Raw genomic sequence first — 115,343 nt, 5'->3', positions numbered from 1 at the left:
CGAGTTGCAGGCGAGCGTGTGGGCCGACCTGACCCGCCTCGCCGACGCCGGAGTGCCCCGGCCCGACCTGCTCGTGGTGACCGGCGACCTCACCGAGTCGGGCAGCATCCGCGAGTGCGAGCAGGCCCTGGCGTTCCTCACCGGGCTGCGCGTGCTGCTCGGGCTCGAACCCGGGCGGCTGGCCGTCGTCCCCGGGCCGCGCGACGTCACGAAGGCGGCCTGCCGGGCCTACTTCGCCACCTGCGAGGCAGACGACGTGCGCCCGCAGCCGCCCTACTGGCCGAAGTGGCGGCACTTCTCCACCCTCTTCGGCGAGCTCTACCAGGGGCTCGACGGCCCCGCCTTCGACAGCGCCCAGCCGTGGACGCTGTTCGAGCTGCCCGAGCTTCGCACGGTCGTCGCCGGGATCAACTCGACCATCGCGATGAGCCACCGCGAGGAGGACGCCCACGGCTTCGTCGGCGAGGCCCAGGCGGCGTGGTTCGCCGAGCGGCTGCGGCCGTACGAGGGATGGCTGCGGATCGGCGTCGTCGCCCATCCGCCGCGCCCCGGCCTGCGTGACGCCGACACCCTGGAGCGCCTGCTGGGATCCCGGCTCGACCTGCTCGTCCACGGGCGGGACGCCCGGCGCGACGGTCCGGCCGAGGCCGGGGAGCTGAACGGCCTGCCGTGCGTGCCGGCGCTCGCTCCGGGACGCCACCAGATCCTCCAGTTCACGCCCGAGGGGCTGCGCCGGTGGACCCGCGACCGGCCGGAGCTGCGCGAGCCGGAGGTCCTGCCCTGCCACTGGCGCGGATGGCGCCCGCAGAACCCTCCGCCGCCGGTCGCGGAACCGCCGGAGGAGGCCCCCGAGGAGCCCGCCGGCCCGGCCGACCTGCTGCTCGACCTCATCGCCGAGGTCTGCGAGACCCGGTTCGAACGCGCCAAGATCAAACGGGTGGCCGGGGACCCGCCGCGCCTGCTCGTCACGCACCCCGAGGACGGCTTCGTCCGGCAGGTCCTCGTCGGCGCGCACGCCGGGGAACCGGGCGAGGAGCACGTCGAGGCGTTCCTCGGGCACGTCCACGCGGCGGGGCTGGAGCACGCGGCCGAGCTGGTCTACCAGGGCCCGCCGCCGCCCCGGGCGTTACGCGACGACGCCCTGCGGCGCGGGCTGCGCCTGCGCAGCTTCACCGAGTTCCAGGGCCTGCTCGACCTGTCGGCGTACGTTGCCGGGCAGACCGCGCGGCTGCGCGGCGACCGCCGCTACCCGCCGGAGCTGTACGTGCCGCAGCGGTTCCGCGAGCTCGACCGCAACGGCGGCGAGGTGCGCGACGACCTCGGCGGCGAGCTGATGCGGCTGCTCGCGGCCGACCACGGGCGGTTCGTGCTCGTGCTCGGCGACTTCGGCCGGGGCAAGACGTTCTCGCTGCGCGAGGTGGCCCGGCGCATCCCCGCCGAGCTGCCGCACCTCATCCCGATCCTGATCGAGCTGCGCGCCCTCGACAAGGCGCACTCGGTCGCCGGGCTGGTCGCGGCGCACCTCGCCAACCACGGCGAGGAGCTGATCGACCTCAAGGCGTTCCACTACATGCTGCGCCAGGGCCGCATCGTGCTGCTGTTCGACGGGTTCGACGAGCTGGTCACCCGGGTGACGTACGAGCGGGCGGCCGACCACCTGGACACCCTGCTGCGCGCGGCGGAGGACAAGGCCAAGATCGTGGTGGCCGGGCGGACCCAGCACTTCAAGTCGCGCAGCCAGGTGATGACCGCGCTCGGCGAGAAGGTCGGCCTGCTGCCCAACCGCCGGGTGCTCGGCATCGAGGAGTTCACCGAGGAGCAGATCCGCGCCTACCTGGTCAACCGATACGGCTCGCGGGAGGCGGCCGACGACCGGATGGCCCTGCTCACCGGCATCGCCGACCTGCTCGGCCTGGCCCACAACCCCCGCATGCTGAGCTTCATCGCCGACCTGCCGGAGGAGCGGCTGCGCGCCGTCGCGCGGGCCGGGGAGGCGATCAGCGCCGCCGGCCTCTACCAGGAGATCCTCGACACCTGGCTGGCCTTCGAGGAGGAGCGGGTCGGAGGCGTGGCCGGGGCCCCCGGCGGGCTCACCCGCGAGGAGCTGTGGCGGGCCACGACCACCCTCGCGCTGCGGCTGTGGGAGACCGGCGAGACCTACCTGCGGCCGGCCGAGCTGGCCGAGGCCGCCGACACGCTCACCGGCCTGGCCGCCGACCCGCAGGTCCCCGCGCCGTACGGATCGGGCGGGGCGGCGGGGGCCGCGCGGCTGACGCCCGAGCAGGCCGTGCACGCGGTCGGAGCCGGCAGCCTGCTCGTCCGCACCGACGAGGGGCTGTTCGGCTTCATCCACGCCTCGGTCGCGGAGTGGCTGGTCGCCCGTCATCTGGCGGAGTCGCTCGGCGGTCCCCCGGGCGGGCCCCCCGGCGGGCCTTCCGCCTGGCTCGGCCTGCGGCCGCTGTCCACGCTGACCGTCGACTTCCTGTGCGACCTCGCCGACGCGTCGCGGCTGCAGGCGTGGGCGGCCAGGACGCTCGCCTCCCCCGCCTCCGGCGACGTCGCCCGGGCCAACGCCATCAAGGTGACGACCCGGCTGCGCACCTCGGCGCGCACCGACCTGCGCGGGGCGCGGCTCAGCGGCGAGGACCTGTCGTACCGCGAACTGCAGGGCGTCGACCTCACCGGCGCCGACCTGACCGACACCCGGCTCGTCGGGGCCGACCTCTCCCACGCCGTGCTGAGGGACGCCCGGCTGGCCGGCGCCCGCCTGGACGAGGCCGTGCTGGTGGGCGCGGACCTGCGCGGCGCGGACCTCACCCGTGCCCGGCTCGCCCGCGCCGACCTGCGGGACGTCGCCGTCGAGGGCAGCCGCTGGGACCGGGCCGCGCTCATCGGCTCCACCGGCGTTCCGTTCGCCGCCCCGGAACTGCGCGGCGCTGCCGTCGCACCCGCCGTGCCGGCCGGGCCCGGCGGCCCCGGACGAGCGGGCGACGCGGTCGGCGCCGAGCCCGCCCCCGCCGTCGTGGGCGTCCCGTACGGCTACCACTTCGAGAGCAGCCGCCTGCCCGAGCCGGTCGCCTACCACCCCGATGGCGGCGTGCTCGCACTCGGCGGGGAGGACGGCGGGGTGCTGGTCTGCGACGCCGTCACCGGGTCGGCGCTGCGCACGCTGCACGGCCACCGCGGCCGCGTCTACAAGGTCGCCTACGGCGAGGCCGGGCTGGTGACCGGCGCCAGCGACGGGACCGTGCGGGTGTGGGACCCCCACACCGGAGCGCCGTCCCACGTCCTGCACGGCCACCCCGAGGGGGTGTGGCCCGTGGTGACCTCCGGCGACCTCATCGCGGCCGGCGGCGCCGACGGGGTCGTGCGGATCTGGGCGTCCGGAGAGCTCGTGCGGGAACTGCCGGGCCACACCGCCCCGATCTACACCGCCGTCTTCCTGCCCGGACTGCTGGTGACCGGCGACCGCGCGGGGGTGATCCGCGTGTGGGACCTCGCCACCGGGCAGGTGCGCCATCATCTGCGCGGCCACAGCGGAGCCGTCTACCGGCTGGTGCTCAGCCCGGACGGCACCCGCCTGGCCGCCGGCGACGGGCAGGGCGTGCTGCGCCTCTGGGACCCCCGCTCCGGCGCCGCGCTGCACGAGCTGACCGGCCACCCCGGGCGGATCTACTCCCTCGCCTTCCACCCGGAGGGCCGGCTGCTCGCCTCCGGCGACACCGAGGGGGCCGTACGGCTGTGGGACCCGGTCACGGGCGAGGCGGCCGGCAGCCTGCCGGGGCACCGCGGCGCGGTCTACCAGGTGCTGTTCGACCCCACCGGGGAACTGCTCGCCACCGGTGACAGCGACGGCGTCGTACGGATCTGGGACCCCGTCACCGCCCAGGCGCGGACCGAGCTGACCGGGCACCGGGGATCGGTGTGGCCGTTCGCCTTCCGCCCGGACGGCCGGCAACTCGCGACCAGCAGCAACGACGGCAGCGCCCGCCTGTGGGACCCGCGCACCGGCCAGTGCGCGCAGACGCTGCGCGGGCACGGCCGCCGCATCACCTCGGTCCGCTTCTCCGCCGACGGCGGCATGCTCGCCGCCTGCGGCAACGACGGTTACGTACGCCTGTGGGACCCGGCGACGGGACGGCGCCTGCGCTCGCTCACCGGGACGGCCGACCGGCTGGTGTCGGCCGTCTTCAACCCGGCCGGCCCGCTGCTGGCGACCGCGAGCAACGACGGCGGGGTCTACCTGTGGAACCCGGCGGCGGGGGTGTACGAGCGCGAGCTCAACGTGGAGACCGACCACGTGTGGGCCGAGGCGTTCAGCCCCGACGGGGAACTGCTGGCCACCGCCAACGACGACGACAGCGTGCGGCTGTGGTACCGCCCCACCGGGCGGCAGGTCGCGAACCTCTCCGGGCACCGGGGACGGGTCAGGTCGATCACCTTCGACCCCGGCGGCCGTTTCGTCGCCACCGGCTGCGACGACCGCAGGGCGCGGCTGTGGGACCTCCGGACGGGCACGTGCACGGCGACGCTGGACGGCCACGGCGACCGGGTCTACGCGGTGGCCTTCTCCCCGTCGGGCGACCTGCTGGTCAGCGCGAGCAACGACGGCACCGCCCGCCTATGGGACGTCGCCTCCGGCGAGTGCGCGCACGTGCTCGACGGCGGCGGCCGGCTGTGGACGGCGGCCTTCAGCCCGTCGGGCGACCTGCTCGCCACGGCCGGCGACGACCTCGCCGTCCACCTGTGGGACCCGTCGACCGGCGCGCGCGTCGGCACGCTCGCCGGCCACGGCCGCCGCGTCTGGTCCGTCGCGTTCCATCCCTCGGGCGACCTGCTCGCCAGCGGCGGGGACGACGGCGTGGTGATCCTGTGGGACGTCCCGGGGCGTAGACGCCGCACGACCCTGCTCGGCCTGCCGGAGGGCTGGGCCGCCTTCTCCCCTGACGGGCTGTACAAGCTGGAGGGCGACGTGACGGGCCAGTTCTGGTTCGTGATCGGCATGTGCCGGTTCGAGCCGGGCGAGCTCGACGAATACCTGGCGGAGGTCCGGCGGCTGGCCCTGGACGAGCCCTTCTGACCCGCCGGGGTTCAGCGCTCGGACGGCTCGGTGCTCGTGATGCTCGTCTCGCGGGCGGTGCGGAGCCCGGAGACGACCATGTGGGCCAGCAGGGCGTAGCTCTCGTCCAGGTCCTCGGCGAGACGGAACGCGCCCTCCGCCTCCAGGACGGCGAACCCGTGCGTCACGGCGCGCAGGCAGCGGACCGCGTGGATCGCCGCCGAGCCCTCCAGGCCGTACGCCCGCAGCGCCGCGAGGAGGACGCCGACGAGCCGCTCCCCCGCCTCGGCCGTCTCCGGGAGCGGCGCCTGGACCAGCACCGAGTAGCGGTGCGGGTGCCGGGCGGCGTACGCTCGCCAGCCGTCCATCAGGGCGCGCAGCGCGTCGTCGCCCGACCGGCCGAGCGCCGCCTCCGCCGCGATCTCGGTCAGCTCCGCCAGCACCCGCCCGGATACCAGGCCACGCAACTCGGCGAGTCCGCGTACGTGCTTGTAGAGCGAGGGGGTGGCGACCCCCGCCCGCCCGGCGACCGCGGACAGGGTGAGCGCGTCCGGGCCCTCCTCGTCCACCAGCCGCAGCGCGAGGGCGACGACGGCGTCCGGGGACAGCGCGGCCCTAGGCACGGGCCCCCTCCTTGAGGAACGCGAGCACGACCAGCGGGCCCTCCCCGGTCACGTCGTACGCGATCTCGCCGTCGCCGATCTTCAGGAACCGTGTCACGCCGCTCTCGGTCACGCCGCCCTCCAGGCTCATTATCATAGCCTCCAGACTAATGCCATTAGCCAGATATGGTCAAGGTCCGACAAGGCGATGGCCTTCGGGGCCAGGCGGACCGCAGGAAAGCCGCGCGGACGCCTTTACGATGTAGATTCGCAGAAAGGCCACATGGCGGGCGATGGACCGCTCATCCGCTCCCCGGCCGGAGCCGCCCGGCTCCGCCGGTCGTCGGCGCCGCTAGAAGGCGCGGGCGGTCAGGTCCTGCCAGACTTTGTCGACCTGGGCGTCCAGTTCGTCCAGCGAACCGCTGTTGCCGATCACGATGTCGGCGATCCTCAGCCGGTCCTCACGGGAGGCCTGGGCCGCGATCCGGGCGCGGGCGTCCGCCTCCGGCATGCCGCGCGACCGCAGCAGCCGCTCCAGCCGCACGTCGTCCGGCGTGTCCACGACGATCACCACGTCGTACAGCGGAGCCAGGTTGTTCTCGGCCAGCAGCGGCACGTCGTAGACGACGACCGCGTCGTCCGGCGCCTCCCGCTGCAGTTGCTCACTGCGCTCGCCCACCTTGGGGTGGACGATTCCGTTGAGGACCCGCAACTTCTCGGTGTCGGCGAACACGATCGAGCCGAGCCGTTCCCGGTCGAGGGTGCCGTCGGGGCGGAGGACTTCCTCGCCGAACGCCGCGACGATCTGCGCGAGCCCGGGGGTGCCGGGCTCCACGACCTCTCTGGCGATCTTGTCGGCGTCGACCACGACGGCGCCGCGCGCGGCCAGCCGGCGCGACACCTCGCTCTTGCCCGAACCTATGCCGCCCGTGAGCCCAACCTTCAGCACGCCCCGCAGCCTATCGGGCGGGCTGGGGCTCCCGCCGCAGGTGGACCAGCATCAGGTGGTCCTGCACCCGCTCCCGCTGGGTCTCCCGATAGCCGAGACGCCGGTAGAGGCGCAGGTTCCCCTCCGACAGATGCCCGGTGAACAGGTCGAACGCCGCCGCCTCGGGCACCGCCTCGTGGATCGCGGCCAGCAGCGCGCTGCCGATCCCCTGCCCCTGCCGGTCGGGCGCGACCACGAGCCGGCCCACCAGGCAGGTCGAGCCGGACAGCCGGCCTCGGACCGCGCCGACCACCCGCCCGCCGTCCGTCGCCTTCAGCACGATCGCCGTCTCGATCACCGTACGCACCTGGTCGAGCGACTCCACGAGCGGCGCGATGAACGGGTCGCCGTAAAGCTGCGCCTCGGTCACGTACGCGGCCCGTTGCAGGGTCAGGATCTCCCCGGCGTCCCCGGGCACGGCCCGCGCGATCTCCACCACGCCGCCAGCCTATCGGCGATCAACCCGGCGCGACCGGCGGGCCGGGTGCGGACAGCGGAAAGGCCCCGCCGAAGCGGGGCCTTTCCTTTGGTGTTCCGATGTCCGTCGGGACCGTGTGTCAGCCCGTCGGGACCGCGCGTCAGCTCTGGCCGCCGGCCAGCTTCTCACGCAGGGCCGCGAGGGCCTCGTCGGAGGCGAGAGCGCCGCCGCCGGTCGAGGAGGACTGCGAGGTGGACTCGCCGCCGCCGCTGTAGGACGACGGAGCGGCCTCGCTGGCCGCCGCCTCCTCCTGACGGGCCTTCTCGATCTGCGAGCGGTGCGCCTCGAAGCGGGCCTGGGCCTCGGCGTACTGCCGCTCCCACTCCTCGCGCTGCTTGTCGAAGCCCTCGAGCCACTCGCCGGTCTCGGCGTCGAAGCCCTCGGGGTAGATGTAGTTGCCCTGGTCGTCGTAGGTCGCCGCCATGCCGTACAGCGTGGGGTCGAACTCGACCTCGGCGCCGACGCCCTCGTTGGCCTGCTTGAGGGACAGCGAGATGCGGCGGCGGTCCAGGTCGATGTCGATGATCTTCACGAAGATCTCGTCGCCGACCTGCACGACCTGCTCCGGGATCTCCACGTGGCGCTCGGCCAGCTCGGAGATGTGGACCAGGCCCTCGATGCCCTCCTCGACCCGGACGAACGCACCGAACGGCACCAGCTTGGTGACCCGGCCGGGCACGACCTGGCCGATCTGGTGCGTGCGGGCGAACTGCTGCCAGGGGTCCTCCTGCGTCGCCTTGAGCGAGAGGGAGACCCGCTCGCGCTCCATGTCGACGTCGAGAACCTCGACGGTGACCTCCTGGCCCACCTCGACGACCTCGGACGGGTGGTCGATGTGCTTCCAGGACAGCTCCGACACGTGCACCAGACCGTCGACGCCGCCGAGGTCGACGAACGCACCGAAGTTGACGATCGAGGACACGACGCCCTTGCGGACCTGGCCCTTCTGGAGGGTGTTGAGGAACGTCTGGCGCACCTCGGACTGGGTCTGCTCAAGCCAGGCGCGGCGCGACAGGACCACGTTGTTGCGGTTCTTGTCGAGCTCTATGATCTTCGCCTCGAGCTCGCGCCCGACGTACGGCTGAAGGTCGCGGACCCGGCGCATCTCCACGAGGGAGGCCGGGAGGAAGCCACGCAGGCCGATGTCGAGGATCAGGCCGCCCTTGACCACCTCGATGACCGTGCCGGTGACGATGCCGTCCTCGTCCTTGATCTTCTCGATCGTGCCCCAGGCGCGCTCGTACTGGGCGCGCTTCTTGGACAGGATGAGGCGGCCTTCCTTGTCCTCCTTCTGGAGGACCAGGGCCTCGACGTGCTCTCCGACCTCGACGACGTCAGCCGGGTCGACGTCGTGCTTGATCGAAAGCTCGCGGGACGGGATGACGCCCTCGGTCTTGTAGCCAATGTCGAGCAAGACCTCGTCTCGATCGACCTTGACGACGGTGCCTTCAACGATGTCGCCGTCGTTGAAGTACTTGATGGTCTCGTCGATCGCGGCGAGGAAGGCCTCCTCGGAACCGATGTCGTTGACCGCTACCTGCGGGGTGCTCGAGGTGGCCTCAGTGCTGCTCGTCATGTGTGGAATTGCTCCGAACCGGACAGATGTCGTTGTGACAGAAGCGCGGCGGGCCTGTTTTCGTTCACCGGGGTGCCGTTTGTTCCTGGTAGCGACCAGATGACCGAGCGCGAGCCCGCTCCGTCCGTGACGCGCGCGAGCCCACAGCGCAGCGATCAGCATATGAGACATGGCGAGCCGGGTCAATCCGAGGCAACCGGACGTTCCCCTAGTACGTGATCACGGACTTGGCACGGTCCGGCGAGAGCGTTGCCCGGAGTTTGCGCGGCACGGACACCCGGTCCGGATCCCCGTCCGAGGTGTAACGCTTTTTTGGGTGTTCGCCGAGCCAGTCCAGCCAGTAGGTCGTGCACCAGCGCCGGCAGTCCCCGCGTTTTCCGTTGGACTGGATCCTCGGGATCGCGTAGCGCGGGAAACTTTTCGCGTAGGGCGAAACCGTGGGCTCCGCTCCGGCCAGGAAGACGGCGTCGAAGTGGTACCGGGTGCCGTCCCACTTCCCGTCGTGCGCCCGGCTCAGCTTCCTCGGGCGGGAGCCGTACGGCAGCGCGAAGGTGGTCGAGGGCGGCGCGCCGATCTTCTTGAGCAGCCGCTCCTCCCGGACGATCTGCTCGCTGACCCGCTTGTTCGACAGCCGGCGGAGATCGGCGTGGGAGTAGGTGTGGTTGGCCACCTCGAAGCCGTGGTCGAGCAGCCACTTCACGGCCTTCTTCTGCTGCTCCCGGTCGCGCAGGCCGAACGGGTCGCGGTTGACCCAGAAGGTCGCCGCGGGCCGGAAGTTCGGATACTTCGCGGCGACCTCGTAGATGATCCCGACGGCCGTGTCGTTCTTCGGCATGCCGTTCCGGTCCACCGCGAAGTGGCTGGGATGGCCGTCGTCGAAGGTCAGGACGACGGGATGGGTCCCAGCGGGGATGTCGATCTTCCTGGCGACCAGTTCGGCCGCGGTGATCGGCACGTAGCCGCTCCTGGCCAGGCGCTCCAGTTCCTTGCGCAGCTGGGCCGGGGTCCGGTCGATCGATGCGACCCGCTTGGGCAGGATGCGGTGATACATGATCACGGGAACCAGCCCCGCCTCGTTCGCCTTGACCTTCTTCGCCGACTCGGCGGTCGCGCGCACGGGTGGCGCGCTGGGCTGCGGCGAGGCCGCGAGCGGCTGTGGCCGGACCTTCGACCGGCCGTCCCCCTGTGACCCGCCTCCCTGCGCCCGGGTCAGCAGCACGAGCGCGACGACACCGACCACGACGATGACGACGGTTGCGACGACGATGGAGGCGACGGTGGTCATCCGGGCAAGGTTGCGCACAGTTATTTGACCTTACTGCCCGCCGTGTCCCTATTCATCTGTGTTGGAATTTTTATGTGGACTGGAGCCTGCGTGCCTGCGGACGGCACGGACACGTCACCTACGCGCCGGACGAGGACGCGCTGCGGGCCCGGCTGCGCACCGAGACGCCGCTCGGCGAGGCGTGGCGCTGCCTGCGCTGCGGCGACTTCACGCTGGGCCCGCCGCGCGGCGCGGGACCGGCCGGGGACGCCCCGGTCGTGCTGCGCGGCCGGGCGCTGCGGGACGCCGCGGTCCTGCGGGCGATCGCCGTCTTCCGCTGGGCCAAGGCGGTGCTCGTGCTGGGCGGCGCGTACGGCGTCTGGCGGTTCCGCGCGCACCACGACGCCGTGCGGCGGGCGTTCGACGAGGACCTCCCGCTGATCGAACCGCTGGCCCACCGGCTCGGGTGGAACCTCGACCAGTCAGGCGTGGTGCACACGCTGCGGACCGTGCTGGCGGCGAGGACGAGCACGCTCGCCTGGATCGTCCTCGCCCTTGCCGCCCTCGCGGCGCTGATGCTCGTCGAGGGCGTGGGCCTGTGGCTGCTGAGGCGCTGGGGCGAGTACTTCTCGGTGATCGTGACCTCGGCGTTCATCCCCGTGGAGATCTACGAGATCACCGAGAAGGTCAGCCCGTTCCGCATCGTGCTCCTGCTGGTCAACATCGCGGCCGTCCTCTACATCGCGCTGAGCAAACGGCTGTTCGGCCTGCGCGGCGGGCGGGCGGCCCACGAGTCGGAACGGCACGAGGCGAGCCTGCTGGAGGTCGAGCAGGCCGGCCTGGCCCTCGCCGGCCGGGGCGACCGCGGCGGGCGGGGTGACCGCGGCGGGCGGGGTGACCGGGGCGACCGCGCCCGTCCCCCCTCCAACCGCCGCTGACAGCGACGCACCGCGCAGACCGCCGCACACACCACGCGCACACTCCGCACATACCGCACCGCCGCGCACACGGCGCCGCACGTAGACCGCGGGCACCACCGGCACACCGCACCCACCACCACGTAGCACCGCGCAGACCGCCGGGCCGCCGCGAGAGGGCCGGCGGAGCCGCGGGGCGGTACGTCAGTGCCCGGCGTCCTCCCAGGTGGCGCCGACGCCGACGCTGACCTCCAGCGGCACGCTCAGGTCGTAGGCCCGGCACATCTGCTGCCGCACGATCTCGGTGAGCTCCTCCAGCTCGCCCGGCGCGACCTCGAACACCAGCTCGTCGTGCACCTGGAGCAGCATGCGGGAGCGCATGCCCTCGATCGCGCGCTGCACGTTCAGCATGGCGACCTTGATGATGTCGGCGGCCGAGCCCTGGATGGGCGCGTTCAGCGCCATCCGCTCGGCCATCTCCCGGCGCTGCCGGTTGTCGCTGGTGAGATCGGGCAGGTAGCGACGGCGGCCGAGGATGGTCCCGGTGTAGCCGTCCTTGCGGGCCTGCGCGACGATCTCGTCCAGGTAGTCGCGGACGCCGCCGAACTCCTCGAAGTACTCCTCCTTGAGCGCCCGCGCCTCCGCCACCGGGATGTTGAGCTGCCCCGAGAGCCCGAAGTCGGACAGCCCGTAGGCGAGGCCGTAGTTCATCGCCTTGATCCGGGCCCGCAGTTCGGCGTCCACCTGCTCCGGCGGCAGGTCGAAGACCCGCGACGCGGTCGCCTTATGGAAGTCGTGCCCGGACTCGAACGCCGCGATCAGCGACTCGTCCCGCGACATGTGAGCCATGATCCGCAACTCGATCTGGCTGTAGTCGGCGGTCAGCAGCGTCTCGTAGCCATCCCCCACCACGAAGCCCTTGCGGATACGGCGGCCCTCGACGGTGCGGATCGGGATGTTCTGCAGGTTCGGCTTCTCGCTCGACAGCCGCCCGGTGGCCGCCACGATCTGGTTGAACGTGGTGTGGATCCGCCCGTCGTCGGAGATCTCCTTGATCAGGCCCTCGACCGTGGTGCGCAGCTTGGTCTGGTCGCGGTGGCGCAGCAGGATCACCGGGAGCTCGTTGTCGGTCTGCTGGGCCAGCCACGCGAGCGCGTCGGCGTCGGTCGTGTAGCCGGTCTTGATCTTCTTCGTCTTCGGCAGGCCGAGCTTGCCGAAAAGGATCTCCTGCAGCTGCTTGGGCGAGCCGAGGTTGAACTGCTCCCCCACGGCCTGGTGGGCGGCCTCGGTCGCCTGCTTGACCGCCGCGCCGAACTCGGCCTCCAGCCCCGCGAAGTACTCCCGGTCGGCGGCGATGCCGGCCCGCTCCATCTCCGCCAGCACACGCACCAGCGGCAGCTCGACGTCGGTCACCAGACGCGTGCCGCCGCGCTTGGACAGGTGGCTCTCCAGCGCGTCGGCGAGATCGCGCACGGCCTGGGCACGCAGGGCCAGATCTCTGGCCACGCCCTCGTCGGCGTCCTCGAACAGCGAGGTCTGCCCGCCCGGGGCCGACTCCGCCCGCAGCTCCCGGTGGAGATAACGCAGCACCAGGTCGTCGAGCGGGAACGACCGCTGCCCCGGCATGGCCAGGTAGGCGGCGAGCGCGGTGTCGCAGGTCAGCCCGCGCAGGTCGTGGCCCTGCGCCCACAGCGCCAGCAGCGCGCCCTTGGCGTCGTGCACGGCCTTCGGCCGGCTCTCGTCCGCCAGCCAGACGCCCAGCGCCGCCTCGTCGTCCTCGGTCAGCCGGGTGGGGTCGAGGTAGGCGGCGCCGCCGGGGCCGGCGATCGCGATGCCGTCGAGCCGCCCGGTGCCGCTGCCGTACGCGGCCTGGAAGGCCAGCCCGGCGCGGTCTTCCGGAAGGGTGGCGAGCCAGGCCGCCACCTCGCCCGGCTCCGGCACCGTGACCTCCAGCTCGAAGCCCTCGCCGGCGGCCTCGGGCTCGGTGGTGCCGAGGGTCTTGAACAGCCGCTCGCGCAGCTCGCCCCGGATCTGCAGCGAGTCGAGGAGCTTGTTGACCTCCTCGCGGTCCCACAGGCCTATGGTCAGCGCGGACACCTCGGCGTCGACCGGGGCGTCGCGCTTCAGCTCGGTCAGCATCCGGTTGTGGATCACTTGGCCGAGGTGCTCGCGGAGCTTGTCACCGGCCTTGCCCTTCACCTCGTCGGCCCGGCGGACCAGCTCGTCGAGCGAGCCGAACTCCGCGATCCACTTGGTGGCGGTCTTCTCCCCCACGCTCGGGATGTTCGGCAGGTTGTCGCTCGGGTCGCCGCGCAGGGCCGCGAAGTCCGGGTACTGCGCGGGGGTCAGGCCGTACTTGTCCATCACGGCCTCAGGGGTGAAGCGGGTCATGTCGCTGATGCCGCGCCGGGTCATCAGCACCGTGACCCTGTCGTTCACGAGCTGGAGCGCGTCGCGGTCGCCGGTGACGACGAGCACGCTCATGTCCTCGGCGGAGGCCCGGGTCGCCAGCGTCGCGATCACGTCGTCCGCCTCGAAGCCCGCCAGCGACAGGCGGGGGATCCGCAGCGCGTCGAGCAGTTCGAAGATGAGCTGCATCTGGCCGCGGAAGTCCTCCGGGGTCTCCGCCCGGTTCGCCTTGTACGCCTCGAACGCCTCGTGCCTGAAGGTGGGCTCGCTGCGGTCGAAGCAGACCGCGAGGTGGCTCGGCTGCTCGTCGCGCAGGATGTTGGCCAGCATCGAGGTGAAGCCGTAGACCGCCTCGGTGTGCTGACCGTCCGTGGTCATGAGATTGGCGTCCTTCAACGCGTAGAACGCGCGATAGGCGAGGGAATGCCCGTCCAGGAGCAGCAGACACGGACGGGTGGGGGTCGCTTCACTCTTCGGCACACCCGCAGCCTAGTCTCCCTCTACGACAGAAAACCCGTGGTCTTCCCACCGGAGGCGTCCCCTTGACCTTGACGAATCCCGGCCAGTTCATGGCGGAGATGAACGCCGCTCCGGGCCTGCACCGGCTCATGGGCATCGAGATCCTCGAGGCGAGCGCGGAGCGGGTGGTCGGCCGCATGCCCGTCGAGGGCAACACCCAGCCGTACGGCCTGCTGCACGGCGGCGCCTCGTGCGTGCTGGCCGAGACGCTCGGCTCGACCGGCGCCGCCCTGCACGCCGGGCCGGGCCGCAGGGTCGTCGGCATCGAGATCAACGCCACCCACCACCGCGCCGCCACGTCCGGGCACGTCACCGCCGTCGCCACCCGGGTGCACGGCGGGCGCACGCTCGCGACGTACGCCATCGAGATCACCGACGGCGAGGGCCGGATGGTCTGCACGTCGCGTCTCACCTGTCTCATCAGGTCTGAATGAGCGGGCCCGCGCGCGCCCCGGGACCTCGGCATGCGGACAAGAGGCGCAACCGACTTTCGGGACGCATCGAGGGCCAAACCGGAACGGTTCGCGACTCTCTTTGCACGCGGGTCGCTCCGGTCGCTAGCGTTGTGGCTCCAGAGCCCGTGGGGAACCGAGTAGACAACGTGCGGAGCCGGGGAAGCTGTGTACGGTCCCAAAGGTCGCCCCACGGGCTCAACGTCTCTCCGCGCCGCCCGTTCTCCAGCACCGTCGCCTCGGATGACTCATGACAGCCCGCTGACCTGCGAAACCTTTTCTCACGTCAGTGACACACCATGGTCACCGATTGGTGACGAGGAGCCCTGAACCGGGCGTCCCAGGCTTATGCTCCGGCCACAACAAGACAGAACCTGTCCGATGTTGCGCGTCCGCAGTTGGGGCACGACCCCGCCACGACTCGAATCAGAGGGAGCACCATTGCGCAGAGCCGTGATCGCGTTCACGGCCTTCATGGGTGGACTCGTCTTTCTGCTCGCCGCCCCCGCGTGGGCGGACGGAGAGGCACTGAAGGGCACACTCCAAAACCAAGGCCAGCCGGTGAACGGCGTGAAGATCAGTGTGGTGGCGGAGGACGGCAAACCCGTCGACGACGCCACCTCGGGTGCCGACGGCAAGTGGGAGGTGCCCGTACCCAAGGCGGGCAAGTACAAGGTCACCCTTGACACGTCCACGCTCCCCGCGGGCGTCGCCCTGAAGTTCAAGGACAGGTCCACGCTCGACGTGCAGGTCTACGAGGGCAGCGTACGGAACGTCCTGTTCGCCCTCGCGCCGGCCGGAGCGAAGGGCGGCGCAGCGCCCGCCGCCGACGACGGGGGGACCTCGTTCTGGGACCGGGTCGCGCAGCTCACCTTCGAGGGCTTCAACCTCGGGCTCATCATCGCCCTCGCCGCGATGGGCCTGTCGCTGGTGTTCGGCACCACCGGCCTCACCAACTTCGCCCACGGCGAGCTGCTCACGTTCGGCGCGATGTGCGCCTACTTCTTCAACGTCGTCGTGGGGGTCCACCTCGTCTGGGCCGCGCTGCTCTCCGTCGTGATCGGCGGGATCTTCGGGTACGGGCAGGACCGGTTCTTCTGGGGACGGCTGCGCAGGAGAGGCAGCAGCCTCGTGGCCATGATGATCATCTCGATCGGCCTGGCCCTGTTCCTGCGGTACGTCTTCCTGTTCTTCTTCGGCGGTGAGGGCGCGCCCTACGCCGACTACAACGCCCAGCCGGGCGTCCAGGTGGGCCCGATCTCCGCCGCGCCGAAGAACTTCGTCGCCATGGGCATCGAGCTGCTCGTGCTCGTGATCGTCGGTGTCGCGCTGCTCAAGACCCGCATCGGCAAGGCCGCCCGCGCGGTCTCCGACAACCCCGCGCTGGCCGCCTCCTCCGGCATCAACGTCGACCAGGTCATCCGGATCATCTGGACCGTCGGCGGGGCGGTCGCGTCACTCGCGGGCGTCATGCTCGGCCTGTCGCAGAACGTCAGCTACCAGATGGGCTTCCAGATCCTGCTGCTCGTCTTCGCGGGTGTCACCCTCGGCGGCCTCGGCACCGCGTTCGGCGCCCTCGTCGGCTCCATCGTCGTCGGCCTGTTCATCCAGCTGTCCACCGTCGTGGTGCCGACCGAGCTGAAGACCGTCGGCGCGCTGCTGGTGCTCATCCTCGTCATGCTCTTCCGGCCACAGGGCATTCTCGGCCGGCGCGAGCGCATCGGCTGATCGGAGACCACACGTGGACTGGAACGCAATCCTCATCACCACGGTCAAGGCCTCGATCGGCCTGGAGACCGTCGTCTACGCGCTCGCCGCGATCGGCGTCAACATCCAGTTCGGCTACGCCGGGCTGCTCAACTTCGGCCAGGCGGCCTTCCTCGGCGTCGCCGCGTACGGCATGGCCGTCACGGTCGCCACCTTCCACCTGCCGTTCTGGCTGGGCATCGCGATCGGCCTGGCCGCCACCATCGTGCTGGCCTTCCTGCTCGGCATCCCCACCCTGCGGCTGCGGGCCGACTACCTCGCGATCGTCACCATCGCGGCGGCCGAGATCGTCCGGCTCGTCTTCAGATCGGTCAAGTTCAGCAGCGTCTTCGGCGGCTCGGACGGCCGGCAGAACTTCTCCGGCGACTTCTTCGCGATGAACCCCTACGCCCCCGGCACGTACGGCATCGGCCCGATCAGCTTCAACGAGCGGGTGACCTGGATCCTGACCGTCGGCTGGGTGCTCATCGCGATCTGCTGCGGGCTGGTCTACCTGCTCATGAAGAGCCCGTGGGGCCGCGTGCTCAAGGCCATCCGCGAGGACGAGGACGCCGTGCGCAGCCTCGGCAAGAACGTCTTCTCCTACAAGATGCAGGCCCTGGTGCTCGGCGGCCTGGTCGGCTGCCTCGGCGGCTTCCTGTTCGCGCTCGGCCAGGCGTCGGTGCAGCCCGACCTGTTCAGCACCGAGTTCACCTTCTACGCGTACACGATCGTGATCCTCGGCGGCGCGGCCCGCGTCTTCAGCCCCGTCGTCGGCGCCGCGATCTTCTGGGTGCTGCTGGTCTTCGTCGGGAACACGCTCAGCGAGGCCGTCTCGGCCGGGCTGCTCCCCTCGCTGTTCACCGTGAACAACATCGGCGCCGTCCGGTTCATGCTGGTCGGCCTCGGCCTGATGCTCCTGCTCATCTTCCGGCCCCAGGGCATCTTCGGCGACAAGAGGGAGATCGCGCTCGATGCACGCTGACAGCACCACGACGAAGAAGGCGGCGGCGCTGGCCGCCTTCGCGGGCCTCGATCGCGAGCCGGGGGTCGCCAAGCCCGACCCCATTCTCGTCGTCGACAACGTCGTACGCCGCTTCGGCGGCCTCACCGCCGTCGACGTCGCCCACCTGGAGATCCAGCGCGGGTCGATCACCGCGCTCATCGGTCCGAACGGCGCCGGCAAGACGACGTTCTTCAACCAGCTCACGGGCTTCGACAGCGCCGACGAGGGGTCGTGGACCTTCAACGGCAGGCAGCTCAAGGGCGTGCCCGCGCACCGGGTGGCCCGCACGGGCATGGTGCGCACGTTCCAGCTCACCAAGGCGCTGTCGAAGCTCACGGTGATGGAGAACATGCGGCTCGGCGCGCAGAACCAGCGCGGGGAGAACTTCTTCCGCGCGCTCGTCCCGGGCAGCTGGCGCCGCCAGGAGGACGAGATCACCGAGCGGGCCGAGGAGCTTCTCGAACGCTTCAAGCTCGACGCCAAGCGCGACGACTTCGCGGGCTCGCTGTCCGGCGGCCAGCGCAAGCTGCTGGAGATGGCCCGGGCGCTGATGGTCGGCCCCGAGCTGGTCATGCTGGACGAGCCCATGGCGGGCGTGAACCCGGCCCTGACCCAGTCGCTCCTCTCGCACGTGAAGGACCTGCGCGAGGAGGGCATGACGGTGCTCTTCGTCGAGCACGACATGGACATGGTCCGCGACATCAGCGACTGGGTCGTGGTGATGGCGCAGGGCGCCGTGATCGCGGAAGGGCCGCCGGACACCATCATGTCCGACCAGCGGGTGGTCGACGCTTACCTGGGCGCCCACCACGACGCGCCGATGTCGGCGGAGGAGTTCGAGGAGCAGCTGCAGGAGGCCGAGGCCGAGCTGGAAGCCGAGATCGAGGAGAAGGCATGAGCGCAGCCGGGCCGGACCGCCCCGTCACGCCGGAGGACACCGTCACGCCGGAGCCCGCGGAGGCGACCACGTCGGCGGCCGCGTCGGCGGCCGCGTCGGCCGCTGAGGGGACGGACGACGCCGGAGGCGTCTCGCGGGCAGCCGTCACCGACCGCTCCGAGCACGTCGCCGGGGCCGAGAGCGCGCTGCTGCGCGCCGACGAGCTGTACGCCGGTTACATCCCCGGCGTCAACATCCTCAACGGCGCCGACCTGTACGTGAAGAAGGGCGAGCTGATCGGCATCATCGGCCCCAACGGCGCCGGGAAGTCGACCCTGCTCAAGACCCTGTTCGGGCTCGTGCCCGTACGCAGCGGCTCGGTCACCCTGGACGGCGAGGACATCACCAACCTCAAGGCGCACGCGCTGGTGTCCCGGGGGGTGGGCTACGTCCCGCAGACGAACAACGTCTTCCCCAGCCTCACCATCGAGGAGAACCTGGAGATGGGCGCCTACCAGGTGCCCGGCAGGTTCAAGGAGCGGTTCGAGTTCGTCTGCGAGATCTTCCCCGCCCTGCGGGAACGCCGCAAGCAGCGCGCGGGCTCGCTGTCCGGCGGCGAGCGGCAGATGGTCGCCATGGGCCGCGCGCTGATGACCGAGCCGTCGGTCCTGCTGCTCGACGAGCCCTCCGCGGGACTGTCGCCCAAGCTGCAGGACCTGGTCTTCATCCAGGCCCAGCAGATCAACAAGGCCGGCGTTACCGTGATCATGGTGGAGCAGAACGCCCGCCGCTGCCTGCAGATCTGCCACCGCGGCTACGTGCTGGACCAGGGCCGCAACGCCTACATGGCCAGCGGCCGCGACCTGATCAACGACCCCAAGGTCATCCAGCTCTACCTGGGCACGCTCGCGCGGGCCTGAGCCCGGCCGCACGACCCCTTCTCAGGACCCCGGCGGGAACCCTCCGCCGGGGTCCTCGTCGTGGAGCTGTGACCGTATCCGCATCCGACCGGCACCCTGCGCGCGCACAATGAGGCGTATGCCGCGAAGCTTCCTCCGGGCGGCGCTGGTCGTCACAACGGTCACCACGCTCGTCGCGAACCTGTCCGCCTGCCGGTCACCGGACCACGGGCCCTCGGCCGCACCCGCCTCGCACCCCGCCCCCGCCTCCGCCTCGCGTCCCGCGACCGCTTCGCCGGACGCCGCGGGAGCCGTGTACGTGACCGGGGCGGAGTCCGGGGACGACCCCTGCGCCCGCGTCGTGTCGGCCGTCGGCTATCTGGGGCTGTCGCTGCTGCCCCCCGGGCAGGAGGAGGCCCAGCACTGGGACGGCGACGTACGCGGCCGTTTCGGTTACCTGCGCGGGACGCTGGCGATGTACGGTCCCCGGCTGCCCGCCCCGGCCGCTCCCGCCGTCAGGGCCGTCGACCGGCTCGCCCGCACCCTCTCCCTCGCCCGTACGGAGGACTCCCGGCGGCCCCGCCTGCTGCGCGAGTACCGCACGGCGTCCGCCGCCGTCCTGGCCGCCTGCGACCGCCCCTGATGTCACCTGCCGGCCCGCGTCACCTGCCGGCGCCCGTGACAGGCGTGACCAGGGAGACGATGTCGTCCATGGCGATCACGAGCACGGCGGCGGCGAGCCCCGCCAGCACCGCGAGGGCGAACCATCCCGTGGGCGCGAAACCGGCGGGCTCCCCCGGCGCGACCGCGAGCGCCGCGGCCGCCAGGAGGAGGTTGCGCACGACGTGCCGTCTCCCGACGACGGCTCCGCTCCTGCCGAAGCAGTGACAGCGGGCCCGCCGCCCGCTCCGCAGCGCGACCACGAGCCCGGCCGTGAGCACGGCCAGCAGCGCCGCCGCCAGGACCAGCCCGTACGGCGCCAGCCACGCACGCGCGAAGGACGCCCCGAGGAGCACGGCCGTGACCCCCTCGGCGAGGACGACGGCCCACGCGACCGGCAGGACGGCGGCGCGCGGCACGACGCGCAGCGCCTCCAGCGACCGCGCGAAGCTCCCCGGGTCCCTGGCCTTCCCTGACGCGGAGACCGTGAAGATCGCGATCAGCAGGACCTGGACGGCGTGCTGGGGGAACGTCATCTCACCGGCCCCCCGAGATCCGCCGCACGACCCGGCCCAGCACCAGGCCGACGGGAACCGGGCCGAGCTGACGGGAGTCCAGGCTGTGGCCGCGGTTGTCGCCCAGCACCACCATGTGACCGGGCGGCACGCGCGGCGAGCCCGTGCCGTCCCCTCCCGCCACCCGCTCTCCCGCCGCGACCTCCTCGGGGACGGGCTCCCCCGCGACCGCGACGACGCGTTTGACCATCCACGCCCGGCCCGGGCGGCCCGTGCTGCCCGCCGCCGCCAGGGGGTTGAAGAACACCACCACGTCGTCCGCCCGCGGGCGCCGGCTCCGGCGTACGAGCAGCCGGTCGCCGTCGCGGTAGGCCGGCTCCATGCTCCGGCCCACCAGGTCGACCACGACGAGACAGCGCCGGACGACGAGCGCGGCCGCCACGGCGACGGCCGCCACGAGCGCCGCCGTCACCACCCGGCGCTCCACCCTGTGCGGGGACCCGGGCAGCGGGTGGCGGACCGGTCTCACGGCCGCGTCCCGCCGGTCACGCGAGCACCGGGTCGGGCGCCCCCGGCAGGTCCGTCGAGACGATCCTGCCGTTCCCGGTCGCGACGAAGGCGGGGGTGCCCTGGACGCGGAACGCCTGCCAGACGGGCTTGCCGAACTCCTCCACGATCACCTCGCCCACGGACTCCAGAGCCGAGAGCATCTCCTGGAAGCGCGGGTCGTCGCGGTCCCCGTCCATCATCACCGCCACGGCGCGCAGATCCGCGTTCTTCGCGTACGCCACGAACTGCGGCAGCCTGGTCCGGCAGGGCTCACATCCGGCCGACAGGAAGGCGACCACCGTCCCCGAGGCCACGTCCCCGTCTCCGATGGTGGCACCGGTCGTCGTCGTCGCCGTGAACGCTCCGATTTCCGTCCCGACCGGCGCCACGACGGACGCGGAGAAGCCGGAATTCATCGTCTGCCGCAACAGGTCCGAATGCTCGCGCAGCCGGCGGATAACGGCCACCGTGAGCAGCAGGTCGATTATCGCGACGGCCCCCACCGCGACCAATCCGGCCACCAGCAACGACATGAGCTCGCTCCCGTAGGTTGAATTCACGTTACAGACACGGAAACGCGGGGGCCGCGCCCGCCTGCAGCGGCAGGCGCAACCCGGCATTTCACAGGCAGTTGGACGACGAGACGCAGGTGCTGAACACCGCGATACAGCCGCCGCTCTGACACTGCCAGCAGTATCGATAGGCCCACCTGTTGTTTCCCTGACAGCCGCAGCCCTGCTCCCAGCACCCGAAGCAGTTGGTGCAGGCCGCGCTCGCCGTCACTCTGGGCACCAGCCTGCCGAGCAGCCGGTCGCCGAGCCGTGCCATCGACTCGAACATTTCCCTCCTTCTCCTGCATTATCCGAACGTGAACTTCTCTCGGATGGTTACACGGCGCAGACAGAAGGGTCAAGGCATTCCGTACGAGCCGGAACGACGGAGAGTCATTCACCGAATACGCCCGGCCATACCGCTCGCACGGGCCGGCTTCCGGAAAAGGCGGCGCATAATACCGGCGGCCCGGGCAAATTCAAGCTCTTGTCAGGCGATTTTCCATGACCGAATCTGTTCGGGTGAAGCGGTCGCAGGAACGTCGCGTGCGGTGGCGCCGTCCCCCGGCCGGGCCGTGGATCGCGCTGACGATGGCGTGGCGGGCCGGAGCCGTCTGGGCCGTGTCGATCGCCGCCGTCACCGCCGTCTCGTCCGGCGTTCCGGTGGCCGTCGCCTGGCTGACCAAACTGGTGCTGGACCGGCTGGCCGGCGGCCCGGGCGCGCTGCCGGACGTGCTGGGCCCCGCGCTGGCGCTGATGGCGCTCGGCCTGGTGGCAGGCGTACAGCCCTCCGTACGGCGGTTCGCCGGGAACGAGCTGGACCGGCGGATCAGCCTGCTGGCGCAGGACCGGCTCTACACGGCCGTGAGCCGGCTGAGCGGGCTCGCCCGGTTCGAGGACCCCGCCTTCATCGACCGGCTCCGGCTGGCCACCCAGGCCGGCGGGTCGACCCCGGGCCAGGTGCTGAACGCCGTGTTCGCCGTCGCCGGCGGCCTGATCACCCTGGCCGGCTTCCTGGTCTCGCTGCTGACGATCAGCCCTCCGATGGCGGTGGTGCTGCTGCTCGGCGCGGTGCCGGTCCTCGGCGCCGAACTCGTGCTGGCCCGCCGCCGGGCCGCCTCCGACTGGCGGCTGGGCCCGGTGGAACGACGCGAGTTCCTCTACGCCACCCTGTTGTCGAGCGCCAACGCGGCCAAGGAGATCCGCCTCTTCGGGCTGGCCGCGTTCCTGCACGACCGCATGCTGCGCGAGCGGTCGGTCGCGGAGCGCGAGCGGCGCGGGCTCGACCGGAGCGAGCTGCGGATCCAGCTCGCTCTCGGCCTGACGGCCGCCCTGGTGGCGGGGGGCGGACTGGTCTGGGCGATCACTCAGGCCGGGCGGGGGGCGCTGTCCGTCGGCGACGTGTCCATGTTCGTGGCGTCCGTCGCGGGCGTGCAGGCGGGCCTGTCCGGCATCATCACCGAGATCGCCGTCGCCGCGCGCCGGTTGCTGCTCTTCCAGCACTACCTGGCGGTGGTGGGCACCGAGCCCGACCTGCGGGGAACCAGGCGTGAGCTCCCCCCGCTCACGGGCGGCATCGAGTTCCGCGACGTGTGGTTCAGGTACGGCCCCGAACATCCGTGGGTCCTGCGCGGGGTCAGCCTGGTGGTGCCGTACGGCCGCGGCGTCGGCCTCGTCGGCGGCAACGGATCGGGCAAGAGCACACTGGTCAAGTTGCTGTGCCGGTTCTACGACCCGGAAAAGGGCGCCGTGCTGTGGGACGGGGTGGACCTGCGGGAGATCGACCCGGCCGTCCTGCGCGCCCGGATCTCCGGCGTCTTCCAGGACTACATGCAGTACGACATGACCGCCGGCGAGAACATCGGGCTCGGCGACCTGGACAGGTTCACCGACCGGGCGGCGGTGCGGGAGGCGGCGCGCAGGGCCGGGGCGGAGGAGTTCGTCGCGGCGCTGCCCCGGGGATACGACACCCTGATCACCCGGGTGTTCTTCGACTCCTCCGACGACGAGGAGGGCGTCTTCCTGTCCGGAGGGCAGGGACAGCGGGTCGCCGTCGCGCGGGCGATGCTGCGCGGCGACCGCGACGTGCTGATCCTCGACGAGCCGAGCTCGGGGCTGGACGCCGAGGCCGAGCACGAACTGCACACCAGGCTGAAGGAGCACCACCGGGGCCGGACGAGCCTGCTCATCTCCCACCGCCTCGGCGCGGTGCGCGACGCCGACGTGCTGGTCGTCCTGGAGAACGGCGTCGTCGCCGAGCAGGGCACGCACGACGAGCTGATGGCCGCGGGCGGCGTCTACGCCCGCATGTTCACGATCCAGGCGTCCGGGTACCGCGAGCCGGACCGGCCGGCGATGACGGAACCCGGTCCGCCCGGATGACGCGCGGGGGCGGGCCGGTCGGACCGGCCCGCCCCCGTCACCGTCGTGCCGCCCGCCTAGCCGGCGATCTTGCCGGTGTTGAAGGCGGTGTTCTTGTTGTTGTTGTCGGCGCCGTACTCGTAGATGCCGATCGTGGCCTCGGCCGGGTCACCGGCGTCGTTGAACTCGATCGGGCCCGACGCGCCGTCGAAGTCGATGTCCTTGCCGGCGGCCAGCAGGTCGGCGCAGGACTTGAAGTCCTTGCACTTCTCGCCGCCGGTGGACACCTCCTTCAGGTGGGCCGCGATGTCCTTGCCGGCGTCGCTCTTGGCGGCGATCGCCGCGAGCGCGGTGAGGATCGTGGCGTCGTACGACTCGGGGCCGTAGTTGAAGTCCTTCAGGCTCGGGTCGACCGACTTCAGCTTGTCCTTGAAGTCGTCGGAGACCTGGGCGCCCGGCTGGGTGCCCTTCGCGCCGTCGAGCGTGCCCTTGGGGAACCCGTCCTTGCCGGTGCCGTAGTTGTGCAGGTTGCCGTCGACGAAGTAGTACTTCACCTTCTTGGCGGTCAGGCCCTGCTTGACCAGCTCGGGGACGATCTTCTTGGTCTCGTCGAACCCGATCAGCGCGACGGCCTTGGGGTTCTTCTCCTTGATCTTGGCGACGTCGGCCGAGTAGTCGGCCGCCTTCGGGTCGTAGATGACCTTCTCCACGACCTCGCCGCCGCCGCCCTCGACCGCCTTCTGCACGTTGTCGGCCAGGCCCGTGCCGTACGCGTCCTGGAGGGCGAGGATGCCCACCGTGTCGTTGCCGTCGGCGAGGATCAGGTCGCCGAGCACCCGGCCCTGCAGCACGTCCGGCGGCGCGGTGCGGAAGTACAGGCCCTTGTCGTCGTACGTGGTGAACTGGTCGGAGGTGTTCGCCGGCGAGATCTGCACGACCCCCGCACCAGTGATCTTGTCGATGACCGACAGCGACACCGAGGACGACGCGGCGCCCACGACCACGTCGGCCTTCTGCTGCAGCAACTTGTCGACAGACTGGGAGGCAATGTTGGTGGAGGTGTCACCCGAGTCCGTGTCGATCTCGGTCACCGGCTTGCCGAGGACACCGCCGGCGTCGTTGATCTCCTTCACGGCCAGCTTCACACCGGCGAACTCCGGTGGGCCGAGGAAGGCGAGCGAACCGGTCTGGGGCAGCAACGTGCCGATGGTGAGGACGCCGTCGCCCTGCGCGGCGGCGGGGGCCGCCGAGGAGGCCGCCGGCGCCGGGGCCGAGGCACTCGGGGCGGCGCTGTCCTCGCCACCGCCACAGGCCGCCAGCGCGAGGGTGGCGGCCGCGGCGACGGCCAGAGCCCGCCCGAGGGGGGCAATGCGGATCATGAAAGCATCTCCTTCATCCAGGCCCGGGAATCCGTCAGCGCTGCCGACTGTCCCGATCGACTGGCTGAAAGGTACATAGGCGGGGGCGCCCCGGACCAGGGATGCATCAGAACTGTCCGCACTTGGATGCGGAGTCGTAATAACTCCTCAACTTAGCGGCGCACGCCCCTGACCAGGAGTCTTCTCCTAGACGATCAGCACGGGCACGTGGTCAGGCGGACGCCGGGGCCCCGCCGCCGTTCTCGTTCACCACGATCTGCGCCACCTGGCGCATGCTCATGCGCCGGTCCATCGACGCCTTCTGGATCCACCGGAACGCCTGCGGCTCGGTCCACCCGTGCTGGGCCATGAGCAGGCCCTTCGCCCGCTCCACCAGCTTCCTGGTCTCCAGCCGCTCCGACAGCGTGGAGACCTCCTTCTCCAGCGCGGCCATCTCCTCGTGCCGGCTGACCGCCATCTCGATCGCGGGGACCAGGTCGCCCTTGGTGAACGGCTTGACCAGATAGGCCATGGCCCCCGCGTCCCTGGCCCGCTCCACCAGGTCGCGCTGCGAGAACGCGGTGAGGATGAGACAGGGGGCGATCCGTTCCGACACGATGCGCTCCGCCGCGGAGATCCCGTCGAGCACCGGCATCTTCACATCCAGGATCACCAGGTCCGGACGGAGCTCCAGGGCCAGTTTGACCGCCGTCTCTCCGTCCCCGGCCTCCCCGACCACGGCGTAGCCATCCTCTTCGAGCATCTCCTTCAGGTCGAGGCGGATCAGCGCCTCGTCTTCCGCGATCACCACTCGCCGCTGCGTACTCACGCACAAGAGGTTACCGATGTCCGCTACATTGGAACCACGCCAGGGGCCTCGTGAGTGATCACCTGTTTGGTAGGCTGCTGCGCGACGGGTTCGGACAAAGTAGGTAAAGTCCGGATTGAAGCCCCGGTACCCCAATTGGCATGAGGGAGCGGATTCAAAACCCGTACAGTGTGGGTTCGAGTCCCACCCGGGGCACTTTTCACTCTTCGCGTCCACTCGGAAACTGTCGGTGGCGACTGTCACGATCAGGCGCGTGTACGACCCCTCGACTCGCCGCCGAGCTCTCCGTCTCCTCGCCTCCGGTCTCACCCTGACGCAGACGAGCCGTCAACTCGGCATCTCCATCTCGACGCTCCGTGAGTGGCGGGACCACCCCGAGCGGCTTCCCGCCCGGGCCGCGACCTGCCCGCGCTGCGAGGAGATCCCCACAATGCCGGAGCCGCCCGGTGCCTACGCCTATCTGCTGGGCCTGTATCTGGGAGACGGCTGCATCAGCGTGGTAGGCGACCCGGGCAAGCGGGTCTGGTCACTGCGAATCATGTGCGGACTCGTGGCCCGGCCTCCGGGACGAATGCGCGCGGGCGATGACGGCGATCCGCCCGCTCAACCGGGTCCGCGTCCTCCAGAAGCAGGGCTGCAGCGAGGTCAACAGTTATTCGATGCACTGGCCCCATCTCTTTCCGCAGCATGGGCCGGGGAAGAAGCATCAGCGGGCCATCGTGCTGGCGGGCTGGCAGGAGGAGATCGTCGCCGAACATCCGGGTCTCTTCGCACGCGGGCTCATCCACTCGGACGGCTACCGGGGGACGAACCGGGTCCGGCGGCCGGTCGGCGGGGAGGACAAGTGGTACGAGTACCCGCGATACCTGTTCAAGAACGAGTCGGCCGACATCCTCCGGCTGTGCGGCGAGACGCTGGACCGCCTCGGCGTCGCGTGGCGTCACAACAAACCCGACGAGATCTCGGTGGCCAGACGCGACGCCGTGGCCCGCCTCGACCGGTTCGTGGGCCCCAAGTACTGACGATCACAGGGCCGGCCGAAGCGACGGTCAGGCGAGGCTGTCGAGCCAGGCGTGGTGGAGGCGGGCGAACCGCCCGGAGCGGGCGATCAGCCGGTCGGGCGGGCCGTCCTCCACGATCCGGCCGTGCTCCATGACGAGCACCCGGTCGGCGATCTCGACGGTGGACAGGCGGTGGGCGATGATCAGCGCGGTCCGGTCGGCGAGGATCGTCCGCAGCGCCCGCTGCACGAGCCGCTCGCTGGGCACGTCGAGGCTGGAGGTGGCCTCGTCCAGGATCAGCACGGCGGGATCGGCGAGGAAGGCCCGGGCGAAGGCGACGAGCTGCCGCTGCCCCGCCGACATCCGGCCGCCGCGCTTGCCGACCTGCGTCTCGTACCCCTCGGGGAGGGTGGAGACGAACGTGTGGGCGCCGATGGCCTCCACGGCCCGCACGATCTCCGCGTCCGGCGCGCCGGGCCGCCCGAACCGCACGTTGTCCGCGATCGTCCCGCTGAACAGGTAGTTCTCCTGGGTGACCATCACCACGTGGCGGCGCAGGGTGTCCTCGTCGAGGTCGCGCAGGTCCACGCCGTCGAGCAGCACCCGCCCGGCGACCGGGTCGTGGAACCGGGCGATGAGCTTGGCCAGCGTGGTCTTGCCCGCGCCGGTCGTGCCGACGACGGCGACCGTCTGCCCGGCGGGGATCTCCAGGTCGAGCAGCGGCAGCACCGGCGGGCCCTCGGCATAGGCGAACCGGACGGTCTCGAAGCGCAGTGCCCCGGCGGCGGTCGGCAGCGGCGCCGGACGAGCGGGCTCGGCCACCGCCGGCCGTTCCTCGAGCACCCCCGACAGCTTCTCCAGCGCCGCACCCGCCGACTGGAGGGCGTTGTAGAACTGCGAGATCTCCTGCATCGGTTCGTAGAACTGGCGCAGGTAGAGCAGGAACGCGGCGAGCACGCCGACCGTGACCGTGCCGCGCAGGGCGAGCATGCCGCCGTACAGCAGGACGGCGGCGACCGTGACGTTGCCGATCAGCTTGATGCCGGGCATGAACACGGCCACGAGGCGCGAGCCACGCACGTTGGCGTCGCGGTAGTCCGCGTTGAGCCGTTCGAAGATCTCCTGGTTGCGCGGCTCGCGGCGGAACGCCTGCACCGCCCGGATCCCGGTCATCGACTCGACGAAGTGGACGATGACCAGTGCGACGGCCTCCCGCGTACGCCGGTAGGTGACGCTCGACTCCCGGCGGAACCACCGGGTGAACAGCAGCAGGACCGGCAGCGGCAGCAGCGCCACCAGACCGAGGTGCACGTCGAGCACCAGCAGCATGACCGCGGTGCCGCACAGGGTGAGCACGGCGGTGACGAGGCCGTCGAACCCGGAGTCGAGCAGTTCGGCGATCGCGTCCACGTCGGAGGTCAGCCGGGAGATGACCCGCCCGGAGGTGTACTTCTCGTGGAACGACAGCGACAGCCGCTGGAAGTGGTCGAAGACCCGGCGGCGCAGCTCCAGCAGGGTGTCCTGCCCGATCCGTCCCGCCATCTGCAGGAACGCCTGCCGGGTGAGCGCCTGTGTGAGGGCGGCCAGCAGCACCGCGGCCACGACGGCCAGCAGGGTCCCCGCGCCCTGTCCCCGCAGCATCGGCGGGATCCCGTCGTCGATCCCCCTCTTCACCAGGTACGGCAGGGCCAGCCCGGCGGCGTTGGACACGACGATGACCGCGGTGAGCACGGCGATCGCCCGGCGGTGCGGGCGGAGCAGGTCGCCGAGCAGGCGGCGGGACCGGGTCCGCAGCAGCAGGGAGACCCGTTCGGAGATCTCGTCCCGGTCCTCCGCCGCGACCCCCCGCCAGGCGGTGTTTCCCGCTTCACTCATCGGGGCGCTCACATCCGCCGGGGTCGCGCCGGAGGCGCGCAACGGGCTCTTCCCTCGTCGCGCTTGGTCGCTTCGCTCCCGCACACTCCTCAGTCCAGACCGGCGGCGCGCCCCTCCGGCTCGCTCGGTGTTTCCCGCTTCGCTGCCGGTGTCGTGGGTCATGGCGCGGATCTCTCGGCGTCGAGGCCGGCGTCCTGGGCGAGCAGTTCGCGGTATTCCGGCACCGTGGCCAGCAGGTCGCCGTGGCGCCCGACGTGGGCGATGGTGCCGTCGCGCAGCAGCGCCACGCGGTCGGCGAGCAGCACCGTCGAGGCGCGGTGGGCCACGACGATGCCGGTGGCGTCGGCGAGCACGCGGCGCAGCGCCTCCTCCACCAGCGCCTCGGTCTCCACGTCGAGCGCCGACAGGGTGTCGTCGAGCACGAGCACGCGCGGCCGGCCGAGCACGGCCCGGGCCAGCGCCAGCCGCTGCCGCTGGCCGCCCGACAGCGACATGCCCTGCTCGCCGATGCGGGTGTCGAGCCCCCACGGCAGGTCGTAGGCGAACGTCGCCTGCGAGATCTCCAGGGCCTGCCTGATCTCCTCCTCGGTGGCGTCGCCCCGGCCGAGCGTGACGTTCTCGCGCACGCTCATGGAGAACAGCGTGGGCTCCTCGAACGCGGTGGCGACCACCGAACGCAGCGAGGCCAGCGACAGGTGCCGTACGTCGTGCCCGTCGATGGTGACGCGGCCCGCGGTGACGTCGCACAGGCGGGGCACGAGGGTGGTCAGGGTCGTCTTGCCCGAACCGGTGGCCCCGACGACGGCGACGGTCTCCCCCGGCCGCACCTCCAGCCAGACGTCGCGCAGCACCGGGCGGTCCGCGCCGGGGAAGCGGAACTCCACGCCCTCGAAGCGGACGTGGCCGCGGGGGCGCTCGATGACGGACGCGCCGCCGCGGATCGCGGGGACCGTGTCGAGCACCTCGACGACCCGGTCGGCCGAGGTCATCGCCTCCTGCCCCATGGCGAGGATGTAGCCGAGGGAGGCGACCGGCCAGACGAGCTGGAGGACCAGCGTGGTGAACGCGACCAGCGTGCCGAGCGTCAGCGCGCCGGCCCCGACCGCGATCGCGCCGAGCAGCAGGACCAGCGCGAGCGTGACGTTCGGCACCACTTCGAGGAAGGTGAAGAACCGGGAGGCCAGGCGGACCTTCCCCAGGGCGGTGCGGCGGACCTCCCGCGCGGCGGCGGCGTACCCGCCGAAGACGTGTTCGCGCCGCCCGAACGCCTTGACGGTGCGGACTCCGACGGCCGACTCCTCGACGAGCGTCGCGAGGTCGCCCTGCTGGTCCTGCAGCCGGCGGGAGATGCCGATGTAGCGCCGCTCGAACCGCAGCGACAGGGCCACGACCGGGAGCGAGGAGGCGGCGACGAGCAGGCCGAGCGGCCAGTACATCCGGAGGAGCACCACCGTCACCGCGGTGAGCTGCAGGATGTTCATGATCAGGAACAGCACGCCGAACCCGAGGAACCGGCGGATCGTGGACAGGTCGCTCGTCGCGCGGGACAGCAGCTGGCCCGACTGCCACCCGTCGTGGAAGCTCATCGGCAGCCGCTGGAGCCGCCGGTAGAGGTCGTCGCGGATCGCGGTCTCGAGGCCGAGGACCGGCCCTGCCTGCGACCACCGGCGGACGAACGTGAGAAGCGCCTCGGTCACGCCGAGGCCGAGGGCGAGCAGCCCGAGCGGCACCAGCCCGGCCAGGTCCCCATGGGCCACCGGCCCGTCGATGATCTCCTTGCCGACGAGGGGGATCACCGTGCCGGCCGCGATGCCGCCGAGTGCCGCGAACCACGAGACGACCAGGCTGCCGGCGTACGGCCGCAGGTAGGTCCGCAGCCGCCACAGCGAGCGCCACGACGACCGGCTGTGGACGGGCCCGGGGGTCTGGGGGGATGCCATCAACGGGCGCAGCGCTCCTCCGGCGTCTGACAGGACGGATTACTCGCTCCTGCCATGCTCCGTCGAAGAACGCCGCGCCCGCAAGCGGTTTGATCCCGCCGCCGGGGATCACAGCTCCCGCGGGGGCCGGGCCCTCAAGGCTCGGCCCCCGCGGGCCGCCGGTGTCAGCCCGCCGGGTGGGCGACGAGCGAGCCGACGGTGTGGACGCGCAGCGCGTTGGTGGACCCGTGGTTGCCGGGCGGGGAGCCCGCCACGACGACGATCTTGTCGCCTTTCTCGCACACGCCGAGCGCGAGCAGCGAGGCCTCCACCTGGCGCACCATGTCGTCGGTGTGGTGGACGAACGGCACCTCGAACGTCTCGACGCCCCAGGTGAGCGCCAGCTGGCCGCGCACCTGCGGGTTGGAGGTGAAGGCGAGCAGCGGGATCGACGAGCGGTAGCGCGCCAGACGGCGGGCGGTCTCACCGGACATCGTGAACGCCACCAGGGCCTTGGCCTTGACGATCGCGCCGACCTCGGCCGCCGCGCGGGCGATGGCGCCGCCGGTCGTCTCGGGCAGCCGGTCCAGGTTGTGGGTGGCCTGCAGCGTGGTGCCCTCCGCCGCGACCGCGATGCGGTCCATCGTGGCCACCGACTCGATCGGGTAGGTGCCGACCGAGGTCTCGCCGGACAGCATCACCGCGTCGGCGCCGTCCATCACCGCGTACGCGACGTCGGACGCCTCGGCGCGGGTGGGCCGCGGGGCGCTCATCATCGAGTCGAGCATCTGGGTGGCCACGATGACCGGGTGGGCCTTCTCGCGGCACAGCTCGATGATGCGGCGCTGGACGATCGGCACCTGCTCCAGCGGAAGCTCGACGCCGAGGTCGCCGCGGGCGACCATCACGCCGTCGAAGGCGTCGACGATCTCCTCCAGGCACTCGACGGCCTGCGGCTTCTCGATCTTGGCGAGGAGCGGGAGCCGGACGCCCTCCTCCTCCATGATCCCGTGGACGAGGGCGGCGTCCTCCGGCGACCGGACGAACGACAGGGCGATCATGTCGAAGCCGGTGCGAAGGGCCCAGCGCAGGTCCTCCTCGTCCTTCTCCGTGAGCGCCGGGGCGCTGACGGCGACGCCGGGGAGGTTGAGGCCCTTATTGTCGGAGATCATGCCGCCGATGACGACGCGGGTGACGACACGCGGTCCCTCGACCGCGGTCACCTCGAGGTTCAGCCGTCCGTCGTCGACGAGGATGGTGTCACCGGGACTGACGTCGCCGGGCAGGCCATCGTAGGTGGTGGACACGATGTCACGGTCCCCGGGGACGTCCTCGGTGGTGATGGTGAAGACGTCGCCGAAGCCGAGCCGGACGGGGCCGGAGGCGAAGCGTCCGACGCGGATCTTGGGACCCTGGAGGTCGGCGAGGACGCCGACGGCGCAGCCAAGCTCGTCGGCGGCGGCCCTGACCCGGTCGAACACCTCCTTGTGCAGCTCGTGGCTGCCGTGGGAGAGGTTGAAACGGGCCACGTTCATGCCCGCCTTGATGAGCTCGCGAAGGCGCTCCGGCGAGGAGGTGGCGGGCCCGAGGGTACAGACGATCTTTGCTCGACGACTCACAACACTACCCTAATTGGTACAGACCACTCGATGTGACGGCACACACAGCCGTCGCCAAATGTTCAGACACTTCACGCGATCACCCGCGTGCCCTAGCCTGCAGCCATGGAACGTACCCGGGCATGGGGGGCGATAACGGCGCTGTTCACCCTGGCGGCGTGCGGAGGCCAGGCTACCGAATCTCCCGCTCCTCCGCCGGGCGTTTCGGTGTCCCTGAACCAGTGGCGCAGCGACGAGGCGGCCCACGAGCTCGAGGTGTCCGTGCGCAACGACGGCGACGCCCCCGTCCGGTTCCTGGACGTGCAACTCGTCACCGGCTCCTTCGCCACTCTCCCGCCGACCCGGGTGGACTCCACGCTCGGCCGGACTCCGCGCACCGACCTGCGGATCCCCTACGGCGAGGCGCGGTGCGACCCCGCGACGATCCCGCCGGTGCGCCCCGCCGTCGTCGTGGCGAACGTGCAGGCGGGCGAGGGGCCGGCGCGCAGGGTGGAGTTCCCCGTACGCCATCCGGACCCGCTGCTGGCGGGTCTGGTGAAGGCCGAGTGCGGGGCGTACCTCCTGCGCCTGGCGGCGGACGTGACCTTCGGGGACACCTGGACCAGGTCCGGCCGGACGCTGCGCGGGGTGCTCCTGGTGACCAGGAAGCAGGGCGCGGAGCCGGTGACGATCGACGAGCTGGGCGGCACCACGCACTACGACATGAAGCCGTTGTCGGGCCGGAGCCGCCCGGTGGCGGTGCTGGAGGCGGGGACGCCGCGCCTGGAGATCCCGGTGGAGGTCACCCCCGCCCGCTGCGACTGGCACGCCTTCGCCGAGGCGAAGAAGGCGTACCTGTTCCCGATCTACGGGATGGTGGGGGCGGGCGAGCGGCGCTACCTCATCGCGACGCCTCCGGCGCCGGTGCAGCGGACGTTCCTGTCGTACGCGGAGGACGTCTGCGGCGTCGGCGGATGACGACCGCCAGACCGGCCCAGGAGACGAGCACGACGGCGATCACCGCCAGCCGGACGGCCGTGACGTACTCCTCCGGATAGACGATCCCTTCGATGTAGGTGTCGATGAAGCCGCCGGGCAGCAGGCCGCGCTCCCCCGCCCGGGCGCGCCCCCAGTTCTCCAGCGCGGTCAGCGGGCACTCCACCAGCCCGGCGAGCTGGACCAGCGCCCAGGCGCACAGCGCGAGGTGCGGCCAGGCCAGCCGGGGCCGCCACCAGGCGGGGAAACCGCCCAGGGCGATGTAGGCGATGACCAGGAAGTGCACGGCCATCGTGGCCTGCCAGACGAACCGGTAGATCATGATCTGCCCTCCCGAGAAGCCGAGGGTAGATCGCCGTCCGGCCGCCGGCCATCCGGCGGCCTACTCAGTTCGGTACTCATCCGGGCCGATACTCAGACGGGTCAGCGGGCGACGGTCGCGGCCCGGGCGGCGTCGACCAGTCCGTGGCCGAAGAAGCCGTTCCGGCTCGCGGGGCCCTCGCAGACCTGCGTCTCGCCGGTCCCGTAGCGGTACGTGCGGGGCGAGGGGCAGTCCTTCGGCGTCGCCGTGGCGTACAGCAGGCGCTCCACCTCCGCGGGGTCCATCTGGAGCCCGCCCCAGCCCGGCTTGCCGAACCGCCCGATGATGATGGCCGCCACGCCGGTCACGTGCGGCGCCGCCATCGAGGTGCCCTCCATGTACTGGTAGTAGGCGCACTTCCTGGCACGGCACTCGCGGATCACCGAGTCGTCCTTCGGCACGCCCTTGGCGTCGAGGCGCCCCTGGGCGCGCAGGACGTGCTCGGGGGCGGCGGCGAGGATCTCCCGGCTCGGCCCCCGCAGCGCGGTGCCGCCGTCGAAGACGTCACCGCCCGGCGCCGCGATGTCGGTCTGCTCGGTGCCGTAGTCGGAGTACGGCGCCTTGCGGCCGCTCGGGCCGACCGCGGACACCGAGATGACGCCGTCGAGTTCGGCCGGGACGTTGCGGCAGGAGTTGTCGACGGACCGGTTCTTCTCGGAGCCCCTCGGGAAGTCCGGGCTGGTGGTGTCCGTCTTCGGCTTGCCGAGGTCTCCCCCGGCGTTCCCGATGGCGGTGATCAGCGTGACGCCGTGCGACCGGGCGTAGTTCACCGCCCGCCGCATCCCCTCCAGGATCGCCCGCTGCTCCGACCGCTCGGCGGGCGTGTCATCGGGGTTGTCCGGGCAGTTGAACGTCCACGGGTCGACGTAGAAGCTCATGTTGACCACGTCGACGCCGATGTCGGCGGCGTACTCCAGGGCGTCCAGGGTCGGCTTGAGGAAGAAGAAGCCCGAGTCGGTGCCGGCGCGCAGGTTGACCAGCGACACGTCGGGGGCGACGCCGGCGACGCCGATGCCGTTGATCGGCGACCCGATCGTACTCGCGACGTGGGTGCCGTGGCCGTCGTCGTCGACGTCGGCCGGGTCCTTGCACCCCTTGTACTCGCAGGGCCCGTCGAGCTTCTTCCCGTTGGGGTCGGTGGGCTGGTCGGTCACGAAGTTGCGGCTCAGCGCCCGGTCGAAGTTCGGCGCGATGTCCGGGTGCCGGCCGTCGACGCCGGTGTCCATCACGCCGACCAGCACCTTGCGGCTGCCCCTCGCCTTCGCGTAGGAGCCCGTGGGCGTGGCGCCGATCATCCTCATGTTCCACTGCCGGTCGGCGAGCGGCTCCGCGCCGCCCGCCCGCGCGGCCGTGCCCGGGCGCCACGCGCCGGGGAGCGTACGCCCCGGCCCGGCGGAGACGGGGGCGTCGGCGGTCCGGCCGATGGGGCGGTCGCGGGCGACGCCGACCACGGCGGGGTCGTCGCCGATCCGCTCGGGCGCGGACGTGCGCACGACGAGATAGCCGAGGCGGTCGTCGTGGACCCGCACCGTGCCGCCGGCGGCCTCGGCCGCCCGCTGCGCGGCGGCCCGCCCGCCGTCCACGTAGAAGACCAGGTAGTCACCGGCCTGCCCGTTTCCCGACGGGCTTGACGAGCTGGATGGGCCAGATGGGCTCGGTGTGCTCAGCGCGACCGGTATGCCCGGTATCCCTGGCGTGCCCGACGGGGCGCCCGGCCCGCCGAGCAGTGCGACCGACATGATGGCCCCGGCGAGCCGCCCCCGTGCGTGCAACGCTCCTCCTCGATTCCGGGCCCGGTGATCGGGCTCAGCATCTTCCCGGCAGCCGGCCGCGCGTCGCAACCCGCCGGACCGCGTGGCCCGAGGGCCGCACGGGCCGGCCGCCGCGCGGCCTGGCCTCCCGAGATGGAGATATTCCCGATTTGCCGCGTGACGCCGCCGGAACGCGGTCCGGTCCCCTGAGGACCGCGCCGGCGGCTCACATCGCGATCAGACGAGGGGCCGCGCCGTCGGGGGGATCGGCACGGGCAGGACCGTACGGCCGCTCAGGTGCTGGTCGACCGCCGCCGCCGCGGACCGGCCCTCGGCGATCGCCCACACGATCAGCGACTGGCCGCGGCCCATGTCACCGGCCGAGAACACGCCCTCCACCGACGTCTCGTACGAGGAGTTCCTGGCCACGTTGCCACGGGCGTCGAAGAACGACTCCGGGTCGCCCGACAGGGCGGCGAGGTCGTTCAGCAGCGGGCCCTTCTCCGGGCCGAGGAAGCCCATGGCGAGGGTGACCAGGTCGGCCGGGATCTCCCGCTCGGTGCCGGGGATCGGCGCGAACCCCGCCGCCGGGCCCTCGACCTCGACCAGGCGCAGCGCCCGCACATTGCCCTCGTCGTCGCCGGCGAACTCGGTGGTGGACACCGCGTACACGCGGTCGCCCGCCCCGGCCTCCAGCTCCTCGTGCGCGCTCTCCATCTTGAACAGCATCGGGTACGTCGGCCACGGCTGGCTGCCGGGACGGTCCGCCGGCGGCCTCGGCATGATCTCCAGCTGGGTGACCGACAGCGCGCCCTGCCGGATCGCGGTGCCGATGCAGTCGGCGCCGGTGTCGCCACCGCCGATCACGACGACGTGCTTGCCCTCCGCCGAGATCGGCGATTCGGCGTAGTCGCCCTCCTGGGCCTTGTTGGCCGGGGGGAGATACTCCATCGCCTGGTAGACGCCCTTGAGCTCGCGGCCGGGCACCGGCAGGTCGCGCCACGCCGTGGCGCCGCCCGCGAGCACGATCGCGTCGAACTCCTCGCGCAGCTCGGCCGCCGTGACGTCCACGCCGACATTGACGCCGGTGCGGAACTCGGTGCCCTCGGCCTCCATCTGGGCGATTCGGCGGTCGACGTGCCGCTTCTCCATCTTGAACTCGGGGATGCCGTAGCGGAGCAGCCCGCCGATCCGGTCGGCCCGCTCGAACACGACCACGTCGTGCCCGGCGCGGGTGAGCTGCTGCGCGGCCGCGAGGCCGGCCGGGCCGGAGCCGACGACCGCGACCTTGCGGCCGGTCTTGACGGCGGGCGGCTGCGGCGTGACCCAGCCCTCGGCGAAGGCCCGGTCGACGATCTCGACCTCCACCCGCTTGATCGCGACCGGGTCGGAGTTGATGCCGAGCACGCACGCCGACTCACACGGAGCGGGGCACAGGCGGCCGGTGAACTCCGGGAAGTTGTTGGTCGCGTGCAGCCGCTCGATCGCCTCGCGCCAGTCGTCGCGGTAGACGAGGTCGTTCCACTCGGGGATGAGGTTCCCGAGCGGGCAGCCGTTGTGGCAGAACGGGATGCCGCAGTCCATGCAGCGGGCCGCCTGCTTGGACAACGCGGGCTTGGGGAAGTCCTCGTAGACCTCGCGCCAGTCGCGGATGCGCACGTCGACCGGGCGGCGCGCCGGCAGCTCGCGCCCGTGTGTCAGGAACCCCTTCGGGTCAGCCATCGGTGTACCCCCCTTATCGTCGCGTGGGAATGGTGGTGGTGATTACGCTCATCGGCGTCACCCGTGGGCGGCGGCCATGACCGCCTCGTCGATGTCGCGGCCCTCGGCCTCGGCGGCGGCCCGCGCCAGCAGGACCCGCTTGTAGTCGGACGGCATGATCTTCGCGAACCGGCCGAGCGCGGCGTCCCAGTCCGCCAGCAGCGCCTTGGCCACCGTGGACCCGGTCTCCGTGAGGTGCCTGTCGACGATCTCCCGCAGGAACTCGGCGTCCTCGTCGTCCAGCGCCTCGAGCTCGACCATCTCGCGGTTGACCCGCTCGGGCCGCAGGTCGAGCACGTAGGCCACGCCGCCCGACATGCCGGCGGCGAAGTTGCGGCCGGTCGCGCCGAGGACGACGGCCCGGCCGCCGGTCATGTACTCGCAGCCGTGGTCGCCCACGCCCTCGACGACGGCGGTGGCGCCGGAGTTGCGGACGCAGAACCGCTCGCCCACGATGCCGCGGACGAAGACCTCGCCGGACGTCGCGCCGTACAGGCCGACGTTGCCCGAGACGACCTGCGTCTCGGCCTCGAACGGAGCGTCGGGGTGCGGCCGGACCACGATCCGGCCGCCCGACAGGCCCTTGCCGAGGTAGTCGTTGGCGTCGCCGGTCAGCCGCAGGGTGACGCCGCGCGGCACGAACGCGCCGAACGAGTTGCCCGCCGAGCCGGTGAACGACACGTCGATCGTGTTGTCGGGCAGGCCCTCGCCGCCGTACCGCTTGGTCACCTCGTGGCCGAGCATGGTGCCGACCGTGCGGTTGACGTTGCGGATGGGCAGCTCCAGCGTGACCGGCTCGCCGAGGTTCAGCGCGCCCTCGGCGAGCTGGATCAGCGTGTTGTCCAGTGCCTTGTCGAGCCCGTGGTCCTGCTCGGCGACCCTGCGGCGCGGGGTGCCCTCGGGCAGCTCCGGCTGGTGCAGGATCGGCGACAGGTCGAGGCCGGCGGCCTTCCAGTGCTCGACCGCGCGGGTGGTGTCGAGCAGGTCGGCCCGCCCGATGACCTCGTCCAGCGAGCGGTAGCCGAGCTCGGCGAGGTACTCGCGCACCTCCTGGGCGACGAACTCGAAGAAGTTCACCACGAACTCGGGCTTGCCGCTGAACCGCTTGCGCAGCTCGGGGTTCTGCGTGGCCACGCCCACCGGGCAGGTGTCGAGGTGGCAGACCCGCATCATGACGCAGCCGGAGACGACCAGCGGAGCGGTGGCGAAGCCGTACTCCTCGGCGCCGAGCAGCGCCGCGATGACCACGTCGCGGCCGGTCTTGAGCTGGCCGTCGGCCTGCACGACGATGCGGTCGCGCAGCCCGTTGAGCAGCAGCGTCTGCTGGGTCTCGGCCAGGCCGAGCTCCCAGGGGGCGCCCGCGTGCTTGACCGAGGTCAGCGGGGAGGCGCCGGTGCCGCCGTCGTGGCCGGAGATCAGCACGACGTCGGCATGGGCCTTGCTGACGCCCGCCGCCACGGTCCCGACCCCGACCTCTGCGACCAGCTTCACGTGGACGCGGGCGCGCGGGTTGGAGTTCTTCAGGTCGTGGATGAGCTGGGCGAGGTCCTCGATCGAGTAGATGTCGTGGTGCGGCGGCGGCGAGATGAGGCCGACGCCGGGGGTGGAGTGCCGGGTCTTGGCGATCCACGGGTACACCTTGTGGCCGGGCAGCTGGCCGCCCTCGCCGGGCTTGGCGCCCTGCGCCATCTTGATCTGCAGGTCGTCCGCGTTGACCAGGTATTCGCTGGTCACGCCGAACCGGCCGGAGGCCACCTGCTTGATCGCGCTGCGCCGCTCGGGGTCGTGCAGCCGCTCGGGGTCCTCGCCGCCCTCGCCGGTGTTCGACTTGGCGCCGAGCCGGTTCATCGCGATGGCCAGCGTCTCGTGCGCCTCCATCGAGATGGAGCCGTACGACATGGCGCCGGTGGAGAACCTCCTGACGATCGACTCGACCGGCTCGACCTCGTCGATCGGGATCGGCGCGCCGGCGGGGCGCAGCCTGAACAGGCCGCGCAGCGTCATGAGCTTCTCGGACTGCCCGTCCACGAGGGACGTGTACTCCTTGAAGATCTCGTACCGCCGGGTGCGGGTGGAGTGCTGGAGCTTGAAGACGGTGGTCGGGTTGAACAGGTGCGGCTCGCCCTCGCGGCGCCACTGGTACTCGCCGCCGACCTCCAGCCGCCGGTGCGGGTTCTCCGCGCGGGGGTAGGCCCGCGCGTGCCGCTCCAGCGCCTCCCTGGCCAGCACGTCGAAGCCGACGCCGCCGAGGCGGGAGGTGGTGCCGGTGAAGCACCCGTCGATGACCTCGGCGCCGAGGCCGAGCGCCTCGAAGATCTGCGCGCCGGTGTAGGAGGCGACCGTGGACACGCCCATCTTGGACATGACCTTCAGGACGCCCTTGCCGTACGCCTTGATCAGGTTGCGGACGGCCTTGCGCGGGTCCAGGTCGAGCTGACCGGTCGCGATCATGTCCTCGACCGTCTCCAGGGCGAGGTAGGGGTTGATCGCGCTGGCGCCGTACCCGACGAGCAGGGCCATGTGGTGGCACTCGCGGGCCTCGCCGGTCTCGATCACCAGGCCGACCCGGGTGCGGGACTTCTCCCGGATGAGGTGGTGGTGCACCGCGCCGGTGAGCAGCAGCGACGGGATCGGCGCCCGCTCGCGGGAGGACCCGCGGTCGGACAGCACGATGATCCGGGCGCCGTCCTCGATGGCCCGGGAGACCTCCAGGCGGATCTCCTCCAGCCGCCGCACCAGCGCCTCGCCGCCGCCGGCGGCGTCGAACAGGCCGGACACGACGTACGGCTGGAAGCCGGGCAGCGCGCCCTCGTCGTTGATGTGGACGATCTTCGCGAGCTCGTCGTTGTCGATCACCGGGTAGGGCAGCACGAGCCGGCGGCACGAGGCCGGGCCGGGGTCGAGCAGGTTGCCCTCGGGGCCGATCGTCGACTGCAGCGAGGTGACGAGCTCCTCGCGGATGGCGTCCAGCGGCGGGTTGGTGACCTGCGCGAAGAGCTGGCTGAAGTAGTCGAACAGCAGCCGCGGCTTCTCGCTCAGCACGGCGACGGGGCTGTCGGTGCCCATCGAGCCGATCGGCTCGGCGCCGTTCCGCGCCATCGGCGTGAGGATGATCCGGAGCTCCTCCTCGGTGTAGCCGAAGGTCTGCTGCCGCTTGACCAGCGCCTCGTGGGTGGGGTGCTCGTGCTCGCGCTCGGGCAGCTCCTCGAAGCGGACCAGGCCCGCGTGCAGCCACTCGCCGTACGGCTCGGCGGCGGCGAGCTCGGCCTTGATCTCGTCGTCCTCGATGATCCGGCCGCGCGCGGTGTCCACGAGGAACATCCGGCCCGGCTGCAGGCGGCCCTTGCGGACCACCTTCTCCTGCGGGATGTCGGACAGCACGCCGGCCTCGGAGGCGAGCACGACCAGGCCGTCGTCGGTGACCCAGAACCGGCCCGGGCGCAGGCCGTTGCGGTCGAGGACCGCGCCGACCAGCGTGCCGTCGGAGAAGGTGATCGACGCGGGGCCGTCCCACGCCTCCATGAGGGTGGAGTGGAACTCGTAGAAGGCCCGGCGGGCCGGGTCCATCTCGGTGTGGTTCTCCCACGCCTCCGGGATCATCATCAGCACGGCGTGCGGCAGCGACCTGCCGCCGAGGTGCAGCAGCTCCAGCGTCTCGTCGAACGAGGCGGTGTCGGAGCCGTCCGGGTCGCAGATGGGGAACAGCCGCCGCAGGTCGCCCGGGATCAGGCCGGTGGCGAGCATCGCCTCGCGGGCGCGCATCCAGTTGCGGTTGCCCCGGACGGTGTTGATCTCGCCGTTGTGCGCGACGTACCGGTACGGGTGGGCCAGCGGCCAGGAGGGGAAGGTGTTGGTCGAGAAGCGCGAGTGGACGAGCGCGATGGCGCTGACGTAACGCTCGTCGGACAGGTCGGCGAAGAACGGCTCGACCTGCAGCGAGGTCAGCATGCCCTTGTAGACGATGGTCCGCGAGGACAGCGAGGAGAAGTAGACGTCCGCCTCGTGCTCGGCCCGCTTGCGGAAGGCGAACACGATCCGGTCGAGGTCGACGCCGGTCTCGCCGCCGGGCGAGGTCACGAACAGCTGCGCGAAGTGGGGCATGGCCGCCCGCGCGGTGGCGCCGGGCAGGTCGCGGTCCACCGGCAGCTCGCGCCAGCCGAGGATGCTCACGCCCTCCTCCGCGGCGATCCGCTCGATGGTCTCGATCGCGGCGGCCCTCGCCTGCCCGTCCGCCGGCAGGAACGCGGCGCCCGCGGCGTACGCGCCCTCCGCGGGCAGCTCACTGTGCCATCCCAGATCGGCCACCACGGCGCGGAAGAACGCGTCGGGGATCTGGGTGAGGATGCCCGCGCCGTCGCCGGTGTCCGGCTCGCTGCCGCTCGCGCCCCGGTGGTCGAGGTTGCGGAGGGCAGTCAGTGCCTTGGCGACGATGTCGTAACTGCGGCGACCCTGCACGTCCGCGACCATGGCGACGCCACAGGCGTCATGCTCGAAGGCGGGGTCGTAGAGTCCCTGAGGCTCGGGGAGACCTCCGGGAAGGCCAAGGCGGGCAGCAGGCATGTAGTCACTCCCGTCGTCAACTTCTGCGTGGAACAGAGGGACGACGCTGGCCCTGCTGCGGTTGTGGTGCTTAGAGATTACAACACGCTGCCGGAATAGTGCCCCCCCGGTCTGCTTCGCGAACCTTCACAGGTCAGCGTGGTGAACAGGGCCTCGATAGGGTTTGCGCATGGGTGGTCATGAGGCGATCGACGAACTGCTGGCGGAGGCCGGCGTGGACGGCCTGCGCCTGCGCGGAGCACTGGCGCTCCTGGCGGGCGGCCGCTGGTGGACCCTGTCCGACCTGGTACGGGAGACCGCGACGCCACGGCGGACGATCGAGTCGCTGCTGCGGGCGCTCCCCCTTGAGCACAGCGGCGACCGTGTCCGGATACCCATGGATCAGGTCAACCGCTACAACGCCGGGGTCGAGCCGGAAATTTCCGATCTCGGGAATCCGGTGTCCGAAATGGTGCCGGAACACGCCGAAACCCTCGCCCGTCTGGAGCGGCTGATCGCCGAGGCTCCCCGGGGCCGGCACGCGCTCGACCACGTCTCCGCGACCGCCGAGACCGTGCTGCGCCGCGCCCTCCTGCTGGGGCGGCGGTTCTGGCTGCCCGGCTCCCGCCTGCTGTGCGTCGGCGACCACGACCTGACCTCGCTGGCCGTGCGGATGGTCCACCCGGAGGTCGAGGTGGCGGTGGCCGACATCGACGACCGCATCCTGGAGTTCGTCGACGCCCAGGACCTCGGGGTACGCACCCGGTGGGCCGACCTGCGTCTCGGCCTGCCGCCGTCGCTGCGCGGCTGGGCCGACCTCGCGATCACCGACCCGCCGTACACGCCGGACGGGATCGGGCTGTTCGCCGCCCGCGCCGCCGAGGGCCTGCGCGACCGCGAGCGGGGACGCATCCTCCTGGCCTACGGCGCCTCCGAGCGCACCCCGATGCTCGCGCTGAAGGTGCAGAAGGCTCTTGTCGACCTCAACCTGCTGCATGAGGCGATATTTCCGCACTTCAACCGGTATTACGGGGCGGAGGCGATCGGCAGCGCGGCGGACCTGTACGTGCTGCGTCCCACCACGAAGACCTGGCCGGCGATCGCCGCGCGACTCGACCGCCTCGCCACGGCAATCTACACGCAGGGCCCCCAGGCCGTGGAGTCCGCCGGGCGCCCCGGCAAGGCCGCGGCCCAGGCGGCGGCCCAGGCGACGGCCGTGGACAGCGCGGCCGGCAGGACGGCCGGTACGGGGACGGACAGCACGGCCGGTACGGGGGTGGACGGCGCGGCGGACGAGGCGGCGGTGACCGCCTTCGGGCCGGACCTGCTCGCCGGGGACTGGCCGCGCGGCCTGCTGCCGCAGGTGCCCCGCACCCGGCTCGCCACGCTGCTGGCCAAGCCGTACGCCGCCGACCCGCGGCGGGTGGTGATCGCGGTGCCGGCCGGGCTGGAGGCGGCCCTGCCCCGCCTGCTGCTCGCGACCCGGGCCTCGCACGTGCGGGTGCTCACCGCCGCCCCGGTCGCCGGGCTGCCCGCGCTGGCCGCGTTGCTCGCTCCGGTCTACGAACTCACCGTCGAGGGCCGTGTCCTCGACGCCGTACGGCTCGCGCCGCCGGAGGTCGGGCCGGACCGGATCGTCCGCGCGATCCTGGACAGCGCGCACGGGAAGCTCGCCAACACCTGGCGGGAGGCGCTCACCAGGACCGGCCTCACCACGACGCCCGGACACACCACACCGCCCGAGCACGCCGGGGCCCCCGGGCACGGCGCGACCGCCGGGCACGGCGGGACGGCCGGGCTCACCAAGCGGCAGGCCAGGGCCGCCGTCGAGGAGGCCGCTCCCTGGGCCGGCGACGCGACCCCCCTCGAACTCCCGCTCCACCGCCTCGCGCAGCTGACGGCGGAGATCACCGCCCCCGCCCCGGCCTGAGGATCGGCCGCCCGAGGTCGTCCTCGGCCCGTGGTCAGCCGGGGGCACACGCCCCTCCCGTCCGGCTCGGCCACCCCCTCCCAGCGGGGGAACCGGGCACGCTCCCGGGGCTCCGGTCAGGCCTGCCCGGCGCTGACGGGCGGGCGGCCCGGTGACCTGCTACCGGGCGGCCGGGACGGACGGCGACGGCGCGGCCGTGTTCGCAGAAGGGGCCGTGTTCGCGGACGAGGCCGGAGAGGCGCCGGGATCGGACGGCGGGTCTTCCGCGGGCTGGGCGGTGTCGGCCGGGCCCGGCGGCTGGGCGGGGTCCGACGGCACGCCAGCGACCGCGACCACCCGGCGGAAGACCGCTCTCTCGGCCTCCCGCACGGCCAGGCCGAGCATGACGAAGTCGTCGGTCTCCCCCGGCTCCGCGCCGTCGGTCCTGCCGATCCAGGCCACGCCGAGGTAGTGGCCCATGACCTGGGCGCTCGCCTCGCTGTAGGCGCCGAACTTCGCCCGGGGGGATTCGAGCGGCTGCACCCAGGAGCCGCGGTAGAGCGTCGCCAGCGACGTCGCCAGCGACTCGGCGGCGGCGACGGACGACAGGTTGAACAGCGTGTACTGCGCCATATAGACCCCGTCCGCCGTGGCGTACAGGCCGCGGACGGCCTGGGTGCACCCGGCCTCCGCGAGGGCGTCGACGAGGTCGGCGCCCCACACCGCTCCCCCGCAGGCCTGGTCGGGACGGCTGGTGAGGCGGCGCAGCGTGACCTTTCCCGCGCTGAGCGTCCGGGCGCCGAACACCTCCTGGACGCTCAGCGGCGCGGAGTCCGCCTTGCGGTCCGCGATCGGGGCGAACTCCTTCAGGGACGGCCAGGACTGGAAGGACGACGGCAGTCCCTGCCCCGCGATGTCCGCCGACGCCCCCGTCGGCACCGCGGGTCCGCCTCCGCCCAGCGCGTTGACCACCAGCGTCAGCACCAGGGCGATCACCAGGACGCCCGCGGCGGTCACGGACCACACGAACACGCGCTGCTGCCGGTCGTCCAGCCCGAGCTCGGTGAGGGTGGGTCCGGCCCAGCGCTCGGCCGTCGCGGACGACCGGCGCTTGCGCTTGGTCATAGACCGCCGGTTCCTATCAGCGACCCCAGTCCCCAGGTCAGCGCCGCCGCCACGGCGCCCACCACGAGCTGGCGGAGACCGCTGAACCACCAGCTTCTGGCCGTCACGCGCGAGACCACCGCGCCGGCGACGAACAGCGCCACCATCGACGCGGCGGCCGAGATCCACAGGCTCCGCGCGCCGATCAGGTACGGCAGGAGCGGGACCAGGGCGCCGAAGGCGAACGATAAGAACGAGGATCCGGCGGCGAGCAGCGGTGAGGGCAGGTCGCCGGGGTCCACACCCAATTCGGCCCGCGTGTGGACGGCGAGCGCCTCCTCCGGGTCGCGGGAGATCTGGCGGGCGACCTCCCTGGCGGTCTCCGGATCCACGCCCCGCTGGACGTACATCTGGGCCAGCTCGGCCTCCTCGGCCTCGGGGTGCCGCTCCAGCTCCCGCCGCTCCACGTCGATCTCCGCCTCGGCCAGCTCGCGCTGGCTGGCGACCGACACGTACTCGCCGCCCGCCATGGAGAAGGCTCCGGCGGCGAGGCCGGCGATGCCGGCGAGGGCGATGATCCTGGTCTCGGCGGTGCCGCCGGCGACGCCCGCGATGAGCGCGAAGTTGGACACCAGTCCGTCCATCGCGCCGAACACCGCGGGCCGCAGCCATCCGCCGGTGACGTCCCTGTGCTGGTGGTGTGCCTCGGCCCGTGCCCCCGTCCTGGCCTCGGTCATCGCCGCCCGGCCTCCGGTTCCGGCATGGTCCCGCCGTCGCCCGTGGCGCCGGCGCCCGCCGGCGCCCTGTCCCCCTCACCGGAGTCCGCCGGAGCGTCGTCGGAACCCGCGGAGGCGGAGCCGGCCGGGCCGCCCGTCTCCGGTGTGTCCTCGTGGGCCGCGGGCAGGCTCCCGGCCTCCCCGCCGCCGAGCTCGGGCTCGTCGGCCTGGTCCCGCCGGTGGGCGGGGTCGGCGTCCTCGCCGTCCCCCGCGAAGACGCCGACCGGCTCCTCGCCCGTCCGGTTGCGGGACAGCACCAGGTACGCGACGGCGCACAGGAAGATGACGATCGAGGTCCACTGGTTCAGGCGCAGCCCGAGGATCTCGTGCGCGGGGTCGACCCGCAGCCCCTCGATCCAGAACCGGCCCAGGGTGTAGCCCGCGACGTACAGCGCGAACACCCGGCCGTGGCGGAGGCCGAAGCGGCGGGCGGCCAGGATCAGCACGCCGGCGAGCGCCAGGTCCCACAGCGACTCGTACAGGAAGGTCGGGTGGTAGGTGGTCGCGCCGGGGACGGTGCCCGGGTGGCCCGGCTCGATCTCCAGTCCCCACGGCAGGTCGGTGGGGCCGCCGAAGAGCTCCTGGTTGAAGTAGTTGCCCCACCGGCCGATGGCCTGGGCCACGGCCACGCCGGGGGCGAGGGTGTCGGCCACGGCGGTGAAGGAGATGCCGCGGCGGCGGCAGGCGATCCAGACGCCGAGCGCGCCGAGCGCGATCGCGCCCCAGATGCCGAGGCCGCCCTCCCAGATGAACAGGGCGTCGATCGGCCGCTTGGGCGCGTCGGAGCCGAAGTAGATCTGCCAGTCGGTGATGACGTGGTAGAGACGTCCGCCGACGAGGCCGAACGGCACGGCCCAGACCGCGAGGTCGGTGACCGTCCCGGGAGCACCGCCGCGGGCGCGCCAGCGGCGTTCGCCGATCCAGACGGCGACGACGACGCCGAGCACGATGCACAGGGCGTACGCGCGGATCGGAATCGGTCCGAGATTCCAGACCCCCTGTGACGGGCTGGGAATCGAGGCGAGGAGGGGCATGTAACGTGACGTTACCGCAAGAGAGGGCGAGTCCGGTGCCCGCCGCGTTCATCGGTACCAGGACGTGCTCCGGCCCCCTGGGGGCGGGTCATCCGGGCGGCGGCGGAGCCGCGCGGAGGGCGGCCAGGCGGGCCGCGAGGTCCGGCAGCGCGGGATACTCGCCGAGGTCCACCGGCCCGAGCCAGTCGAGCGCGGCCACCCCCTCCGGTTCCCGGGCGCCGAGGACCCCGCCGACGAGCGCGGCGACCGTGTCGGTGTCGCCGCCCAGGGACACGGCGTACGGCAGCGCGGCGGCGAGGGCGGGAGCCTCTCGCAGCACGTGGACCACCGCGGCGACGGTCTCGACGGCGTCCAGCGAGACGCCCTCGGACGGGGGCGTCCACCGTCCATAAGCGGCGTCCACCACGGCATCCACCACGGCGTCCGCCGGCGTCGGCGGGACGTGCTCGTCCGCCCGGCGGGCCTCGTCCGCGGCCACCTCCAGCAGGGCGGGCACGCTCTCCCCCTCCAGCGCGTGCGACGCCATCGCCGCGATGACGCGGGCCGCCGCCACGGCCGCCGGCGCCCGGTGCGTCGCGGCGGAGACGACCTCGCAGAGCCGGCGGCGCAGGCCGGGCCGGTCGGTCGGAACGGCCCAGCCGATCGGGGCGACGCGCATCGCCGCGCCGTTGGTCGGCCGGTCTCCCGCCGAGGGGGCGGGCGGCTCACCCGTGGCGTGGAAGTGCGCCAGGGCGTGCCGCGTGGTGGGTCCGAGGCCGCGTACGGCCGGCGCCGCCTCGGCGAGCCGGGTCAGGAACTCCAGCGAGGTGGGGCGGCCGCCGGTGTCGGCCAGGCAGCGTGCGACCAGCACCATCTGCGCCGTGTCGTCCGAGGTCGACCCGCGCGGCCATCCCCGGTCCGGGGCGGGAAGCCGGACGACCTCCTCGGGGTCGATCCGCTCCGGCCCGCGCCCCTCCCACGGCACGCCGAGCGCGTCGCCCGCCGCGAAGGCCACCATCGCCTGGTGGATCCGTGCGGCGACGTCCTGCCGGGGGCCGGTGATCGGCGCGGAGCGAGGGGCGGAACGGTCGTCGCGGGGCATGCCGGAATGCTGACCCGCCAGGCGGCGGCGAAACCCGTGTCAGGTGCGGTAGAGGCGTCCGGCCCTTCGGAAGGCGACGCACGGGCCGTCGTCCGATACCACAGGTCCCTGGTGAGCCGGCGGCCGGAATGGGCAGACTCCGATCATGAACGACACACTCACGCCCGAAGCGGTCACGGTGGAGACGAGCGGGCAGGTGCCCGCGGGAGCGGTCACCGAGGCGCGGGAGCGCATCGCGTCGGTGTCCAGGTTCACCGCCAGGCCGATCCTCTACGCCAGGGTCAACCTCGCCTACAGTCCGTCGCTCAGCCCGGGAGAACGGTGCGCCGCGCGGGCGGTCCTCGACGTGAACGGGCAGCCCGTGCACGCCCAGGCCGAGGCGGAGACCATGCACCTCGCGATCGTGGAGGTCCAGCACCGCCTCCGGGTGGGCATGGACCGCCTGTCCTACCGTCCGGCCCACCGAGGCTGAGGCTCTCGGCCGGAACCCCGCCGACCCGCCGGGACGCACCCTGGAACGGGTCCGGCGGGCCTCGCGGCCCGGATGGCGGCGCGCGGGACGGTCCGGTCGTCCGGCTCGGCCTGCGCCCGGGTCAGCTCTTGGCGGCGTTCACCACGGCGTCGCGCAGATCGCTCGGCACGAACGCGACCTTGCTGTCGATCTCCTTGCCGTTGATCTTGACCGTCGGCGTGCCGCTCAGCTTCTGCGTGGTCATGACCTGCTGCGTGTACGCCTGGTGTGCCGCGACGTTGCCCTGCTTGCGCACGCAGTCGTCGAAGCCGGAGGAGGTCACGCCCGCCTCCTTGCCCCACGTGATCAGCTGGTCCACGGAGAACCCGCTGGAGGTCTCGCTCGGCTGGTTCTTGTAGAGCTTGTCGTGGAACGCCAGCCACTGCCGGCCGTCCGTGACGCACCGTGCGGCCGAGGCCGCGCGCAGCGAGTTGCTCTTGGTCGGCTCCTGCGTGAAGATCGTGATCACGTGGTAGGCGACCTTCGCCTTGCCCTCGGCGGCCAGGTTCTTCAGCGTGGCGCCGCTGGTCTCCTCGAACTGCTTGCACGCGGGACACTGGAAGTCCTCGTACACGTCGACCACCGGCGTGGTGACCCCCGGCTGGGCCATCACCACGGTCCCGTCCTCCTGCACGGTCGCGGCGGCGAGGCCGCCGGTGACCTTCTCCGAGGCGCCCTGCCGCACCGACCACACGACGAAGGCGGCCGCGACCACGACGACCACCACGATGGTGGCGATCATCGTGACGCGCCTGCGCTGATCCTGCTTGCGCAGGGCCTCCCGCTGCGCCGCGATGCGCGCCTTGGCCGCCTCACTCGTCCGCTTGCTCACGAACCTTCCCCCCTGCTGTCACCGCGGCCGGACCCAGAGCCGGACCGCGGTCCTGCGTGTCAGGCGCGGTCGTCCCGGCCCTCGTCCTGACCGTCCTCGTCCACCGGCTCCCGGGCTCCCCCGAAACCCAGAGCCGAGTCCAGCGACAGGCGGCTCACCGGCTTCACGACGATCCACGCCGCGCAGGCGAGCAGCCCGATGTCACGCACCAGTTCCCAGAAGTAGTTCGGGTCCTGGCCCGCGGCGAGGGTGCCGTCGCCGCCGAAGCAGCCGCAGTCGATGCGCAGCCCTCTGGCCCACGCGGACCCGATGCCGACGACGAACGCCACCATCAGCACGCCGCCGGCTCCCGCCGCCACCCGGGTGAACAGGCCGACGAGCAGCAGCAGGCCCGTGATGATCTCCACGACGGGCAGGCCGTACCCGACGACCTGCGCCAGGGATTCCGGCAGCAGCTGGTAGGCGAGCACCGCCTGCACCGACAGAGCGGGCGCGCCGATCTTGAGCGCGCCGGCGACGATCAGTACGGCCGCCAGCACGACGCGCGCAGCGGTCGTGACCCAGGAGTGCGCCGGTCTCTCGGACGGTAACCGGCCGGAGACCTGAGCGCCGGATGCCAACTGAACCATCAGGGACTCCTCGCCCGGTAGGCAACACCGACTGAACAGTACCGGGACCCAACCTCACCATGTGCGGGATAAGAGCATGGTAAGCGGTGGCGTTTCCGCTGTTCGCGGCGGTACCGGGGGGAGAAAGCCGGAGATCCGGCTCAGCGCCGGACACCCCTGGCGAGTTCCTCCGCGAGTTCGCGTACCGCCACGAGACCGGACTTCTCGTCCGGCGCGTCGAGCAGGCGCCGGATGAAGGCCGACCCCACGATGACCCCGTCGGCGTACGACGCGACCTCGGCGGCCTGGGCGCCGTTCCCGACGCCGAGACCGACGCAGACCGGCAGCGCCGTGTGGGCCTTGGTCTTCTTGACCAGTCCCTCGGCCGCCGAGCTGACGGACTCCCGGGCACCGGTCACGCCCATCAGCGAGGCCGCGTACACGAAACCGGTGCAGCAGGCGGCGACCCGGGCGATGCGCTCGTCGGGCGAGCTGGGCGCGACGAGGAAGACCGTGCCGAGGCCGGACTCCCGGCTCGCGTCGAGCCAGGGCCCGGACTCCTCGGGCGTCAGGTCCGGCGTGATGGTCCCCACGCCGCCCGCCGAGGCGAGGTCCCGGGCGAAGCGCTCGGCGCCGTAGCGGTCGATCGGGTTCCAGTACGTCATGACCAGCGTCGCGGCCCCGGACTTCGCGACGCCCTCGACGGTGCGCAGCACGTCGGCGATGCGGGTCCCGTTCTCCAGCGACCGGTGCACCGCGTCCTGGATCGTCGGGCCGTCCATCAGCGGATCGGAGTACGGCAGGCCGATCTCGATCACGTCGCAGCCGGCCTCGACCATCGCAGTCGCGGCCCTCACCGCGCCGTCCTTGGTCGGGAAGCCGGCCGGCAGGTAGCCGACGAGCGCGGCCCTGTCCTCGGCGCGTGCCTTGTCGAACACCGCCTGGAGTGTCGTCATCGGATGCCCTATCGATGCTGGATCAGAGGTTGAAGTACTTCATGGCGGTGCCCATGTCCTTGTCGCCGCGTCCCGAGAGGTTCACCAGGATCACGGCGTCCGGGCCGAGCTCGCGGCCGAGCCGCAGCGCGCCCGCGAGCGCGTGGGAGGACTCGATGGCCGGGATGATGCCCTCGGTGCGCGCGAGCAGGGCGAAGGCCTCCATGGCCTCCTCGTCGGTCACGCCCTCGTAGGTGGCGCGGCCGCTGTCCTTAAGCCACGCGTGCTCGGGGCCCACGCCGGGGTAGTCGAGACCGGCGGAGATCGAGTGCGACTCGATCGTCTGGCCCTCGTCGTCCTGCAGGACATAGGTGCGGGCGCCGTGCAGCACGCCGACGCTGCCCTGGGTGAGGGTGAGCGCGTGCTCGCCGGTCTCCGCGCCCCGCCCGCCGGCCTCGTAGCCGTACAGCCGGACCCCCTCGTCGGGGATGAAGGCGTGGAAGAGACCGATGGCGTTCGACCCGCCGCCGACGGCGGCGCAGACCGCGTCGGGCAGACGGCCCACGAGCTCCTGCACCTGGCGGCGCGCCTCGACTCCGATGATCCGGGCGAAGTCCCGGACGATCTCGGGGAACGGGTGCGGCCCGGCGACCGTGCCGAACAGGTAGTGGGTGTGCTCCACGTTGGTGACCCAGTCGCGGAACGCCTCGTTGATGGCGTCCTTGAGGGTCTGGCTGCCGTTGGTGACCGGGACGACCGTCGCGCCGAGGAGCTTCATCCTGGCGACGTTGAGCGCCTGGCGCTCGCAGTCGACGGCGCCCATGTAGATGACGCACTCCAGGCCCATGAGCGCCGCCGCGGTGGCCGTGGCGACGCCGTGCTGGCCCGCCCCGGTCTCCGCGATGACCCGCCGCTTGCCCAGCCGCTTGGTCAGCAGCGCCTGGCCGAGCACGTTGTTGATCTTGTGGGCGCCGGTGTGGGTGAGGTCCTCGCGCTTGAGCAGGATCCGGGCGCCGCCCGCGTGCCCGGCGAAGCGCGGCACCTCGGTCAGCGTCGTGGGACGGCCCGCGTACGTGCGCAGCAGGTGGTCGAACTCGCGGACGAAGTCGAGATCGGTCTTGGCCTTCTCGTACTCGGCGGCCACCTCGTCGAGGGCCGGGATGAGCGCCTCCGGCACGTACCGGCCGCCGAATATGCCGAACTTGCCCTGGACGTCCGGATCGTTGCCGCCGACACCGCCCCCCGCCAGGTCGGCGGGGGTGATGAGGGTTCCATCCGTCGAGGTCACTCGGCCTCCTTCTGCGGTGCTGTCGTTCACGGGTGCCTCTCGGAGCCGCTGTCCTGCCGGGAGGCCGGGTGCGCGCCGGCGGTCACCAGGTCGTTGACCGCGGCCTTGGGGTCCCTGCCGGTGACCAGGCTCTCGCCCACCAGCACCGCGTCGGCCCCCGCCCGCGCGTACGCGAGCAGGTCGTGCGGCCCGCGCACCCCCGACTCCGCGATCTTGATGATGCCGTCCGGCACCTTGGGCGCGAGCCTGGCGAACACCTCTCGGTCCACCTGCAGCGTCTTCAGGTCGCGGGCGTTGACACCGATGACCTTCGCGCCGGCGTCCACCGCGCGAATCAGCTCCTCCTCGGTGTGCACCTCGACGAGCGGGCAGAGCCCGATCGACTCGGCCCGCTCGATCAGCGAGACGAGCGCCTGCTGGTCGAGGGCCGCCACGATCAGCAGGGCGAGGTCGGCGCCGTGCGCCCTGGCCTCCCACAGCTGGTAGGAGGTGACGATGAAGTCCTTGCGCAGGACGGGCACGTCGACCGCGGCCCGCACCGCCGCGAGGTCGGCGAGCGTGCCGCCGAACCTGCGCCGCTCGGTCAGCACGCTGATGACGTGCGCGCCGCCCTCCTCGTAGTCGGCGGCGAGCGCGGCGGGGTCGGCGATGGCGGCGAGCGCGCCCTTGGACGGGCTCGACCTCTTCACTTCGGCGATCACGGAGACCCGGTCGCCGCCGAGCGCGGCGTAGGCGTCCCGGGGCTCGGGGGCGCGGGCGGCGATGCGCTTGAGCTCCTCGATCGGCACGTCGCGCTGCCGCTCCTCGAGGTCCTCCCGCACGCCCACGATGATGTCCTCAAGAACACTCACGCGTCCTCCTCGCCTTCGGCTCGGAGCTCGCGCGAATCACCTGTCCGCTCGCTCACGCGCAAGGGTCCCTCCGGTCGGCTGCTCTCGTCGGCTGCTCTGCGTGTCCTGCCCTGCGATGGTATCGGCCCGTCTCGCGTCGATCGGCCACAGGGTCGCGTCACGGAGCGAGGAAATGCCCGAAAGGCGTATTACGCACTACCCAGAAGACGGCCGCGACGACGATCAGTCCCCACAGGTAGACGGGGCGTGCGGCGCCCGGGCCCACGGGCCGCCCCTGCCATGATCGTAACGTCCACCTGGCCCATGCCGCGATCACGACAGGAACGCAAACGACAAAGAGAAGGTTCATGCGCGCCGCCCCGGCGAGGTCGGCGTGCGCGAGATCGTGCACGGCGCGCAGGGCGCCGCAGCCCGGACAGTACAGGCCGGTGAGGTAGTAGAAGGGACAGACGGGGTAGTGACCCGGCTCGTGCGGGTCGACCACCGCCAGGTACGCCACCGCCGCGGCGAGACCTGCCGCGGCGCCGGACGGCGCGCGCAGCGACCGAATCCGGTCCCACGCGCGCCGTCCGGTCACGTCCACGTGCTCAGCCTATCGCTCAGGCGCGCACGACCACGGTGCCGACGATCTTGTCGGCGAAGGTCTGCCGCTTGGCGTCCCACAGCGGCCAGAGGAAGCCGATGTAGCAGGGCAGGCCGTCGATGATGTGGCAGAGGTAGCGGACGAAGGCCATGCCGAAGCCGATGTACTCGCCCGTCTGCTCCTTGACCGTCTTGATGCCGACGACCTTCTTGCCCACCGTCTGACCGGTGGTGCCCTCCTGGTACTTCAGCCACAGGCCGAGGCCGATCGCGACGGCGAAGCCCAGGAGGTAGATGATCATGCCGATCCCGCTGCCGCCCGTCGAGGTGAGCTGCCCCGTGTTCGGGTCCACCTCGAGGGAGCTGGCGGTCATGGAGCCGCCGATGGTGTAGAGGATGCCGGACGGGATGCCGACGATCAGGGCGTCGATCAGGTACGCACCGACGCGCAGGCCCCAGTGGGCGAGCTCGGGGCCGCCGTAGCCGCCGGAGGGCTGGCCGTACGCGCCGGCGCCGTACTGGCCGCCGCCGTACTGGCCGCCCTGCGGGGGCGCGGGGTAGGAGCCCTGCGGCGGCGGGGGGTAGCCGCCCTGGGACGGGTACCCGCCCTGCGGGCCGGGCTGCTGGGGAGGCTGCTGAGGGGGGTAACCACCCTGGTTGTACGGGTCGTTGCCGTAGGACATGTGATGCTCCAGCGAAAGTGGGAGAAGAAGGAGAGCGAAGGGGAGGGAGACCCGGGGTGGGGGCTAACCGGCGATGCTCGTGACGCTCAGCGCCGCCAGCAGACCCAGCCCGATCGCGTACAGGAGCCAGACGGAGGCGCCGGCGTAGGACAGGATCAGCCCGGCGATCGCAAGGCCCCGCCCCTGTTCGCCCGTCCGCCTCGTCTGGTGCAACGCGATGTGACCACAGATGACGCCGGCGATCCCGGGGATCCCGCAGAAGAGCAGGCCGAGAACGCCGAGAACGAGCGACGCGACGGCCATGCCGTTCGTACGGGGACCATGGGGTTGGTGGTACCCGTACGGAGGGGGCGGTGGCGGATAGCCGTACCCGTGGCCATAGCCGGAGACCGGCGGCACGCCGCCCGCGCCGGGCGGGTGGCCGTAGCCGCCCGAGTCACCCGGCAGGTACCCGTGGCTCATCCGGTCTCCTGTAGCGATCAACGAAGTCGCCGCGAAGCCTATCGACAGCCGGGCGACCGGTCAGAGCAGAAACCGGGTTTGTGGACAATTTGTAATCTGAGGTGGGAACGGTCCAACAACTCCGGCTCTTCGCACCCCGGGCGAAAAGGCTCAGCGCCCCCGATCGTCGGTGGGGTCCTCCCCCTCGTCGAGCGCGTCCCACAGGGCGCGGTCGGCGTCACGCGCGGCAGCCCGTCCCGGCTCCGTGCGGGCGTGACCGGCGTCCCGTTCGTACCTGCCCGACATGCCGGGCCAGCGCGCGCCGCGCGCCGCCGCCACCACCCCGGACCCGAGCAGGACGAGCCCGCCCGCGGCGGCGAGCAGCGGCCAGACCCAGGCGCGCGACTCCACCGGGATCGCGGCGCCGGAGACCGTCGCCGCCGTCGCGTGCGCGCGGGCCGCGGCGGCGACCGTCGCGTCGCGGGTGCCGTCCCAGGCTCCGCCCGCGACCGCCGCGCCGAGCAGGGCGACGACGCCTCCGATCAGCCGCCGCCCGATCCCCCTCGCCGCCAGTACGGCCACCGCGGCGGCGAGCGCGGCCAGCGCGGCGGGTGAGAGCCAGGCGACCAGGTCGCCGCCCGTGAGGCCGTCCTGCCCCGCTCCCCCGGGTCCCCCGGCGGCGCCGAGCGTCACCCACCGCCTGCCCGCGGCGAGCAGCGCGAGGCCGCCGCCGGCGGCGCAGGCGGCGAGCCAGACGAGCAGCGAGCGCCCCGCCGGAGACCCGGCCCGGCCGGGCGCGGCGGCGGGAACGGGGGTGGGAGCGGTCACGGCGCGCCGGTCACGTCGAGGACGTCGGCGTCGAAGCAGGTGCGGTCACCGGTGTGGCAGGCGGCCCCCACCTGGTCGACCTTCAGCAGGACCGTGTCGCCGTCGCAGTCGAGCGCGACGTGCCTGACCCACTGCACGTGGCCGGAGGTGTCGCCCTTCACCCAGTACTCCCCCCGGCTGCGGGACCAGTAGGTCGCCCGGCCGGTGGTGAGCGTGCGGTGCAGCGCCTCGTCGTCCATCCAGGCGAGCATCAGCACCTCCCCGGTGTCGTGCTGCTGGACGATCGCGGGCACCAGGCCGTCCGGGGTGCGCTTGAGCCGGTCGGCGATCTTCGGGTCGAGGGCCATGTGGCCAATTGTGCCGCAGCGCCCCGCCGCCCCCGCCGCCGCTCCCTGCCGTCCCGCCGCCGCTCCCCGCAAGCCCTCCCCCGGTGTCACCGGACGGTGGTGGCGGTGGTCCACGACGCGTAGAGGTCCGCGTACACGCCGGGCTGGGCGGCGAGCACGGCGTGGGGGCCGCGCTGGACGATCCGGCCGTGCTCGAACACCAGGATCTCGTCGGCCGCCTCGGCGGTGGACAGGCGATGGGCGATCGAGACCGCCGTACGGCCCCGGGTCACCCCGTCGAGCGCCCGGGCGAGCCGCACCTCGGTGGCGGGGTCCACGGCGGAGGTGGCCTCGTCGAGCAGCAGCAGGTCGGGATCGGCGAGGTAGGCCCGGGCCAGCGCGACCAGCTGCCGCTCACCGGCCGACAGCGACTCGCCGCGCTGCCCGACGGGGGTGTCCAGACCGGCCGGGAGGCCGTCGAGCCAGTCGGCCAGGCCGAGCTCGGTCAGCGCCCGCGTGATCTCCTCGTCGGTGGCGGAGGGACGCCCGAACCGGATGTTGCCGGCGAGGGTCGAGTCGAACAGGAAGCCGTCCTGCGGGACCATGACGATCCGCTCCCTCAGGGAGGCGAAGCCGACCTCGCGCAGGTCGACCCCGTCCACCGTGATCCTGCCGGAGGTCGGGTCCATGAGCCGGGTGAGGAGTTTGGCGAACGTCGTCTTGCCCGAGCCGGTCTCCCCCACCACCGCGACCCGCGTGCGCGGGGCGATCTCGGCCGACACCTCGTGCAGGACGGGCGGCCCCCCCGGGTACGCGAAGCCGACGCCCTCGAAGCGGACCGTGATCGGGCCGCGCGGCAGCGTCGCGCCGTTCTCCGGGTCGGCCACGTCGGCCGGGGTGTCGAGCACGCCGAGGATGCGGCGCCAGCCCGCGATCGCGTTCTGCGCCTCGTTCAGCACCTCGGTCGCGGTCTGCAGGGGGCTGACGAACAGCGTGATGAGGAACAGGAACGCGATGAGCCGGCCCGCCGTGATGGACCCGGCGACGCCCAGCTCGACCCCGGCGACGACCACCAGCGCGACGGCGGCCGAGGCGACCAGCTCGGTGGTCGGGAACGTGAAGCCGACGATCTTCTGGGCCCGGGTCTGCGCCGCGCGCATCCCGTCCACCGCCCGGTCGATCCGCTCGGCGGTGCGGTCCTCCGAGCCGTACGCGCGGATCACGCCGCTGCCGACGACCGACTCGCTGACGGCGGCGAGCACGTCGCCGGCCCGCTCGCGCACCCGGGTGTACGCCCTGGCCACCAGGCGCTGGAACCTCGGCAGCGCCAGCATCACCGGCAGGAAGCAGGCCCACACCAGCAGCGTGAGCTGCCAGGAGTAGACGGCCATGAGCACGGTCGCGACCAGCAGCTGGCCGACGGACACGATGACCATCAGCCCGCCCCACTGCATGAAGGCGCTGATCTGGTCGACGTCGCCGGTGACCCGGGAGACCAGGCCGCCGCGCCGCTCGCTGTTCTGCGTGAGCACCGACAGGTCGTGCACGTGCCGGAAGCCCTTGCCGCGCAGGGTGGCCAGGCCCGACTCCGTGGAGCGGTAGAGCCGCACGTTCATCAGGTAGCCGCACACCGCGGTCAGCGCCACCGCGACCGCGCACAGGGCGACGGCGTCGCGGATGAACGGCACGTCGGGCGCGCCCTGCCCGAGGCCCCGGTCGATCACCTGCTGCACGGCGACCGGCACGACGACCTTGCCCAGCGTGGCCAGCACGGCCAGCGCCAGGGTCCCGGCGATCCCGCGGCGGAACTCCGGCGACAGCCGCAGGCCCTGCCTGAGCGTCTCCACCGCCCCGCGCTCCGCCGACCGCAGCGCGGAGGCCTCCCCGGTCTCCGCGCCGGTCTTCCCGCCGGTCTTCCCCGTGTCCGTGACGGCGGTCACCGGGTCACACTCCTCGCTGAAAGCCTCACTGAAAACCTCACCGAAAGCCTCACTGCGCGCCGTGGAAGGTTCGTCACGCCACGACCTCCTCACCGCTGTCGAGCGCGGCCCGTTCGGCCTCCTCGCGCTCGTACGCGGTGACGAGGGCGCGGTAGCCCGCGCAGCGGGCCAGCAGTTCCTCGTGCGCGCCCTGGTCGGCGACCACGCCCTGCTCCAGGTAGACGACCTCGTCGGCGAGGGCGATCGTGGCCATCCGGTAGGCGACCACGATCACCGTGGCCTCGGCGGCGCCGTCGCGCAGGCCGTACAGGATGCGCTTCTCGACCTGCGGGTCGACGCTGGACGTGGCGTCGTCGAGGATCAGCAGCCGGGGCTCGCGCACCAGGGCGCGGGCCAGCGCGAGGCGCTGCCGCTGCCCGCCGGACAGCGTCGCGCCGCGCTCGCCGATCCGGGTGTCGAGGCCCGACGGCAGCCCGCTGACGAAGCCGTCGGCCTGCGCGAGGCGCAGCGCGGCCCAGACCCGCTCGTCCGGGACGGCCTCGCCGAGGGTGACGTTGCCGCGCACGGTGTCGTCGAACAGGAACGTCTGCTGCGGGACGAGCGCCACCGACCGGCTGACCTCCCCCCTGGCCGCGTCGCGCAGGTCGACCCCGTCGACCCGTACGACGCCCTCACCGGGGTCGACGAGCCGCGCGAGCAACTGGGTGAGGGTCGACTTGCCGGCGCCGGTCGGGCCGACGATCGCGGTCGTGCGGCCCGGTGTGACCGTGAAGGTCACGTCCTTCAGCACCGGGCTCCCGGGGACGTACGCGAAGCCGACGCCCTCCGCGGCCAGCCGGGCCGGGCCGGGGGCGTCCAGGCGGGCCGTGCCGTGCTCCATGGAGCCGGTGGCGTCGAGGACCTCCCTGATCCGCGTCCAGCCGACGACGCTGCGCGGCAGCTCGGCCAGCACCCAGCCGAGCGCCCGGATGGGGAACGACAGGAGCGTGAACAGGTAGGCCACCTGGATCAGGTCACCGGCCGCGACGCCGCCCGACTCCAGGCGCAGCGCGCCGACGAGCAGCACGGCCAGCACGCCGAGCGTGGGCAGCGCCTCCAGCAGCGGGTCGAACAGGCCCCGGACCCGGCCGACGGCGATGTTGGCGTCCCGCAGCGCGTCGGCCTTCGCCTGGAACCGGACGGTCTCGGCGTCCTCCCGGCCGAGGGTCTTGACGACGAGCGCGCCGTCGAAGCTCTCGTGCGCGACCTCGCTCACCTCGGCCCGCAGCGCCTGGGCCCGCATGGCCAGCGGCGACAGCCTGCGCTGGTAGACCAGGTTGAGCACGGCCACGGCGGGGAAGATCAGGAAGCCGACGACGGCGAGGACGGGGTCGACCAGCACGATCGCCACGGCGGCCGTGACGAGCATCACGACCACGCCCACCGCCATCGGCAGCGGCGCGAGCGGCGCCCAGGCCGCCTCGACGTCGGAGTTCGCGTTGGACAGCAGCTGCCCGGTCGGGTGGCGATGGTGCCACGCGAGCGGCAGCCGCAGGTACTGGCGGGTGACCGCGCGGCGGGAGTGGGCCTGCATGCGGTACTGGTGGATACCGGCCAGGATGCGGCGGCCCATGATGCCCGCGGCCTTGAGCACCGCGACGCCCACGATCAGCGCCGCCGCGGCGACGAGCCCTCCGGTGGCGGCCTCGTGCTCCCGGAACGCCGGCAGCACGGCGTTGTCGGTCGCCCAGCCGAGCGCCCAGGACGACGCGACGGTCATCCCTCCGTAGAGGGCGCTGGCGAGGACCGCGCCGATGAAGATCCGCGGCTCCGTCCTGATCGCCACGCCGAGGACCTTGAGACCCTGGAGCATGATCGAGCTGCCGGGCCGCGCGGGAGACTCCTTCGTCGGCACGCGGTGTGCTTCCTTCCGATCGGGGATCGTCCGGGCCGCTCCCTGCGAGCGCCCCGGACGGGGACGATACCCATGCGGGCGGACCGCCGGATCGGTCCCGGGCCCCAGGCCCGCCCAAGCCATTGGTCCTAGATACTCCCTATCATCCTGATCAAGCGGTTTATTCCGGGCGTTCCGCTTCGGGGCGGGCCGGGCGCCGGCCGTAGGCTGATCACGTGACTCACGCCCAGACGGAGCGCGCGGCGCTCTGCGACCTGCTCGACGACCTCGGCCCCGGCGCGCCCACGCTGTGCGAGGGCTGGGCCACCGAGGACCTGACGGCCCATCTCGTCCTCCGCGAGCGCCGCCTCGACGCGGCCCCCGGCATCGCGCTGCCGCTCCTGGCGGGCTACACCGCCGCCGTGCAGGAGCGCCTCACGCGGCGTCACTCCTACCCCGAGCTGGTCGGGCTCGTGCGGAACGGCCCGCCGCGCTGGACGCCGTACGGCCTGGTGTCCCGGCTGGACGAGATCGTCAACACCGTCGAGCTGTTCGTCCACCACGAGGACGTACGCCGGGCTCAGTCCGGATGGGAACCCCGGGACCTCCCCGAGGACCTCCAGGATGCGTTCTGGCGGCGGCTGCGAGGCGGCGCCCGCTTCTTCATGCGCGGGGCGCCCGTGGGCGTCGTGCTCCAGCGTACGGACGGGGCGAGGACCACGGGACGCATGGCCGAGCCCGCCGTCGTGGTCACCGGCGAGCCGGCCGAGCTGCTGCTGTTCGCCTTCGGCCGGCAGGAGCACGCCCGGGTGACCTACCAGGGGGACGACCAGGCGGTCGCCCGGCTGCGGCAGGCGAGATTCGGCCTGTGATCAGGGCATGGTGGGAACTGCCCGGAATTCCCACGTAAACATCTTGATATGGGGCAGCATGTGATCCAGACATGAGTGTTTGGGAGCCCCGATGAACCTCAAAAAGGTCCTGACCTATGTGGCCGTCGCGTTTGTGATCTTCTACTTGTTCACCCAGCCCGCGAACGCCGCCGCCGCGGTCAGGAACCTGTTCGGGGGGATCACGACGGGTGCGGAGCGGCTCTCGGCCTTCTTCACCTCGCTCGTGTCGGGCTGACCGCCGGGGCCCGGAGGCGGGCCCGCCTCCGTCTCACGATGAGAGCGGAACGGGCTCGTGTCCTCGCGGCTAGTTATGATCATTCCTGCCGCCGGGTACAAACGTCCGGGAAACCGACAGCAGGAGGCCCCCCCGATGAAGTTGAAGAAGGTTCTTACGTACGCGGCCATCGCGTTCGTAGTTTTCTACCTCTACAACCAGCCCCACGCGGCGGCGGGCGCCGTCCGCGGCGTGTTCGACACGGTCAACACCGGGGCCAGCCGGCTCGCCACCTTCTTCACCTCGGTCCTACCCCGGTCCTGACCCCGCTCTGACCTCGTCCTGACCCGGTCCTGAGCCGACCGTCGCGGCGTCCCGGCCGCGATATCCCTCAAGGGCCGTGAAGGAACCCGTTCCGGCACGGCCACACTCTCCCGACAGGGCCGACGCCAGGGCGACTACAGGGCTGGCACAGGGCCGACGCAGGGCCGGCAGGGCAACCGCCCTCGCTCCGCCGGCCTCTTCTCACCCGTCTCCGCGCCCTGCTCGTTCGACCCGTCTCTCCGGCCCATCCCTTCGGTGCGCCACCCTCCGCGTCGGACACGCCACCTTCCGCGATCATTGATGCGGCCCTTCTCGCGGCTCCTCCGGCGTTCGTCGAGTGGGGTCCGGCCACCGGTCCCCTACCTTTACCCCTACGGGCCGCTCTCACACCGGTCTCCGCAGAAGCCGCCGTACGGCGGCCGCGGGCACGGCGCGAGCGACCGGAACGGCCAGGACCGTTACGACCCGGCCGCGTCCGCGCCTCGCCTCGGCAAACGACGATCTTTCCGCACCAAGGTGGGAAAAGGGCATCAAATCCCTTATGCCCGATTCGTCCGCATATTGCCATGTTTGCAGCTGAATGCCTGGACGGCCACAGCGCGCCCGGTGACCATTGGAGATGCCGATCCGGATCGCCGTACCCGCGCCAGTTCAGCAAGAGGAGTTCAGCAGAAGGAGCTCAGCAGGACAGGAGGCAGTATGCCCGCCATGCGATTCCCGAGCCCGCTCGGTCTCGCGGTCCTCGCCGCCATCGGTCTGTCGGCCGTGCAACCGGCGCCCAGAGCGTTCGCCGACACGGTCGTCCCTGTCGGCCATACCGGTTCCGCCTACCACCACCAGGTGTCCGGGCAGGGCTGTGACGGCCCCTACCAGGCGCAGTGGCAGTACCAGTCGCAGGCGTCGTCCTCGCTCGGCACCGGTCCCGCGGCCTTCCCCACGGCCATCGTGGAGATCGACGACGACTGACCGGTACATGATCATCGGAGACGTGCGGGGCAGGCCGGGCGGTGAGGGCCCGGCCTGCCGGCACGTTCAGCGGACCGGGTGACCGGCCGCCCGCAACGTATCCTTGACCTCGTGGATCTTGAGCTGGCCGAAGTGGAAGACCGAGGCGGCCAGCACGGCGTCCGCTCCGGCGTCCACCGCGGGCGGGAAGTCCTCCAGCCGCCCGGCGCCGCCGGAGGCGATCAGGGGGATGCCCACCGCGGCCCGTACGGCCCGCAGCAGCTCCAGGTCGTACCCCGTCTTGGTGCCGTCGCCGTCCATCGAGTTGAGCAGGATCTCCCCGACCCCCAGCTCCTCGCCGCGCCTGGCCCACTCGATCGCGTCCATACCGGTCCCCCGGCGCCCGCCGTGGGTGGTCACCTCGAACCCCGAGGGCGTGGGCGGGCCGTCGACCACCCGGCGCGCGTCCACCGACAGCACGATGCACTGGGACCCGAACCGGCGGGAGGTCTCCGTCAGCAGTTCCGGCCGGGCGATCGCGGCGGTGTTGACGCCGACCTTGTCGGCGCCCGCGCGCAGCAGCCGGTCGACGTCGTCGGCCGACCGCACGCCGCCGCCGACGGTCAGCGGGATGAAGACCTGCTCGGCCGTACGGCGCACCACGTCGAGCATGGTCTCCCGCTCACCGGAGGACGCCGTGATGTCGAGGAAGGTCAGCTCGTCGGCGCCCTCGGCGTCGTACCGCGCGGCCAGTTCGACCGGGTCGCCGGCGTCCCTGAGGTTCTCGAAGTTGACCCCCTTCACCACCCGTCCGGCGTCGACGTCCAGGCAGGGGATGATGCGCACCGCTACCGTCATCGCTCAGCCCCCGCCGCCGCTTGCCGCCCGGTACGCCTCGACCTCGACCTCGACCAGCATGCGCCGGTCGACGAGGCCGGCGATCTGCACGCTCGTGCAGGCGGGCCGCACGTCGCCGAAGATCTCCCCGTGCGCCTTGCCCACGGCGTCGAAGTCGTCGGCGTTCACGACGAACATGCGGGTGCGCACCACGTCGGCCCGCGTCGTGCCGGCCTTCTCGACGGCGTCCAGCGCGATCGAGAAGGCGGTGAGCGTCTGCCGGTAGGCGTCGCCCACGTGCTGCACCTCCCCGCCGACGGTGGCGGTGCAGCCGGACACGAGAACGTGCGGCCCGGCGACGACCGCGCGGGCGTAGCCGTACCGGTCCTCCCAGGGACCGCCGGAGGAGATCCGGCCCTCGGGCATCTGCGTCGAAGGCGTCTGTGCCGGTGCCTGCGCCTGTGCCGATGTCTGTGCGGGCGTCTGTGCGGGCGTCTGCGCGGGAGTCGGGGTGCTCATCCGGCCGTCACCGCCGCGAGCGCCTCCTGCAGCGTGAACGCCTGGGCGTACAGCGCCTTGCCCACGATCGCACCCTCGACGCCCTCCGGCACGAGCGTCGCGATGGCCCGCAGGTCGTCGAGCGACGACACGCCGCCGCTGGCGACGACCGGGCGGTCGGTCCGCGCGCAGACCTGGCGCAGCAGGTCGAGGTTGGGACCGCGCAGCGTGCCGTCCTTGGTCACGTCGGTGACGACGTAGCGGGGGCAGCCCTCGGACTCCAGCCGGTCGAGGACCTCCCACAGGTCGCCGCCCTCCTTCGTCCAGCCGCGGGCGGCCAGCGTGGTGCCGCGCACGTCGAGCCCCACCGCGATGCGGTCGCCGTACTCGGCGATCGCCTTGGCGCACCACGCCGGGTCCTCCAGCGCGGCGGTGCCGATGTTGACCCGGCGGCAGCCGGTGGCCAGCGCGGCCTCCAGCGTGGCGTCGTCGCGGATCCCGCCGGACAGCTCGACCTGCACGTCGAGCCTGCCCACGACGGAGGCCAGCAGCTCGCGGTTGCTTCCCCGCCCGAACGCCGCGTCGAGGTCGACCAGGTGGATCCACTCCGCGCCGGCCTCCTGCCAGGCGAGGGCGGCGGCGAGCGGGTCCCCGTACGAGGTCTCCGTCCCCGCCTCACCCTGCACGAGGCGTACGGCCTGGCCGTCGGCGACGTCGACGGCTGGGAGCAATACGAGCGACATTTGGTCATGACCTCCGGTCGAAAACGATGGTGACGAGCACCGGGAGCAGCAGGATCGAGCCGAGGAAGACGCCCAGCCGGGCCATCCACGACTCGAACAGGATCCAGGCGAGCGCCTGGACGAGGAACCACAGCGTGACCGCGACCCCGTTCTCCGTGCGGCGGCGGCGGGCGAGATACCCCCGCTGCCGGGCGACCCGCACCGGTCGGGCGGGCCGCGGGAGCACCGCGGTCCGGATGGGCCCGACGAGCCTGTCACGCAGCTCGCGCCGCCTGGCGGCCCTCGCCTCGCGTTCGGCGCGGGCCGCCGCGAGGCGCTCGCGCTCGGCCTCGCGCTCCGCCCTCCGGCGGGCCCGCTCCTTGCTCATCGAGCCTCCCGCTCAGGTCTTCCGGTCACGCCCTGGTCCTGGTTCACGCTCTGGTCTTGGTTCACGCTCTGGTCAGGCTTGGTCACAGCCGCGGTCAGGGCTCTGGTCACGGTTATAGCCGGGCCCGGCCGCGCCCATGTCCGTTTCCAGGTCGGAGCCCATGTTTCTGCCCGCGTCCCTGGGCGTGTTCCTCGCCGTGTTCTTCTCCGTGTCGCGCGCCGCCGCTCCCCAGTGTCGCACCGCCGTACCGGGATTCCGCGGGCCGCGCACGCTCACAGCGTGTTGAGCCAGTTGGACAGCAGCCGGGCGCCCGCGTCCCCGGACTTCTCCGGGTGGAACTGGGTCGCCATCAGCGGCCCGTTCTCGACGGCGGCCACGAACGGCACGCCGTGCTCGGCCCAGGTGACCAGCGGTTCGCGGAAGCCGTCGCCCGTCTGGAGCAGCCACTTCCGCACCCCGTAGGAGTGCACGAAGTAGAAGCGGGTCGCCTCGTCCAGCCCCTGGAACAGCGCGCTGCCCTCCGGGGCGGTCACGGTGTTCCAGCCCATGTGGGGCAGCACGGGCGCGTCGAGCCGCTCGACCGTGCCCGGCCACTCGCCGCAGCCCTCCGTGTGGACGCCGTGCTCGACGCCCTTGCCGAACAGGATCTGCATGCCGACACAGATGCCGAGCACCGGCCGGCCACCGGACAGGCGGCGCCCCACGATCTGGTCGCCGCGCACGCTCTTCAGCCCCTCCATGCAGGCGGCGAACGCCCCGACGCCGGGGACGACGAGCCCGTCCGCCTCCAGGGCCGCGTCGAAGTCGGCGGTGACCGTAACGTCTGCGCCCACCCGGGCGAGCGCCCGCTCCGCGGACCGGAGGTTGCCCGACCCGTAGTCGAGCACCACCACACGCCTGCTCATTGCCACCACATCACTCCCGCGGTCAGTGCCAGGGCCGCGCCGACGCCGGCGATCGCCGCCAGCAGCTTGATCCCCTGCCGGATGCCGGAGACGACCCCGCCGATCAGGAAGAGCGCGATGAAGATCATGCCACCGGACGCGAAGGTCATCAGAGCACGCCCTTGGTGCTGGGCACCCCGGTCGCCCTCGGGTCCCGCTCCGACGCCTCCCGCAGCGCCCGCGCGAGCGCCTTGAACTGCGCCTCCACGATGTGGTGCGCGTTGCGCCCGTACGGCACGTGCACGTGGAGGCAGACCGCCGCCTGCGCGACGAACGACTCCAGGATGTGCCGGGTCATGGTCGTGTCGTAGTCGGGCCCGATCATCGGGGCCATGCTCTCGGGCTCGGTGTGGACGAGGTACGGCCGGCCGGACAGGTCGACGGTGACCTGAGCGAGCGCCTCGTCCAGCGGGCAGGAGGCGCTGCCGAACCGCCGGATGCCCGACTTGTCGCCCAGGGCCTCGCGGAAGGCCGCGCCGAGCGCGATCGAGGTGTCCTCGATCGTGTGGTGCGCGTCGATGTGCAGGTCGCCCTCGGTCTTCACGGTGAGGTCGAACAGGCCGTGCTTGCCCAGCTGGGCGAGCATGTGGTCGTAGAACCCGACGCCGGTCGCCACGTCGACGATCCCGGTGCCGTCGAGGTCCACCTCGACCAGCACCGACGTCTCCTTCGTCGTACGCTCGACCCGGCCGCGGCGCGTGTCGATCTCGGTCATGCGAGGACCCCTTCCAGCGCGGCGCGGAACGCCGCCATCTCTTCCGGCGTGCCGACCGACACGCGTAGCCAGCCCGCGGGCCCGGTCTCCCGGATCAGCACCCCGCGCTCCAGCAGTCCCTCCCAGACGGACCGCCGATCGGAAAACCTGCCGAACAACACGAAGTTGGCGTCCGAGTCGGCGACCGTCAGGCCGCGTCCCCGCAGCCAGTCCACCACAGCGTCCCGCTCGGCGCGCAGCGCGTCCACCGTGCTCAGCAGCTCCTCGCGGTGCGCGAGCGCCACCCGGGCCGCCGCCTGGGTCAGCGTCGACAGGTGGTACGGCAGGCGGACCAGCAGCAGGGCGTCGACCACCGCCGGGTCGGCGGCGAGGTAGCCGAGCCGGGTGCCGGCCATCGCGAACGCCTTGGACATGGTCCGCGTCACGATCAGCCGGGGGTTGCCGGGCAGCAGCGTCAGCGCCGACGGCGTGCCGGTGCGGGCGAACTCGGCGTACGCCTCGTCCACGACGACCATGCCGGGCGCGGCGGCGAGCACCCGCTCGATCACCTCCAGCGGCAGGGACGTGCCGGTGGGGTTGTTCGGCGAGGTCAGGAACACCACGTCCGGGCGGTGCTCCTTGATCGCGGCCACGGCGGCGGCGGGGTCGAGCGCGAAGTCCTCCTCGCGCAGGCCCTCGATCCAGCGGGTGTTCGTGCCGCCCGCGATGATCGGGTGCATCGAGTAGGACGGCTCGAACCCGATGGCCGCGCGGCCGGGGCCGCCGAACGCCTGGAGGATCTGCTGGATGATCTCGTTGGACCCGTTGGCCGCCCACATCTGGCGTGCGGTCAGCCCGTGGCCGAGGTAGTCGGCGAGGTCCTTGCGCAGCTCGATGGCATCCCTGTCGGGGTAGCGGTTGAGCGTGGCCGCGCCCTGCCGTACGGCCCGGGCGAGGTCGTCGATCAGCGCGGCGGACGGCGGGTAGGGGTTCTCGTTGGTGTTGAGCTGGACCGGCACGTCGAGCTGCGGCGCGCCGTACGGGTGCTTGCCGCGCAGGTCGTCGCGGATCGGCAGGTCGTCGAGGGTCGTCATGCGGGCACTTCCCAGTCGAAGCGGGCGCGGACGGCGGCGCCGTGGGCGGGCAGGTCCTCGGCGTCGGCGAGCGCGCACACGTACGGCGCGGCCCCGGCCAGCGCCTCGCGGCTGTAGTCGACGACGTGGATGCCGCGCAGGAACGTCTGCACCGACAGCCCCGAGGAGTGGCAGGCGCAGCCGCCGGTCGGCAGCACGTGGTTGGACCCGGCCATATAGTCGCCGAGCGACACCGGCGCGTACGGCCCGATGAAGATCGCGCCGGCGTTGCGCACGCGGGCGGCGACCGCGGCGGCGTCGGCGGTCTGGATCTCCAGGTGCTCGGCGGCGTAGGCGTCCACGACCTTCAGGCCGTCCTCGACGTCCGAGACGAGCACGATGCCCGACTGGCGGCCGGCCAGCGCCTCGGTGATGCGCTCGGAGTGGCGGGTCGCGGCGACCTGGCCGGGCAGCTCCTTCTCCACCGCGTCGGCCAGCTCGGGGCTGGTGGTGACCAGCACGGCCGCCGCGATCACGTCGTGCTCGGCCTGACTGATCAGGTCGGCGGCGACGTGCGCGGGGTCTGCGGTCTCGTCGGCGAGGATCGCGATCTCGGTCGGGCCGGCCTCGGAGTCGATGCCGATGCGGCCCTTGAGCAGGCGCTTGGCCGCCGCCACCCAGATGTTGCCCGGGCCGGTCACCATCGTGGCCGGGCGGCACTCCTCGGTGCCGTAGGCGAACATCGCCACGGCCTGGGCGCCGCCCACCGCGTACACCTCGTCGACTCCGAGCAGCGCGCAGGCGGCGAGGATCGTGGGGTGCGGCAGCCCGCCGAACTCCTTCTGCGCGGGCGAGGCCACCGCCAGCGAGGCGACCCCGGCCTCCTGGGCCGGGACGACGTTCATGACCACGCTGGACGGATAGACGGCCCGGCCGCCGGGGACGTACAACCCCACGCGGTCGACCGGCACCCAGCGCTCGGTGACCGTGCCACCCGGCACGACCTGCGTGGTCGTGTCGGTGCGCCGCTGGTCGCGGTGGACCAGGCGGGCGCGGCGGATCGACTCCTCCAGCGCGGCGCGCACGGCCGGGTCCAGCTCCGCGAGCGCGCGGGTGATCGCCTCGGCGGGCACCCGGGCGGACTCGATGTCGACGCCATCGAAACGCGCGGTCAGCTCCCGTACGGCCGCCGCGCCGCGATGGCGGACCTCCTCGCAGATGGGCCGCACCTTCTCCAGGGCGGCCTCGACGTCGAGTTCGGCTCGCGGCAGCACGTCGCGCAGGTCGCCGGGCAGGGACCCGCGCAGGTCGATACGGGAAATCACCGTCCCAGTCTACGGACGACCAGGGGCGCATCCGCGTGTGTCCAGCATTCGGGACGGGCGTTTCACCACCGTGCGCACCCCTCCCGAGCTGGGGCGTCGTGCCGCTCACCCGCGTTCGGGCCCGGCAGTTGACAGGTTTTCGGGCGCCGATCCACACTCTCGGGCGACATCGGTCATGTTCGGTCGGTCGAAAGAGGGTCTCGTGCTTCCCGCCCAGCGCCACCAGCGGATCATCGAAACCCTCGGGCGGAAGGGGACCGTACGCACCGAGGACCTGGCCGCGCTGCTCGGCGTGTCCCACGAGACCGTACGGCGCGACCTGGCGGTCCTGGAACGCCGCGCGCTACTGGTGCGCGTGCACGGCGGGGCGACCTCGGCGGCGTCGGGCACCGGCGAGGAGCTGTCCTACCTGGAGCGCTCGACAAGCCAGTCCGAGGCGAAGGCCGTGATCGGCGGGCTCGCGGCGGGGCTGCTGCGGCCGAGACAGACGGTGATCATCGACGTGGGGACCACCGCGGTCCACGTCGCGCGGGCCGTCCCCCCGTCCTTCCGCGGCGTGGTCGCCACCTGCTCGCTGCTGGTGGCGGCCGAGCTCGCCGGCCGTCCCGGCGTCGAGGTGCTCGTGGCCGGCGGGCGCGTCCGGCAGGGCGACCTGGCCGTCTCCAACGCCCGGACACTGGAGTTCTTCGAGGACCTGCGCGCCGACGTCGCCTTCCTCGGCTCGGGCGGGGTGGACGCGCAGGCCGGGCTCACCGACTACTTCCTGGACGAGGTCGCGACCAAGCGCGTGATCCTCGCCCGCACCGCGCGGACGTACGTGCTCGCCGACACGGAGAAGCACGGCAGGGTCGCCGCCTACCGGGTGTGCGGCTTGAACGGCCCGTCCGGTCTCGTCACCGACGCGGAGCCCCCGCCCGCCCTCGCGTCCGCCCTGGCCAGGGCGGGTACGGAGGTGATCCACCCCTGAGCTCTCGCGTCACCGGCGCCTGTGAGATCCTGATCGCCACCGGCTCGCGGCACCAGCGGCGGGGGACGGCATGGTGGCGAGATCGCGACGGAGGGCTTCGAGCTATGGCTGTCATCCACAAGACCACGCTGACACCCGGCAAGCTGGAGCTCCTCACCGCGTGGCTTCCTGCCCAGTCCTGGTACGAAGGCGGGGAGCGCCGTCCGGAACTCGCCAGGGCCGGCGGCTTCCGGCTGGACGATCCGCAGGGTGAGGTCGGCATCGAGTTCATGGTCGTCACCGACGAGTCCGGTGACGAGCCGGTCTCCTATCTCGTGCCGCTCAGCTACCGGGGGGCGCCGCTCGACGGAGCGGACCACGCCCTCATCGGTACGACGGAGCACGGGGTGCTGGGGTCTCGGTGGGTCTACGACGGCGCCCATGACCCGGTCCTCGTCGCACAACTGCTGGCGCTCCTCCTGGGCGAGGCCGAGCCGCAGGCCCAGAGCGTGAGCGACACCCCCGACCCCTCCGTCGTCAGCGGCTTCACGGGACCGGCGATCACCGGCCCGATCACGTCGACGGCCGCGACCGACGGTCCGCGATGCACCGACATCGTCGTACGGGCTGGCTCGGGGGAAGACCCGCAGCGGGACCAGGACAGACGGCTGGTGATCCGGGTGAACCGCGTGCTGCGGCCCGGCGAAGAGAACGCGACGGGGACTCAGGGACACGTGACGGCGGGCTGGCGCCTCCCGGACGGCACCGAGACCCGGGCAGTGTTCGCCGTAGTCCCGGACGCGGCGCCCTGACAGCGCTCTGACGCGGCGCCCTGGCAGGCGCCCTGACAGCACTTAGCACTTAGCTGCGGCGGCTTGGCGCAGCGCCCGGACAGCGCTCAGAGGCGGCGGCCCGGCGCGGCGCGGCGCTGTGACAGCACTCTGCCGCGGCGGCCTGGCACGGCGCTCTGACAACAGTCTGCCGCGGCCTGAGTCCCGACCAAACTGAGCCTGCCGCGGCCCGAGTCCGACCAGACTGAGCCTGCCGCACCCCTCCCTGCGCCTGGGCCTGCGCCGCCCGGGCGGACGGCACCGAGGCCTGACACGTTTGCGCCGCCGTTCAGAACATGGCGCCCTGCCACGGCCCGCGCCCCGACCACACCGCCTCTGCCGCGCCCTTGCCGCACCCCTCCCTGCGCCTGCGCCTGCCGCGCCCGGATGGACGGCACCGAGGCCTGCCCACTCCTATTCGCCGCCTACGCCGCCGCGGCCCTGCCCATCCCACCCGCGCGGCTGCCATCGTGCGTTTCACCCTCTCTGGTGTGCCGCCGCAGGCGCGGTCACGGCACGGGACAGAAATGGACGAATTTGGTAAATACCACTGGAAATTAATTTCATCGACGGCGACCTGTAACTCCAACAAGTCAATGGTCGAGGCTGTTCTCGACAGCAGGAGGCATGGGAGAATTCATACAGGGTTTCGAATAAGAAGATAAGGAGGTGCCATGGGCCTGTTCGGCTATGATCCTGGCGACCTTCATCGTTCGAATAAATGCGATGACACAAAACACGACGCGACCAGCGGCGGGGCGGCCGGTCGTGGCGCTGACCACGGATACACCAGCAACGCGCCCGGGGACAACGGACCCGGCGACCGTGAATTCGGCGGCGCTAAATCTGATGGCATTGGATCTGATGACACCAGGGCTTCGGCGGATGCCGACGCCGGTGGTCGTGCCAGCGGCCGGCGGCGGTCGTCCTGGATGCTGGTGGCATCGTTGCGAGAGACGGCGCAGGCGTTGGCGTTGACGCCGGCGCCGGATGCGGCGGAGATTTGCATGGCCGAAGTCGAGGACCTGCTGTTCGCCCGCGACCGGATCACAAGTGCGCTGGCCGAGCGTGTCGGCCGCGTACATCGGACGGGAGAGGCCAAGCAGCATGGGCACGCCTCGACGCGCACCTGGTTGCGCACCGTCGGCGGAATGAGCACGCCCGGAGCGAGTCGTTTGCTGACTCTCAGCGAGGAGCTGCCCCGGCTGCCTGATGTGGCGCGGAGGTTCGCCGCAGGCGAGATGACGGCCGGGGTGGCGGAGGCCATCTGCGCCGCGACGGCCGGGCTGTCGGACGAGGATGCCGCGCTGGCCGAGCCGATTCTGGTGGAGCTGGCCAAAAAGGCGACCGCCGCAGAGGTATCCAAGGCGGGACGGTACCTGCGGGCGGTGCTGGATCCCGACGGGGAAGAACAGGATGAGCAAGCCGACTACCAGCGGCGTTTCATGACGGTACGTCCGACCAAGAACGGCGGAGTGGAAGGACAGTTCTATCTTCCTCGCGAGGCGGCCGCGCGCCTGATGGCGTTGCTGCAGACATACGGCAAGCCCAGAGCCGAGGGCGATGACCGGCCGCGACGGGTACGCAACGCGGACGCGTTCATCGCGCTCCTCGGGCAGAAGGTCGCCGCCGAGCTGCTCGTGATGGTCAGAGCCGAATCCCTTCCCACCGATGGCCCCGATCCCGCCGAGGGCTCTGTTTCTGCCGAGGGCCCTGTTCCCGCCGAAGAGCCGGCCCCCCACGACGGCCCCGATCCCGGCGAGGAGCCGGTCCCCGAGAAGAAGGCCGAACCTGACTGCTCCCGGTACAGCGGCCCGGACAGCACCGCTACCGCCGACGACGATCTTGCTGACCGGGTTTCGGGTGACAGCCCCCAATCCGACCACGCCCATGAGGCCTGCCGCCCCTGCCCTCGTGGGCCCTCTGGTGGCCCCTCTGGTGGGCGCGCAGATGAGCACGGAGATGAGCACGGAGATGAGCACGGCAACACGCGGCACGCAGACGAAGCAGCCGCGGGGACGCCGCCAGGAGCCGTGTCAGGGCCGGGGCCGGAGCCGGAGCAGTCGAAAGAAGCTCCCGGAGCGTCCCACAGCGTTGAAGAGACACCAGGCGAGCCGGGAGAAACACCAGGCGGACCTGGAGAGATACCAGACGAACCGGAGGGACCACCGAACGAACCGGAGGGAGGGCCCGGCACACCGACGGCTCCGGCGTGGGCGCTGCTCGGAACCGCGCCCGGGTTGTTGCTGGCGACCGGGCAGATGCTCCCCGTTTCCAGCGTGCACCGTCTGGCTCGTACCAGCACCCTGGTCCGGATCGTCATGGACGCCGACGGGCAGGTGCTTGACATGGGACGGAAGGTCCGCCTTGCCACGACCGCACAGCGCCGGGCGGTCTTCGCCCGATACTCCACCTGCTGGGTCGACGGCTGCCCGCTACCCGCCACGATGTGCGAGATCGACCACGCCGACAACTGGAGCAGCGGAGGGCTGACCGACCTGAAGCTGCTGGGACCGGCCTGCCAGTTCCACAACCGTGACCGCTACCACCGTCCCGGCCGCTACCTGCGGCGGAAGGTCGGCGAAGACCGCTGGGGCTTCACCTACCTTGGCCGCTTCGCCTCCTTCCGGCAACGCGAGTGAGCCCGCCGGTACGGCCGACCCTGGCCAACCCATGCCCTGCCCCCGACCGGCGCCAGGGCATACCGGCGCGGGCAACTTCGGCACGGACAGCCGGGCGCAGACAGCCGGGCGCAGACAGCCGGGCACCGGCAGACAGGGCACGGGCAAGCACTGCGCGCGGGGTCGGCACAGACGGGATCGGCATAGGCGGGGCGGCAGGCAGGCGGGGCGGGCGACAGCGGGGACGAGGGACAGCGGGGACGAGGGACAGCGGGGACCAGAAGACTGCGGGGACGAGGAGACGGCGGGAGCGACGCCGTTAGGCTTGCGGTCGTGAGCAAGACCAAGAGCAAGGGCGGCCAGAGCACTCCGGCGACGGTCGCTCTCACGCAGGCGAAGGCGGAGTTCACCCTCCACCCCTATGACCACGACCCGAACGCGCAGGCGTACGGCGAGGAGGCGGCCGACGCGCTCGGAGTGCCGTACGAGCGGATCTTCAAGACGCTGGTGGCGGAGACCGAGGCGGGTCTGGCGGTCGCGGTCGTGCCGGTGGCGGGCAAGCTCGACCTCAAGGCGTTCGCGGCGGCGCTCAAGGGCAAGCGGGCGGCCATGGCCGACGCGGCCAAGGTCGAGCGGATCACCGGTTACGTCGTCGGGGGCATCAGCCCGCTCGGCCAGCGCAAGCGGCTGCCGACCGTGGTGGACGAGTCGGCGCTCGGCTTCGAGACCGTCTACTTCTCCGCGGGGCGGCGTGGCCTGCAGATCGAGACCGCGCCGGAGAACCTCGTCCGGCTCGCGCAGGCGGTGACCGCCCCCATCGCCAGGGTGTGAACCTGTCGACTGTTGCCATCGCCGGTACGGCTCGCGCCCCTCGACACTGGCGATAGCCGAGGAACGGGGGAAACGTGAGCGAACACGGCGGACATGTCGGCCACCACGACGGCGGGCCGGCGGACCTGACGGCGACGGAGATGGCCGCGCTGCTTAGAGCGCGGGAGGTCAGCGCCGTCGAGCTGACGCAGGCGTGCCTGCGGCGGATCGAGGAGACGAATCCGCAGGTCAACGCCATCGTGACGTTGACCGCTGAGCGGGCGCTCGACCAGGCCGCACGGGCCGACGAGGACCTCGCACGCGGCCTGGTTCGCGGCCCGCTGCACGGCATCCCGGTCGCGCACAAGGACCTCGCCGACACCGCGGGCGTGCGGACCACGTACGGCTCGCGGGCGTTCGCCGATCACGTTCCCGTCGAGGACGATCCGCTGGTGCGGCGCATCCGCGAGGCGGGTGGGATCGCGCTCGGCAAGACGAACACCCCCGAGTTCGGCACCGGGTCGCACACGGTCAACGAGGTCTTCGGCGCGACCCGCAACCCCTACGACCTGTCGAAGAGCGCGGGCGGCAGCAGCGGCGGGGCCGCGGCGGCGCTGGCCTGCCGGATGGTGCCGCTCGCCGACGGTTCGGACATGGGCGGCTCGCTGCGCAATCCCGCGTCGTTCTGCAATGTGGCGGGGCTGCGGCCGACTCCCGGCCGGGTGCCGTCGAAGTCACCGACGGCGGCCTGGTTCACGCTGAGCGTCGCGGGACCCATGGCCCGCACAGCAGGCGACCTGGCACTGTTCATGTCTGGCATCGCCGGGTTCGACCCGGTCTCGCCGCTTTCGATTCGTGAGGACGGGTCGGCCTTCACGGAACCTCTGGACATGGACCTCACGTCCGTCCGAGTGGCCTTCAGTCCCGATCTGGGGGGCCTGCCGGTCGACCCGCGTACCGCGGCGGCGACGGCGCGGGCGGTGGAGGCGCTGACCGATCTGGGCGTGAAGGTCGAACAGGTGAACCTGGACCTGTCCGACGCGGAGGAGGCGTTCCGCGTCTACCGGTCGTGGCACTACGCGCTCGCCTTCGGCGACTTCCCCGACGTCGGCCCAAACGTGGCGTGGAACGTGGAGCAGGGACGGAAGGTCACCGGAGCCGACCTCGGGCGGGCCGAACGCCTGCGCACCCGGCTCTGGCACCGCATGCGGCGCTTCTTCGGACGGTACGACTTCCTGGTGGCGCCCGTGAGCCAGGTGCCGCCGTTCCCGATCGGGCAGCCGTACGTCACGGAGGTGGCCGGGGTGGAGATGCCCGACTATCTGGCCTGGATGCGCTCCTGCTACTGGATCAGCGTGCTGCACGCGCCGGCCATGTCGGTGCCCTGTGGTTTCACGTCCGACGGACTCCCGGTCGGCCTGCAGATCGTCGGCCGGCCGTGGGCCGACATGGACGTCCTGCGCCTCGGGCACGCGTTCGAGCAGGCGACCGGCTTCTGGCGGACCGCTCCCCGGCTGCCCGAGCCGACAGGGTGACCGGCGAACAGGTGACACTGTGAACAAGGTGACACTGTGAACAGATGACGCAGCGCGTGGGAGATCCGGCCGGTGCGGCTCAGCCGGCGGCCGCGTCGCCCCGCAGGAGGGCCGCTCCCAACGGGGTCAGCGCGTGCAGGACGGCTCCGCCGGACCGGGTCGTGGCGACCAGCCCGGCGTTGCGCAGGACCGTGGCGTGCTGGCTGGCGGAGGCGAGCGACACCCCCACCCGCTCCGCCAGGGCGGTCGTCGTCGCCGGATCGGCCAGCGCGGCCAGAACCGCCGCCCGGGTACGGCCGAGCAGCGGGCCGAGGGCACCGGCGAAGCCGGCCCTGTAGTCCTGGCACAGCGGGTAGACCAGCACGGTGGGCTGGTCGGGACGCCAGGTCAGCAGGACCTTCGGCGTGAAGTACGAGGGGACCAGCAGCAGCCCGCGGCCGCACAGCGGGACGTGATAGTCGAGCGGCGAGGGAATCTCCAGCACGGGAGGCCGCCAGTGCCACCCGCGGCTGATCGTGGCGAGCAACGCGTCGATGCCGCCGCGGAGCAGGGTCTCGGCGCGCAGGGACCGGTCGGCGGTGACACCGGCCTGGACCAGCGGCCACATGGGAGCCAGCGACGAGCCGAAGTAGTTGTGCAGGTCGGCGGCGAGCGTCCGCCGCGCGGCGGCGTCCCCGGACGCCAGCTCCCGCAGCCAGCGGCTCGGCCGCGGAGACGCGGGCAGCTCGCTGAGGTCGGCGGCGAGCAGGTTCGCCGGCACCTGGCCGACGAGTTCGACGCCGGTGGCGAAATCACGCGCCTCCGGCTGGAGCAGGAAATCCGGGAGGAAGCCGTCGGGCGGGACCACCTCCAGGAGCACCCCCGCCCGCGCCGCCAGGCTGCCGTTCACCACGTGGCGCAGCCGCCGCAAGCCGGGGCTCGACCGTGTCCCGGCGCCCGGCCCGGTACGCAACCGGCGCACGCTGAGGGCCGTTTCCAGCACCGCGTCAGGAGCGGCGGCCACAGTGATCTGGCGCAGGTCGGCGTCGGTGAACTCCAGTTTCAGCATGACACTGATCACGATACTGCCGTTGAATCCGCCGGTTGCGAGCCTCTGCCGCCCGGCCCCTTTCAGGCAGGCCTGAAACCGGTTGTCGTGCCGGTCCGGCACACGACAGGCTTGTGCCGGAGGGCGGTCGCGACCCCCTGACTCCGGTCCGGCACGGGTAACGGAGGCACCCGTGCCGGACCGGCTCCTCACCGCACGAACTCCTCACCGCACGAACTCCTCACCGCACGAACTCCTCACCGCACGAAAGACCGAAGCGAGAGAGCAGGGTGAGAGAGCAGGGTGAGAGAGCAGGGCGAGAGAGCAGGGTCCGCCGGTGTGGAGCCGTCCGGCGCCGGTGGCGTCAGGCTTCGCGCTGACGGTAGCTCACGGCGAATTCGACCACCCAGAAGACCGCGGTGGACAGCAGGGGCCAGGCGAACAGCACGCCGTACGCCGTGACTCCCAGGGACGTCGTGGTGGTGAAGCCGCCGGGTCCCGCCGCCTGGACGGTTCCCTTCGCGGACGTGCCGACCATCAGGGCGACGTACCCGGCGAGCAGACCGCCGGCGGCGAGCCCGACGAGCAGCTCGACCGGCGGGTGGCGGCGCGACAGCACGTACCCCACGATGCCGGAGACCAGGCCGAACGCGCCGGTGACCACGGCGAACCAGCCGTCGGCCTCGATGAGCGACTGCGTCTCGGGGTCGAGGGGCTGCCGTGTCCCCTCGATGAGCACGTAACGCGTGCCGGGAGCGAGCACCGACCACACGTACCCCGCGACGACACCCAGGAGGGCCAGCACCAGGACGGTCACCACGACTGTCGCCAGATTGCCCCTCACATGCCGCACCGTCCCGATAGTACTCACATAGCGATCGAATTCGGTCCCGTACTCTTGCAGCACCGAGTGCGGGGGACGCACGGCACGGTGTGGGGCGAAGGAGGCCGAGTGAGCGAAGAGGTATGGCAGATCGACCCGTCGGGCCCGCTGCGGGGCGACGTGGAGGTCCGGGGATCGAAGAACGCGGTCTCCAAGCACATGGTGGCGGCGATGCTCGGAACCGGTCCGAGCACCCTGCAGAACGCGCCGGAGGTCGGCGAGGTGGGGCTGACCGCCGCCATGCTCGAAGCCCTCGGCATCCATGTGGACATCACCCCCGGTGAGATCACCATCGAGCGGGGCAGCGACATACGGCCGCGGGTCCCGGAGGAGTACACCGGCCTCAACCGCATCCCGATCCTGATGCTCGGCCCGCTGCTGCACCTGGCGGGCGAGGCGTTCGTGCCGCTCGTCGGCGGCGACCCCATCGGCAGGCGGCCGGTGAACTTCCACGTCGAGGCGCTGCGGTCGATGGGTGCGGAGATCGAGGTCGGCGACAACGGCATCTCGGCCAAGGCGGCGCGGCTGCGCGGCAGCCGCATCTCGCTGCCCTATCCCAGCGTGGGCGCGACCGAGACGATCCTCATGACCGCCGTCCTCGCCGAGGGCAAGACCGTCATCAAGGGCGCCGCGATGGAGCCCGAGGTGGTCGAACTCGCGCTGTTCCTCCAGCGCATGGGCGCGATGATCGAGCTCAGCCCCGACCGGCGCATCGTCATCGAGGGCGTCGAGCGCCTGCACGGCGCCTCCACCTGGCTGGCCGGCGACCGCATCGAGGCGTTCTCGTACCTCGTGGCGGGGCTGGTGACGGGCGGCGAGGTGCGGGTGCACGGCTGTCACCAGGACCGGCTGGTCACGGCCATCACGACGCTCGCCCGGATGGGCGCGCGGTTCGAGATAACCGACGACTGGCTGTGCGCCTCCGCCCCGGACGGCCTGCGCGCGGCGGCGGTGCAGACCGACACCCATCCCGGTTTCATGACGGACTGGCAGACCCCGCTCATGGTGCTGTTCACCCGCGCCGAGGGCATGTCAGTGCTGCACGAGACGGTCTTCGAGAACCGGCTGGTGTACGTGCCCGCGCTGCAGAAGATGGGGTGCGAGATCGAGGTGTTCGCCCAGTGCCTCGGCGGACCGGCCTGCCGCTACCACGACACCAACGCCAAGCACTCGGCGGTCGTGCGGGGCATCTCCAGCCTGCGCGGGGCCGACGTCACGCTCCCCGACATCCGCGCCGGGTTCTCCGCGGTGCTGGCCGCCGCCGTCGCGGAGGGCACCTCGACCCTGCGCGGCGTCAACCACATCGAACGCGGATACCACAGGCCGTTCGAACAGTTCACCTCCCTCGGGTTGAAGATCAACAGGCTGACGTAAAGCTTTCCGCCTCCTGGGTTTGGGAAAACGCCGGAGGTCGCACTGATATCCCGTGACCTCTCGTCTCCTCGGCCACGTCAGTCTCGGCCGCGCCGTCCTCTCGCTGAGTCTGTGCGGCGCGGCCGGGGGCGGACTGGTCGCCGGGCTGGTCATGCCCTTCGTGGGCGGGGCCGGTCTGGCGGCCAAGCGTGCCGCGTCCGCGTTCACCGAGCTGCCCGCGCCGCTGCGTGAGGAGCCGCTGCCCGAGATGACGCGGCTGCTCGACCGCGACGGCCGGCAGATCGCGCAGTTCTACTACCAGAACCGGCAGTCGGTGCCGCTGAGCATGGTCGCCCCGGTCATGCGGCAGGCCATCGTGGCGATCGAGGACTCCCGGTTCTACGAGCACGGCGGCCTGGACCTCAAGGGCACGCTGCGGGCTCTCGTCACCAACACCCAGGCGGGCGGCATCCGGCAGGGCGGCTCGTCCATCAGCCAGCAGCTCGTCAAGAACATCATGCTCAACCAGGCCGAGACGGAGCAGGAGCGGGCGCAGGCCCTCGTACGCACCTTCCGCCGCAAACTGGACGAGCTGCGGTACGCGCTGGCGCTGGAACGCAAGTACACCAAGGACCAGATCCTGGAGCGCTACCTCAACATCGCGTACTTCGGCGCGGGCGCATTCGGGGTCCAGGCGGCGGCCCGGCGGTTCTTCGGGGTCGACGCCGCCGACCTCACGCTGACGCAGGCGGCGACGCTGGCCGGCGCCGTGCGCACGCCGTACGACACGGACCCCTCCCTGGGCGACGACCACAGAGACCGGCTGCGCGCCCGGCGCGACCTCGTCCTGAGCCGGATGGCCGAGCTCGGGCTGGTCGGCCGGGACCGGGCCCGCGACGCGGCGGCCGCGCCGCTGGCGCTGCACCTGCGTCCCGAGCCCGGCGGCTGCGCGGGCAGCGCCTACCCCTTCTTCTGCGTGTACGTCGAGCGGGAGGTGCTCACGAACCCGGCGTTCGGCTACACCAGGGCCGACCGGGAACGGCGCCTCCAGCGGGGCGGCCTCACGATCTGGACGACCATCGACCCGGCCGCGCAGCGGGCCGCGAACCGGGCCGTCGCCGCGCGGGTCAGCCCACGCGACAACCAGGTGGCGTCGGAGACGATGATAGAGCCAGGCACCGGGCGCATCCGCGCCATGGCGGTGAGCAAGCGGTACGGGCGCAACCCGCACGACCGCGACCTCGGGCGCAACACCACCTACAACCTCGCGGCCGACGTCGCGCACGGCGGCGGGCTCGGCCTCCAGGCGGGTTCGACGTTCAAGGTGTTCACGCTGGCCACCGCGCTGAAGCAGGGGATGCGGTTCGGTGACGGCTTCACCATCCCCGGCTCGTACGTCCCCTCGTACGGCTACCGCGACTGCTCGGGCAGGGCGGTCAACGACCCCCGCACGGTCATCCACAACGCCGGCGGCGAGGGCGGCGGCGGGCCGTACAGCCTGGAGATGGGCACCTGGCAGTCGGTCAACATCTTCTACATGCGGCTGGAGCGCGAGGTGGGGCTGTGCGACGTGGTCACGACGGCCCGATCGCTCGGCATCCGGCGGGCGGACGGCACGCCGCTCCGCGAGGTGCCGACCTTCACGCTGGGCGCCAACGAGATGGACCCCACGACCGTGGCGGCGGCCTACGCGGCGCTGGCCGCCCGTGGCCTCTACTGCAGGCCGATGGCCATCGCGGCGGTCGTGGAGCACGACGGCACCCGGACCGAGGTGCCGCCCGCCTGCGTGACCGCGCTGGAGCCGGCCGTCGCCGACGCGGTGAGCCACGTGCTCACCGGAGTGTTCAGCAAGGGCACGATGCGCGGCCAGTCCATCGGCCGCCCGGCCGCGGGCAAGACGGGCACGAACAACGGCTACACCTCGGCCTGGTTCGCGGGTTACACGCCCAGCCTGGCCGCCGCCGTCAGCGTCGGCGACATCCGCGGCTCCTACCGCTACCCGCTCACCGGCGTCACCATCGGCGGCCGGTACTACGGCGCCGTACAGGGCGCCTCGCTGCCCGGCCCGATCTGGGTGGACTCCATGCGCGCCGCCCTGCGGGGCACCCCGGCGTACGACTTCACCCCGCCGGACATGTCCCGGTTCGGCGGCGGCTTCACGCCGGGTCTGAAGGAGGCGCTGGAGAAGCAACGCAAGAAGCAGAAGGAGAAAAAGAAGCGGGAGGCCGAACACCGGCGGCACGACGACGGCGCGGCGTCCCAAGCGGGCGGTACGGCCTCCGGCGGCGCGGGGAGCCGGGCCACCCCCGCGCCCGGAAACGGCGGCCACCCTCTCGCCGCCGGACCCGGAAGGCTCCCCTTCTCCACCGGAGGCGGCCGGATTCCCTCGGCCGCGGGAGGCGGCCGGGCCGTCCCCGCCGTCACCACGATGCGCTTCCCGACGGCCGGCCACGATTTCTCCCACACCTTCGCCCGGGTCTTCGGCCCTGACGTCGCCCGGACCTTCGCCCGCGTTCTGGGCCACAACCCGCCAGTTGCCTCCGCGGCCCGCACGCCCGGCCGCACACCCGGCCGTACGGGTTCGCGCGGCGCATCGGCGGCCACAGGCAGGACGAGTGGCAGTGCGGAAGCCGGGACGGGAGCCAGGAGGGACGGCAGGAGGAACGGCAGGAGGGACGGCAGGGCGAGTGGCAGGGCGAACCGCGCCCGCCTCCACGCCGCGTCTCCGCGAAGCACCCTGCGAAGCGGTCACTAAAGCGGTTGGCGGCACCCTGTAGCACTCACAAAACAGCCAACGAGGCATCCCGCCGCAGGAGCCGCCCAGCAGGCGGCGGAAAGCCGGCGAGCCATCGACCCGAACGCTCCGGCCCGACGATGATGGAAGCATGCGCGGACGTGTTCTCACATGGGCCGGCGGGATCGCCGCGCTCGTCGCCGGTGCGGCGCTCGCCGTGTACCTCTCCTCGGTCGGCCTGGACGACGCCGACAAACTGGCGAGCGTGCTCGGGCTCTTCGTCGGTCTCGTCAGCCTGGCCGTCGGAGTCTGGGGGCTGCTGCTGACCCGCCGGGAACATGCGCGTACCCCGGCGAGCGGCACGGGCGCTCCGGGGAACGACGCCGCGAACAGCGCTGCCGCCGCAACCGGGACCCGCACTGGGACCGGCACCGAGACAGGCACAGTGAGCAGCGGAGTTCACAACGAGATCAGTGGCGGCACGTTCCACGGCCCGGTCGTCCAGGGGCACACCGTCACCGGACCGGCCGTCTCCGGTCCAGGCCCGGCCGCTCCCCGCGAGCGCGAGCGGAAGGACTGAACGCGTGGCGGCCACCCGCAACACGATCAGCGGCGGCCTGTTCCTCAACACGGTGATCCAGGGCCACACCATCACGGTTCAGCTTCCGCCGGAGGTGACCCCGGTGCTGTCCGGCGCGCCCTTGCCGACACAGGGGTTCACGGGCAGGGACACCGAGCTGGCCGCGTTACTCGACGTGCTCGGTCCGCCCGAGGGGCCCAAATCCGGAGAGGCCAGTACCGGGGACGCCAGCACCGGGGACGCCAGCACCGGGGACGCGAGTTCCGGAGAGGGCGGTGCCGGTACGGGTGACGAGCCGCTCCGTCCGCGCATCGCCCTCGTCACGGGCCTCGGCGGCGCCGGCAAGACGGAGCTCGCACTGCAGGCCGCGCACCTCGCGCGAGAGCGCGGCTGGTTTCCCGGCGGCGTGCTGTTCACCGACCTCCACGGCTACAGCGACCCCCACGATCACAACGCCGACCACGACCAGAGCGCCGACCACGGCCGCGACCACGGCGACCAGTGTGGGGCGCGGCCGGGCCGGGTGCTTGGAGGGCTGCTGCGGGCGCTGGGCCTGGATGCCGGACGCATCCCCCCGGACATCCAGGACCGGGCCCGGCTGTTCGCGACGGTGCTGGACGCGTACGCCGGGGAGGGCCGCCCGATCCTGCTGGTCCTCGACAACGCCTCCTCGGCCGGGCAGGTGCGGCCGCTGCTGCCCGGCACCGGGAAGGTGTTGGTCACCTCCCGGCACACGCTGGACGTGGGGGCACGGGTCCTCGACCTCGGCATGCTCGCGCCCGGCGCGGCCGTGGATCTCCTGGCCCGGCGGCTCCGCCTGGCCCGGGGCGACGCCGACACCCGGGTCGCCCGCGAGCCCGCCGAGGCGGCGGACGTCGCCCGTCTGTGCGCCGGGCTTCCGCTGGCTCTGCGCATCGTCGCCGCGTTGCTCACCGCCGACCCGGCTCGTCCTCTGCGCGCGATGGCGGAGGACCTGGAGGAGGAGGCCACCCGGCTCGACGAGCTCACGTACGAGGACCGTGCGGTGCGCGCCGCCTTCGAGCTGTCCTACCGCCGGCTCGGCGCGGAGGAGGCCCGGGTGTTCCGGCTGATGACCGCCTGCCCCGGCCCCGACTTGTCCACCGAGACGGCCGCCGTCGCCGCCGGCCTCGACGAGAGACCGGCCCGCCGCCTGCTGGAGTCCCTGCACCGCGCGCATCTCGTCGAGCGCGGCGACGCGTACGGCCGGTGGCGCATGCACGACCTCGTCCGCCTGTACGCCGGGGAGCGGGCACGCGACCGGTCCGGGCCCGACCGGCGGGACGAGGCGTTCGACCGGCTTCTCGGCCATTACTGCGCGCGGGCACCCGCCGCCGTGGCGTGGCTGACCCAGCCGGAGGAGCGTGCCCGGCAGAATTCGTCGTTCGCCTCGCGGGAGGAGGCGGTGGCGTGGCTGGACGCCGAGGCGCGGGTTCTCGTCGCGGCCGTCACCGCCGCCGCCGGGCGCGGCGGCTGGGAACAGTCGCACGCGCTCGCGGTGAGCCTTCCCGCCTACTTCGAGTTCCGCCGGCTCACGGACGAGTGGCTCGCCATGGCGCCGGTCGCCCTGGACGCGGCCGGACGGCTGGGGCCGCGCGCCGTGCTCGCGGTCGAGGCGGACCTGGGCAACGCCTATCGCCTCGCAGGGCGCTACGAGGACTCGGTCGCCCACCTGAAAACGGCCCTCGACCTGGCCACCGACGAGCGAGCCCGAGGTCGGATCCTGCACAACCTCGGGCTGACGTACCTGCGGATGGGGTTACTGGTGAAGGCGGAGAACTGCCATCGCCGCGACCTGCGTATCTGCACCCTCGCGGGCGACCTGCGCGGCAGGGCGCACGCGGCCGTCGCACTGGGCGACACGCTGCGCGCGAGGCGGCGCCACGCGGAGGCGGCGAAGGTGCTGACCGAGGCCGTCACGCTGCTCCAGAGTCTCGGCGCGCGCGGACTGGGCCATCCCGCCGTCCTCATGCACGCGCGGACCAACCTCGCGCTCACCTACCTCGAAGGCCGTCCGAAGAGCACGTCGACGTACATCCTGTGGCAGTTCTGCGCCGCCCTGGCCACAGCCCGCGACCTCGACGACCGTCCCGCGCAGGCCATCATCTTCCTGAACCTCAGCACGGCGTACGCGAACAGGTGCGTGGTCTGCCACGGGCCGTCGGCCGTCGAGTGGGGCCGGCGGGCGGTCGCGCTCGCCGGAGAACTCGGCGACACCGGAACGCGGGCCAGGGCGCTGTCGGCGCTCGGCCGTGCCGCCGGGGGCGAGGAAGGCAGGGACAGCATGGCCGAGGCGCTGGCCCTCTTCGAGAAACTCGGCGCCAAGCGGGAGCTCCAGGCCGCACGGCGTGTGCTCTCCGACGTCGCACTTCCGCCGCCGGGTGACCATGCCTGCGTGGAGGGCGAGGCCGACCTCCTGGTGCGCGACTGGCTGGACGACCTCCCCCACGCCGTGCTGCGCGGCGACGACGGACGACTCGACGAGTTTCTCATCCCCGGCTGCAACGTCGGCTGAACCCCCCGCCGACTCGCGAGCCGGTTCCCTGGCCTGTTCCCTGCCTGGTTCTCTGCCGGGTTCCCTGGCCGCGTCCTCGGCTGAGGCGGCTACGGGGCGCGGCAGACCGGGCCGGGCACGTGCGGGGCGTACATGTAGCGGGGGCTGCGGCACGAGGCGCTGTGCACGCCTCGCCGCCGAGGATCGGCTTCACCCCTGGGGCGGGGCCGCCGTCACCGACCGCGTAGCGGACCCGGGCGCGAGCAGTGGGGCCCGGGCGCTCATCTACCGTCCCGGTCCCGCTCCTCTTCGGCGGCGTGCAAGCCCGCCTCGATCACCGCATTCATGATCGGCGCGAGCCGCCGTACGCCGAGACGGGGGGCGCGCCGCGCCATGCCCGCGACCAGGCGGCGCTCGCGCTCCATGTCCCGTCCCCGGAAGCCGCCGACGGGCTTGAGCCGCTGGATCCGCGCGGCCAGCAGGGCCCGTCGTTCGAGGAGGACTGCGAGAGCCGCGTCCACCCGGTCGATCTCTCCCCGGGTCTCGGTCAGGGTCCGCGGGGACTGCGGGCGCACGAGGGCCGCCAGGACGGTCGCCGCCTCGCCGGCCGCCGCGCGTGCTTCGGGCGGCGCGGCGGGGTCGAGCAGCAGGCCGTCCGCCCCCGCCGCGACGGCCGCGCCCGCGAGGCCGCCGTCACGGCCCAGCGCGGCGAGCACCGGCCGTCCCGTCCGCTCCCGCGCGGCGCGCATGATCGCGAGGTCGGGCGCTGAGTGAAGGGCCGAATCGGGAGCCGGGCCGGGAGCACGGTCGAGAGTGGCGGGTGTGGGCGCGAGATCGGACGGCGAGAGGTGGGACGCGGCCGCCGGTTCCGTGCGGCCTCCGCCCTCGCAGAGCACGATCGCCTCGTTGCCCTCGGACGCGCAGTGGTCGGCGGCGGCCAGCCACTCCTCCAGCGTCACCACACGCCCCCGCTGGTCGACGCCCCGCTGAAGGATCACGGGCAGCCCGAGCCGGGCCACGGCGCCGACGAGGCCGGGTTCGCGTACCCAGGCCGGTCCGAGCACCACCGCGTCGGCGTGCCGGGCCACGGCGGGCAGGTCGACGGCCGAGGAGGGCTCCACCAGCAGCGGCCCGGCCCAGCGCGCCCTCTCCTCACCAACCCCGTCCCCGGCCGTCCCCCTGGCCATCTCCGCAGCCGTCTCCGTTACCGCCTTGCCGGCGGGCCGGATGGATCGGGCCTCCGGTGAGTCACCGTCGGCGGGCAGACGCAGCCACCGGGCGTCCTCCCCGCCGATCACCACCACGGGGAGCCCGGGACCGATCACCAGGTCGCCGATCCGTACGGCGTCGCGGTCGAGCTGGGCTGCCTTCGACATGCGGGCTCCTCGCAGGCCGGGAAATTCTGATCAGAAAAGCTCTGGCCAGGTGGTTCTGACAACGAAAAAGGCAGAGACGCTGGCGTCCCTGCCTCAAGCCGGCTCCGGATGGTCGCTAGCTCACGATCGCGACCGGCCCTCCCGGAACCGGCCTCGTAAACGAGCTGTACCTACCCATATCTAGGACCTTAGCAGCGAGGAACCACGACTCGAACCGATTTGTCTCGGATCTCGGGATGGCGAGTGGTAGGGGCGGTTGATCCCTTTGCCATCCGTGGGACGATTCATGGGTCCAGGAAGGGGTTCGGGTGGCGCGTGCGGAGAGCCGGCTCGTCGGAGGCCGGTACCAGTTGATGGAGCCGATCGGCCGGGGTGGCATGGGAGTGGTCTGGCGGGCCCACGACCAGTTGCTTGACCGCCCCGTCGCGGTCAAGGAGGTCCGCTACGACAGCGCCATGGGCGACGAGCTCAGCGACCTCAACCGCCGCACCATGCGCGAGGCCCGCGCCGCGGGGCGTCTGACCCATCCCAACGTGGTGGTCGTCCACGACGTCATCGAGGAGGACGACCGGCCCTGGATCATCATGCAGCTCGTGCAGTCCCGCTCGCTGGGGCAGGTGATCAGGGAGGACGGCCCGCTGTCCCCCGAGCGCACCGTCGAGTTCGGGCTGCAGATCCTCGACGCGCTGCGCGCCGCCCACCGCCAGGGCGTCCTGCACCGTGACGTGAAGCCGGAGAACGTGCTGCTCACCGATGACGGCCGGGTCGTCCTGACCGACTTCGGCATCGCCCGGCTCGAAGCCGACAACACGATGACCCGCACCGGCCTCGTCGGCACCCCCGCCTTCATCGCGCCCGAACGGCTCCGCGGCGAGGCCGCGCAGCGCGAGTCGGACCTGTGGTCGCTCGGCGCCACGCTCTACACCGCGGTGGAGGGCAGGCCCCCGCACGACCGGGGCATGGCGATGGCCACCATGCACGCCGTGTTGAACGAGGACCCCGCCCCGGCCCGCCGGGCGGGCGCGCTGGGCCCGGTGCTGATGCGCATGCTCGCCAAGGAGCCCGCCGACCGGCCCGGTTACGACGAACTCGCCCGCCAGCTCAAGCGGGCGGCGCGGGACCTCGCTCCGCCGCCGGCCCGGCCCGACGCGCCTGCCGAGCCCGTCTCCCCCGCCGCGCCGGTCTCCGCCTCCGCGCCCGGTTCCTCCTCCGTCCCCGCGGACGCCGCCTCCCCTGCCGCGTCGGGCTCCTCCGCCGCGCCTGCTTCGCCGCGGCCCGCGACGCCGGAGGCCTCCGAGCCCGCGAAGCCCCGGACGTCCGCGGCCGGGTCCGAGCCGGGCAGAGCCTCCCGGGGTGTGACGCCGTACCCTCCGGCCGCGTCCGCGCGGCGCGACGACCATTCCCCGGCGCCCAGCCGGAACGGCGGCGGGCCGGAGACCGGGCCCGGCCGGAGCGGCGACGGCGCGGGACGTCCCGCGGCCGGCGACGCCGCGCGTCGGGGCGAGACCACCTCGCCCATCCCGGTCGTCCAGGACGACGGCTCCCCCGGCTCGGCCGAGGCCGCCTCGGCCGAACCTGCCGGGGGCAAGGGAGGTTCGGGCGAAGGAGCCTCGGACGAGCCGGGGCAGGCGGGTGTGATGCCGGAGACCGGCGTGCAGGCCGCCCCGCCCGCCCGTACGAAGCCCTCGGCGAGCCCGGCGACCGGCCGCCGGGACGAGGCCGGAAAGGGCGGCGGGTCCGCCGCGGGCCGGGGAGGGCCCGAAGCGGATGCCCGCGACGGCAGCACCAGGATCTCCCCCGCCGTCGGCGGGACCTCCACCCGGCAGCCCACCGGAAAGCCCGGCGGCGACGCCACGACCGACGCCTCGAAGAGGACCGCGTCAGGCTCGGCCGCCGCGTCGGGAGCGGCCGCGGCCGCCGCACGGAACGGCGCGAGCGACCGTCCTCGTACAGGCAACACGTCGGGCAACACGTCGGGCAACACGGCGGACACCACGGCGGCCTCCAGGCGCGCGGGCGCAGCGGCAGGCGGCGGTGCGGCCGGCGGCGCCTTCGGCGGGGCGCAGGAGTCACCCGCGGTGTTCGCCCAGGAAGAGCCCGTCTGGCACGACACCCCCACGACGTCCGGGACGTTGCGCGCACCCGGCGGCCTGCTGAAGGCCGCGCTGATGCTCGTCGGCCTGGTGGTCATCGTGGGTGTCGCGGGCTACCTCGGCGTGCGGGCGGGCAGGAGCGACTCGGAGGGCGACCGCTCCTCCGGGTCGGCCGCCGCCCCCGCCGAAACGGGGAAGGGCACCAAGGAGCCCTCCGCCTCGGCGCCCCCCTCGGCCGCGCCGTCCTCCGCCGAGCCGTCCGCGTCACCCTCGGAGGAGGCGACTGCCACGCCGTCTCCCGAGCCCTCCAAGAGCTCCGACGCCCCCGGGCCGGGGGACGTCCCCGACGGCTGGCACAAGTACAAGCACTCGAGCGGCTTCTCGCTCGCGCTGCCGAAGGGGTGGCACGTCGACGGCAGCGGCAACGGCGAGGTACGGTTCCGTGGCGACTCGCACACCTATCTGGAGGTTCACCACACCTCCACTCCCGAGTCGGACGCCCTGAAGGTCTGGCGGCGCGACGTGCCGGGGATGAGCCGGAACTTCCCCGGCTACAAACTCGTCGAGATCCGAGAGGTCAAGGACTTCTGGAAGACCGCGGCCGACTGGGAGTTCACCTTCGGCGACAGCCGGTTCCGGTCACGCGTGATCGACCGCGGGTTCGTCACCGACAAGAACAACGGCTACGCGCTGCTCTTCAAGACCCAGGACGAGGGCTGGAAAAAGAAGAAGAAGACGTTCGAGACCATCGCCGCCACCTTCAAACCGAAGAAGTGACCGCCGGGCGCCTCCGCCCGGAAGCCGGGCGGAGGCGGGGCGGTGGCCGGGCGATGGCCGGGGTGTTCGGCGCCCGGCCACCGGCCTCCCTCGTCCACGGGAGGAGCGCGCCAGGCTGCCGTGGAGCGTGACGGTCGCGAAACGCACGATCGTGCCGGGCCCGTTCCAGGCGGGCGAACGCCTCCAGTCCGAGCCGTACGCCCCGAAGGTCTGGCGAAATGATGCGATCAGGGCTGGCCGACGTAGTCGACCACGACGGTCGCCGTACGGGCGGTCCAGCTGGTGGGCACGGGCGTGAACGTCACCTTCCCGGTGCCGTAGCACGGCAGCGTCGCGGTGACCGGGATCTCGGCCTTGACCCCGTAGTAGCCCAGCGTGAGCGCCCTCGAGATGGTCGACGGGTCGCCCAGGTCCACGGCGATCGTGGTGCCACCGCTGCCGGTGTAGCCGGCACTCGCCGCCGACGAGGAGATCGCGACTGGTCGCACCTCCACGGTCTGCCCGGCGAAGGGATGACCGGTCTGTCCTGGATATACCGGCCCGAAGCAGGCCATCTTGATGGTCGCGTGGCCGGTCTCGCCGTTGACGAAACCATAGAAGTACTGGTGGGGGCGGACGGGAGCGGGATCGACGACCCCGGCCGAGGCGGGGAGCGCGGTGGCCGCCACGAGGGCGGCGGCGGCCAGGGGGACGAGGCGCGCTGCGGTGGTGCGGAACACGGGACCTCCGGCTGACGTCAGGGACGGGGGCGTGCGACCCGCACGGTAGGCCGGTCCCTCCGGCGGGTCAACGCTCCCGCTCCCCCGCCCGGCCGGGCGCTCGGAAGACGCGGCGGAACCGGTGAAAGGTTCACCCCGCCCCGAGGACCGCCTCCGGGATCCGGCGCGACCGGCCCCGCGCCCGCCGCGGTGACGTGCTCAGCCCGCCTGGCGGGCCTGCTCCAGGTAGGCGACCAGACCGGCCATCCGCTCGGCCGGCCAGGGCAGGCTCCCTCCGATCTCCGCGCTGTTGTCCCGCCACATCCCGCGGGCCGCCGCCGCGGTCTCCGCGCCCGCGGGACCCTCCGGGTGGAACCGGCCCGCCAGCGCGTCCCAGCGGCGGACGAGGTCCCGGGCCCGCGGGTCGTCCGCGGGGATGCCGTCCCCCAGATGCCGCAGGCCCTCCTCCACGAGGCCGGCCCACTCATGTCTGGCGGCCTCGACGCCCTCGGGGCCCAGCGCTTCCCTGCGTTCCGCGAGCCGGCCGCGCTGCTCTTCGGTGAAATATGCCTCGAACACTGATATGACCTCCAACGTCGTCATCAATCGATCCGGATCGGGGCCGTACGGGTCGCCGGCCTGCCGGAGCAGGTCACCGATGCGCCGCCGCAGCACGCCGATCCGCTCGGCGTGCTCGTCGAGCCTGCGCAACTGCTCCGCCAGCAGGGCGCGCAGCGACTCCGGGTCGTCCGCCGAGTCCGCGAGGACGTCCGCGACCTCCTCCAGCGACAGTCCGAGCCCGCGCAGCGCCCGTACGCGGTAGAGCCTGCGCAGGTCGCGTTCGGTGTACCGGCGATGCCCGGACGGCGTGCGCTCGCTCGCGACGAGCAGTCCTATCTCGTCGTAGTGGTACAGCGCGCGCACGGTCGTCCCGGTCGCCCGCGCCAGTTCTCCGATGGACCACCGTCGTCCGGCGTCGTCCTTCCCGCTCACGCCGGAAACGCTACGACCTCCCCCAACGGGAGGTTCAAGGCGAGAGGCCCGGTGATGCGGCCCGGACCGCGACGGGTCCTGGCCTTTCGCGAGCCGCGGACCGCCCCCGAAGCTCGCGGGCGCGGGCATGCCTACCGTCTGGTGTACGCCCTGGTGGATCGAAGAGGCGCCGTCCGAGATGTCACCACACGACGGCGTCGGGGCGGGTGAAGTGCCACAGCCTGTCGCTGGAGTTCTGGTCCTGGTCGAGGTAGATGTGGTCCCAGGTGCCGGAGGCTTCATAGGTCTGCAGGGTTATCGCGAGCGAGGTGTTGGTACGCGGCCGCAGGCTGCCCCATTCGGTGTTGACGTTGGTCTCGGACACCTCGTCCCGGCGCGACCAGTCCTGGAGGGGCGAGCCGTCGCACGTCTTGACGACCAGCGTGTCTCCCGCGTTCGGGGCACCGGAGGCGGGCTGAAGACACTTGCCGGCCACCTCGTTCCTGATCACCAGGAAACCGTCGTCCTTCTCGACGATGGTCCAGCGGGCCGACCTGTGCTGGATGGTAGGGGCGCGCAGGGTGACGGCCCGGGTCCCTTCCGCGACCGCGTCGCCCGACAGTGACATGCGGCTGCCGTCCATCTTGTTGATGATCCGCATGTTGAAGCTGGTGGTGTCCGCGTGGGCGGCAGCCGGAAACACGACGAGGACGGCTGACGCGATGGTCGAGGTCATCAGCGCGGAGCACCTGATGTTCGGCATGGGCGTGTCTCCCTGTCTCTCAGTGAAGGCGCATGGACGGATCCTGTGGGCGGATCACTGAAGGCAGTCAATATCGGCGTCGGCTCGGATCGCGGTCTCAGGCCACAAAGGCGCGTGAAAGGCGTGATCAAGGTCCGGCGATCAGGGCGTGACGGCGTCCCCGGATAGGGGCGTCACCCGGCGTGTTGATCTTACTCACCGGGAGTGCGTGACTACGTTCTGCAGCTGTGCGTCTGTTCGACGCCTGAGTCATCCGTTCCGAATCGCCGGAAGAAGGACATGCACATTTTTCGCCTGGCTGGCGCTTTCGCCACGCTCGCAGTGGCTTCGACGTTCGTCGCCGCCGCTGCCTTCGCCCCCGCTCACGCCGGGGTGACGACCACCACCCGAGCCGCCGTACTGGAGCCGGATCCACCGGACGACAAGCCCTGCCCCAACGGGGAGCCGAAGCCCTGCGGCGCCTCCGGGCAGGACCGGGAGGGCGTCGACTCCGGGCGCGAGGACGCCAGGAAGGAGGCCGACGAGGCCAAGAAGGACATCGCCGCCGCCAAGGACAAGGCCGACCAGTGCCCTCCTGGGTCCGCACAGGGCAAGCAGTGCATGCGCGACCTCATCGGCGACGACGCCGAGCAGCGAGAGGGCATGGCCGACGTCCGGAAGGAGCTCGACGCCTTCAAGCCCGCACCGACCGACAACGCCGCGTCGGCGCTGAACTCCACCTGTGACGCGTTCGCCGCGGAGCTTCCCGTCGCGTTCAAAGCCGCCGACGGTTCGCCCTCGCTGACCGGCCTGTGCGAGTTGATGAACAAGTGAGCCTCATGACATCTCTGGCCCGGCGGACGCCGGTGCTGTCCGCCGTCGCCCTGATCACGTTCCTTCCGATGGCGGCGTCCGCCGGCTCGGAGCCGACCCTGCCGACCGCGCGGGCGTTCGACGGTGACAGGCCGCTGCCGTCGGTGCGTCCGGTGACCGAGTACTGCGCCGCGCACCCCGGGGCGTGCCGGTTCGCCGTGAACAAGGCCGGGTCCGGGGACTTCTACAGCGCCGTCAAGTCTCTGGGCAACGCCGCGATCAACTGCACCGACGACAACATCACCGTGGCGCGTCAGATCACCCTGCGTACCGGCAGCAGCGACAACCTCGGCGGCGAGATCACCGGGAAGATCGCGGTGGAGGGCCAGCTCAACGCCTCCGGCGAGGTCTCCGCCGCGGTGAACGCCGAAGGCAGCGGCAGCTTCGACACGCCGAACAAGCAGCAGGGTCCCAGCGCCACCTTCGGTGCGAAAGCGGGCGCGAACGGCAGCGGCAAGGTCGGTGGCTCCCTGGGGCTCAAGGGCGCCTTCGAGGGCGCGTTCAAGCTCGCCTACCAGCACACCTGGACCAGCGAGCAGACCGAGTCGACCACTTACACCACCGTCGTCCGGCCCGGGGACGCCCTGGTCTTCGGCGCCAGCGCCGCCATGCAGCGCGTCGCCGGGACGATCACCACGCCGAACGGCCTGTCGGTGCGCGACGTCGTGGTCACCGGTCCCTCGACCGTGAACACCAGCACCTTCGTCGCCGAGACCTTCGTCGTGGGCGGAAACACCTGCGAGCAGGTGCATCCGCACGCCACGACCGCCGCGGACGACAACGTCAACCAGTCCGGTCGCCGCGTCGACGCGATGACGCCCCTTTCCACCCTGCCGCCGGGGGCTCGGCTCAGAGAGCGGACCGTGCTTCCGTTCCGGCCGTCCTGACCGTCCCGCCAGCCCTCATCCGATGGAGATCGACATGAATGTCATGCAGACCCGTGCCGGGATCGGCATGGTCCGGGCCGCCGGCCTCGCCGCGGCCCTCTGCCTCGGCCTGCCCGCGGCCGTCCAGCCCGCGTACGCCGACGCGCCAGGCGGTTCGGACAGCGCGGGCAGCAGGCCGGTCGCGGTCGTCAACGGCGACTTCGTCCTCCCCGCCCTTTCCGGCGGCAGCGTGAACTGGGGACCGGTGCAGGGCTGGTCGGTGGGTTCGACCGCCGGATCCGGCACCGCTGCCGGGGTCGGGCGTTACGCGGGAGCGGACTCCGGACATCCGGACGGCAAGACCGCCGTCATGCTGCGCTTCCCGGCCGCCGCCTACGGCTTCAAACAGCGGCTGCGCGGGGTGCGCGCGGGCGCCCAGGTGACCGTCACCTTCGACGACAGCCCGGGAATCGCCGCCGCCTGCACACCGGCGTCGGTCGCCCAGGGCCAGTCGTACACGGTCGAGGGCGCCGGGGGCGAGGTCAGCGAGCGGACCACCGCCCCCGACCCGGACAAGAAGCTCAACACCCTCGGCAAGGGGGTGTGGCGCACCGGGCAGACCTACACCTTCACCGCCTCCGAGCACGAACCACTGCTCACCTTCACCTCGAAGGTGCCCGCCCCCGCCAACGCGGGCGGCAACTGCGGCCCGCTGATCGCCGACGTACGGGCGGTCCAGGTGCCGCCGCCGGTCGACAAGACCATTCCCAAGACCGCCCTGCCGCCCTCTCAGGCCTTCTACGGCAACGACGCGAGGCCGGTGGCCGAAGCGGTGAACTACTGCAGCGGTGCTCCGGGCAGGTGCGTCTTCAAGCCGGAGAGACAGTACTCGTACGCGTACTACGAGCCGGCCCAGGTCAACGGTGACACCTACATCAACTGCACCCGCAACGCGCTGACCCGCACGCGCCCGGTCGCCTTCGCCGGGCGCTCCTACGGGGACCTGCCCGCCTCCGCGGGCCTTCCCGGCACCACGGGCACGCCGAGCAACATGGCCCATCAGTTCGCCGCCGGGACCGCGACCACTCCCGCCTGGGCCGCCAGGAGCGACCACACGGTGACCGAGGTTCTTCAGCCTTCGGAGGCCGCGTGGATCGAGACCCAGGCCGGCCGCCGGCGCACCGACGGCTGGTTCACATCCGATCCCGCTCCCGCGGACCCGAACACCGAGTGGCGCCTCTACACCGTGCTGGACTACCCGGCCACCGAACTGTCCGACCGCGTCTACCAGCGCACCGGCCCGATGACGGCGTCGGAGAAGCAGCGCTGCCAGGCCGACCGCCCCACGGCCTCCACGCCCGTCGGCATGAACAACCCCGCGGGCACCAACCGCTCTTCCTGAGCGTCACGGCGTAGCCGGCGCGCGCCGGCTACGCCGCCGAAGCCCTCGCCCTCCACCGGGAGCGTGAACCGCTCCCGACGTCAGGTCAGGGGCCGTGCCTGGCTAGACTGCGGCTGCACGCAGATCGCGGCCCGGCACGAAAGGCTCAAGGCGATGCTCGACCGCGACACCGTCGCACTCGACGACCCGGTCGCCGAGTCGCTTCGCGGCCGTCACGCGCACCTGGCCCGCCGGCTCGGCCGGGCGGCCGGTTACCTCCCGGAAGTCGCGAGCTTCTCCACGGTGTCCGGCGACCCGGACCCTGCGGAGTGGGACGACCTCGCGCACATGCTCGGTCGCGGTGGCTTCGCCGACCTGTTCAGCTGCCCGGCGACCCCGCCTGCCGACTGGGAGCCGATCTTCGCTCTCGACGGCCTCCAGATGGTCTTTCTCGCGACCGGTGCGACCGGCCGCGCCGGTCGCGCCGACGTCACCCACGTCGCCCACGTCGAGCCGGGCTCGGAGCTGGTCGAGCTGGGCGCCGACGACGTGCCCGAGATGCTCGATCTCACCGCGCGGACCCGGCCGGGGCCGTTCTGGCCCCGGACCCTCGAACTCGGCACCTATCTGGGCATCCGCGAGAACGGCGCCCTGGTCGCCATGGCGGGCGAACGGCTCCGTCCGCCCGGTTGGACCGAGATCAGCGCCGTCTGCACCGCCCCCGAAGCGCGCGGCCGGGGACATGCCTCCCGCCTGGTGGACGCCCTGGTCACCCACATCACCGCCCGCAACGAGCGACCGTTCCTCCACGTGGCCGAGGCCAACACGTCCGCGATCGCGCTCTACGAACGACTCGGCTTCGCGTTCCGGAAGCGCGTGACCTTCCGCGGCTTCCGGACCCCGTGATCCCGTAGCCGACCGCCGGGGCGTCAGCGGGAGTAGTGCTCGACCACGAGCTGCTCGTCCACCGGAACCACGATCTCCTCGCGCGCGGGGCGCCGCAGGAGGGTGAAGCGCAGCCCGCGGTGGTCGACGTCCAGATAGGGAGCGGTCCGCTCGTCGGCGTACGTGCCCTCGGCGGCGGCGACGAACGGCTGCATCCTGGCCGACCGGTCCCGTACGGTCACCGACTGGCCCGGCTTCACCTGGTAGCTGGGGATGTCCACCTTGTGGCCGTCGACCGCGATGTGCCCGTGGTTCACGTACTGCCGGGCGGCGTAGATCGACGGCGCGAGCCCGGCCCGCAGGACGAGGGAGGCGAGCCGGGTCTCCAGGAGCGCCACCAGTTCCTCTCCGGACCGGCCGGGACGGCGGACGGCGAGGTCCCAGTAGCGGCGGAGCTGACGTTCGGACACGTCGTAGTACCAGCGGAGCTTCTGCTTCTCCAGCAGCCGCATGCCGTAGTCGCCGGTGTTCCGGCGGTTGGTCTTGCGGCCGTGCTCGCCGGGCGGGTAGGGCCGGGCCTCGAAGTACTTCACCGCCTTCCGGGTGAGCGGAACGCCCGCCCGTCGCGACAGCCGCACCTTCGGTCCCGTGTGACGCATGACACCCTCTTTCCAAGTTAGGCAACCCTTACTAAGGTGAGCCTAACCTATCTTGAAGGAGCCACCCATGCGGCATCCCGTCACCGCTCCCCCGGTCCCCGAGCGCGTCCGCACCCTCGCGGCCCTGTCGGCGCCGACGCACGTCTCGGTCGCCGGGTCGGAGGTGCCCACGGCCGCCGCCCGCGGCGGCGTGGACGGCAGGGGCCGGCCGGTCCTGCTGGTGAAGCCGGGCGAGGTCCTGTACGGCGCGCCGGCCGAGACCCTGGTGACGGTCGACCTCTCCGCGACCAGGGAGGTCGGCGGGGTCGAGCGGCATCGCGCCCTGCTCAAGGTGCGGGGCTGGACGCAGCCCGTTCCCGCGGCGCAGGCCCGCGCCGCCGCCGTCGCCATCGCGGAGTCCTGCCCCGACGAGGACCTGTTCGCGGCCGTCGAGGGCGGCGCTCCCGCGCTGCTGCGCGTCGACGTCTGCCACGTGATCTATCTGACCGGCGGCGAGTCGGGCGTCCTCGACGCCGAGACGTACCTCGCCTCGGCCCCCGACCCGTTGCTCCCGCCCGCCGAGCGCATGGTGCGTCACGTCAACGAGTCCCACTCGGAGCCGCTCAAGGAGGCGGCGGAGAGGCTGACGGGGGAGGCGGCCCACGACGAGGTGTGGCTGTGGGAGCTGGACCGCTACGGCGCCACTCTGCGCCTGGGGCCCGGCCACCTCGTCCGGGTCCCCTGGCCGGCTCCCGTCGCGACGCCCGAGGCGCTCGAACAGGCCCTGGCCTGTCTGCTGTCGCGATGAGATCACCGGACAGACACCGGTACGGCCCGGTGAAAGTTGCAACTCCATACGAAATCGACCGCAGTTCAGCGGGTTGCGGGGGGCCTTCTCGTTGACCGTGCGGGGCGGCGGGGAACAGGATGCGGCTCGATCTGCGCCCGGCACGGGCGACAGCGCGATCGCTCGAAGGAGCTCCCCAATGCACGCCTCGCTCACAGGCCGGCGGCGCGTCGGACTGGCCCTGCTGACGTCCGCGGCGCTCGCCGCCGCGTCGGTCGCGGCCGTCACCGTCGCACCCGCGTCGGCCGCGACCTCCGCCACCGTGACGGTGAACACCGGCACGAGCCTGGGCACGATCCCCGCCGCCGGGCACGGGGTCAACGTCGCCGTCTACGACGGGAACATGAACAGCGCCCCCATCGCGGGCCTGCTGCGCGACGCCGGTTTCACCGCCGTCCGCTATCCCGGCGGGTCGTACGGTGACATCTACCACTGGAAGACCAACACCACCGACGGCGGCTACGTGGCGCCGAACACCGACTTCGACACCTACATGGGCACGGTGCGCTCGGCCGGCGCTCAGCCGGTGATCATCGCGAACTACGGCACGGGCACCGCCCAGGAGGCCGCCGACTGGGTGCGGTACGCCAACGTCACCAAGGGGTACGGCGTCAAGTACTGGGAGATCGGCAACGAGGTCTACGGCAACGGCCACTACGGCTCGGGCTGGGAGCAGGACAACCACTCCGACAAGAGCCCCAAGGCGTACGCGAACAACGTGCTGCAGTACATCTCGGCGATGAAGGCCGTCGACTCCTCCATCAAGGTCGGCGTGGTGCTCACCACCCCGGGCGGCTGGCCGGACGGCATCGTCGGCTCCGGCGACAGCGCGGACTGGAACAACACGGTCATGTCGATCGTGAAGGACAAGGCCGACTTCGTCATCGTCCACTGGTACCCGGGCGCGACCTCGGTCGCCGACAGCCTCGGCAAGGTCTCGCAGATCTCGACGATCACCGGCACGGTCCGCTCCCTGATCTCCAAGTACGCCGGGAGCAGGGCGTCGAGCATCGGCATCTCGGTCACCGAGCTCAACCCCAGCTATCAGCTCACCACCGCGACCGCGGCGCTGTTCGCCACCGACAGCTACCTGACGTGGTTCGAGAACGGCGCGATGAACCTCGACTGGTGGAACCTGCACAACGGGACCAGCCAGGGCCCGGCCACCGGCGACGACGGGACCCCCGACTACCACGACGAGGGCATCCTGTCCTCCGGCGCCTCCGGTGAGCCCGCGGCGAACACGCCGTTCCCGCCGTACTACGGCCTGGCCATGGTGGGCAGGGCCGGATCGCCCGGCGACACCCTCGTCAAGGCGTCCTCGTCCAGCTCGCTGCTCTCCGCGCACGCGGTGAAGACCTCGAGCGGCGTCAACGTGGTGCTGATCAACAAGGACCTGAACAACTCCACGACGGTGTCGCTGTCCTACTCGGGCTTCTCCCCCGGCAACGCGGCGACCGTGGTGCAGTGGCGCAAGGGCGCCACCTCGATCAGCACGAGCGGCGCGTCGTCGGCCACCTCGATCACGCTCCCGCCGTACTCGGTCACCGTGCTCAAGGCGAGCGGCGGCGGCACGTCGTCGCCGTCCCCGTCGCCGTCCCCGTCCGCCTCGCCGTCCGCCTCGCCCTCGCCGTCCCCGTCTCCGTCGGTCTCGCCGTCGGCCTCCCCCAACCCGGGCCAGGGCTGCACGGCGACGTACACGGTGACCAACTCCTGGCCCGGCGGGTTCCAGGCCGAGGTGACGGTGAAGAACACCCGGACCACCCCGATCTCCGGCTGGACCGCGGGCTGGACGTACCGCAACGGCCAGACGATCAGCTCCTCCTGGAACGCCACGGTGTCCCAGTCGGGAGCCGCGGTCACCGCGAAGAACGTGAACTACAACGGCTCCCTGGCGGCCGGCGCGTCCACGTCGTTCGGCTTCACCGGCAACGCGACCGGCGCGAACGACGTGCCCTCGCCGGTCACCTGCTCCGCGAGTTAGACCCTCTCGCCGTGCCCCGCCCGCACGAACGCGCGCGGGGCACGGGTGCGGGACGGCGGCGGCATGACTCCGGTCATGGTCGTCATGGTCCCGATGGCGGGTTGCATCCGCACCGTGGCGATCTAGGGTCGGAGCATGGCGGGTTTCGACTGGCTTCGGGACGCCGACCGGCCGTTCCTGTTCAACCTCGTGTTCTGGGCGGTGACGGCGGTCATGGCGGCCGGCCTCGTGCAGGCGGTGCTGCTCGGCGTCGGCAGCGTGCTGGAGTACGTGCTCTTCGCCGCCAACCTCGGGCTGGTCGTGGCGCTGTGGCCCATGCTGCCCTGGGACCGGGCGGAGGGCCGCCGCTGGGCTGCCCCGCTGTTCCTCGTGGCGACCACGATGCTGGGCATCAGCGGCGCCTACAGCACCCAGCTCCCTCTGATCCTCATCGCCGTCGCCAATCTGGCCTTCATCTACAGCATGCGGGCCGCGACGGTCATCCTGTCCTGCCTCGCGGTGGTGATGTTCGCCGCGGTCCCCCTGATCTTCCACAAGACCGTGCTCGACGGCCTGCAGGAGATGGGCCTCGGCGCGGTGCTCGCGGCGTTCGTGCTGGGCATGACGTCCTCCACGCTGGCGGCGCGGCGCAGCCGGGAGGAGGCGCGGGGGCTCCTCGAACGGATCAGGGAGCTGGCCGTCGCCGAGGAGCGGGCGAGGATGGCGTCGGAGATGCACGACTCCGTCGGCCATCACCTCACCGTCATCAAGATGGGCCTGGAGAACGCCGAACGCTTCCGGGAGCGCCGCCCCGACGCCGCCTGGGAGGAGGTCCGCCAGGCCAAGGAGCTCACGGTCGAGGCGCTGGCCGACGCCCGGCGCTGGGTGCGCGCGCTGCGCCCGCTCGCGCTGGACGGCCGGGTGGGCAGCGCCGCGCTCGAACGGCTCGCGGCGTCGTTCGACGGCACCGGCATCAGCGTGCGGTTCGAGGTGCGGGGCGAGGAACGGCTCCTGACGCCCGACGTCGAGCTCGTCCTCTACCGGGTGCTGCAGGAGGGGCTCACCAACGCGCTGCGGCACGCCGGGGCCGAGCACGTGCGGGGCACGCTCACCTTCGGCGACGACCGGGTCGTGCTCGTGGTCAGCGACGACGGGAAGGGCCGGGACGACCGGTCGTCCGGCGGTTTCGGGCTGACCTCGCTGGCGGACCGGGCCAGGGCGCTCGGCGGCACGCTGACCGGCGCCAACGCGACGCGCGGCGGGTTCGAGCTGCGCGCCGAGCTGCCACTCACGGAGGTCGTGGCGTGACGCGGGTCAGGGTGGTGCTGGTCGACGACCAGGCGCTCATGCGGCAGGGGCTGCGCAAGCTGCTGGAGGTCGAGGACGGCGTCGAGGTCGTGGGCGAGGCGGCCGACGGGTACGAGGCGCTGCACGTCGTCGGCGAGTGCCGCCCGCACGTCGCGCTGGTGGACATGCGGATGCCGGGCATGAACGGCGTGGAGCTGATCGCCCGGCTGGCCGCCGAGCATCCGCAGGTGGCCGTCATCGTGCTCAGCACCTTCGACGAGGACGAGTACATCTTCGGCGCGCTGCGCGGCGGCGCGACCGGTTACCTGCTCAAGGACTGCTCGCCCGAGGAGCTGGTAGCGGCCGTCCACCGGGTGAGCCGCGGGGAGACGGTGCTGGGCAGCCCGGTGGCCGCCCGGCTGGTCGCCGAGCTGCGGCAGCTTCCGCTGCAGGGCTCGGCCGGCTTCCCCGGTCGGGAGCTGCTGTCGGAGCGCGAGCTGGAGGTGGCGCGGATGGTGGCCGCCGGAGCGGCCAACCGGGAGATCGCCGCGCGCCTGTCGATCAGCGAGGGCACGGTGAAGAACCACGTCTCCAGCGTGCTGCGCAAACTGGGCCTGCGCGACCGGATCCAGCTCGCCCTGCGGCTTCGATCCTGATCCGGCCGCGCGTCCGCCGGGAGGGACCTACCAGGAGGTGGGCTTGCCCTTCTGGTAGAGCCACACGTCGAAGAACGCCTTCAGGTCCAGGCCCGAGACCTTCTCCGCCGCGCCGACGAAGTCGGCGGTGCTCACGGTGCCGTACCGGTGCTCGGTGGCCCAGTCCTTGACGAGCCTGAAGAAGGCGGTGTCGCCGATCTTGCCGCGGAGCGCGTGCAGCGTCATCGCGCCCCGGTTGTACGGCACGTTGCCGAACATGTCCTCCGGGCCGGGATCGGCCGTGACGATCTGCCAGAACGACGAGGTCGCCGCGCGCCCGTAGTTGCTGGAGCCGTTGAACGTCTGCTGCGCCGTGGCGCCGCCGCTGTGCTCGGTCCACAGCCAGGTCGCGTACGTCGCGAAGCCCTCGTTCAGCCAGATGTCGGACCATCTGCCGAGGGACACGCTGTCGCCGTACCACTGGTGGGCGAGTTCGTGCGCCATCGTGCCCACGCTGGGCGCGCTGGAGAAGATCGGCTTGGTCTGGCTCTCAAGGGCGTACCCGACGTCGGGCGCGCGGTCGATGATCGCGCCCGCCGTGTCGAAGGGGTACGGCCCGAAGACGGACGAGAAGTACTCCAGGATGTCGGGGATCCGGGCGACGGCGCCCGCCGACTGCGTCACCAGGCGCGGGTCCACCGCCGTGTAGACGGGGACGCCGCCGGGAGTCGTCGTCTCGGCGACGACGAAGTTCCCCAGGGTCACCGTGGCGAGGTAGGTCGCCATCGGCTCCGCCGACTCCCAGACGAACGTGGTCTTCGCGTTCTCGGTCGTCCTGGACGTCAGGCGGCCGTTGCCGACGACCGTGACGCCCTCGGGGACCGTCGCGCGGAAGGTGAACGTCGCCTTGTCCTTCGGGCTGTCGTTGGACGGCAGCCACGCCGGGGCGCCCTGCGGCTCGCCCGGCACGAACACGCCGTCGTCCGTCGGCACCCAGCCCTCGATCGACTCGTCCGGGTCGGTGACGACCGGCGGGGTCCCCTTGTACGCCACCGTGACGGTGAAGGTCTCCCCCGTCTTGAGCTTCGGCCGCGGGGTGATCACGAGTTCCTGCCCGTCCCGGCGGAACGCGGCCGGGTGCTTGCCGACCTTCAGGGACGTGATCTCCGGACCGCGGAAGTCGAGGTCGAACCGATCGAGGTCCTGGGTGGCGACGGCGGTGATCACCGTCGTGGCGTCCATGATCTTGGTGGCGGGGTCGTACGCGAAGGTGACGTCGTAGTGCCGCACGTCGAACCCGCCGTTGCCCTGGTCGGGGAAGTACGGGTCGCCGAGCGAGGGGGCGCCGGCGGAGTAGCGGGGCTCCCCGGGGTTTCCGGGCGCCGCGAGGGAGGCGGTCGCCTGGGTCGCGGTGAGCAGCGCGGCCGCGAGCGCCGCGCCGCCGAACCGCGCCGCCCGGCGGGTACGAGGCGATGTCATGGGGCTCCTTGTCATGGGGCTCCTTTCGATGGTTCCGGCAGCGCCGGGCGGCCGGAGACCGGCCGCCCGGCGGAAGGACGCGTGTGACGCCGCAGGGGGATTGTGCGGGATGGATCAGGCGACGACGGAGCGGAGCGGGATGCCCGCCGCGCCGAGGTCCCGGACCAGGTCGCGGACGAAGGGGTGTTCGTCGGCCGCCAGCCCGTCCGGGTTCGGGATCGTGACGTACGCCGAGTCTCCCGCCGTCGCCGTGCTCGCCGCGCCGGTGTACCGGGCCACCACGGCCTGGGTCCGGGCGAGGTCGGCGGCGGCCACCTCGATCACGATCGGACGCCACTCGCCGCCCAGGTTGGGCGGTTCCTCCACCTTCGCCGCGGCGGCGCGCAGCGACTCCGCCGGCGACTGGGCCTGCCCCGGCGTCGGCGCCGCGAGCGCGCGCTGCTGTGCGGCGGGCGCCCCGGCCGGGTAGAGCAGCGCGTTCGCGAGGAGGTGGATGCCGTTCTCGTTGTACGCCCGGAACAGCGGGTTGTAGGCGAACAACACCGCGTGCCCCGCGCCGTTCGGCTCGTCCACGAGGGAGGCCGTGCCCTTCAGCGCCTCGGCCCCCACCGTGTAGCCGTTGGACCAGAACGTGTCGCCGGACGGGTAGGTGAGCACGTTCACGCCGGTCTGGCTCGGGTTCAGGATCGGGTCGCCGTTGTTGAACTGGAAGTCCTCGGCGGGACGGCCGAGCGCGACGGGGCTGCCCGCGCTCACGTCGACCCGGAAGTGCGAGCCGATGACCTGGTAGCCGGTCGGCTTGGCCTTCTCGGTGGTGGAGGTGAGGCCCGCCGCCCGGGCGACCCGGGTGCCCTCGTTGCGCAGCCCGACGTACGTGCCGCCCGCGGCCACCCACTGCCGGAGGTTGGCCAGGCCCTGCGCGGTCAGCCCGCCGTTGGAGCTGCTGCCGTCCGGGACGAGCAGGACGGTCCGCTCGGTGAAGGCCGGGGTGTTGCCGTTGACGTCGGCGGTGGTGACCGGCGTGAGATCGAGACCCCAGCGGGCCCCGAGCACGTACCGCGCCTCGCCGTACGAACCGGAGGTCGTCGAGACCCCGGTGCCGGCGAACAGGCCGACGTCGGGCGTGCGCAGCGCGGGGCCGGAGACCGGCCCGGGCCGGCCCTCCACGGTGACGCCGAGCGATTCGGCCAGCTCGTCCAGCTCGTCGCGGCCGATCGCGGTGAGAGGCAGGCCGACGAGCCCGCTGCTGGTGTCGCGCGTCAGCGGGATTCCCTTGGCGAGCAGCCGGAAGGTCAGCTCCGACGCGGCGGCCGAGTCCATCGGGTAGGTGTAGGATCCGCCGCGCTGCGCCCCGAAGGCCACGCCGCCGTCGATGTCCCTGACGGGGTCGGCCTTCGGCGACACCACGTCACCGGTGGTGATGGTGTCCACCCCCGCGAGCAGCGGGTTGCTCCACGAGGAGACGTCGTAGAAGTACGGGAACGGGACGTACGGGTCTTCGCCCATCACCGCCTGGATCCAGTGCTTCTGCGGCTGGTCCATCGGGATCCAGTAGGCGCCCTCGGGCACGGTCACGTCGCGCGCCGTGCGCCCGCCGAACATGTGGGCGGTCGGCACCTGAACGGGCTTCTTCACCCGGTAGACCTCGACGTCCATGCGGCGGAGCCGCTGGACGAGCCTGCGTACGTCGCCGATCTGCCGGCCGGGCAGCAGGAAGTACGACCGGATGGTGATGTCGGGCACCGGGAACCGGACCGTGTTGGCGGGCTGGACGACCTCGTTCGGCTCCAGGGCGCCGGCGGCGCCCTCGGCGAGCGCGGTCCGCCAGATGGAGAAGTAGCCGTCCAGGACCTCGCGCCGGTTGTCGGCGGCCCAACCGGTCGTCGCCCACTGGGTGTTGAACTGCTGCTGCACCCGGTCCTCGACGGCCGACGTGCTGCCCTTCTCGAACGTCATGCCGGCGGCGCCGAAGCCCGCGGCCGGGACGCTGTCGCCGTACCCCATGTAGAACAGGTCGTACGTCGCGTAGTTGAAGTAGCACTCGGTGGTGACCGCGCCGCCGCACGCGCCGTTGTAGCCGAAGCCCGCGGCGTTCGCCGCGCCGATGCGGTTGATCCAGTCCACCGGCTGGTCGGCGATCTCGTGGTGGATCGGGTCGGCGTTGGGCGGGAAGAAGTACTGCCGCCCGCCCATCTCGTGCGCGTCGACGAAGACCTGCGGCGGGTACGCCCGCAGCATGTCGATCTTGGCGTCGGTCTCCGGCTGGGTGCGGGCGAACCAGTCCCGGTTGAGGTCGAACCCGTAGTCGTTCTGCCTGCGGTTCGCGTCGCGGCCGTCCGGGTTCTGGGTCGGCACGATGACCGTGAGCAGGTTGTCGTTGCGCTTGGCCACGTCGCAGGACAGGCCGGCGGCCAGTTCGTACAGGGTCTTGAGCGCCGCGTCGGCGCCGCTCTTCTCACCGCCGTGCACGTTGCCCGCGATCCAGACGATGGCGGGCGCCTCCTCGGCGATCCGGGTGGCCTTGTCCGCCCGCAGCGTCCTCGGGTCGCGTAGCGAACGGATCTGGTCGGTGATCTTCTTCAGCTGTCCCGGGACCACGTGGCGGGCGTCGGACACGATGGCGTAGGGCAGGCCCTGGCCGGACACGCTGCGCGCCATCGTGCCGGTGACCACCCGGTCCGAGGCGCGGCCGACGGCCTCCACGTACCTGGTGATCTCTTCGGTCGTGAGCACCCGGGGCTGTCCCTTGCCCAGCGGGAAGCCGAAGAACTGCTCGGGGGTGGGCACCTGGTCCAGGTGCGCACCGGAATCGCCGCACGGCGCGGGGGGCTTCTTCCCGGCGGCCACGGCCGGATCGGCCTGCGCGGGTGGGACCGGCGCCAGCGCGAGCGCGGCCGACACCAGGACCGCGGCGCCGAGCGCCATACCGTAGGGGGATCTTCCGCACGTGGTCGTGCGCAACCGCATTTCGCCTCCAGGCGGGGGACGGGTCGTCTCGGGGGAGGCCCGTCCGGGAAACGACAAAGTCACTGCGGACAGTATTAGAGGGGAATAAACCGGACAAGACTTGCGAGATGTGTCGAAAACGTCACGAGACAATGAGAGAAAGTGTGAGATAAGGCGTTCTCGCAGGTCAGCACAATCAAAGCGAACCGAATCCGCCTTTTATAACGCGCCATAACGACTGGGCATCGGGTTCGCGCGCCGGGGGGGGGCGGGCGGCGGTGGCGAGCCGTGCGCGCGTCCCCGCCCCTGTCCGGTCTTCCGAAGTGCCCGCCGTCGCCGGGATTTTCGGCACGGCGGACGGCCGGGCGCCCGCCTGTGGGACCATTCAGGGGGTTTCGAGGAGGGGCGGGTGGACGAAGAGCGTCGGGTGGCGGGCAGATATCGCCTGCTCGAACCGATCGGCCGCGGGGGCATGGGCGTCGTCTGGCGTGCCCATGACGACCTGCTCGACCGTACGGTGGCCGTGAAAGAGGTGCTCTACCATCCCACCTCGGAAGAGGACCGGGACACGTTCAACCGCCGGACGATCCGCGAGGCGCGGGCGGCGGGCCGCATCGACCATCCCAACGTCGTCGTCGTGCACGACGTCATCGAGGAGGACGGCCGGCCCTGGATCGTGATGCAACTCGTCCAGTCGCGCTCCCTCGGCCAGGCGCTGCGCGACCAGGGCCCGCTCCCGCCCGGCCGGGTGGCCGCCATCGGCCTGCAGGTGCTCGACGCGCTGTGCACCGCGCACGCCGCCGGAGTGCTGCACCGGGACGTGAAGCCGGAGAACGTTCTGCTCAGCGGGGAGACCCGGGTCGTGCTCACCGACTTCGGCATCGCGACCATGCCGGAGGAGACCGCGCTGACCATGACCGGCGGCATCACCGGCACTCCCGCCTTCCTGCCGCCCGAGCGGCTCAACGGCTATCCCGCGACCCCCGAGTCCGACCTGTGGTCCCTCGGCGCGACGCTGTACGCCGCGGTGGAGGGCAGGACGCCGTTCGACCGCAACTCGGCGGTGGCCACGATGGCGGCCGTGCTGCACGACGATCCCGCGCCGCCCCTGCGGGCGGGGGCCCTCACGCCCGTGCTCGAAGGCCTGCTGCGCAAGGACCCGGCCCACCGCATCTCCCCGGCCGAGACCGCCGCCCTGCTCAACGCCGCCATCGCGGCCGGCCCGGGACCGGCGGCCGCCGCGCCCCCGCCCGGCTCCTGGCAGCCGAACCCGTCCGGGCCGCAGCAGCCGCCGAGCGGTTCCTGGCAGCCGGCACCCTCCGGATCGCCGCCGCCCGGTGGCGGCCACTGGCAGACGAGCCCGCCCCCGCCGGGACAGCCGTCCGGTGCGCACTGGCAGCAGACGCCGCCGGGGGCCCAGCCGTACGGCGGCTCCTGGCAGAGCGTGCCGCAGGGTCCGGGGCAGCCTCCGGGGCAGCCCGGCCCCGGCGCGTACGGCGCGGCCGCAACACACCCCCCGCACTCCCTCCCCCCTGCTCCGGGGCAGTCCGGCGCGCGGCGCGGCCCGGCGGGCAAGGTGGCCCTGCTGGTCCTGCTCCCGGTGCTGATCGTCGGCGTCGTGGCGGGCGGGTGGTACGGCTATCAGACGCTTGTCGCGGGGCAGGTCGGCCGGGACTCCGCGTCGGCCTCCGAGAACGGCACCGGCAACGGCACCGGCACCACTGGGGACTCCACAGGGGACTCCACGGGCGACTCCACGTCGGACGGCACCGGCGAGCCGAGTCCCTACACCGGGCCGACCTCCGGACCTCCGTCGCCCGAGCAGTCCGAGGAGCCGTCAGAGGAGCCGTCCAAAGAGCCGTCTCCGCGGCCGGCCGCCACGCTGCCCGCCGGCTGGCGGACCCACCGCGACCCGCTGGGCTTCACGATCGGCCTGCCCTCCGGCTGGACCCCATACGGCAGAGAGGCCACGCGGGTGCGCTTCCACGCCCCGAACGGCCGGGACTACCTGCAGGTGGACCTGACCCCCTGGGAGACCGACGACCCGGTCAGCGCCGTGCGCACGGTCGAGGAGGCCTCGACCGAGAAGGGATACCTGCGCGGCTACGAACGCATCGGCATCACACCGGGCACCTACCTGGGCGTGCCCTCCGCCGACTGGGAGTTCACCCACACGGTCAGCAGCGGGAAGGTGCGGGTGCTCGACCGCGCCTTCCGGCTCGCCGACGGCCGGTGCGTCGCCCTCTACTGGCAGGTGAGCGACGCCCGCTGGACTTCCGGGTTGTCATACTTCAAGGCCTTCGCCCGCACCTTCCAGCCCGGATGACGATGTAGCCGACGCGTACCGGCCAGAAGCCTTTTGTCCCAGAAAGGTAACGATGTCGCATGCGTTCCCCCAACCGGGGTAGCGCGACAACCATGGCTGATGCGCAGACCTCCGAACGTGTCGTGGCAGGACGCTATCGCCTGATCGAGCCGCTGGGGCGGGGCGGCATGGGCACCGTGTGGCGAGCGGTCGACCAGGTGCTCGAACGCGAGGTCGCCGTCAAGGAACTGCACCAGTCCGCCGAGATGACCGGGACGGAACGGGACGTCTTCACGATCCGGACCTTCCGGGAGGCCAGGACGGCCGGACGGCTCAGTCATCCGAACGTGGCGGCGGTGTACGACGCCTTCGAGGAGGGCGGCTACCCCTGGATCGTGCTGGAGCTGGTGCCGTCCCGGACGCTGGGATCGGTCATCCGCGACGAGGGACCGCTCCCGCCGCGCCGGGTGGCGGAGATCGGCGCGCAGGTGCTGGCCGGGCTGCGGGTCGCGCACGCGAACGGGGTGCTGCACCGGGACGTCAAGCCCGACAACGTCCTGCTCGCCGAGGACGGCCGGGTCGTGCTGACCGACTTCGGCATCGCGGCGATGGAGGACGACTCCCCCGTCACCCGCACCGGCATGCTCGTGGGAACCCCGGCGTTCATCGCCCCCGAACGGGCGGCGGGACGGCAGGCACAGCGGGCGTCCGACCTGTGGTCCCTCGGGGTGACGTTGTTCCTGGCGGTGGAGGGACACTCGCCGTTCAACCGGGGTCACGCGCTCGCGACGCTGGCCGCGGTGATGTACGAGGAGGCCGGCCCCATGCACCGGGCCGGGGCGCTGGCCCCGGTCATCGCGGGGCTCCTGGTCAAGGACCCCGATGTCAGGATGACGGCCGAGCTGGCGATGCAGCACCTGCACGCGGTGGCCACCGGGCGGGTGACCGACCCGGTGGTGCCGCGTCCCCGGCAGCCGCCGCGTCTCGCCCGGTTCGTGCCGCTGTTCCATCAGGGCGAAGCGACCGCTCCGGCTCTCGTTCCCCTGTCCGGGCCCACGCCCCTGCCCGCGTCCGTACCGGCATCCGTGCCCGCGCCGGCCGCCGGTCGCACTCCCACCCCCGCGCCGGTCACCGCGCCGGCTCCGGCGAACCCGCGCCGCAGGCCCTGGGCGGTGGCGGTCGGAACGGGTGCGCTCGTCGCCCTGGTCGGCGTCGCCGCGGGCGCGGCGGCGTTCGCGACCGCCCGGACCGCGGCCGACCCCCGGGGGACCGCCGTCGTCAGCGTGCCCACCGTGACCGTCTTCGCGACCAAGACCGCCAAGGCCGTGCCCGACAAGGCCAGGGTCCTGGAGGCCGCCGACGGCGCCGGAAGCGGCGCCTCCGGCCGTACGGCGGCCAGGCCGGTCGCGAACTCCAGGGCCGGATCCTACGACGGCGACGGGCGGCGGGCGCAGGAGAGCCGCGGCAGGAGTACGGAGAGGTCCACGCCCAAGGCGAAGAACCAGGCGGAGCCCGGCGGTAAGGCCAAGGCCCCAAAAGGCAAGCCCGCCGCGGCGGGTCCCGGCACGCGGAAGCCCGCCAAGGGCCAGAACTCCGGCGCGGCCCAGTCGCCCACCGGCAAGGGAAACTCGGGAAGTCCTGGAAACAAGGGCAAGGGAAACCAGGGCACGGGCAACCAGGGAAACGGAAAGGGCACCGGTGACCCGGCCGGGGCGGGCGACGCCACCGGAGACTTCCCGGACGGCTACACCCAGCCGGAGATCGACTGGAACGCCTGAACTACGCGGGCCGCTCAGCCCTCGTCGCCGAGGATCTCCAGCGCGCGGCCCAGGTCGTCGGGGTAGTCGCTGGTGAACGTCATCCACTCCCCCGTCGCCGGGTGCTCGAACGACAGCGAGACCGCGTGCAGCCACTGCCGCCGCACGCCCAGGCGGGCGGCCAGGGTGGGATCGGCGCCGTAGAGCAGGTCGCCGACGCACGGATGCCTGAGCGCGGCCATGTGGACCCGGATCTGGTGGGTCCGGCCGGTCTCCAGCTTGATGTCGAGCAGCGACGCCGCCCGGAACGCCTCGATCGTGTCGTAGTGCGTGACCGAGTCCTTGCCGCCGGCCACCACCGCGAAGCGTCCGTCACCTGAGGGGTGCCGGTCGATGGGGGCGTCCACCGTGCCCCGCAGCGGGTCCATGTGCCCCTGGACGAGCGCGTGGTAGCGCTTGTCGACCGTGCGTTCCTTGAAGGCCCGCTTGAGGTGCGTGTAGGCCCGCTCGCTCTTGGCGACGACCATGACGCCGGTGGTGTTGGCGTCCAGCCGGTGGACGATGCCCTGCCGCTCGGCCGCGCCGCTGGTGGAGACGCGATGGCCACCGCCGAGCAGTCCGCCGATCACGGTCGGGCCGGTCCAGCCGACCGTGGGGTGCGCCGCCACCCCGATCGGCTTGCTCACCACGACGACGTCGTCGTCCTCGTACAGGATCGTCATGCCGGGCACCGGCTCGGCCACGGGCATCGGGGCGGCGGGTGGCGGCGGGATCGTGACGTCCAGCCAGGCGCCGGCGTGGACGCGGTCGGACTTCGCCGGGACCGCGCCGTCGACCAGCACCTCCCCGGCGGCGATCAACTCGGCCGCGCGGGTGCGGGAGAAGCCGAACAACCGGGCCAGGGCCGCGTCGAGACGCTCGCCCTCCAGCCCGTCGGGAACCGGCAGACTGCGGCGGTCACCCATCGGCCCGCTCCCTCGACCGGTCCCCCGCCTGCTCCCGGGTCTGCCCAGGGACCTCGCCCCGGGCGTGCTCCGGCATCTCGCCCCGGCTCTCGTTCCCGGCCGGATCCGCCGCCTGCTCCGCGCCGGAACCGGAGGTCTCCTCCTCCGTCTGGCGGGTGCCGTCGATCTGGTAGCCGCGCCAGGCCAGGAACACCGCGAGCACGCCGCCGCAGACGATCGCGGAGTCCGCGACGTTGAACACCGGGAACCGGGTGACGGGGAACGCCTGGATGAAGTCGACCACGTGCCCCTGGAACGGCGCCGGCGACCGGAAGATCCGGTCGGTCAGGTTGCCGACGGCCCCGCCGAGCAGCAGCCCGAGCGTGATCGCCCAGGGCAGGCTGCGCAGCTGCCGGGCCGTACGGACGATCGCGACGACGACGGTCAGCGCGATCACCGTGAACACGATCGTCATGCCGGTGCCGATGCTGAAGGCGGCGCCGGCGTTGCGGATCACGGTCAGGACGAGCGCGCCGGGAACGACGGTCAGGGGCTCCTCGTGCTCCAGGAACTTCACCACGAGGAACTTGCTGACCTGGTCGAGCGCGTAGATCACCGTGGCCACGACGACGAGGAGGGCGATCCTCCGCGCCCGGTTGCCGGGCCTCGCCGGGCCGGCGCCGCTCAGCGGCGTTCCTCCCGCTGCTTGCACGCTACGCACAGCGTCGCCCTCGGGAACGCCCGCAGGCGCTCCTTGCCGATCGGCTTGTGGCACGATTCGCACTCTCCGTATGTCCCTGCGTCGACGCGGGCGATCGCCCGCTCGTTCTGCGCGAGCAGGTCGCGCGCATTCAGGGTAAGGGCGATCTCGCGCTCACGCTCATAGGTCTTGGCGCCGGCGTCGGCCGGATCGTCCCCCGCGCCCTGGCTCACGTCCCCCGAGGCGAGCTGCTCCTCCGCCCTGGCGATGTCGGCGCGCAGTTCCCCGATCTCGTGCCGCAGCCGCTCGCGGACACCGGCGAGCTCCTCGTCGGACCAGACGTCGTCACTGATGGCGGTTCTCGCCGTGCGGGTCGTCATTGCGGGCCTCCCCTTCGCACAGGAGCACTTCGGCCAGGTCCGGGAAGCATAGGTCGCCGATAACGAATCGGCAACGGGCTAACCGAGGCTTTTACCCCATCCGTACCAGGATGGCGCGTTCGGCCAGCACCTCCCCGTCGCCTCATTTTTGATTCACTTTGCCGCGGCTGGTCCGGCGGCCCGGCTCCCGCCGCCGGGCATCCCGTGAGGACTCCGCCGGAGACCAGGGCGCGCACCCCTCACAACACTCGGGGTGTCCACGTATGTTCCTCCCACGTATTCCCGCCCCGGGCCGCATCTCACCCGGGTGTCGCCCGCCGTCGCCGGGTCGCCGTCCGCATACCGGGAAGCCCCCGCGGCCGGTCCGCGTTATCCTCGTAGTCTGCAAGGCGTTGATGGGGACGAGTACCTCCGCATCCGCCCGCTCAGCGACCCGGGGACGGTGTGAGCCCGGGGCGGGCCGTGGTGGGAAGATCACCCCGGAGCCGCCGGAAGAAAGGCCATCGGCCGAGTAGAACCGGCAGCGGCAGTGAAACGAGAGGGCGTCCGGCAGCGGGCGTCAAGAAGGGTGGTACCGCGGAGCCGTCCCCGGCTTCGTCCCTTCACGCGTGAACCAGCTCTGTCAGCCACCGCGTGGAGGTCACACCCGACGATGTCTTCCCACTACTTCCGCTCACTTCCCGCGCAGGTCGACCTGCCGGCCCTCGAACGAGAGGTCCTCGAACGCTGGCGGGACGGGAAGATCTTCGAGCGATCCCTGGAACAGAACGCCGACGGCCCGTCCTGGGTGTTCTTCGAGGGCCCGCCCACCCTGAACGGCATGCCGGGCGTCCACCACGTCGAGGCCCGCGTCTTCAAGGACGTCTTCCCCCGCTACAAGTCGATGCGCGGCTACCACGTCCCCCGTAAGGCCGGCTGGGACTGCCATGGACTGCCCGTCGAGGTCTCGGTCGAAAAGGAGCTCGGCCTGTCGGGCAAGCCCCAGATCGAGTCGTACGGCATCGCCGAGTTCAACCGGCGCTGCCGCGAGTCGGTGCTGCAGCACGTGGCCGCGTTCGAAGAGATGACCGAGCGAATGGGCTACTGGGTCGACATGTCCCAGGCCTACTTCACCATGGACCCCGAGTACGTCCAGGCGGTTTGGTGGTCGCTGAAGACGATCTGGGACAAGGGTCTGCTGTTCCGCGACCACCGGATCACGCCCTACTGCCCCCGGTGCGGCACCGGCCTGTCCGACCATGAGCTCGGCCAGCCCGGCGGCTACGAGACCGTCTCCAGCCCGTCGGTGTACGTCCGGATGCCCGTCGTCTCCGGCCCCCTGGCCGACCTGGGCGCCACTCTGCTGATCTGGACCACCACCCCCTGGACCCTGGTGTCCAACACCGCCGTCGCCGTGCACCCCGACGTGACGTACGTCGCGGCCCGGCGCGGTGACGAGGTGCTCGTGGTGGCCGAGCCGCTGCTGCGGCGGGTCCTCGGCGAGGACGCCGAGGTGCTGGCCAGCTATCAGGGCTCGGAACTGGAGCACACCGCCTACCGGCGCCCCTTCGACCTGGTGGACATCGAGAACGCCCACTACGTCGTGCTCGGCACGTACGTCACGGTCGAGGACGGCACCGGCCTGGTCCACCAGGCACCCGCCTTCGGCGCCGACGACATGGCAGTCTGCAAGCGGTACGGCCTGCCGGTCGTCAACCCGATCGGCCCCGATGGGCGCTTCGCGCCGGATGTGCCGTTCGTGGGCGGGCTGTTCTTCAAGGACGCCGACGAGCCGCTGACGGAGAACCTGCGCGAGCGCGGCCTGCTGTTCCGCGGTGAGCACTTCGAGCACAGCTACCCGCACTGCTGGCGCTGCCACACCCCGCTGCTCTACTACGCGCTCCCCTCCTGGTACATCAGGACCACCGCGATCAAGGACCAGCTCCTCGCCGAGAACGAGCGTACGAACTGGTTCCCCGAGACGATCAAGCACGGCCGGTACGGCGAGTGGCTCCGCGGCAACGTCGACTGGGCGCTGTCGCGGTCCCGCTACTGGGGCACGCCGCTGCCACTGTGGGTCTGCTCGCAGGACGAGGACCACGTCACGTGCGTCGGCTCGCTGAAGGAGCTGGGTGAGCTGGCGGGCCGCGACCTCACCGCCCTCGACCCGCACCGCCCGTTCGTCGACGACGTGTCCTTCCCCTGCCCGACGTGTCAGGCGGAGGCGCGCCGGGTGCCGGACGTGATCGACGTCTGGTACGACTCGGGCGCCATGCCGTTCGCCCAGTGGGGCGCGCCGCTGGTCAACGAGGACGTCTTCGAGAAGTCCTACCCGGGTCAGTTCATCTGCGAGGCGATCGACCAGACCCGCGGCTGGTTCTACTCGATGATGGCCGTCGGCACGCTGGTCTTCGGCCGCTCGTCGTACGAGAACGTGCTGTGCCTCGGGCTGATCCTCGCCGAGGACGGCCGCAAGATGAGCAAGCACCTCGGCAACGTGCTGCGGCCGATGCCGCTGATGGACCAGCACGGCGCCGACTCCCTGCGCTGGTACATGGCCACCTCCGGCTCCCCCTGGGCGCCCCGGCGGATCGGCCACGCCGCGCTGGAGGAGATCGTCCGCAAGGTCCTGCTGACCTACTGGAACACCGCGTCGTTCTTCACCCTCTACGCCAACGCCGAGTCGTGGTCGCCCGCCCGGGTGGCCGACGCGCCGGCGTACGCCGACCGGCCGCTGATCGACCAGTGGGCGCTGGCGGAGCTGCACCGTACGGTGACCGAGGTCACCGCCTCGCTGGAGGAGTTCGACACGGCCCGCGCCGGTCGGCGGCTCACCGAGTTCCTGGACGACCTGTCCAACTGGTACGTCCGCCGCTCGCGCCGCCGCTTCTGGACGGGCGAGGCCGCGGCCTTCGCGACGCTGTACGAGTGCCTGGAGACGGTCACCCGGCTCATGGCCCCGCTCGTGCCCTTCCTCACGGACTACCTGTGGGACGCGCTGCGCGGCCCGGACGCCCCGGCCTCGGTGCACCTGGCGTCCTGGCCGGAGGCGAACACGGCGCTGCTCGACCCCGAGCTGTCGGAGCGGATGGCGCTGGTGCGCCGGCTCGTGGAGCTGGGCCGGTCGGCCCGCGCCTCCTCCTCGGTCAAGACCCGCCAGCCGCTCGGGCGGGCACTGGTCGGGGCCCCGGGCTGGGCCGCGCTCCCCGGCGAGCTGCGCGAGCTGATCGCCGACGAGCTGAACGTCCAGCGGCTGGAGGACCTGTCCGGCTTCTCCGCCGACCTGGTGACGTTCACGGTCAAGCCGAACTTCCGTAGCCTCGGCAAGCGGTTCGGCTCGCAGACCAAGCTCGTGGCCTCCGCCGTGTCGGCCGCGGACCCGGCGGAGCTGGCCCGTGCGCTGCGCTCGGGCGGATCGGCCGTGGTCGAGGCCGGAGAGCTGGGCACGGTGGAGCTCGGCCCGGACGACGTGATCGTCACCGAGCAGCCCCGGACGGGCTGGGCCGTGGAGACCGGAGCGATCGACACCGGCACCGGCGAGACCGTGGCGCTCGACCTGACGATCACCGACGAGCTGCGCCGCGCGGGCCTGGTGCGCGACGTGATCCGGCTCGTCCAGGAGGCCCGCAAGTCCACCGGCCTGTCCATCACCGACCGCATCGACCTGTGGTGGTCGGCGAACGGCGAACTCGCCGGGGCGCTGCGCGAGAGCGGGGCGGCCGTCGCCGAGGAGGTGCTGGCTGCGAGCATGACCGAGATCACCGCGGACGGGGACGGTCCGGACGAGGACCTGCCCGCCCACGAGGACGCCGACCTCGGCCTGTCCTTCCGGCTCCGCAAGGCCTGACAACCCGGCTCCCGCCCCGGGGCCTCCGGTCGCCCCGGGGCGGGAGCAGGGCCTGGTGCGCTCAAGCGCCGCGCCGAAACACCCCGGACGCCTTCTCATCGATGCAACCATCTGGACAGGGCTTGGATTAGTCTAGATCAAATTTAGACAGACCTCATGGGGCCAGCCCTCCCTTTCCTCCCGCTAAACTGCTGGGACATTTCCGGACAAATTCGACCAGCCACTCCTCTTGTCCGCTCCCGCCGTATCCGCTGAGACTTGTGACGCCTATTGGTCGGCCACTGCCAGGCAAATTCCAGATACGTGACTCGGCGCGTAAGGGGGAAATGTGGAATTCCGGCTTCTCGGCCCTCTGGAGGTGGTGTCGTGCGACGGGAGTCGCGCATCAATCGGGGGGGCCAAGCTACAGCTGGTGATCGCGGCGCTACTCATGCAACCCAACCGTCCGGTGACCGTGGAGTCGCTGACCCGCGCGATCTGGCAGAAGACACCGCGCTCCATCCGGTCGAACTTGCGGACGTACGTGTCACAGCTTCGCAGGAACTTCGCCGCCGCCCGCATCCCCCCGGCCCGGCTGATCACGGAGACGTGCGGCTACCGGCTCGCCGTCCTTCCCCAGGAACTGGACCTCTGGCGATTCGAGCAGCTCGTCGAGGATGGCGAGCGGGCCCTCACGGAAGGTGATCCGGTACGGTCGCTCAACAGTTTCGAGCGCGCGCTGGAGCTGTGGCGCGGCCAGCCGTTGGCCGGACTTCAGATCGGACCACTGCTCGAGATCGAGACGCTACGGTTGCAGGAGCGGAAGATGGTCCTGTGGCAACGGTGGGCCGACGCCGCTCTCGCGGCCGGCCGGCATGAGGCAGTGGCGGTCGAGCTGGCATGCCTCGTCCGGTCCGAACCGCTCCGGGAGCAGCTTTGGGCCCAATTCATGCTGGCGCTCTTCCGTAGCGGCCGGCAGGCGGAGGCTCTGCACGCCTACCGGGAACTGTTCGACCTCCTCGACAAGGAGCTCGGAGTCGAGCCGTGCCAGCGAGTCCAGTCACTGCACCTGATGATGCTGACGGGGGACCGCGTTCTGGCAGTAGCCGAATTCGACTGGGCACACCTGGACGGGCGGTCCCCCGCCGGATCGTCGGCCTAAGAGCACCTAACAGAATGATCTCCGTTGTGGTTTGATCTCTCGCTGTAGTCGGGCGAGAGGAGTCACGGGTGGCGCGGCTGAAGCCGTGGGAGGTCAGCGATGAGTTATGGGCGGTCGTCGAGCCGT

The 115,343-nt window shown here is 72.1% G+C and carries 96 protein-coding genes, 1 tRNA gene and 1 pseudogene (1 of these 98 running past the window's edge); 41 read left to right on the top strand and 57 right to left on the bottom strand.

Annotated elements, in window-relative coordinates; genetic code table 11:
* A protein-coding gene (locus HHX33_RS27725; RefSeq protein ID WP_182877156.1) for a TIR domain-containing protein crosses the window boundary here: on the top strand, positions 1-5,080 show its 3' portion. Its footprint begins 689 nt before the window's first position; only the last 5,080 of its 5,769 coding nucleotides appear in the window; the start codon falls outside the window, past its left edge; it ends in the stop codon at positions 5,078-5,080.
* Between the two features lie 11 nt (positions 5,081-5,091).
* Here HHX33_RS27725 and HHX33_RS27720 read toward each other — a convergent pair whose 3' ends face one another.
* From HHX33_RS27720 to HHX33_RS27695, 6 genes are all read right to left on the bottom strand, one after another.
* Complete coding sequence (locus HHX33_RS27720; RefSeq protein ID WP_182877155.1) at positions 5,092-5,682, bottom strand: TetR/AcrR family transcriptional regulator; 591 nt, start codon at positions 5,680-5,682, stop codon at positions 5,092-5,094.
* Complete coding sequence (locus HHX33_RS27715; protein WP_182877154.1) at positions 5,675-5,818, bottom strand: hypothetical protein; 144 nt, start codon at positions 5,816-5,818, stop codon at positions 5,675-5,677. The genes HHX33_RS27720 and HHX33_RS27715 overlap by 8 nt, the downstream gene beginning before the upstream one ends.
* 195 nt (positions 5,819-6,013) lie before the next feature.
* On the bottom strand, positions 6,014-6,610 hold the full coding sequence (gene coaE / locus HHX33_RS27710; protein WP_182877153.1) for a dephospho-CoA kinase: 597 nt from the start codon (positions 6,608-6,610) through the stop codon (positions 6,014-6,016).
* Between the two features lie 10 nt (positions 6,611-6,620).
* Positions 6,621-7,088, bottom strand: a complete 468-nt coding sequence (locus HHX33_RS27705; protein WP_182877152.1) for a GNAT family N-acetyltransferase — start codon at positions 7,086-7,088, stop codon at positions 6,621-6,623.
* A 139-nt stretch (positions 7,089-7,227) separates the two neighbouring features.
* Positions 7,228-8,703, bottom strand: coding sequence for a 30S ribosomal protein S1 (rpsA, locus tag HHX33_RS27700; protein ID WP_117408740.1), 1,476 nt, complete (start codon positions 8,701-8,703; stop codon positions 7,228-7,230).
* A gap of 208 nt (positions 8,704-8,911) precedes the next feature.
* Entirely contained in the window at positions 8,912-9,988 is a 1,077-nt protein-coding gene (locus tag HHX33_RS27695; RefSeq protein WP_182877151.1) for a polysaccharide deacetylase family protein, read from the bottom strand.
* Positions 9,989-10,062: 74 nt separating this feature from the next.
* Here HHX33_RS27695 and HHX33_RS27690 point away from each other — a divergent pair, with 74 nt between their 5' ends.
* Positions 10,063-10,905 carry a DUF2127 domain-containing protein gene (locus HHX33_RS27690; protein WP_182877150.1) on the top strand — a complete coding sequence of 281 codons (843 nt, stop codon included), beginning with the start codon at positions 10,063-10,065 and terminating at the stop codon, positions 10,903-10,905.
* Positions 10,906-11,088: 183 nt separating this feature from the next.
* Here HHX33_RS27690 and polA read toward each other — a convergent pair whose 3' ends face one another.
* Positions 11,089-13,773, bottom strand: a complete 2,685-nt coding sequence (polA, locus tag HHX33_RS27685) for a DNA polymerase I (protein ID WP_182877149.1) — start codon at positions 13,771-13,773, stop codon at positions 11,089-11,091.
* Positions 13,774-13,862: 89 nt separating this feature from the next.
* On the opposite strand from polA, the gene HHX33_RS27680 reads away from it, so the two are divergent.
* The 6 genes from HHX33_RS27680 to HHX33_RS27655 all read left to right on the top strand — a co-directional run bounded on the left by HHX33_RS27680 (position 13,863) and on the right by HHX33_RS27655 (position 19,435).
* Positions 13,863-14,246 (top strand): PaaI family thioesterase, encoded by a 384-nt coding sequence (locus HHX33_RS27680; RefSeq protein WP_182877175.1) that lies wholly within the window; start codon positions 13,863-13,865, stop codon positions 14,244-14,246.
* A 459-nt stretch (positions 14,247-14,705) separates the two neighbouring features.
* A complete protein-coding gene (locus HHX33_RS27675; RefSeq protein ID WP_259402912.1) occupies positions 14,706-15,992 on the top strand; it encodes a branched-chain amino acid ABC transporter permease in 1,287 nt (428 codons plus the stop codon).
* A gap of 13 nt (positions 15,993-16,005) precedes the next feature.
* Positions 16,006-16,995 carry a branched-chain amino acid ABC transporter permease gene (locus tag HHX33_RS27670; protein ID WP_117408737.1) on the top strand — a complete coding sequence of 330 codons (990 nt, stop codon included), beginning with the start codon at positions 16,006-16,008 and terminating at the stop codon, positions 16,993-16,995.
* The gene (locus HHX33_RS27665) at positions 16,985-17,914 is read left to right on the top strand and encodes an ABC transporter ATP-binding protein (protein ID WP_117408736.1); all 930 of its coding nucleotides are present in this window, start codon (positions 16,985-16,987) and stop codon (positions 17,912-17,914) included. The genes HHX33_RS27670 and HHX33_RS27665 overlap by 11 nt, the downstream gene beginning before the upstream one ends.
* Positions 17,911-18,813 (top strand): ABC transporter ATP-binding protein, encoded by a 903-nt coding sequence (locus HHX33_RS27660; protein ID WP_182877148.1) that lies wholly within the window; start codon positions 17,911-17,913, stop codon positions 18,811-18,813. The genes HHX33_RS27665 and HHX33_RS27660 overlap by 4 nt, the downstream gene beginning before the upstream one ends.
* Before the next feature lie 118 nt (positions 18,814-18,931).
* On the top strand, positions 18,932-19,435 hold the full coding sequence (locus HHX33_RS27655; protein WP_182877147.1) for a hypothetical protein: 504 nt from the start codon (positions 18,932-18,934) through the stop codon (positions 19,433-19,435).
* Positions 19,436-19,454: 19 nt separating this feature from the next.
* Here the strand turns inward: HHX33_RS27655 and HHX33_RS27650 are convergent, their stop codons facing one another.
* The 4 genes from HHX33_RS27650 to HHX33_RS27635 all read right to left on the bottom strand — a co-directional run bounded on the left by HHX33_RS27650 (position 19,455) and on the right by HHX33_RS27635 (position 21,356).
* A complete protein-coding gene (locus HHX33_RS27650; RefSeq protein ID WP_182877146.1) occupies positions 19,455-19,988 on the bottom strand; it encodes a MauE/DoxX family redox-associated membrane protein in 534 nt (177 codons plus the stop codon).
* A 1-nt stretch (position 19,989) separates the two neighbouring features.
* The gene (locus HHX33_RS27645; protein ID WP_220502267.1) at positions 19,990-20,496 is read right to left on the bottom strand and encodes a S26 family signal peptidase; all 507 of its coding nucleotides are present in this window, start codon (positions 20,494-20,496) and stop codon (positions 19,990-19,992) included.
* A 16-nt stretch (positions 20,497-20,512) separates the two neighbouring features.
* Positions 20,513-21,049 (bottom strand): TlpA family protein disulfide reductase, encoded by a 537-nt coding sequence (locus HHX33_RS27640; RefSeq protein ID WP_117408731.1) that lies wholly within the window; start codon positions 21,047-21,049, stop codon positions 20,513-20,515.
* Positions 21,050-21,137: 88 nt separating this feature from the next.
* Entirely contained in the window at positions 21,138-21,356 is a 219-nt protein-coding gene (locus HHX33_RS27635) for a hypothetical protein (RefSeq protein WP_117408730.1), read from the bottom strand.
* 215 nt (positions 21,357-21,571) lie between these two features.
* Here HHX33_RS27635 and HHX33_RS27630 point away from each other — a divergent pair, with 215 nt between their 5' ends.
* A complete protein-coding gene (locus HHX33_RS27630; RefSeq protein ID WP_220502266.1) occupies positions 21,572-23,449 on the top strand; it encodes an ABC transporter ATP-binding protein in 1,878 nt (625 codons plus the stop codon).
* 56 nt (positions 23,450-23,505) lie between these two features.
* On the opposite strand, the gene HHX33_RS27625 is transcribed toward HHX33_RS27630, so the two are convergent.
* Together HHX33_RS27625 and HHX33_RS27620 are read right to left on the bottom strand one after the other, a co-directional pair.
* Complete coding sequence (locus tag HHX33_RS27625) at positions 23,506-24,807, bottom strand: ABC transporter substrate-binding protein (RefSeq protein ID WP_182877145.1); 1,302 nt, start codon at positions 24,805-24,807, stop codon at positions 23,506-23,508.
* Between the two features lie 211 nt (positions 24,808-25,018).
* The gene (locus tag HHX33_RS27620; protein WP_310737881.1) at positions 25,019-25,615 is read right to left on the bottom strand and encodes an ANTAR domain-containing response regulator; all 597 of its coding nucleotides are present in this window, start codon (positions 25,613-25,615) and stop codon (positions 25,019-25,021) included.
* A 120-nt stretch (positions 25,616-25,735) separates the two neighbouring features.
* Between HHX33_RS27620 and HHX33_RS27615 the strand changes: the two genes are divergently transcribed.
* The 3 genes and pseudogenes from HHX33_RS27615 (at position 25,736) to HHX33_RS37425 (ending at position 26,637) form a co-directional block, all read left to right on the top strand.
* Positions 25,736-25,810 (top strand) — tRNA-Leu (locus tag HHX33_RS27615).
* Between the two features lie 34 nt (positions 25,811-25,844).
* Positions 25,845-25,937 (top strand): annotated as a pseudogene (locus HHX33_RS37770) (hypothetical protein); the annotation flags it as partial.
* Positions 25,938-26,199: 262 nt separating this feature from the next.
* Positions 26,200-26,637: a hypothetical protein gene (locus HHX33_RS37425; protein ID WP_310741556.1), complete on the top strand. Its 438-nt coding sequence runs from the start codon at positions 26,200-26,202 to the stop codon at positions 26,635-26,637.
* 27 nt (positions 26,638-26,664) lie between these two features.
* Here HHX33_RS37425 and HHX33_RS27605 read toward each other — a convergent pair whose 3' ends face one another.
* The 3 genes from HHX33_RS27605 to pyk form a co-directional block, all read right to left on the bottom strand.
* Positions 26,665-28,491 (bottom strand): ABC transporter ATP-binding protein, encoded by a 1,827-nt coding sequence (locus HHX33_RS27605; RefSeq protein WP_220502265.1) that lies wholly within the window; start codon positions 28,489-28,491, stop codon positions 26,665-26,667.
* Between the two features lie 158 nt (positions 28,492-28,649).
* Positions 28,650-30,431 carry an ABC transporter ATP-binding protein gene (locus HHX33_RS27600; protein WP_182877143.1) on the bottom strand — a complete coding sequence of 594 codons (1,782 nt, stop codon included), beginning with the start codon at positions 30,429-30,431 and terminating at the stop codon, positions 28,650-28,652.
* Between the two features lie 164 nt (positions 30,432-30,595).
* Positions 30,596-32,029: a pyruvate kinase gene (pyk, locus tag HHX33_RS27595; protein ID WP_182877142.1), complete on the bottom strand. Its 1,434-nt coding sequence runs from the start codon at positions 32,027-32,029 to the stop codon at positions 30,596-30,598.
* 105 nt (positions 32,030-32,134) lie between these two features.
* Here pyk and HHX33_RS27590 point away from each other — a divergent pair, with 105 nt between their 5' ends.
* Entirely contained in the window at positions 32,135-32,986 is an 852-nt protein-coding gene (locus HHX33_RS27590; protein WP_182877141.1) for a hypothetical protein, read from the top strand.
* Here the strand turns inward: HHX33_RS27590 and HHX33_RS27585 are convergent.
* The 4 genes from HHX33_RS27585 to gltB form a co-directional block, all read right to left on the bottom strand.
* Entirely contained in the window at positions 32,910-33,326 is a 417-nt protein-coding gene (locus HHX33_RS27585) for a DUF2784 domain-containing protein (protein ID WP_182877140.1), read from the bottom strand. The two genes, HHX33_RS27590 and HHX33_RS27585, sit on opposite strands and share 77 nt — an antisense overlap.
* A gap of 101 nt (positions 33,327-33,427) precedes the next feature.
* Positions 33,428-35,137 (bottom strand): S8 family peptidase, encoded by a 1,710-nt coding sequence (locus tag HHX33_RS27580; RefSeq protein ID WP_259402911.1) that lies wholly within the window; start codon positions 35,135-35,137, stop codon positions 33,428-33,430.
* A gap of 216 nt (positions 35,138-35,353) precedes the next feature.
* Positions 35,354-36,838, bottom strand: a complete 1,485-nt coding sequence (locus HHX33_RS27575) for a glutamate synthase subunit beta (RefSeq protein WP_182877139.1) — start codon at positions 36,836-36,838, stop codon at positions 35,354-35,356.
* A 57-nt stretch (positions 36,839-36,895) separates the two neighbouring features.
* Positions 36,896-41,437 (bottom strand): glutamate synthase large subunit, encoded by a 4,542-nt coding sequence (gene gltB, locus HHX33_RS27570; protein WP_182877138.1) that lies wholly within the window; start codon positions 41,435-41,437, stop codon positions 36,896-36,898.
* A gap of 169 nt (positions 41,438-41,606) precedes the next feature.
* Here gltB and HHX33_RS27565 point away from each other — a divergent pair, with 169 nt between their 5' ends.
* Complete coding sequence (locus tag HHX33_RS27565; protein ID WP_182877137.1) at positions 41,607-43,346, top strand: bis-aminopropyl spermidine synthase family protein; 1,740 nt, start codon at positions 41,607-41,609, stop codon at positions 43,344-43,346.
* 159 nt (positions 43,347-43,505) lie between these two features.
* Here HHX33_RS27565 and HHX33_RS27560 read toward each other — a convergent pair whose 3' ends face one another.
* The 4 genes from HHX33_RS27560 to HHX33_RS27545 form a co-directional block, all read right to left on the bottom strand.
* The gene (locus HHX33_RS27560; RefSeq protein WP_182877136.1) at positions 43,506-44,450 is read right to left on the bottom strand and encodes a hypothetical protein; all 945 of its coding nucleotides are present in this window, start codon (positions 44,448-44,450) and stop codon (positions 43,506-43,508) included.
* Positions 44,447-45,166: a VIT1/CCC1 transporter family protein gene (locus HHX33_RS27555; protein ID WP_117410543.1), complete on the bottom strand. Its 720-nt coding sequence runs from the start codon at positions 45,164-45,166 to the stop codon at positions 44,447-44,449. The genes HHX33_RS27560 and HHX33_RS27555 overlap by 4 nt, the downstream gene beginning before the upstream one ends.
* On the bottom strand, positions 45,163-46,239 hold the full coding sequence (gene lgt, locus HHX33_RS27550; protein ID WP_182877135.1) for a prolipoprotein diacylglyceryl transferase: 1,077 nt from the start codon (positions 46,237-46,239) through the stop codon (positions 45,163-45,165). The genes HHX33_RS27555 and lgt overlap by 4 nt, the downstream gene beginning before the upstream one ends.
* Positions 46,240-46,327: 88 nt before the next feature.
* Positions 46,328-47,320, bottom strand: coding sequence for an ADP-ribosylglycohydrolase family protein (locus HHX33_RS27545; RefSeq protein ID WP_182877134.1), 993 nt, complete (start codon positions 47,318-47,320; stop codon positions 46,328-46,330).
* 145 nt (positions 47,321-47,465) lie between these two features.
* On the opposite strand from HHX33_RS27545, the gene HHX33_RS27540 reads away from it, so the two are divergent.
* Positions 47,466-47,792, top strand: coding sequence for a hypothetical protein (locus tag HHX33_RS27540; RefSeq protein WP_182877133.1), 327 nt, complete (start codon positions 47,466-47,468; stop codon positions 47,790-47,792).
* 121 nt (positions 47,793-47,913) lie between these two features.
* On the opposite strand, the gene HHX33_RS27535 is transcribed toward HHX33_RS27540, so the two are convergent.
* From HHX33_RS27535 to HHX33_RS27480, 12 genes are all read right to left on the bottom strand, one after another.
* The gene (locus HHX33_RS27535; protein ID WP_310737883.1) at positions 47,914-48,663 is read right to left on the bottom strand and encodes a DsbA family protein; all 750 of its coding nucleotides are present in this window, start codon (positions 48,661-48,663) and stop codon (positions 47,914-47,916) included.
* 59 nt (positions 48,664-48,722) lie between these two features.
* A complete protein-coding gene (locus HHX33_RS27530) occupies positions 48,723-49,292 on the bottom strand; it encodes a DoxX family protein (protein ID WP_182877132.1) in 570 nt (189 codons plus the stop codon).
* 140 nt (positions 49,293-49,432) lie between these two features.
* On the bottom strand, positions 49,433-50,227 hold the full coding sequence (gene trpA / locus HHX33_RS27525) for a tryptophan synthase subunit alpha (RefSeq protein ID WP_182877131.1): 795 nt from the start codon (positions 50,225-50,227) through the stop codon (positions 49,433-49,435).
* 22 nt (positions 50,228-50,249) lie between these two features.
* On the bottom strand, positions 50,250-51,455 hold the full coding sequence (gene trpB, locus HHX33_RS27520) for a tryptophan synthase subunit beta (protein ID WP_220498593.1): 1,206 nt from the start codon (positions 51,453-51,455) through the stop codon (positions 50,250-50,252).
* A gap of 65 nt (positions 51,456-51,520) precedes the next feature.
* Positions 51,521-52,345: an indole-3-glycerol phosphate synthase TrpC gene (gene trpC / locus HHX33_RS27515; RefSeq protein WP_182877129.1), complete on the bottom strand. Its 825-nt coding sequence runs from the start codon at positions 52,343-52,345 to the stop codon at positions 51,521-51,523.
* A gap of 157 nt (positions 52,346-52,502) precedes the next feature.
* Complete coding sequence (locus HHX33_RS27510) at positions 52,503-52,928, bottom strand: DUF2752 domain-containing protein (RefSeq protein WP_117410534.1); 426 nt, start codon at positions 52,926-52,928, stop codon at positions 52,503-52,505.
* A 16-nt stretch (positions 52,929-52,944) separates the two neighbouring features.
* Positions 52,945-53,610 carry an RDD family protein gene (locus HHX33_RS27505; RefSeq protein WP_117410533.1) on the bottom strand — a complete coding sequence of 222 codons (666 nt, stop codon included), beginning with the start codon at positions 53,608-53,610 and terminating at the stop codon, positions 52,945-52,947.
* 63 nt (positions 53,611-53,673) lie between these two features.
* Positions 53,674-54,072 (bottom strand): DUF4190 domain-containing protein, encoded by a 399-nt coding sequence (locus HHX33_RS27500; protein WP_182877128.1) that lies wholly within the window; start codon positions 54,070-54,072, stop codon positions 53,674-53,676.
* Positions 54,073-54,222: 150 nt separating this feature from the next.
* Complete coding sequence (locus tag HHX33_RS27495) at positions 54,223-54,879, bottom strand: TIGR02234 family membrane protein (RefSeq protein ID WP_182877127.1); 657 nt, start codon at positions 54,877-54,879, stop codon at positions 54,223-54,225.
* A complete protein-coding gene (gene hisI / locus HHX33_RS27490; protein WP_111697426.1) occupies positions 54,876-55,226 on the bottom strand; it encodes a phosphoribosyl-AMP cyclohydrolase in 351 nt (116 codons plus the stop codon). Before hisI ends, HHX33_RS27495 begins: the two co-directional genes overlap by 4 nt.
* Before the next feature lie 86 nt (positions 55,227-55,312).
* Positions 55,313-57,145, bottom strand: coding sequence for an ABC transporter ATP-binding protein (locus HHX33_RS27485; RefSeq protein ID WP_182877126.1), 1,833 nt, complete (start codon positions 57,143-57,145; stop codon positions 55,313-55,315).
* Positions 57,146-57,218: 73 nt separating this feature from the next.
* A complete protein-coding gene (locus HHX33_RS27480; protein ID WP_182877168.1) occupies positions 57,219-58,997 on the bottom strand; it encodes an ABC transporter ATP-binding protein in 1,779 nt (592 codons plus the stop codon).
* 257 nt (positions 58,998-59,254) lie between these two features.
* Here HHX33_RS27480 and HHX33_RS27475 point away from each other — a divergent pair, with 257 nt between their 5' ends.
* The 4 genes from HHX33_RS27475 to HHX33_RS27460 all read left to right on the top strand — a co-directional run bounded on the left by HHX33_RS27475 (position 59,255) and on the right by HHX33_RS27460 (position 61,415).
* Positions 59,255-59,890: a TIGR03085 family metal-binding protein gene (locus tag HHX33_RS27475; protein WP_182877125.1), complete on the top strand. Its 636-nt coding sequence runs from the start codon at positions 59,255-59,257 to the stop codon at positions 59,888-59,890.
* Between the two features lie 91 nt (positions 59,891-59,981).
* Positions 59,982-60,146, top strand: a complete 165-nt coding sequence (locus HHX33_RS27470) for a hypothetical protein (protein ID WP_167521588.1) — start codon at positions 59,982-59,984, stop codon at positions 60,144-60,146.
* Between the two features lie 135 nt (positions 60,147-60,281).
* Positions 60,282-60,449 carry a hypothetical protein gene (locus tag HHX33_RS27465; protein ID WP_165900427.1) on the top strand — a complete coding sequence of 56 codons (168 nt, stop codon included), beginning with the start codon at positions 60,282-60,284 and terminating at the stop codon, positions 60,447-60,449.
* A gap of 708 nt (positions 60,450-61,157) precedes the next feature.
* The gene (locus tag HHX33_RS27460) at positions 61,158-61,415 is read left to right on the top strand and encodes a hypothetical protein (protein ID WP_182877124.1); all 258 of its coding nucleotides are present in this window, start codon (positions 61,158-61,160) and stop codon (positions 61,413-61,415) included.
* Positions 61,416-61,481: 66 nt separating this feature from the next.
* Here the strand turns inward: HHX33_RS27460 and hisF are convergent, their stop codons facing one another.
* From hisF to hisD, 9 genes are all read right to left on the bottom strand, one after another.
* Positions 61,482-62,252 (bottom strand): imidazole glycerol phosphate synthase subunit HisF, encoded by a 771-nt coding sequence (gene hisF, locus HHX33_RS27455; RefSeq protein WP_111697422.1) that lies wholly within the window; start codon positions 62,250-62,252, stop codon positions 61,482-61,484.
* Positions 62,253-62,255: 3 nt separating this feature from the next.
* Positions 62,256-62,750, bottom strand: a complete 495-nt coding sequence (locus HHX33_RS27450) for a RidA family protein (protein ID WP_259402909.1) — start codon at positions 62,748-62,750, stop codon at positions 62,256-62,258.
* Positions 62,747-63,472: a bifunctional 1-(5-phosphoribosyl)-5-((5-phosphoribosylamino)methylideneamino)imidazole-4-carboxamide isomerase/phosphoribosylanthranilate isomerase PriA gene (gene priA, locus HHX33_RS27445; RefSeq protein WP_111697420.1), complete on the bottom strand. Its 726-nt coding sequence runs from the start codon at positions 63,470-63,472 to the stop codon at positions 62,747-62,749. Before priA ends, HHX33_RS27450 begins: the two co-directional genes overlap by 4 nt.
* A 4-nt stretch (positions 63,473-63,476) precedes the next feature.
* Entirely contained in the window at positions 63,477-63,839 is a 363-nt protein-coding gene (locus tag HHX33_RS27440; protein ID WP_111697419.1) for a hypothetical protein, read from the bottom strand.
* Between the two features lie 272 nt (positions 63,840-64,111).
* Positions 64,112-64,744 (bottom strand): imidazole glycerol phosphate synthase subunit HisH, encoded by a 633-nt coding sequence (gene hisH, locus HHX33_RS27435; protein ID WP_182877123.1) that lies wholly within the window; start codon positions 64,742-64,744, stop codon positions 64,112-64,114.
* Positions 64,741-64,893: a hypothetical protein gene (locus tag HHX33_RS27430; protein WP_165900426.1), complete on the bottom strand. Its 153-nt coding sequence runs from the start codon at positions 64,891-64,893 to the stop codon at positions 64,741-64,743. Before HHX33_RS27430 ends, hisH begins: the two co-directional genes overlap by 4 nt.
* Entirely contained in the window at positions 64,893-65,498 is a 606-nt protein-coding gene (gene hisB, locus HHX33_RS27425; protein ID WP_182877122.1) for an imidazoleglycerol-phosphate dehydratase HisB, read from the bottom strand. The genes HHX33_RS27430 and hisB overlap by 1 nt, the downstream gene beginning before the upstream one ends.
* Entirely contained in the window at positions 65,495-66,571 is a 1,077-nt protein-coding gene (locus HHX33_RS27420; protein WP_182877121.1) for a histidinol-phosphate transaminase, read from the bottom strand. The genes hisB and HHX33_RS27420 overlap by 4 nt, the downstream gene beginning before the upstream one ends.
* Positions 66,568-67,875 carry a histidinol dehydrogenase gene (hisD, locus tag HHX33_RS27415; protein ID WP_111697415.1) on the bottom strand — a complete coding sequence of 436 codons (1,308 nt, stop codon included), beginning with the start codon at positions 67,873-67,875 and terminating at the stop codon, positions 66,568-66,570. Before hisD ends, HHX33_RS27420 begins: the two co-directional genes overlap by 4 nt.
* A gap of 202 nt (positions 67,876-68,077) precedes the next feature.
* Here hisD and HHX33_RS27410 point away from each other — a divergent pair, with 202 nt between their 5' ends.
* The 5 genes from HHX33_RS27410 to HHX33_RS27390 all read left to right on the top strand — a co-directional run bounded on the left by HHX33_RS27410 (position 68,078) and on the right by HHX33_RS27390 (position 74,617).
* The gene (locus HHX33_RS27410) at positions 68,078-68,842 is read left to right on the top strand and encodes a DeoR/GlpR family DNA-binding transcription regulator (protein WP_182877120.1); all 765 of its coding nucleotides are present in this window, start codon (positions 68,078-68,080) and stop codon (positions 68,840-68,842) included.
* Positions 68,843-68,946: 104 nt separating this feature from the next.
* Positions 68,947-69,633 (top strand): maltokinase N-terminal cap-like domain-containing protein, encoded by a 687-nt coding sequence (locus HHX33_RS27405; protein ID WP_182877119.1) that lies wholly within the window; start codon positions 68,947-68,949, stop codon positions 69,631-69,633.
* 692 nt (positions 69,634-70,325) lie between these two features.
* Entirely contained in the window at positions 70,326-72,293 is a 1,968-nt protein-coding gene (locus HHX33_RS27400) for a DUF222 domain-containing protein (protein WP_182877118.1), read from the top strand.
* 312 nt (positions 72,294-72,605) lie between these two features.
* A complete protein-coding gene (gene ybaK, locus HHX33_RS27395; protein ID WP_111697411.1) occupies positions 72,606-73,103 on the top strand; it encodes a Cys-tRNA(Pro) deacylase in 498 nt (165 codons plus the stop codon).
* Positions 73,104-73,177: 74 nt separating this feature from the next.
* Positions 73,178-74,617: an amidase gene (locus HHX33_RS27390; protein ID WP_310741555.1), complete on the top strand. Its 1,440-nt coding sequence runs from the start codon at positions 73,178-73,180 to the stop codon at positions 74,615-74,617.
* A gap of 79 nt (positions 74,618-74,696) precedes the next feature.
* Here HHX33_RS27390 and HHX33_RS27385 read toward each other — a convergent pair whose 3' ends face one another.
* Together HHX33_RS27385 and HHX33_RS27380 are read right to left on the bottom strand one after the other, a co-directional pair.
* Positions 74,697-75,665: an ArsR/SmtB family transcription factor gene (locus tag HHX33_RS27385; protein ID WP_182877117.1), complete on the bottom strand. Its 969-nt coding sequence runs from the start codon at positions 75,663-75,665 to the stop codon at positions 74,697-74,699.
* A 343-nt stretch (positions 75,666-76,008) separates the two neighbouring features.
* The gene (locus tag HHX33_RS27380) at positions 76,009-76,497 is read right to left on the bottom strand and encodes a hypothetical protein (RefSeq protein ID WP_182877116.1); all 489 of its coding nucleotides are present in this window, start codon (positions 76,495-76,497) and stop codon (positions 76,009-76,011) included.
* Positions 76,498-76,596: 99 nt separating this feature from the next.
* Between HHX33_RS27380 and murA the strand changes: the two genes are divergently transcribed.
* The 4 genes from murA to HHX33_RS37420 all read left to right on the top strand — a co-directional run bounded on the left by murA (position 76,597) and on the right by HHX33_RS37420 (position 83,727).
* On the top strand, positions 76,597-77,901 hold the full coding sequence (gene murA / locus HHX33_RS27375) for a UDP-N-acetylglucosamine 1-carboxyvinyltransferase (RefSeq protein ID WP_111697408.1): 1,305 nt from the start codon (positions 76,597-76,599) through the stop codon (positions 77,899-77,901).
* 52 nt (positions 77,902-77,953) lie between these two features.
* Positions 77,954-80,635 (top strand): transglycosylase domain-containing protein, encoded by a 2,682-nt coding sequence (locus HHX33_RS27370; RefSeq protein ID WP_182877115.1) that lies wholly within the window; start codon positions 77,954-77,956, stop codon positions 80,633-80,635.
* Between the two features lie 130 nt (positions 80,636-80,765).
* A complete protein-coding gene (locus HHX33_RS27365; RefSeq protein WP_182877114.1) occupies positions 80,766-81,194 on the top strand; it encodes a hypothetical protein in 429 nt (142 codons plus the stop codon).
* Between the two features lie 4 nt (positions 81,195-81,198).
* Positions 81,199-83,727 (top strand): tetratricopeptide repeat protein, encoded by a 2,529-nt coding sequence (locus tag HHX33_RS37420; RefSeq protein WP_182877113.1) that lies wholly within the window; start codon positions 81,199-81,201, stop codon positions 83,725-83,727.
* 260 nt (positions 83,728-83,987) lie between these two features.
* Here HHX33_RS37420 and HHX33_RS37765 read toward each other — a convergent pair whose 3' ends face one another.
* The gene (locus HHX33_RS37765) at positions 83,988-85,082 is read right to left on the bottom strand and encodes a chorismate mutase (RefSeq protein WP_182877112.1); all 1,095 of its coding nucleotides are present in this window, start codon (positions 85,080-85,082) and stop codon (positions 83,988-83,990) included.
* Positions 85,083-85,390: 308 nt separating this feature from the next.
* Here HHX33_RS37765 and HHX33_RS27350 point away from each other — a divergent pair, with 308 nt between their 5' ends.
* Positions 85,391-87,952 carry a serine/threonine-protein kinase gene (locus HHX33_RS27350; RefSeq protein ID WP_182877111.1) on the top strand — a complete coding sequence of 854 codons (2,562 nt, stop codon included), beginning with the start codon at positions 85,391-85,393 and terminating at the stop codon, positions 87,950-87,952.
* Positions 87,953-88,179: 227 nt separating this feature from the next.
* Here HHX33_RS27350 and HHX33_RS27345 read toward each other — a convergent pair whose 3' ends face one another.
* From HHX33_RS27345 to HHX33_RS27335, 3 genes are all read right to left on the bottom strand, one after another.
* Positions 88,180-88,671, bottom strand: a complete 492-nt coding sequence (locus tag HHX33_RS27345) for a hypothetical protein (RefSeq protein WP_182877110.1) — start codon at positions 88,669-88,671, stop codon at positions 88,180-88,182.
* Between the two features lie 198 nt (positions 88,672-88,869).
* Positions 88,870-89,643, bottom strand: a complete 774-nt coding sequence (locus HHX33_RS27340) for a MerR family transcriptional regulator (RefSeq protein ID WP_220502261.1) — start codon at positions 89,641-89,643, stop codon at positions 88,870-88,872.
* Between the two features lie 181 nt (positions 89,644-89,824).
* Positions 89,825-90,385, bottom strand: coding sequence for an RICIN domain-containing protein (locus tag HHX33_RS27335; RefSeq protein WP_182877108.1), 561 nt, complete (start codon positions 90,383-90,385; stop codon positions 89,825-89,827).
* 321 nt (positions 90,386-90,706) lie between these two features.
* Between HHX33_RS27335 and HHX33_RS27330 the strand changes: the two genes are divergently transcribed.
* From HHX33_RS27330 to HHX33_RS27315, 4 genes are all read left to right on the top strand, one after another.
* Positions 90,707-91,198: a hypothetical protein gene (locus HHX33_RS27330; protein ID WP_182877107.1), complete on the top strand. Its 492-nt coding sequence runs from the start codon at positions 90,707-90,709 to the stop codon at positions 91,196-91,198.
* A 5-nt stretch (positions 91,199-91,203) separates the two neighbouring features.
* Positions 91,204-92,124, top strand: a complete 921-nt coding sequence (locus tag HHX33_RS27325) for a hypothetical protein (protein WP_182877106.1) — start codon at positions 91,204-91,206, stop codon at positions 92,122-92,124.
* Positions 92,125-92,158: 34 nt separating this feature from the next.
* Entirely contained in the window at positions 92,159-93,505 is a 1,347-nt protein-coding gene (locus tag HHX33_RS27320) for a hypothetical protein (RefSeq protein ID WP_182877105.1), read from the top strand.
* 63 nt (positions 93,506-93,568) lie between these two features.
* The gene (locus tag HHX33_RS27315) at positions 93,569-94,390 is read left to right on the top strand and encodes a GNAT family N-acetyltransferase (protein WP_310741554.1); all 822 of its coding nucleotides are present in this window, start codon (positions 93,569-93,571) and stop codon (positions 94,388-94,390) included.
* Between the two features lie 23 nt (positions 94,391-94,413).
* Here HHX33_RS27315 and rpsD read toward each other — a convergent pair whose 3' ends face one another.
* Entirely contained in the window at positions 94,414-95,028 is a 615-nt protein-coding gene (rpsD, locus tag HHX33_RS27310) for a 30S ribosomal protein S4 (protein WP_182877104.1), read from the bottom strand.
* A gap of 67 nt (positions 95,029-95,095) precedes the next feature.
* On the opposite strand from rpsD, the gene HHX33_RS27305 reads away from it, so the two are divergent.
* The 4 genes from HHX33_RS27305 to HHX33_RS27290 all read left to right on the top strand — a co-directional run bounded on the left by HHX33_RS27305 (position 95,096) and on the right by HHX33_RS27290 (position 99,760).
* Positions 95,096-95,815 (top strand): DUF2470 domain-containing protein, encoded by a 720-nt coding sequence (locus HHX33_RS27305; protein WP_138462320.1) that lies wholly within the window; start codon positions 95,096-95,098, stop codon positions 95,813-95,815.
* 178 nt (positions 95,816-95,993) lie between these two features.
* Entirely contained in the window at positions 95,994-97,838 is a 1,845-nt protein-coding gene (locus HHX33_RS27300) for a cellulose binding domain-containing protein (RefSeq protein WP_182877103.1), read from the top strand.
* A gap of 135 nt (positions 97,839-97,973) precedes the next feature.
* Positions 97,974-99,125, top strand: coding sequence for a sensor histidine kinase (locus HHX33_RS27295; protein WP_111697392.1), 1,152 nt, complete (start codon positions 97,974-97,976; stop codon positions 99,123-99,125).
* Complete coding sequence (locus HHX33_RS27290) at positions 99,122-99,760, top strand: response regulator (RefSeq protein ID WP_138462318.1); 639 nt, start codon at positions 99,122-99,124, stop codon at positions 99,758-99,760. Before HHX33_RS27295 ends, HHX33_RS27290 begins: the two co-directional genes overlap by 4 nt.
* A gap of 27 nt (positions 99,761-99,787) precedes the next feature.
* Here HHX33_RS27290 and HHX33_RS27285 read toward each other — a convergent pair whose 3' ends face one another.
* Entirely contained in the window at positions 99,788-101,218 is a 1,431-nt protein-coding gene (locus tag HHX33_RS27285; protein WP_182877102.1) for a M1 family metallopeptidase, read from the bottom strand.
* 114 nt (positions 101,219-101,332) lie between these two features.
* Complete coding sequence (locus tag HHX33_RS27280; protein ID WP_220502260.1) at positions 101,333-104,185, bottom strand: M14 family zinc carboxypeptidase; 2,853 nt, start codon at positions 104,183-104,185, stop codon at positions 101,333-101,335.
* Between the two features lie 388 nt (positions 104,186-104,573).
* On the opposite strand from HHX33_RS27280, the gene HHX33_RS27275 reads away from it, so the two are divergent.
* Positions 104,574-106,490 (top strand): serine/threonine-protein kinase, encoded by a 1,917-nt coding sequence (locus HHX33_RS27275; protein ID WP_182877101.1) that lies wholly within the window; start codon positions 104,574-104,576, stop codon positions 106,488-106,490.
* Positions 106,491-106,582: 92 nt separating this feature from the next.
* Positions 106,583-108,247, top strand: a complete 1,665-nt coding sequence (locus tag HHX33_RS35195; protein ID WP_220502259.1) for a serine/threonine-protein kinase — start codon at positions 106,583-106,585, stop codon at positions 108,245-108,247.
* A 14-nt stretch (positions 108,248-108,261) separates the two neighbouring features.
* Here the strand turns inward: HHX33_RS35195 and HHX33_RS27265 are convergent, their stop codons facing one another.
* The 3 genes from HHX33_RS27265 to HHX33_RS27255 are packed head-to-tail and all read right to left on the bottom strand — an operon-like array spanning position 108,262 to position 110,250.
* Positions 108,262-109,191 carry an RluA family pseudouridine synthase gene (locus HHX33_RS27265; RefSeq protein WP_117410369.1) on the bottom strand — a complete coding sequence of 310 codons (930 nt, stop codon included), beginning with the start codon at positions 109,189-109,191 and terminating at the stop codon, positions 108,262-108,264.
* Positions 109,184-109,882 carry a signal peptidase II gene (gene lspA, locus HHX33_RS27260; protein WP_310741553.1) on the bottom strand — a complete coding sequence of 233 codons (699 nt, stop codon included), beginning with the start codon at positions 109,880-109,882 and terminating at the stop codon, positions 109,184-109,186. The genes HHX33_RS27265 and lspA overlap by 8 nt, the downstream gene beginning before the upstream one ends.
* Positions 109,855-110,250: a TraR/DksA family transcriptional regulator gene (locus tag HHX33_RS27255; protein ID WP_117410371.1), complete on the bottom strand. Its 396-nt coding sequence runs from the start codon at positions 110,248-110,250 to the stop codon at positions 109,855-109,857. The genes lspA and HHX33_RS27255 overlap by 28 nt, the downstream gene beginning before the upstream one ends.
* Positions 110,251-110,902: 652 nt before the next feature.
* Between HHX33_RS27255 and ileS the strand changes: the two genes are divergently transcribed.
* Together ileS and HHX33_RS27245 are read left to right on the top strand one after the other, a co-directional pair.
* Positions 110,903-114,076, top strand: coding sequence for an isoleucine--tRNA ligase (gene ileS, locus HHX33_RS27250; RefSeq protein ID WP_182877099.1), 3,174 nt, complete (start codon positions 110,903-110,905; stop codon positions 114,074-114,076).
* Positions 114,077-114,488: 412 nt separating this feature from the next.
* Positions 114,489-115,217 (top strand): AfsR/SARP family transcriptional regulator, encoded by a 729-nt coding sequence (locus HHX33_RS27245; protein ID WP_182877098.1) that lies wholly within the window; start codon positions 114,489-114,491, stop codon positions 115,215-115,217.
* Positions 115,218-115,343: the final 126 nt, after the last annotated feature.

The sequence above is a fragment of the Microbispora sp. H10670 genome (assembly GCF_014161385.1).
Taxonomy (GTDB): Bacteria; Actinomycetota; Actinomycetes; order Streptosporangiales; family Streptosporangiaceae; genus Microbispora; species Microbispora triticiradicis.
The sequence above is the reverse complement of the archived record's forward strand: the minus strand, read 5'-3'. Positions and strand labels throughout refer to the sequence as shown.

Bases quoted from the DNA above. Each gene is read 5' to 3' on its own strand.
- HHX33_RS27715 (WP_182877154.1), bottom strand. From the start codon at position 5,818: ATGATAATGAGCCTGGAGGGCGGCGTGACCGAGAGCGGCGTGACACGG.
- rpsA (WP_117408740.1), bottom strand. From the start codon at position 8,703: ATGACGAGCAGCACTGAGGCCACCTCGAGCACCCCGCAGGTAGCGGTC.
- HHX33_RS27695 (WP_182877151.1), bottom strand. From the start codon at position 9,988: ATGACCACCGTCGCCTCCATCGTCGTCGCAACCGTCGTCATCGTCGTG.
- HHX33_RS27680 (WP_182877175.1), top strand. From the start codon at position 13,863: ATGGCGGAGATGAACGCCGCTCCGGGCCTGCACCGGCTCATGGGCATC.
- HHX33_RS27665 (WP_117408736.1), top strand. From the start codon at position 16,985: ATGCACGCTGACAGCACCACGACGAAGAAGGCGGCGGCGCTGGCCGCC.
- HHX33_RS27660 (WP_182877148.1), top strand. From the start codon at position 17,911: ATGAGCGCAGCCGGGCCGGACCGCCCCGTCACGCCGGAGGACACCGTC.
- HHX33_RS27655 (WP_182877147.1), top strand. From the start codon at position 18,932: ATGCCGCGAAGCTTCCTCCGGGCGGCGCTGGTCGTCACAACGGTCACC.
- HHX33_RS27650 (WP_182877146.1), bottom strand. From the start codon at position 19,988: ATGACGTTCCCCCAGCACGCCGTCCAGGTCCTGCTGATCGCGATCTTC.
- HHX33_RS27640 (WP_117408731.1), bottom strand. From the start codon at position 21,049: ATGTCGTTGCTGGTGGCCGGATTGGTCGCGGTGGGGGCCGTCGCGATA.
- HHX33_RS27635 (WP_117408730.1), bottom strand. From the start codon at position 21,356: ATGTTCGAGTCGATGGCACGGCTCGGCGACCGGCTGCTCGGCAGGCTG.
- HHX33_RS27630 (WP_220502266.1), top strand. From the start codon at position 21,572: ATGACCGAATCTGTTCGGGTGAAGCGGTCGCAGGAACGTCGCGTGCGG.
- HHX33_RS27625 (WP_182877145.1), bottom strand. From the start codon at position 24,807: ATGATCCGCATTGCCCCCCTCGGGCGGGCTCTGGCCGTCGCCGCGGCC.
- HHX33_RS37425 (WP_310741556.1), top strand. From the start codon at position 26,200: ATGACGGCGATCCGCCCGCTCAACCGGGTCCGCGTCCTCCAGAAGCAG.
- HHX33_RS27605 (WP_220502265.1), bottom strand. From the start codon at position 28,491: ATGAGTGAAGCGGGAAACACCGCCTGGCGGGGGGTCGCGGCGGAGGAC.
- HHX33_RS27600 (WP_182877143.1), bottom strand. From the start codon at position 30,431: ATGGCATCCCCCCAGACCCCCGGGCCCGTCCACAGCCGGTCGTCGTGG.
- HHX33_RS27590 (WP_182877141.1), top strand. From the start codon at position 32,135: ATGGAACGTACCCGGGCATGGGGGGCGATAACGGCGCTGTTCACCCTG.
- HHX33_RS27585 (WP_182877140.1), bottom strand. From the start codon at position 33,326: ATGATCTACCGGTTCGTCTGGCAGGCCACGATGGCCGTGCACTTCCTG.
- HHX33_RS27575 (WP_182877139.1), bottom strand. From the start codon at position 36,838: ATGGCTGACCCGAAGGGGTTCCTGACACACGGGCGCGAGCTGCCGGCG.
- gltB (WP_182877138.1), bottom strand. From the start codon at position 41,437: ATGCCTGCTGCCCGCCTTGGCCTTCCCGGAGGTCTCCCCGAGCCTCAG.
- HHX33_RS27565 (WP_182877137.1), top strand. From the start codon at position 41,607: ATGGGTGGTCATGAGGCGATCGACGAACTGCTGGCGGAGGCCGGCGTG.
- HHX33_RS27560 (WP_182877136.1), bottom strand. From the start codon at position 44,450: ATGACCAAGCGCAAGCGCCGGTCGTCCGCGACGGCCGAGCGCTGGGCC.
- HHX33_RS27555 (WP_117410543.1), bottom strand. From the start codon at position 45,166: ATGACCGAGGCCAGGACGGGGGCACGGGCCGAGGCACACCACCAGCAC.
- lgt (WP_182877135.1), bottom strand. From the start codon at position 46,239: ATGCCCCTCCTCGCCTCGATTCCCAGCCCGTCACAGGGGGTCTGGAAT.
- HHX33_RS27545 (WP_182877134.1), bottom strand. From the start codon at position 47,320: ATGCCCCGCGACGACCGTTCCGCCCCTCGCTCCGCGCCGATCACCGGC.
- HHX33_RS27540 (WP_182877133.1), top strand. From the start codon at position 47,466: ATGAACGACACACTCACGCCCGAAGCGGTCACGGTGGAGACGAGCGGG.
- HHX33_RS27530 (WP_182877132.1), bottom strand. From the start codon at position 49,292: ATGGTTCAGTTGGCATCCGGCGCTCAGGTCTCCGGCCGGTTACCGTCC.
- trpA (WP_182877131.1), bottom strand. From the start codon at position 50,227: ATGACGACACTCCAGGCGGTGTTCGACAAGGCACGCGCCGAGGACAGG.
- HHX33_RS27505 (WP_117410533.1), bottom strand. From the start codon at position 53,610: ATGTCCTACGGCAACGACCCGTACAACCAGGGTGGTTACCCCCCTCAG.
- HHX33_RS27500 (WP_182877128.1), bottom strand. From the start codon at position 54,072: ATGAGCCACGGGTACCTGCCGGGTGACTCGGGCGGCTACGGCCACCCG.
- hisI (WP_111697426.1), bottom strand. From the start codon at position 55,226: ATGGCCCTCGACCCGAAGATCGCCGACCGGCTCAAGCGCACCCCGGAC.
- HHX33_RS27480 (WP_182877168.1), bottom strand. From the start codon at position 58,997: ATGCTCCAGGGTCTCAAGGTCCTCGGCGTGGCGATCAGGACGGAGCCG.
- HHX33_RS27470 (WP_167521588.1), top strand. From the start codon at position 59,982: ATGAACCTCAAAAAGGTCCTGACCTATGTGGCCGTCGCGTTTGTGATC.
- HHX33_RS27465 (WP_165900427.1), top strand. From the start codon at position 60,282: ATGAAGTTGAAGAAGGTTCTTACGTACGCGGCCATCGCGTTCGTAGTT.
- HHX33_RS27460 (WP_182877124.1), top strand. From the start codon at position 61,158: ATGCGATTCCCGAGCCCGCTCGGTCTCGCGGTCCTCGCCGCCATCGGT.
- hisF (WP_111697422.1), bottom strand. From the start codon at position 62,252: ATGACGGTAGCGGTGCGCATCATCCCCTGCCTGGACGTCGACGCCGGA.
- HHX33_RS27450 (WP_259402909.1), bottom strand. From the start codon at position 62,750: ATGAGCACCCCGACTCCCGCGCAGACGCCCGCACAGACGCCCGCACAG.
- priA (WP_111697420.1), bottom strand. From the start codon at position 63,472: ATGTCGCTCGTATTGCTCCCAGCCGTCGACGTCGCCGACGGCCAGGCC.
- HHX33_RS27440 (WP_111697419.1), bottom strand. From the start codon at position 63,839: ATGAGCAAGGAGCGGGCCCGCCGGAGGGCGGAGCGCGAGGCCGAGCGC.
- hisH (WP_182877123.1), bottom strand. From the start codon at position 64,744: ATGAGCAGGCGTGTGGTGGTGCTCGACTACGGGTCGGGCAACCTCCGG.
- HHX33_RS27430 (WP_165900426.1), bottom strand. From the start codon at position 64,893: ATGACCTTCGCGTCCGGTGGCATGATCTTCATCGCGCTCTTCCTGATC.
- hisB (WP_182877122.1), bottom strand. From the start codon at position 65,498: ATGACCGAGATCGACACGCGCCGCGGCCGGGTCGAGCGTACGACGAAG.
- HHX33_RS27420 (WP_182877121.1), bottom strand. From the start codon at position 66,571: ATGACGACCCTCGACGACCTGCCGATCCGCGACGACCTGCGCGGCAAG.
- HHX33_RS27405 (WP_182877119.1), top strand. From the start codon at position 68,947: ATGGCTGTCATCCACAAGACCACGCTGACACCCGGCAAGCTGGAGCTC.
- HHX33_RS27400 (WP_182877118.1), top strand. From the start codon at position 70,326: ATGGGCCTGTTCGGCTATGATCCTGGCGACCTTCATCGTTCGAATAAA.
- HHX33_RS27385 (WP_182877117.1), bottom strand. From the start codon at position 75,665: ATGCTGAAACTGGAGTTCACCGACGCCGACCTGCGCCAGATCACTGTG.
- HHX33_RS27365 (WP_182877114.1), top strand. From the start codon at position 80,766: ATGCGCGGACGTGTTCTCACATGGGCCGGCGGGATCGCCGCGCTCGTC.
- HHX33_RS37765 (WP_182877112.1), bottom strand. From the start codon at position 85,082: ATGTCGAAGGCAGCCCAGCTCGACCGCGACGCCGTACGGATCGGCGAC.
- HHX33_RS27335 (WP_182877108.1), bottom strand. From the start codon at position 90,385: ATGCCGAACATCAGGTGCTCCGCGCTGATGACCTCGACCATCGCGTCA.
- HHX33_RS27325 (WP_182877106.1), top strand. From the start codon at position 91,204: ATGACATCTCTGGCCCGGCGGACGCCGGTGCTGTCCGCCGTCGCCCTG.
- HHX33_RS27320 (WP_182877105.1), top strand. From the start codon at position 92,159: ATGAATGTCATGCAGACCCGTGCCGGGATCGGCATGGTCCGGGCCGCC.
- rpsD (WP_182877104.1), bottom strand. From the start codon at position 95,028: ATGCGTCACACGGGACCGAAGGTGCGGCTGTCGCGACGGGCGGGCGTT.
- HHX33_RS27305 (WP_138462320.1), top strand. From the start codon at position 95,096: ATGCGGCATCCCGTCACCGCTCCCCCGGTCCCCGAGCGCGTCCGCACC.
- HHX33_RS27300 (WP_182877103.1), top strand. From the start codon at position 95,994: ATGCACGCCTCGCTCACAGGCCGGCGGCGCGTCGGACTGGCCCTGCTG.
- HHX33_RS27295 (WP_111697392.1), top strand. From the start codon at position 97,974: ATGGCGGGTTTCGACTGGCTTCGGGACGCCGACCGGCCGTTCCTGTTC.
- HHX33_RS27285 (WP_182877102.1), bottom strand. From the start codon at position 101,218: ATGACATCGCCTCGTACCCGCCGGGCGGCGCGGTTCGGCGGCGCGGCG.
- HHX33_RS27280 (WP_220502260.1), bottom strand. From the start codon at position 104,185: ATGCGGTTGCGCACGACCACGTGCGGAAGATCCCCCTACGGTATGGCG.
- HHX33_RS35195 (WP_220502259.1), top strand. From the start codon at position 106,583: ATGGCTGATGCGCAGACCTCCGAACGTGTCGTGGCAGGACGCTATCGC.
- HHX33_RS27265 (WP_117410369.1), bottom strand. From the start codon at position 109,191: ATGGGTGACCGCCGCAGTCTGCCGGTTCCCGACGGGCTGGAGGGCGAG.
- HHX33_RS27255 (WP_117410371.1), bottom strand. From the start codon at position 110,250: ATGACGACCCGCACGGCGAGAACCGCCATCAGTGACGACGTCTGGTCC.
- ileS (WP_182877099.1), top strand. From the start codon at position 110,903: ATGTCTTCCCACTACTTCCGCTCACTTCCCGCGCAGGTCGACCTGCCG.